The organism is Paenibacillus sp. FSL H8-0332 (assembly GCF_037963835.1).
GTDB lineage: Bacteria > Bacillota > Bacilli > Paenibacillales > Paenibacillaceae > Paenibacillus_AQ > Paenibacillus_AQ rhizoplanae.
The window spans coordinates 4,611,700-4,727,042 of sequence record NZ_CP150145.1; the positions used below are offsets into that span (position 1 = coordinate 4,611,700).

Here is a 115,343-nt window from a genome sequence, read left to right on the forward strand (position 1 = left end):
ACGCCGATTTCATGAATGATCGAGGTAATATTGGCATCCAGATTCTTGCCCTTGGACAGCGGAACCACATTACTGGAAAATCTGGAAGAAGAATAGCCGGACATGTTTGCGGAAGTGCTCATACTGCCTTGCGTACCCACCAGCTGGCGTACACGGTTCGCCAGAACCTCCATGTCAAACGGTTTCAGAATATAATAAGAGGCTCCAAGCTGAACGGCTCTCTGCGTTATATTCTCTTGTCCAAAAGCAGTCAGCATAATGATCTTGGGTTGAGGGTTCAGATCCATATCACGCAGGCGTTCCAGAACGCCGAGGCCGTCCAGATGCGGCATAATGATATCAAGGATAAGGACATCGGGGATCTTGCGTGCTCCGCTGAGCATCTGTAGTACCTCTTCCCCATTATAGGCAATGCCTGTCACGGTCATATCTTCTTGTTCAGTAATGTACTCGGCGAGCAAATTCGTGAACTCCCTGTTATCATCGGCCAACAACACTTCAATATTCTGCACTGGCTGCTTCCTCCTTAGATATCTGCTATTCGGAAAATAATGATCATCTTCTCTCCCTATAACTTTCGACATCAGGATTGAATATCCTTCTGTCGAAAATTATTTTTCTTTATTTTTTTTCGGTGTTGATTTATAATTAAATATTTTGTTTCAGGTTTCGAGGATAATCGCTGCCCTTCGACAAAAAAATCTTAAGGCTAAACCGCCTTAAGATTGTATTGAAGCTCCTGATCCTGTTGAACCACACCTGAGTCCCTAAGCATCCACTCAATGAAGCAGCCATACCCTGACTTGGGATCATTGACGAACACATGGGTCACTGCACCGATTAGACGGCCGTTCTGGACAATCGGGCTGCCGCTCATCCCCTGGACAATCCCTCCGGTCTTATCGAGTAGGCGGGGGTCGGTGATGCGCAGCACCATGCCTTTAGTGGCAGGGGTCTGCTGACGGGCCACATGGATGATCTCCACGTTGAAGCGTTCGACCTGTTGACCGTCCACTACGGTAAGAATCTGTGCGGGACCTTCCTTCACTTCAGTGCTCATGGCCACCGGAATCGGCTCCTGATACAGGCTGTGCTCGGGATTACGGGTCATTTTACCGAATATTCCGAAATCCGTGTTGCTCTCCACATTCCCAAGAACTTGGCTTTCCTTCAAAAAATGAGCCCGTTTCTCGCCAGGATCGCCATCCTGGCTCTTCGAGATCGAAGTGACGCTGGACTGCACGATATGACCGCTGCCCACCACAATCGGCGTACCTGTGTTCATGTCAGTGATGACATGCCCAAGGGCCCCGTATACACCCTGCTTCGGGGCATAGAAAGTGAGGGTCCCTACACCTGCTGCGGAATCACGGATGTAAAGCCCGAGCCGCCACACCTTGTCTGTGCGGTCATACGCGGGCTTCAGCTGAGCTGTGTGCTCTTTACCGCCGCGTTTGTAGACGATGCTTAAAGAATCATTGCTCCGGCCGGCTTGCTCGACCAGCCTTGCTACCTTGGACACCTCGTCCAGCTTCACTCCGTTGATCGAGATCATCAGATCGCCGGGCAGGATGCCGCTGTTCTCGCCGGGTGAAATCTTGGACTGCTCCGATACTTCAATCAGATGATGGCCTACAACAAGCACGCCTGCCGACTTCACCTTTACGCCAATCGTCTGACCCCCGGGGATGACCTTAAGTTCATTCTCGGTTCCCTGTACCGCCCTCAGCGGTTGATGTTCAAGCGGTGCTGCGTGGATCTGTGAGGGTCCCGTTATGCCTGATAAACTGAGAAAGAAGGCAAATAAAAGGCCGGGCATTAACTTCCTGAGGTTAGGCTTCAATGGCTGTCACGCTCCCTTTTGCTTCTTTCGCTTGACGAAAAAGGTGGTCGCCAATTGCGTACCTATAAGATAACCTTGCCCCCAGGCTTTTATTACTGTCAATCATTGTCCCGCTTAGCTTACAGCTGCCTTACTGGCCTCGGCCAGACCCAGCATCTCCTGTGCGTGATGCAATGTTTTTTCGGTAATTTCCACACCGCCCAGCATCCGGGCCAGCTCCATCACGCGGCCTTCAGCCGAGAGGGAGTCCACCTCAGTCATCGTGCGTCCATCTTCGACTTTTTTGGCAATCAGGTACTGATGATCCGCCATACAGGCCACCTGCGGCAGATGGGTAATGGAGAACACCTGGCAGGTGGAGGAGAGCTTGTAGAGCTTGTCCGCAATGGACTGGGCCGCCCGTCCGCTGACCCCGGTATCCACCTCATCGAAGATGAGTACAGGAATGGCATCATGCCGTGCAAAAATACTCTTCATCGCCAGCATGATCCGCGACAACTCCCCCCCTGAGGCGATCTTGCCCAGCGGACGAAGCGGCTCGCCGGGATTCGGGGAGATCATGAATTCAGCGCTGTCGATCCCCTGCCGGGTCAGACGGTACCGCCGTCCCTGATACTCCATACCACGCGGATCTTCAAGCGTCTCCATCTTCACCTGGAGTGAGGTCCGCTCCATCTGCAGATCCTTCAGCTCAACCTCCACCTGTGCAGCAAGATCCGTCGCACATTGCCGCCGCGCTCCACTTAGAGCTCCAGCCGCTTCCATTAAGATATGAAGCAGGCCATCGCGTTTAGCCGTTAATTTCAGGGTATATTCATCCTTATTCTCCAGCAGGTCAGTCTCCCGCTCAATCTGCTGATAATACTCCAGAATCTGTTCAACGCTATCTCCGTATTTACGACGCAGGCCGGTAATCTGGTCCAGACGATTCTCAATATCATCCAGCCGGGCCGGGTTGAACTCGATCTCTTCCCGGTAGTCGCGCAGCTGAAACGCCGCATCCTCCAGCTGATAATAAGCCGACTGTAGTTGCTCGAAGACTGCCCGCAGACCCTTTTCGTCATACCTCACCGCATCTTCAAGCCTGGAGATTACATTGCCAATGGACTCCAGCCCCTGCTTGTCATACAGCAGCTCGTATGCGCCGGATACTGAATCCATCATTTTCTCACTGTGGGATAGTTTTACCCGTTCTTCGGCAAGTAATTCATCTTCTCCCGGTTTTAGTCCCGCAGCAGAAATTTCCTCCAGCTGAAAACGGTACAAATCCAGCATCTGATACGCCTTTTGGCTGGATTCCTGAAGTTCCCGGAGTTCTTTTTCCACTTTGGCGAAGGCTGTATATTTCTCCTGATAATCCGCTTTGAGCGGCCCGATCACCGCTTCTCCATAGGTATCCAGCAGGCCCAGGTGACGTTCTGCCTTCAGCAGGTTCTGATGCTCATGCTGTCCATGAATATTGACCAGCTGCTCCCCTATTTCACGCAGCATGCTCAGGTTGACCATCTGGCCGTTCACGCGCGAGGTGCTTTTCCCCTGAGAGGTAATCTCCCGGCGGACCACCAGATGCTCCTCACGCTCTGCTCCGATGCCCAGCCGCTCCAGCGTATCCCAGACCGGATGGCTTCCCGGCAGACTGAAAAGCGCTTCCATTTCGGCCTTCTCACACCCATACCGGATGGAGTCAGCAGAACCGCGTCCCCCGGCAATGAGTGCCAGCGCATCTATAATGATTGATTTCCCTGCACCGGTCTCCCCTGTAAGGACATGGAACCCCGGATAAAAATGCACATCCACCGCCTCAACCACGGCCAGATTGCGTATAGACAATGTCTCTAACACGAATACAGCACCTCCGACAAGTTGATTGCCTGTCCATCCATAAGCAACTTAAGAAATATAACCCATAATCTGTGCAATGACGTCCTTGCTGTCTTCCGGCTGGCGGCAGATAATCAGGATCGTGTCGTCTCCGGAGATCGTGCCCATAATTTGCGGCCAGTCGATGTTATCGATCAGCGCAGCCACAGAATTAGCCGTTCCCGGCAGACATTTCATCACCACAAGATTCGCGGAAAAGTCGATTTGTACAAAGTTGTCCACCAGCACCCGCTTTAGCTTCTGGGTCGGGTTGTAACGCTGGTCAGTGGGCAGGGAATATTTGTAACGGCCGTCATCCATCGGCACCTTGATCAGCAGCAGTTCCTTAATATCGCGGGATACGGTAGCCTGGGTAACTTGAAATCCGGCTTCCCGCAGCGCCTCGACCAGATCATCCTGGGTTTCGATTTCCTTTTGCGAGATAATTTCTCTAATCTTGATATGTCGGTGTCCCTTCATTGTTGCCTCCTGTATTTATATTGTGCTTAACTGGATTCTCCGTCGTCCTTGCCGAAATTGATCACATGAATGTTGGAATTCACCGTATCCACATACAGTGCCCCGCTGCAATCCGGATAGATCAGCAGATAAGGAAGGATATAGTCCCGGAGTCCGCTGCCGGTGAGTTCAAGCTCCTTGCGGGGGCGGGACAGGATGACCAGATAGTAATGCTCCTCATTCCTGGTGGCTACGTAATCAATGAACAGTCTGCTGTACATCGGCGCACCATTCACTTGAAAAGACAGCGGAATCTTCAGCTTGCCGCCGATGACCTCGTAACCCGCATCCTCCAGCAGATTGATGGACGGATGCGGCTGAATGACCTTGTTGATCGGCACCCGATCCTTCATGAAGGAACCCGGGGACCCTTGCAGCCAGATATAGATTCTATAAAGGATAAAGATTGCCGCCGTAATGCCCATAAGTGCCACTACAGCCTTGTCCGAGCTCGCCACTCCCATCACCTCGGTGATTCTATTCGACGCGAGGGCGGGTGAAATCCTGCTTCCGGGCGACAACATATAATTACTAATTACTTATATTTGCAGCAAAAGAAACTCATCGCTTCGATGAGTTTCCATGGCCCGCAGCGCTGAAGGTTGCATTCGCTTCCTTAATGACCGAGTCGGCAAGCGCGGCGAAATTATTCGGCTGTGCTTCAGCCGCAGAAGGCTGCTGCGCTGAAGCCTGCTCCGTAGCTTCGGGCAACAGCTTCCAGTGTGCCAGAAATTCAATGTTTCCTTCCCCGCCGGTAATGGGGGAATACGTAAGTCCTGCAAGCGTGTAGCCCAGTTCAGCTGCCATGGACAGCACGTTTACCAGCACCTCTTTATGAACAGCCGGTTCGCGCACGACTCCAGACTTGCCCACCTTCTCGCGGCCGGCTTCGAACTGCGGCTTAATCAGCGCAGCGATATCAGCAGGACGATTCAGCAGCGCCATAAGCGGCGGCAGGATGATTTTTAGTGAAATGAAGGATACATCAATACTTGCAAAGTCAGGCACCGGTCCCTTCAAATCAGGCGGGGTCATGTAACGGAAGTTGGTCTGTTCCATTACGGTTACCCGATCATCATTACGCAGGCTCCAGTCGAGCTGGTTATGTCCAACATCAATAGCATAGACATGGGCCACACCGTTCTGAAGCGCACAATCCGTGAAGCCTCCTGTAGAGGAGCCAATATCCAGCATGTTCCTGCCGATCAGTTCGATGCTGAACTGCCGCAAGGCCTTCTCCAGCTTCAAGCCGCCGCGGCTGACATAGGGGTGCAGCGCTCCTTTGACTCTGAGGACAGAGCTCCGCAGCACCTTCATCCCCGGCTTCTCGATCCGTTCTTCGTTCGCAAGCACAAGACCCGCCATAATGGCGGCCTTGGCCTTCTCCCGGCTGTCGTAGAAGCCTTGCTCCACCAACAGCACATCAATTCGTTCCTTAGGGTGTTCCATATTCATCTCCCGATCACTTCGGTCCGCCCTCCGCCCCTGTCTTACGAGGTGGAGGTTGACTTATAGGTATAAGTGCTGAGCCCCTTCATTGACTTAATACGTGCGCACACGGCTTCAACGGTAAGGCCGGTTTCCTGGCGTTGCTCCTTAATCGACCCATGCTCGACGAAAATATCCGGCACTCCCATCAGGTGGACATGCGCATCATATATCTCATGCTCTGCAAAGAACTCAAGCACCGCACTGCCAAGGCCGCCAGCCTGGCTGGCTTCCTCCAGCACCACCATACCCGTTCCAGCATGCGCCAATTCAAGCAGCATGGAGTTATCCAGCGGCTTCAGGAAGCGCGCATTCACCACACCGACCTGAATACCTTCACGTTTCAACACTTCCGCCGCCTCTTCGGCCACCTGAACCATCGGGCCGCAGGCAAGCACGGCATAATCCTCACCGGGACGCAGACGCTCCCATGTGCCGATAGGCAGACTGTGCAGCTCAGCATCCAGAACCACACCGGTGCCGTTAATCCGCGGATAACGGTAAGCAATTGGTCCTTCATTATAGTCCAGCGCCGTCTTCATCATGTGGCGCAGCTCATTCTCATCCTTCGGCATCATAAGCACCATGTTCGGAATATGACGCATAAAAGCAATATCGTATACGCCCTGATGAGTCTCCCCGTCCGCGCCGACGAAGCCCGCACGGTCGATGGCGAACATGACATTGGCATTATGGCGGCAAATATCATGGACAATCTGATCATAAGCACGCTGCATGAAGGTGGAATAGACGGCATACACCGGCTTCATTCCTTCCATCGCCAGCGCCGCACATAAGGTGGCGGCATGCTGCTCAGCAATCCCGACGTCAATCATCCGGTCCGGGAATTCCTTGGCGAACGGGAAGAGCCCCGAGCCGCCCGGCATCGCCGGTGTGACCGCAATCAGTCTTTGATCCTGCCGTCCGAGCTCAATCAGCGTTTCCCCGAAAACTTCGGTATACATCGGGTGGCTGACCGCCTCCACGGCCTTAATGGACTGGCTTGATTCAATTTTGTAGGGCGAGATCGCATGTGATTTATAGAAGTCAGTTTCAGCCGGTTTGTAACCCTTGCCCTTCGTCGTCAGCACATGAACCAGCACAGGCCCTGATACATTATCCGCCTGATGGAAGGTGTCGATCATCTTCTCCAGATCATGACCGTCCACGGGTCCGAGATAGGTAAATCCGAGTTCTTCAAACAGAACACCGGGTACCAGCATGTTCTTCAGACCGTCCTTCACATTCTGCGCAGTCTTCGCCAGACGACCGCCGATGGCCGGAATTTTCTTCAGCAGACCTTCGACCTCATCCTTAGCCCGCAGGTAATGGCGGTCCGAACGGATTTTGCTTAAGTAGTTATGCATGGCTCCTACATTCGGCGCGATCGACATCTCATTATCATTCAGGATCACCATGAGCTTGCGGCGCTCATGGCCGATATGGTTCAGCGCTTCAAAGGCCATTCCGCCGGTGAGGGCACCATCGCCGATCACGGCAATTACCTTATTGTCTTCACCCTTCAAGTCACGGGCCATAGCCATGCCCATTGCTGCCGACAGAGAAGTGCTGCTGTGCCCGGCTTCCCAGACATCATGCTCACTCTCCGTACGTTTGACGAAGCCGCATAGTCCGCCCTGCTTGCGAAGTGTATCAAACCGATCTTGGCGGCCTGTCAGTATCTTGTGCACATAAGCCTGATGACCGACATCATATATCATCTTATCCCGGGGACTGTCATAACAGTAATGCAGGGCCAGCGTGAGTTCCACTACCCCGAGGTTAGATCCGAGATGCCCCCCTGTTACAGACAGCTTCTCGATCAGAAACTGACGAATTTCCTCCGCAAGTACAGCCAATTCTCCGACTGAGTAAGACTTGAGTTGCTGAGGATCGTTTATTTGTGGAAGCAGCACGAGTATTCCCCGCTTTCCTAGATGTTGTAAAATATAAACCCCATTATAACACAAACTAAACGGCTGCCGAAACACAGCCGTTTGCAGAAACTCCATTTAGTGGTCGCGTGACATCAAATAATCGGCAATTTCCAGCAGCCGGGACGGGTCGTTGAACCCGCCTTTCAGGATCGCAAGATGCGCTGCTGCGGTCAATTGCTTGACCTCTGCGAGCGAAGCCTCCAGGCCGATGAAATACGGATAGGTTACTTTTTGCTGCTTGAGATCACTGCCGGTTTTTTTGCCGAGCTTGCTCTCATCGCCGACCAGATCCAAAATATCATCCTGAATCTGGAAGGCCAGGCCAATCTGTGTGCCGAACCGGTGCAGAGCTGCCAGCTGGCCCTCATCCGCACCGGCGATTCTGCCGCCCGCAAGCAAGGAGAAGATCATCAGATCGCCGGTCTTGTGCAGATGAATGTATTGAAGCTGCTGCAGGTCGGTCATTCCCTGCTCGCCTTCCATATCGGCAACCTGACCGCCGACCATGCCGCGCGGTCCGGCCATCTCGGCCAGATCCTCCACGATGGACAATACGCGTTCTGCCGGAACCCCGTGCTTGCGGGAGGCTTGTACCACACTGTAGAACGCATGGGTCAGCAGCGAATCCCCGGCCAGAATGGCCATGGCTTCCCCGAAGACCTTATGGTTCGTCAGCTTGCCGCGCCGGTAGTCATCATTATCCATCGCCGGAAGATCATCATGGATCAGGGAATAGGTATGCACCATTTCAATCGCTGCCGCTACAGGCAGTGCAGCATAACGGCTGCCGCCGAGCGCTTCGCAGGCGGCGGTGACCAGCAGCGGCCGCAGGCGCTTACCACCAGCTTGCAGCGAGTATTCCATCGACTCTCTAAGTACCTGTGGGACGTCCCACTGCTCCGGTATGGATTGGCTCAGAGCCGCCGTAACCCAGCGGCTAACGTCCGCTATATACTGCTCCAGCGGTTCGCGGCCCTGCGGTGCTGCCGAACGGCCCGATGGCTCTAGCTCAGAATGACTCATCGTTATCGCCTTCAAGCCGGCTGCCGAACGGCTTCTTGCGCAGTTCGCCATCCTCTACAGTAATCATCTCAATCTTGCGCTCCACCTGCTCCAGCTTGCTGCCGCATAGCTGCGAGAGCTTCATTCCCTGCTGGAATAAATCAATCGCCTTCTCCAGGGGAACGTCACCGTGTTCAAGCTCACGCACGATACCCTCCAGGCGCTCCATGGCTCCTTCAAAATCCAGTTCAGCTTCCTTCACCATTCGCTTTGCCATCCTCCTTCATTCCCCATACGTGGCAGTTTAGTTGTCCGTCATTAAGCTTTATGTTGACCACATCGCCAAGCTCTACTTCCTTCAGCGATTTGATTAAATGCTGTTCCTTCTCGTCATACACAAGGCTGTAGCCCCGTGACATGACCTTAAGCGGACTGAGCGCATCCAGATGGCGCAGCTCAGCCCCGAACCGCGCGCGCTTATCTGCAAGACGCGCCTGCATGGCCGCCGTCAGCTCACGGGTGAGGCCATCCGTGCGCCGGCGGGCAGCGCTGACGCTGCTAAGCGGATGGAAGCGCTGCAGGCTCTGGTGCAGCAGCGCGCTGCGCCCCTGCGCGCGGCTGTGCCTTGCCTCTGCTGCGCGGAGCAGGGCCGCGCGCAGCATGTCCAGCCGCTGCGCGTGCTGAGCCAGCTGCCGGCGGGGGCCGGCCAGCGCCAGCGAGCGCTGCAGTGCAGCGAGGCGTTCGCCGCCGCGCTGCGAGCGGCGCAGCAGCCCTTGGCGCAGCCGCTGCCGGGTCATGCGCAGCTGCCCGGCCAGCTCGGCTGCGCTCGGCACAGCGAGCTCCGCCGCTGCCGTAGGGGTGGCCGCCCGGAGATCGGCGGCGAAATCGGCGATCGTGAAGTCGGTCTCGTGGCCCACAGCCGAGATGACCGGAATCCTGGAGGCCGCAATCGCCCGGGCGACGCCCTCTTCATTGAAGGCCCACAGCTCCTCCAGGGAGCCGCCGCCGCGCCCGACAATCAGTACATCGGCTTCGCCCATGGCGTTCAGGTTCTGGATGGCCTGTACAATGGACGGGCCAGCCCCCTTACCTTGTACAAGTACAGGGTAGAGAACAATCGCCACCTGAGGATAGCGCCGCTGCAGGGTGATGATGATGTCCCTCACCGCCGCTCCTGTTGGGGAGGTCACAACCCCGATGCAGCGCGGGAATTGCGGCAGCGGACGCTTGCGCTCCGCTGCGAACAGGCCCTCCTTTTCCAGCTTGCTCTTCAGCTGCTCGTAAGCCAGATACAGGCTTCCGATTCCGTCAGGCTGCATATGTGTCGCATAGAACTGGTATTGCCCGTCCCGTTCATATACGGTCACATTTCCCCTGGCAAGTACCTTCGTGCCTTCCTTCGGCACGAACGGCAGCCGTGAGTTATGCGAAGCGAACATGATGGCTTTGATCCGGCTGCTCTCATCCTTCAGCGTGAAGTACATATGCCCGCTTCCGTGATGGGTGAAATTCGAGATTTCACCGCGAATCCATACATCGGACAGCAGCGCATCCGAATCCAGCTTCATGCGGATATATTTGTTAAGCTCCTTAATGGAGTAAATCTGCCGCTCTGCTGCCATAAGTCCGGCCTACTTCAGGCCGCGGCGGCGTGTGGCCGCGATCAGCGTGTTGCTCATCAGCATGGTGATGGTCATCGGTCCCACTCCGCCCGGCACCGGCGTAATGAACCCGGCAACTTCCCGGGCACTCTCATAATCAACATCCCCGGCAAGCTTGCCGGTATCCAGACGGTTCATGCCGACATCAATCACAATTGCGCCTGGCTTCACGAACGAGGCATCAATGAAGTTGGCACGGCCGATCGCTACCACCAGAATATCGGCCTGACGGCTAAGCTCAGCCATATTCGCTGTGCGCGAGTGACACATGGTTACAGTGGCGTTCTCACGCTGCAGCAGCAGGGATACGGGCTTGCCCACAATGTTGCTGCGCCCGATCACTACAGCATGCTTGCCGGAGATGTCCGTACCAGTCCGCTTGATCAGTTCAATCACCCCGGCAGGCGTGCAGGGAAGCAGACTGTCGTCCCCGATGACAAGATTCCCCACATTGACCGGGTGGAAGCCATCCACATCCTTCTCTACCGAGATAGCATCAATCACAGCCTTCTCTTCAATATGCTTCGGAAGCGGCAGCTGAACGAGTATGCCGTCAATATCGCCCCGGCCGTTCAGGTCTGCCACCAGTGCCAGCAGTTCCTGCTGGGTAGTAGCGGCATCCAGCCGGTGCACCTCGGAATGGAAGCCCAGCTCTATACAGGACTTCTCCTTGTTGCGCACATAGACCTGGGAAGCCGGATCTTCACCGACCAGAACGACAGCTAGACCCGGCTTCACGCCGCGCTCTGCTAAGTCTGCAACCTTCCGGGCAATCCCGATCCGAATGTCGTCCGATACCTGTTTACCGCTGATAATCGCTGCTGTCATGTAAGTCTCTCCCCTATTGTCTATTGAAGGCTTATAAGCCTGTTACTGCCGCTTGCTGCTGAAACTGAATCGAATCAGAGGCTGAATTACAGCTCAGCTCTAAGCGTATCCACATCCTGAATCATTTTACCAAGGACGCCGTTCACGAATTTACCGGAATCTTCTGTGCCGAAATGCTTGGCCAGATCAATCGCCTCATTGACAGACACCTTGGCCGGCACATCGCTGGCGAAGATCATCTCGAAGGTGGCCAGGCGCAGAATCTGACGGTCCACGCGTGACAGGCGGCTCATCTGCCAGCCCTTGAGGTAATGCTCCAGCATATCGTCAATCGCCATTTTGTGCTCCCACACGCCGTTGACATGCGTAACTACATAAGCTTTCAGTTCGATCTCATCCGTAATGACGCGCTCGGTTTCGTTCTCATCCGCCGCCTCTTCAATCAGCATGTCAACCGCCTCGGTAACCTCAACATCGTTCATTTCCATCTGGTACAGGCTTTGCACAATAATTTCTCTCGCTAAACGTCTCTTCATGTGTTCCTCCTACGAACTAACTTTCATTCTTGTTTTGATATAACTTCTTATATTCCAAAAAAAACCGCACAGCCTTTCTTCCGCAGGTCAGCAACTCAAAGTAACGGGTTCCAGGCTTCCGGGAGAAAGACTATCGCGGTTCATTTGAAGGGGCGCCAGCGTCCGGACAGCCGCTCTACGATCTCCTGCCATTGAAACAGGGGACCCTGCGCGGTATCCTTTCTTTTGCCGAACGTATATCCGATGAACACTACCAGTGCAAAGAACAGCATATCCCAAAAACCGCTAATCAGATAAATCAATCCGAGAAAGACACCGAAGGCAACTCCGGTAATTCTACCTCCGTGACTTCCCCATACTTCTCTCCAGGACATAAGGGAAACTCACCTCTATTCCACTCGACTTTTGAAGCTTGGTGACTGTGTGAGGTTAGCAATGTATACAGACACATCGGCAACCGGAATTCCGGTTGTCTCCTGTACGAAATCATGCACCTGGCGCTGTACATCCGTAGTAAGCAGAGGCAGCGAATGCTCGCCGTCGACGACCGCACGGATCATAATCTCAAGACCTGCCTGCGAGACACGGATGCGCGATTTCAGGTCACGGATGCCCTTCACTTTGCCCGCAGCCTTCAGACTCAGGTTCTCAATGGTCTCCATCGAGATCTGAATATCCCCGTACTCTGTCCGCTGATCAACAGACGGCAGGGAGGCACGGTCGCGGCGCAGGGAAATGTAGAAGAAGCGGATGCTCAGCAGGAACAGAATGACGGCCACGGAGATCGCAGTGATATAGACCGCCGGTCCGTCCGAAATCTCATACTTGTCCGGAATGACACCGCTTAAGAGGAGGATGGCAATTACAGATAGTATTCCAATACTTAAGCTGTAAAGGAACAGCAGAAGCCTGTCCAGAATTTTGGCCACGAGTCTCACAACCTCCTTAAATTAAGGTAAACCCTCGACGTACTGCCCGAGGGTTTAGGACGAACAAAGCCTTTACTTCACACGGATAACCGCATCGATATCTTCGCTCTTGTCAATGCTTGTATTGCTTTTGAACTGCACATCATGAATATGCACGTTCACTTCCACAACGGTCAGACCGGTCATGGTTTCGATGGAACGCTTAACATTGCGCTGGATTTCGGCAGCTACTTCCGGAAGACGGTAGCCGTATTCGATGATAACAGACACATCCACCGCAGCCTCGCGCTGTCCTACCTCAACCTTAACCCCTTTGGACAAATTCTTGCGTCCGAGAAGCTCCACGATTCCGCCGGCGAAACCGCCGCTCATTCCGGCCACACCTTTCACCTCAACGGTTGCCAAACCGGCGATCACCTCGATCACTTCAGGAGCGATCTGGATTTCACCGATTTCCGTACGTTCATATTCTGTCGGCAATGTACTCATTTTGGACTTCACACCTTTCCAGCAAAAAAGTTGTAGGGGCACTTCAAGCGGGCAGTACGCCTCTTATTAAACATACTATATCATTTGACGAACTTTATGACAAACCATGAGAAGTCGTCCTAAATTTCATACTCTTCAAGGAACTTGATATCGAAGTTACCGTCCAAAAACACCGGATGCTCCAGCAGTCTCTGGTGGAATGGAATCGTGGTATGTATGCCCTCCACCGCAAATTCGGCCAGTGCACGCTTCATCTTAGCGACCGCCTCATCCCGCGTCGGGGCCCAGACGATCAGCTTGGCAATCATGGAGTCATAAAAAGGTGAAATGGTATAGCCCGGGTACGCCGCGCTGTCCACCCGCACTCCAAATCCGCCGGGAGGCAGATAGAAGCCAATTTTGCCGGGAGAAGGCATGAAATTACGCTCAGGGTCCTCGGCATTGATCCGGCATTCGATCGACCATCCGTTGATGACAATATCCTCCTGGGTAAAGGAGAGTGTGTTGCCTTCTGCCACAGAGATCATTTCCTTGATCAGATCCACTCCGGTAACCATCTCAGTTACGGGATGCTCCACCTGGATACGGGTATTCATCTCCATGAAGTAGAACTGACCGTCAGGACTGAGCAGGAATTCCAGGGTGCCTGCACCAGAATAATTAACCGCTTGTGCGGCCCTTACAGCCGCTTGGCCCATCGCCTCACGGGTCTCCGGTGTAAGGATGGAGCAAGGCGCTTCCTCCACCAGCTTCTGGCGGCGGCGCTGCACCGAGCAGTCACGTTCGCCCAGATGGACTACGTTGCCATGATTATCGGCGATGATCTGAATCTCCACATGCTTCATGCCGGTCAGGAACTTCTCCAGATAGACTCCGGCGTTGCCAAAATTCTTCTGCGCTTCCTGCTGGGCAGCGGTAATCTGCTTCACTAGTGACTCTTCATCCTCGGCGATGCGGATGCCCTTGCCGCCGCCGCCTGCCGTAGCCTTTACGATAAGCGGATACCCGATATCACGGCCGAGCATCACGGCTTCATCCAAGTCGCCGACAATCCCGTCGGAGCCCGGAATAATCGGAACTCCCGCCTGCTTCATCGTCTCTTTGGCTACTGCCTTGTCGCCCATCCGCGTAATCGCATCCGGAGACGGGCCAATGAAAGTAATATTGCAGGATTCACAGATCTCGGCGAAATCGGCATTCTCGGCCAGGAAGCCATAGCCGGGATGAACGGCATCGCATTCCGTCAGCGTAGCAACGCTCATAATATTAGTAAAGTTCAAATAGCTGTCCTTGGCGGGTGTCGGTCCGATGCAGTACGCCTCATCAGCCAGGCGGACATGCAGGGAATCGCGGTCCGGCTCCGAATAGACAGCCACGGTGGCAATACCCAGCTCGCGGCAGGCCCTGATAATGCGGACCGCAATTTCGCCGCGGTTAGCAATCAACACTTTTTGAATGTTCATGCGGTTCCTCCCAAAGTTTAGCGAAGCTTGCAAGCTCCTCCTCATTCTCGCGGCAATTATTCCGCTCTCACCAGAAACAGCGGCTGGCCGTATTCCACCAGTTGGCCGTTCTCAACCAGAACAGAGACAATCTCGCCCTGCACTTCAGCTTCCAGCTCATTCATCAGCTTCATTGCTTCAATGATGCAGACTGTGGATTTCTCATTCACCCGGTCTCCGACATTGACAAAGGAAGGCGTCTCCGGTGAAGCGGCACTATAGAAGGTCCCTACCATCGGCGAGACGATTTTATGTAATGCGCCTTCAGCGGAGGTTGCGGGCTGCTGCGCCGCATCAGGAACTTCACTGACAGCCGGAGGGGCAATAATCTGCGGACTTTGCGGCTGCGGGGCTGGCGTAAAGGGATAGGTATAAGGAGCCGCCTGAATTACTGTTCCTTCAGCTTCAGAGCGATCCGGTTTGCGGATAGCCAGCTTCATACCTTCGCTTTCAATCTCCAGCTCGTGCACGGAGGAAGTCTGGTCCAGCAATTGAATCAATTCCTTAATCTCGCTTAACTTGAACATTGGATCGTTCACTCCTTCAGCTTTCTCTCGAAGCCAATTTGGGACGCAGGCTGGGCAGGGTACGCTATCCGTTCTGAGAAGCACACCTGTGAAGCCGGTCTGCTCTGTGATTCTCTTGAATCGCTATCTTGTGTAACCGCTGCCTGCGTAATCTTCTTTTTCTATGCATCGATAACTTTATGTATTATATCACAAACGCTAGAAATGGAAAGAGCCTGGGACGCGCCCGGGCTCTTTCGGCATTTTATTCTATTTTCTGTGATTTTATTCAGCGGGCTTACTGCTCCGAGACGTATTGGACCTTAATCTTGTCCTGGGTAACGCTCAGTTCCTTCATTACAAAATCCACGATGCCCACGGCCTGCTTCACATCCAGCTTATCGCTGAGCACCACGATCGTGTAGGCGTCACCGGCTTCTTCTTTCACAATCGCCTCACCGTATTTCTGTTGAAGCTTTTCTTCAATCCCGGTGATTTTGGATTCCTTCTCTTCCAGCTTGCTGAGCTGCTCCTGGGCTGTAGCATTCTCGGCCGGGGTCTTATCCATATTGTTAATCAGCGCCAGCAGATCATTGTGGTCCTTCAGGTTCTTCTGCTCGCGTTCGTACAGGTAGTTCGTGAACAGGCTGCTGGCTGATACGCTCTGCGAAGCCATTTCATCCAGGATTGCCTTATCGTCCTTCGCCGGAGTTTTATCTACAGCGGCCGACGTATCCTTGCTGTCTTTGCTGTCCTTAGTGTCCTTATTCTCCTTGCTGTCCTTGCTGTCTTTGGTGGCAGCCGTATCCTTGCCTTTGTCAGCCGTAGCTGTGGTCGCTTTATCCGTTGCAGCAGTTGTATCCGTAGCTGTGTTGCTGCTGTCAGCAATCACACTGCTGTCATCTATCACGGCCGGAGTCGTACTGTCCTCAGTTGTCACTGTCGATGCCACTTCATCCTTGCCGGTCTTGCTGCTGTCATCCACGGTTCCTACCGCAATCCCTTTGTTCGTGTTGACCTCTTTGATGACAAGTCCGCTGTCCAGCGTAGTGGCTGTCCCGCCGCCCGTCCCGTCTTTTATGGTGTCCACCTGGATGCTGCCTGCGGTTTCTTTGGGGAGGGGAGCACCCGAATCTTCCGTGAACAGATAATATGCAGAGAGCACTACCATCAAACTGAGCATAGAAACCAGCCAAATCGTTTGTCTTTTGCCCTTCATTGTTTATACCTCCTATAATTTTGTTGCCAGCCCTCTTGTCGTGTGTGCCCGTGTGTATCGTACAAGCCTCTTCTGTTAAAGCATATGCCGGGGTTATCGGAGACATGCCTATTCTTGCTTGCGCGGGACAACAGAAATCCTGTAGACCGGTACGTTAAGCCCTTTTTCAACCGCCTGCTCAATCAGACTGCGCACGACCTTGTTCTCTGCCCCTTTGGCGACCACCAGCACTCCCCGTACCTGAGGCTTCACCCGCTTGGTGATGATCGGAGCCTCGTTCCCTGACTGGGTGTAAGTGACGATCTGGCCGTCCCTGGTGTACTGGGTGGTATGGCGTTTACCGCCGCTGGCATCCGTTTCTTCACTTTGCTGCTGCGAGTCATTCATATTGCGCTGCACGATAATCTCCTCTGTGGAATCTACGGTGACCATGATATCCACAGTACCGACCCCCACGATCTTCTCCAGAATCCCCTTCGTGCGGTTCTCCATCGCCAGTTCGATGCTGTCAAAAGAATTCGCGCTCCCGGCCTCCGGCTGCAGGACCGTCTGCGAGGCCTCGCTGTCCGGCGGTTCACGTCCCGTGTTCTCGTTGTCCAGCTTCTTCACATTCACGAAGGAATTGAACAGCATGATCGCAACGCCCAGCAGGCCGATAATGATCAGCCAGCGGAAGGTGTGGCTGCGCTTCGGGCTGCCGTTGCCGCCTCCGGCCCACTGCTCCAGCTTTTTCAGCCAATTGCCCATTGATTAACAGCCTCCTCTTATGATTTCACGGTACCGGCCCCGCTGCTCTGCACCTTGATCAGAGCGGGGTCCAGGTTCCAGTTCTGCTCCAGCAGCTTGATAATCGTTCCAGCTTCCTCCGTTTGGGTCTCCTGCGTTCCCTCAGTGCCGCTCCCGGAAGAGGATGACGCCGGAGCCGAACCCCCTGAGGAGGCCGCTTCCTGCGCTTCACCCTCCCCGCCGCTGCCCTCCAGGCTGACCTGGACCGGCTTCACAGGGTTAATCTGAATGGGCGCAGCTGACGGGAGGGCAGCGGTACCAGCGCCCGGGACAGTGCCCCCGGTGACGCCCTGCTCCGGCGGAAGAGCTACCGTGACCGAAGAGATTAGCGGCACCTCCTCGCCCAGTGGCGCACTTGGATTCGGCCCCATAGCCAGCGCCACCGTGACCTTCACCCCGCCGAGCCCGGTGCTCCCGGTAATCTGGTCGCGCATCTGGCCGGCGATTTCCTCGGCAGCCAGCTTCAAGCTCTGGTCACGTGCTCCGGCGGCGAGCATCCGCCCGTCTGCCAGAATCTTGTCCAGCGAATCCGGTGCGTCGCCCGGCCCGTACAGCAGCCCTCCGCTTCTCTCCTGCTGCTGCATCGCCACGGTCAGCTCCTTGCTGGCATCCCCCTTCAGCAGAGAGACGAGCGGGCTGAGCATCGTCAGCAGAACCAGCAGACTGAGCACCAGCCTGGCGTAGCGTTCCATGGATTTACTGGGCAGCAGCATCTCCACAAATGCTGCCATCAGCACGACGAGAATCAGCTCATGGAGCCAACTGCTGAGCCAGGACATGGCGTACCTCCTTGTCGTTTCGTTCTATCGCATCATCACGGTCACATTGCCCGCAGTCAGCATGATGGTTACCGCCAGGAAGAACATCAGCGAGACCGCGGCCAGCGCAGCGAAGACGTAAATCATGCTTTTGCCAATCGTCTGCAGGCAGGTCACAATCGGTGTCTCGCCCAGCGGCTGCATGACGGCGGCGGCCAGATTGTAGATCAGGGCGAGGATCAGAATTTTGATTGCCGGGAACGCGCACAGGAAGAGGATAATGATAACTCCCGACAGCCCGATGGCGTTCTTCACCAGCAGGGAGGCCGAGATCACCGTGTCCGTGGCGTCCGCGAACATTTTACCAATCACCGGCACGAAATTCCCTGTAATATATTTGGCGGCGCGTATAGTCACACCGTCTGTAACCGAGCTGGTAATCCCCCTGACCGAGATCACGCCGAGGAACACAGTTAGCAACACTCCGAGCAGTCCGGCCCCAATATTGCGCAGCAGATTTGCCAGATGGGTCAGCTTGTATTTCTCCGACATGGCGCTCACCAGATGCAGCACTGCCGAGAAGAACAGCAGCGGGAAGACGAGCGTATGAATCAGCGTGCCTACGGTATGGATCATGAACACGATCAGCGGATGGGTCACCGACACCGTGACGATATTGCCCATCGAGGCCAGCAGCGCGAACAGCAGCGGAATCATAGCCATCATGAAGTCGATCATCCGGTCGATGGCATCCTTGGCATAGCCGATAGCAACATTGAAGCTGTTAACGGCGATAACCAGCACCACCATGTAGCAGAGCATATAAGCGATCTTACTGACTGATTTCCGTTCAAAAGCGGTCTGCAGCGTCTCCAGAATCATGCTCAGCACACTGATCATCACAATCGTGACCAGCAGCTTGCCGTTGTAGAGCACCTCATGCCACATGAAGTTCATCAGGCCGGACAAGACGCTTTTGAAGCTTAAGCCCTTATCCCCCGGCAGCAGCATATCCATCAAGGAAGGCGTCCGGCCCTCCGGGAAAAATCCCCCGTAATCCTTCATCAGCTGGTCCCAGTAAGACTCCACCTTGTCCTTTGGCAGATGCTCCACCTGCCCTTTCACCCACTGGTCAACGGGAGACGCCCGGCCTCCGCTGCCGCCTGTGGCTGGTGCTGACGGAGCCGGAGCCGCACTTGCAGCACTTGTAGCACTTGTAGCACTTGTAGCACTCGTAGCACTCGCCGTGTTTCCACACAGCAGAAGCAGCTGGAGCACCAGCAGCAGGGCTGGCAGAAGCAAGAGCGCTTTTACCCCTTTTGGCGGCCGAAAAATACTATGCTCCTGCATTCCCCTCACCTCCGCTTTACTCCAACTTGTCCGGCATGTCCGCTGCATCAAGCTGGCAGCAGCTTCATGACCGTTTCAATAATTATGCTGATGATCGGAACAGCCAGCACCATGATCAGCACCTTGCCGGCCAGCTCAATCTTGGAAGCAATCGATTCCTGCCCGGCATCCCTCACGATCTGCGCCCCGAATTCCGCGATATAGGAGATGCCGATGATTTTGAACACGGTTTTGATATGGATCATTTCCATCCCGGAGGACTCCGCGACCCGCTCCAGCGTACCGAGAATCGTTCCGATCTTGCCGATCAGGAACAGGAAGATCAGAATGCCGGCCGCAGTGGTCAGCAGGAAGGCGAATACCGGTTTTTGTTCCTTCAGGACGAGGATGAGGACGGTCGCCAAGATGCCAATTCCCACAATCTGAATGATTTCCATAACTCCAGCCTATTGAAAAAGAAAAATCGTTTTGATTTCCTGCAGCAGCCCATCCAGCATCCGGATGACCATGAACAGGACGATGATAAAGCCGACAATCGTTACCCAGTGGGCGATATCCTCTTTGCCCATCTGCTTAAGCACCGTGTGGATCATGGCGATAATGATGCCGATGCCGGCAATCTGAAAGATCGCGTTGACTTCAATATTCATTCCTGGCACCTCGCTAAAAGATCAAAATGACGATCAATGCTCCAAGCAGCAGACCCAGGCTTTTACTCACCTTCTCATACTTGCCCTGATCTTCTCTGGCCGCTGTCTCCTCCTGCTTCAATTGCTGTAAAGCCAGTGCAATATGCGTGCTCTGATTCGGCCGGTCACTGGTTCCGAGCGTGCAGCTTAGCTGCCGGACGATCTCCTTCTCCGTTCCCCGCAGCGATGCACTGCTCCAGTGGGCCTCCATGGCCCGCCGGATGGCCTCTTCCGCACTGTGGTTATGCGGCGGATTCATCTCATCCGCCGCCATAAGGAAGAAGGCTCTCAGCGGCACCTTCGTCTGCATCCCGATCCGGCGCAGCGCCTCCGGCAGCGGCGTGTAGCCATATTGGATCTCGGTCTCCAGCCGCTGGAACGCCGCAATCAAGGCCCGGATATGCCTCGGCCGGTCGGCGTACTGGGCTGCCCGTTTGAAGCCGGCCAGCGTACCGGCCAGCACGATCAGTACCGCGCCAAGCAGCTTAAGCATGGCGGTCACCCCCTGACACCTGCTGCTCCTCCGGCGAGACAAGCAGCAGCCCGCGCTTCTGGCCGTCCAGAATGCGGAAGGATAAGCCGGAAGCTCCGCGTTGCAGGATCACATACCGCTCGAACATCCGGTGCTCCAGCAACCCGCCAAGGCCGGGCCGCCGGGCCAGCTCGGACACTTCCTTGCCATGCGCGGAAGCGACCACCGAGATCCCGGCGTGCAGCGCCTCGGTCACCGCCTCTGCGTCCTCCATGCGGCCGATTTCATCGGCGATCAGCACATCGGGTGACAGGGAGCGGATCATCATCATCATGCCTTCCGCCTTGGGACAGCCATCCAGAATGTCCGTGCGCGGCCCGACATCGAAGGCCGGAATTCCCCGGCGGCTGCCTGCGATCTCGGAGCGTTCATCGACGATGCCAACCTTCAGCCCCGGCCGGCTGCCCTCCCGGCCGCCGCTTGTGCCTGCTGACAGCTGTCTGGCCAAATCGCGCAGCAGCGTGGTCTTGCCATGCTGCGGCGGGGACAGAATCAGCGTATGCATGACCCGCTGCCGTCCCCGGTCCAGCAGATACGGCAGCACGCCGTCGGCGATGCCGTGCACCTCACGGGCAATCCGCACGTTGAAGCCGGTAATATCGCGCAGATGCTCCACACCGCCCCCGCTCAGCACCGTCCGGCCGCAGAGGCCGATCCGGTGTCCACCGGGGATCGTGATGAAGCCCTTGCGCAGCTCCTCTTCCATCGTATAGAGGGAATGATTGCTGATGAGGTCCAGCAGCCGGTGTGTATCCTCCCGGTCTGGCCGGTAAGCCTCACCGGGTAGCTGGGTCAGGCTGCCACCCGCGCCAATGAAATGATACTTGCCGGAATAGTTGATCTCTAGCGGCCGGCCCTCACGGACGCGAATCTCCTCCACCTTGCCCAGGAGCGCAGCGGGGAGACCGCCGAGCAGCGCTCTTACTTTTTCAGGAAACAACAGAAGCCAGTCATTAGCCATATCAGGTACCCCCAAGCTGTACTCTACTAAATAGCTTTATTCCATATTTATGCTTGTACTTGTGCTTTATGCCTATCATCTATCATTTCTTCAGAATCCCGAATAAGAGAATAGCCACCCCGCAGCCAATCCAGCCAAGCTTGCCCCAGGACAGCTGCTCTGCCATCCCTGTAAGGCCGACAGCCGTGGTCAGAATGAGGATCGTAGGGCCGACAAGCGCCAGTCCCGAATTGACAGCCAGCGCCTTATCCACCTGATTCAGCTTCAGCATAATCAAGGCCGCCGCAATCTCCACACTGCCGGACAGCAGCCGCAGGCCAGACATCCAGCTTACATACTTGTCCAAATATCTCAACTCCTTCGTTCAAATCTATGGATTGCACACGTTCGCTGCACATCAAACAAGCTGTTATCCATGGATATGCGGAAAGGAGCGACTTTAGACAAGAAGAAATGGGGATACTAGCGGAGATTTCACGAGGTGTGAAAAAAATCATAGTACTGTTCTCTATAAAAAAATATCATCGGTATGATAAAATTAATTTTGCCGTATCCAAAGATAATCAACAAAGAAGGGGATCACAGTCATGCAGGTTCGTAATTTCGTAGTACCGCTTGTATCAGGAACAATAGCCAGACAGGTTAGAGAGATCGCTATTATTATATTTTCAGCGTTTCTGGTAGCAGCCGGGCTCCGGTTATTCCTGATTCCGCACCAACTGCTCAGCGGCGGTGTAGCCGGGACAGCTTCCATCATCGGGTATTTGACCCATCCCAAGTTTATCTCGCTGTACTATTTCGCCATCAATCTGCCAATCCTGATCTGGGGCTTCGTCGCCGTTGGCAAAAAGTACATCTGCTATAGCATGCTGTCTGTCCTGTCCACCACCTGGTTCCTGAACGTTATCCCTGTGGTGAAGCTCACCAAGGACCCGATTCTGGCCAGTATCTTCGGCGGGGTGATTATTGCGGGAGGGGTGGGCTTCTCGCTGCGGGCGGGCGGTTCTTCCGGAGGCTTCGACATTCTTGGCTCTATCATTACCCGCAAGCGGGATATTCCCATGGGCACCGTGCTGTTCGTCATGGACGGTCTGGTTATCTTAAGTCTCGGCTTCTTCAAAAGCTGGGATTCCGCGCTCTACGCGATGCTCTGTATCTTCGTCAAAAGCCGGGTGGTGGACATGATCCACATCCGCCATGTCAAGCTGACCTGCTTCATTGTCACCAAGGAGCGGGAGAAAATGCTGAATAGACTCACTAGTCTGCCGCATGGCATCACCGTTGTTAACGCGGAGGGCGGGTACAGTCACGAGGGCAATACCATGCTGATGACCGTAACCACCCGCTATGAGCTGGCAGATCTGCGCAGGACGATTCTGGAGACCGATCCGAAATCCTTCGTTAATGTACTGGAGACGGTAGAGATCATGGGCCGGTTCCGGCGCCTGAGCTAGAGAGTGCATGGTGAAGGTCATTCCTACCCTTATGTATATGCAAAAAGAGTGCTGTTCTCCGCTTCTGCGGGGAACAGCACTCTTCTGTAATTACGATACCTTCTGGCAGACTTAGCGGCGGTCCTGTGGACCTCCAACGAAGGCTTGCTCTTCTGTATCCAGGTTATAGGCGGTATGCAGCGCCTGGATGATCTGCTGCAGATTGCCGGATTCAATCACACACGACACCTTGATCTCGGAAGTGCTGACCATCTTGATGCTCACCCCTTCGTTCGAGATGACCTCGAACATCTTGGCGGCAACACCCGGATGGCTGACCATACCAGCGCCGACAATCGACACCTTGACCAGACTGTCCTCGGAAGTCACTTCACGGTATGGCAATACGCTGTGTAGCTCCTTGATGACCTCTTTGGCCTTCACCAGATCACTGAGCGCCACGGTGAAGGAGAAGTCCGCAGTCGCATTCTGCACTCCGCTCTGCACGATAATATCGACATCCACACCCTCATCGGCCAGCTTGCCGAATACCTGCGCGAGTACCCCCGGTACATCCGGAACTCCCAGAATACTGATCCGGGCCACATTCTTGTCATAGGCAATTCCGCTTACTACCACACCCTGTTCCATGCTTGCTTCCTCCTTCACAACAGTACCTTCATTATGGTTAAAGCTCGATCTTACGACCAGCTTCACTTGATAGCGTTTGGCATATTCCACGGCACGCGGATGCAGCACGGCTGCGCCGAGATTAGCCAGCTCCAGCATCTCGTCATACGAGATTTCCTTAAGCTTGCGCGCCGTCTTCACAATACGCGGGTCTGTAGAGTAGATGCCGTCTACATCGGTATAGATCTCGCAGACATCTGCTTTGATGGCTGCAGCCAGCGCAACCGCTGTGGTATCCGAGCCTCCGCGGCCCAGCGTGGTAATCTCGCCGTCCAGCGTCATGCCCTGGAAGCCGGCTACAATCACAATCTGCTCGCGCTCCAGCGACTCCAGCACCCGGCGTGGAACAATCTCGCTGATCCGTGCCCGGCCGTGGGTATCATCGGTACGGAACCCGGCCTGCCAGCCTGTATAGGATACGGCATTCCGTCCTATCCCGTGAAGTGCGATGGACAGAAGCGCTACGGAGATCTGCTCGCCCGTAGTCATCAGCATATCCATCTCGCGTGCAGGAGGCTGCCCGTTCAGCTGTATCGCCTGATCGATCAGTTCATCTGTCGTATCCCCCATAGCGGATACAACCACAACACAGCGATGCCCTTCGTCCTGCTTGGCTGCGATGCGGCCGGCAACACGCTTCATGCGTTCAACATCGCCGACGGAGCTGCCCCCGAATTTCATGACATAAAGTGACAAAGTCCCATTCACTCCCTAATTCGCTCTATAAGTAGCTTATATTTTAGTTAACGCTTTAACACAGTATAATACGAAAATCATAACATGCGTTAATGGTTTCACAAAATAAAGTGCCCATTTTTGATGTGCCCGGCCTTAAACCCCGAACCTGCAGGGCCGGAATAAGGGGCACTAATGCTCCTCATTACTCTCCTTCAGTTCACATTCCGCCCCACCGCAGACACCTGTCAGAGGGATTTATCCCTTTTGTCCCTTTTCCCTCCACCTCGTCCCTCTCGCCCAGCCTGCCACAGCAAAAAGACCCCCGCCGCATCAAGCGGGGAGGCCCTCAAGTTACATCTGGAATCCAAAAAGGCTCCTATGCGCGGGAGATATATTTACCTTCGCGGGTATCGACCAGGAGAACATCTCCTTCATTGATGAACAAAGGCACGTGGACCGTATGGCCGGTCTCCAGAATAGCGGCTTTGGTTGCGCCTTGAGCCGTGTTGCCCTTAACGCCCGGCTCGGTCTCAGTAACTTTCAGCTCTACGCTGGTCGGCAGGTTGATCCCCAGGATTTCGCCCTGGTAGCTGACGATATTCACTGTCATGTTCTCTCTCAGGAAGTTAAGCTCCCATTCGAGCTGCTTGGCTGACAATTCGAACTGGTCATAAGTCTCGTTGTCCATGAACACATGATCAGAGCCGCTCGCATAGAGGTACTGCACGCCACGGTTCTCGATGATGGCACGGCCAATCGTTTCACCGGCACGGAACGTGCGTTCAACCGTATTGCCGTTACGCAGGTTCTTCAGCTTGGAGCGGACGAAGGCTGCGCCTTTACCCGGCTTCACATGCTGGAAATCAATGACGGTGAAGATGTCCCCTTCTACTTCTACGGTCAAGCCTGTCTTGAAATCATTAACTGAAATCACTAAAAATCCCTCCTGGAATCGATGAATTAACTGAATGATAGTTGTCTTACAGTACCGTATAATCCTTCGATGAATGTGTCAGCAGCGCGATGCCGCTCTCGGTAATGACAATATCATCTTCAATCCGCACGCCGCCAAGGCCCGAGAGATAGATCCCCGGCTCTACGGTGACAACCATCCCCGGCTGGATCACTTCATCCGCCAGCTTGGACAAACGCGGCCATTCATGTACTTCCATCCCGAGACCATGGCCCGTGCTGTGGCCGAAATATTCACCATACCCGTAACGGGTGATGATATCGCGGGCCAGGGCATCACATTCACGGCCAGTCATGCCGGGCTTGATATGTGCCAGCGTGTGAAGCTGCGCTTCAAGCACAATATTGTAGATCTCCTTCAGCTTAGGGTCCGGTGATCCCAGAGCAATTGTACGCGTTACATCTGAACAGTAACCGTCCAGGAGCGCGCCGAAATCGAAGGTCACGAATTCGTTGTTCCCGATAATCTTGCTGCTCGCTACACCATGCGGCATAGCCGAACGCTCGCCGGAAGCCACGATCGTATCGAACGAAGAGGAAGTCGCACCATGCGTACGCATGTAGAATTCCATTTCCAGATCGACATCGCGTTCCGTCATGCCCGGCTTGATCACATTCAGGATGTGACTGAACGTGGCGTCTGCCAGATCGGCAGCCCGCTGCATTACAGCCAGTTCTTCCTCGTCCTTGAACATGCGCAGGTTCTCAACAGCCTTAGATACCGGTACCATAACTGCCGGCGCAAGAGCCGCTGCATAAGCGGTGTACGCACTGAAGGTCACATCATCCTGCTCGAAGCCGACCCGGACTTGTCCACCCTTCGGCAGCAGTTCCCGCACGGTGTCAATGAATTTCGAGTCATGCTGCACCACCTTGAGGCCGTTCACCTGTTCCGAGGCCTGGGTCATATACCGGAAGTCCGTCAGCAGATAACTGTCATCACCGGTAACCAGCACGTACCCGGAGGAGCCGGTGAACCCACTCAAATAGCGGCGGTTATATCCGCTGGTAATTAACATCGCATCCAGTCCCAGTTCCTGCAGAACCTTACGCAGCTTGGAGACGCGCTTGTTGCCCATTTTCATTCTCCTCTCGAAATAGCCACATTGTATTTTACCATAGCGGCAGGACATCTGAGAAGTTTTTTCGAAGGGCCTAGGCCAGCTTCGTCTGCTGTTCGCGTTTGCGTTCATCCGTATACTCGATCGCCGCCGTATATCCGATGAATAATCCCCAGAGCAGGAAGAGGCAGAATTCGCTGATGACCGTGTTCCACGGCAGCTTGAACGGCGGCTGGAGCAGGAATAAGCGCGAGCACGCAAGGAACAGGACCGACCACCACAGCACCCCGTATATCATCCCGGGCCAAGGCCCGTTAAGCTTCCGGAATATTAACACGTAGATCAGGGAAGCCAATACGGAGAGTACGATAAAAAATAAATATCCGAGCAGATGCCCGGCAGGGGTCAGCAAAAAGTCATGCTTGAAAAAGGGCTCCGCCAAAAATCCCGGAATGACCTTGGTAAAGTGCAGGACATACATCAGCCAGTGCAATCCTCCCCAGATTAAACCGGCGAAATAACCCAGTTCAATGGAGAAATAAAAAAGATTGGTCTGGGCGGTCTTGGGCTTGCTTGAAGAACTCATAGGGCTGCCTCTCTTTCGGTATGGGTTTAATCCGGTTTCCACTCCGCTCTCTATAGCTAGTATGTACAGCTAACGGCAATCCAACTAGTAATGTGTTTAAAAATTAGTTACAATGTATTATATAAATCATATCAATATACGGGAAGGTGAATTGGTTGTCCCAGGAAACTCCCAGTTACGGCGGCCAAGCCGTTATCGAAGGCGTCATGTTCGGCGGCAAGCATGTCAACGTAACAGCCGTAAGACGAAAGAATCAGGAGATTACATTTTTGGAGGTGCCGAAGAGCGATAAGAGCTGGGTCCTTAAACTGCGCAAGATTCCGCTGCTTCGCGGCATTGTCAGTATTATAGATTCCAGCGCCAAAGGCTCGAAGCATCTGAACTATTCGGCAGAATCCTATGCCGAGGATGAGACGGAGCCGGAAGAGCTTGCCAAGCAGCAGGCGAAGGACAAGAAGAAGGACGAAGGCTGGAGCCTCGGGATGATCTTCGGCGTTGCTATAATGGGGATTCTTTCTTTCCTGTTCGGCAAGCTGATTTTCACGCTGGTCCCGGTATTCGTAGAAGATTTTTTGTTCAAGAATGTATTTGACAACTATATTCTGCACAACCTTGTGGAAGGCGGCATCAAGCTGATTCTCCTGCTCGTCTATCTCTGGGCGATCTCGCAGACGCCTGTGATCAAGCGGCTTTTCCAGTATCACGGAGCCGAGCATAAAGTTATTAGCGCATTTGAAGCTGGCGAAGAGCTGACCGTAGCGAACGTACAGAAATACAGCCGTCTGCATTACCGCTGCGGAAGCAGCTTCATGATGCTGACGATTATCCTCGGTGTGATTATCTACTCGGTCGTCCCATGGAATTCCCTGATGGAACGGGTGCTGCAGCGTATCGTTCTTTTGCCGGTGGTCATCGGAATCTCGTTCGAGGTACTGAAGGGCACGAATGCGGTAAGAGATATTCCCGGCCTCAAGTATCTGGGGTACCCGGGCCTGTGGCTGCAGCTGTTGACTACCAAGGAACCGAAGGACGATATGGTAGAGGTGTCGATCGCCTCCTTCAACCGGATGCGGGAGCTGGACGCTGCCATTGAAGCAAAAGGATATTCTGAGGCAAGTGTGTCAGGCGGCATTTTGGATCCTGCGAAAGGATGATTAGCCAATGATCAGACATGCTTTGATATTTTGGATTACGACAGCTCTTGCCGTATGGGGGCTGGTGCTGGACATTATGGCACGCGGCCTGGCGGCTCTGTCCTTCTTCATCTTCCCCCTGATTCTGCTGGGACTGCTGTATTACGCCTACAAGATAGCCCCCGGCAGAATGGGCGGCGGACCCGGACGTCCGCGCACCAAGGTTAAACCTTCGGCCAAGACGATGTCCAAGGTTGCCGGCATCCGCAAGACCACTGGCTCACCGGGCAAGCGCAAAAGCTATCCCTTCCAGGTCATCGAAGGCAGTAAGGGTAAGAATGACGATCAGCTGCCTAAATATCACTGAACCATTCAAGCAGAAGTGCAAAAGGCATCCCCACGTTATTGGAATAACGTGCGGGATGCCTTTTTTTGTTTTTGGGGCCCCCGCAAAGTACCTGAGTCATCATCGAAGCTAAAGCCCACTTTGCGGGGTTATTTAGTTTAGTTACCGCCTTGGACCGGCGGTATGAAGGGGTACCCTCCAGGTGTAGTGAGGCGGTGCAGGACGATAGTTAGCGAAGAACTCTTCTCCGGCTGCGATGCCCGCCGTATACAAAGCGTCAGTCTGTGTCTGCGTAATATGGAACTCGGTAGTGGAGATGCCCAGCGTAGGGATTTTGACCGTACGAACGAATTTATCCGTCTCAATATACCGTTCATCATGTGCGGAGAGCATCGCCTCCAGCATGCTGAACGGCCCCGTAATATGATGCGGCTGCGGGGCCGTCTTTCCGATCAGCTGGTAGCCAATGGTTGGCGTTCTGCGCTCTGGTGACTGGAAGCCGTCTTTCTTCTCATCGAACAGCCAGAGCGGAAAATTACTGAGCACCCCGCCGTCCACCATATAGACCAGCTGCCCGCTGAACGATTTCCCCCGGGCCGCCTCTCCGGCCAGCCGCAGGATCACCGGATCGAAGAAATACGGAATACTGCAGCTCATCCGCACCGCCTTGGCAACTTCGAAGCTGTCTGGCTCGATCCCGTACAGCACCAGATCATCGGGCAACACCACAATCCGCCCGTTGGTGATGTCTGACGTAATCACCCGCAGCTTGCCGCGCGGCAGATCCCGGAACGCAACGACCCCCTGCTCCAGCAGCAGGCCGCGAATCCACGCTTCCAGCGCCTGGCCTGAGTACAGCCCCTTCTTGAGCAGCACGCGTAAGGCTGGCCCGACGAAGGCCGTATTGTAGAGCGCTCCCCTTGTCAGGAAGGAGGTGAAGGGCGTACGCCGGATTACCCGGCTCATCGCCTCCCCGCTGTACCCTGCTGCCAGCAGCGAGGCGATGATCGAACCGGAAGACGTCCCTGCAACCCGCCCAAAGGTACGGCCCGCGCGTTCCGTCGCCTCGACCGCACCTGCCAGGGCAATTCCTTTGACTCCCCCGCCTTCAAATACTGCGTTAATCTCCATACATGGCAAACCCCCGTTCCATAGAATGTATTGTTATCTATGAGCACGGGGGACTATTCATGACTTAACTCTTGAAATAGAAACTGAGCAGACTGGCCAGCCCGTACGGGTCACGGACCACAATATCATTCGCCCGGAACAGGATGCTGCCTGCCACCTCATCGTACTTCTCATTATATTTGAGCTGGTTGATAATCTGATCTCCGCTCTGCCATTCTGCAGTCTGCTTGGTATCCCCTACCTTGTAGGAGGCCAGACCGATGTACAGCTTAACCTTCGTTCCCTTAACCTCGTTCACCCACCAGTCCACCAGCTTATCATAACGGGCGGCGCTGAAGGAGAGACTCCAATAGACCTGCGGGGCAACATAATCGATCCAGCCGTTCTGAATCCAGGTGCGCACATCCGCATACATATCATCATAGGCGGACACCCCTGCCGTAGTATCTGAGCCGGTGCTGTCCACCTTTTTGTTACGCCATACCCCGAATGGGCTGACCCCATATGAGACGGACGGCTTCACTGCATGAATCTCCTGCCCCAGCTGACGGATGAACTGGTTGATATTATCCCGCCGCCAGTCTCCTTTGCCAGCAATTCCTTGTGCATTGAAGGTCTTGAAGGCCGTATCATCGGCAAAAGCTACATTGGACGGATAGAAGTAATCATCCAGATGTACTCCGTCAATATCATACCCTCTGACCACCTCCATCACGGTGTCAATAATATGCTGCCGCGCTTCCGGAATGCCCGGGTTGATGTACAGCTTATTCTCAGCCTTGACGACCCAGTCCGGATGAAGCTTGGCTACATGATTAGGGGCAAGACTGCCGGTAGAAGCATCTGTTGTAGCCCGGAACGGATTAAACCAGGCGTGCAGCTGCATTCCCCGGTTGTGGGCACTGCTAACCATATAGGCAAGCGGGTCGTAGCCGGGCTCCTTACCCTGAGTCCCGCTAAGCACCTTGGACCAGGGCACGATCTGTGAAGGATAAAGTGCATCTCCAGACGGTCGGACCTGGACGAATACACTATTGAATCCGGCCGCCTTCAGCTTGTCCAGCAGGCTGTCGAACTCCTTCTTCTGCTTGTCCGGATTACCTGCCGAAGACGTTGAGGGCCAATCCAGATTATACACGGTAGATATCCAGGCGCCTTTCATCGCCTTCCCGGTCTTGGCACCAGGAATAGAAGGTACAGTTGGTGACGGTACCGTCGGTGTTGGCACAGATGGCATAGGTACAGTTGGTGTAGGCACAGACGGAACTGACGGTGTTACAGGCGTAGAAGGGCCGCCGATCTCCATGCCTGAATATAAGGAAATATGCTTCGTGGCCTGATCCCATAGTACCTGCAGCCCAAGCTGCTCGCTTACAAACCGCAGCGGCACCATGACCCGGCCCTGCGTGATCTGCACAGAAGTATCCAGACGGACGGCTGCCCCGTTAACGATAGCGCTTGTTTTGCCGCTGGTCAGCTGCAGTACATTATTATCCTTGCTGATGGTTGCTGTCTTACTGGCCTGATCCCATTTCACACCGGCACCCAGTCCCTGGCTAATCACACCAGCAGGCACCATCGTAACGTTGGTACGTGTAATATACGGCGGCACATCCGGGCTCAGTGTCTCCCCATCCAGTTCAATGGTGATTTGTACAGAAGCTGCGCGTACACCCGGCGTCCACACAGGCATACATAGCATAATCACGAGCAGTCCTACGATCCATTTACGGTAATTCATAATTCCTCCCAGGTGTTGAAGTTGTATATCAAGCGGAAACGACTTTGTCGTCCTTTTAAAGGATGGCATCGTTTCAGCGAGAAAGATAAGGATAATGTTATCGCCAAGCATATAAATTCTTATCTTTAGACAAAAAAATAGCCCTCTCGTCCTTGGGTCAGGGAGAAGGCCGTTCTTTTGTAAACGGAATCCTTCCTTAGTTGAAAAGGAACGGTACCCGTTTTGACGTAAAAAAACTGGAAAGGTTGCGCTAATCAAACAAAAAAAGCCACGTTTATGAATCGCTGGCTATCTCATGGTGAATATCGTACAAGGTCTGCACACGCGCTTCATCCCGGCGGAAATATTCCACCAGCGTTTCGATCCGGGTGATGGAATCCCAGCTCAAGTGATGCTCAATGCCTTCAACATCCTTATAAATATGCTCTTGCTGTACCCCAATAATCCCGAGGAACTCCTCCAGCAGCTGATGGCGGTCCACAAGACGTTTCCCCACTTTTTTTCCTTTGCTTGTTAGGACAAGCCCACGATATTTCTCATAGATGAGATATTCGTCCTTATCCAGTTTTTGGATCATCTTGGTCACAGAGGAGGGATGGACTTCCAGCCCCTCGGCAATATCCGAGACCCGCGCATAACCCTTCTCGTCGATGAGCTTATATATGCGCTCCAAATAATCCTCCATGCTGGGTGTTGGCATTCTAGCTTACCTCTTTTCTATAATGAGCGTAACGGTGGGACCGGGCCTTGCTCTAACAATGATACATGCTTCTGCCGCTCCTTGGCAAGTCCTGCCGGTCACCCGCTTCCCTGCTTAGTGATGTTTACCAGGATTCCATTCGCCTGCGGATTGGCACAATAACGTTATCCTCATCCCTAAGGAGCGTGAAATCATGAGCTTAATCACACCTGAACGCCCTCCTTCCAAAAGAACGCGCAAGCCCACCGGCCTCTTCATCCCCGAGCTTGTGTTCTTTGAACCCGATGCGCTGAATTATCCCAAAGGGGAGCGGATTATGGAGTGGGTCAAGTCCCGCAATATTCCCTACCGCATGACCACCTCCCATAACCGGATTACCAATCTGCCGGGCGAGACGGAAGTCGAGCAATACAAAATCGCCAAACGGACGCTTGTGGTCGGCTTGCGCAAAACGCTTACTTTTGACCAGTCGAAGCCGTCCGCCGATTATGCGATTCCGATTGCCACCGGGTGCATGGGCCACTGCCATTATTGTTACCTGCAGACCACCCTGGGAGCGAAGCCCTACATCCGCGTCTATGTCAACACCGGGGACATCATCGATGCAGCCAAAAAATACATCAACGAGCGTTCCCCGGAAATCACGACGTTTGAAGCAGCCTGTACCTCCGACCCGCTCGGCCTTGAGCATATTACCGGCTCGCTGACAGAACTGATCGAATTCATGGCGGAGGAGCCGCTCGGGCGGCTGCGCTTCGTGACCAAATACCAGCATGTCGAGCCGCTGCTTAAGCTGAAGCATAACGGCCATACCCGTGTACGCTTCAGCGTGAACGCAGACTATGTGATTAAGAACTTCGAGCCGGCCACCTCACGCTTCGAGGAACGGATTGAGGCCGCCGGACAGATCGCCCGTGCAGGGTATCCGCTGGGCTTCATCATTGCCCCTATCATCTGGCATGACGGCTGGGAAGACGGCTACAGCGAGCTGCTGGAGAAGCTGGCACATGCCTTGCCGCCTGATATTGGCAAAGGGCTGACTTTTGAGATGATCCAGCACCGCTTCACCAAGACGGCCAAGACCGTCATCGAGAAGCGTTATCCGAAGTCGAAGCTGGAGATGGACATCGAGAAGCGCAAGAAGAAATGGGGCAAATGGGGACAGAACAAATATGTCTACCCGGACGAACAGCAAACCGCCCTGCGCGAATTCATCACAGAGCGGATTTTCGAACATTTTCCGGAAGCGGCTATTGATTATTTCACTTAAGTTGCTGCTTAGAAAATCAGCCAGCGCGGCGTGATGCCCTGCAGCCAAATCGTAATGCGGAACATCTGGTCGGTGAACAGCAGGATGCCCATGAATACCATAAGCCCGCCGCCCAGCTTCATCAGCAGGTTGGAGTATTTCAGGATCTTGCGCGCCCCGCCCAGGAAAAAGGCCAGTCCGAAGAACGGCAATGCAAAGCCGATACTGTACGCCGTTATCATCGTAAACCACGTTCCCGGATCACTGGCTGACAGCGCAATAATGGCTGTTAGAATAGGGCCTATACAGGGCGACCAGCCTGCCGAGAACCCGATGCCGAAGATGAAGGAGCCGAGGTATCCGGCAGGCTTCCATCTCATCTCCAGCTTGCGTTCCCGCAGCAGGAACTGCGGCTGGAACACGCCCAGCAGGAAAAGCCCCATTACAATGATTAAGATCGCTGACAACTGGCGGATCAGATCCCGCTGGCCGTTGAAGAATTCACCGAACAAGCCGGCTCCAAAGCCAAGGGTATAGAACACTGCCGAGAAGCCCAAAATGAACGCCAGCGTATGCGAGAGGGTCCGGAGACGGACCTCTTTGCTGTTGCTGCCACTCTTCAGCTCCTGCACCGATAAGCCGGTAATATAAGATAGATAAGAAGGATAGAGCGGCAGGCAGCAAGGCGATATGAATGACGCCACTCCGGCGGCAAAAGCGATTCCTGCATTCAGGTTGGACACGGGCGCATCTCCTTCCATAGTCGGGGTCACTCGGGTCACTTCACAATAGCAGAAGTACAGATACAGGTATGTAGTTGGTGCTAAGGGCGGCCGGTAATACGCATGTTTGTTAGGCCGGCAGCCCTTTTTTACCAATCAGTGTTAAGGTCAACATTGCAATCAGCAGCAGGACAATCGTTGCTCCCGGAGCCAGGTTCCATACTCCAGCAATGACCAATCCGCCAATGACAGCAATCTCGGCAATCGCCACGGACAGAATAACCGAGGACTTGAAGCTCCGCGACAGCAGCAGGCTGATTGCTACAGGAATAGTCAACAGCGCAGATACCAGCAGCGAGCCGACAATCTTGATCGCCGTACTGATCACCAGGGCCGTTAACACCGTAATCAGCATATTGAGCAGCTTCACCGGAAGCCCGCTGACACTGGCCGCATCCTCCTCGAAGCTGAGCAGGAAGAATTCCTTGAAGAATAAGGTTACGACGACCACAACCGCAATCGTTACGATTCCCACCACGATAAGATCGGTAGTATTGAGCGTATAGATGCTGCCGAACAGATAGCTCATTACATCTGCATTATACCCTTTGCCCAGGGTGAAAAAAAGCGAGGCCAGCGCTACACCGCCCGACATGATGATTGCAATGGACAGCTCTGCGTAGCTTTTGTAAGCTTTGCGCAGCTTCTCAATCGCAAATGAGGCCGCGACCGCGAAGATCAGCCCCGCACCCAGCGGGTAAAAACCGGTCAGGAAGCCCAGCGCTACACCGGCAATCGTAACATGCGCCAGCGTATCTCCGATCATCGACAGACGCCGCAGCACCAGAAAAACGCCGATCAGCGGCGCCGTAATGCCAATCATCAGCCCGCCGGCCAGCGCCCGCTGGAAAAAATCACTAAACAGGATTTCCAAGATGATGTTCTCTCCTACTTTCAAATATGAAACCTATTTTCGATCCCTCCCAAACCCTCCCTTCCCGAAGGGAGGGCCCCAAGGGCTCTGCCCTCTGGACACCCGCTAAGTGCAATTGGCGTGGGAGGAGGGGTTGTCGCAGTTTAGGGACGGTGGTGAAAGGAACGCTTTTCCTCCCTGCGGGATACGCTTCACAATTTGCGGGATCTAACTACTGTTTAAGGTCAATTAATAAGTACAGACATTAAGTTCAAAGAATAAGCCCAGCAATAAGAACACAAGGTCGTCCTATGTTGTACAATGGACGACCTGAGAAATGATAAACTGAGCGGCTTGAGCAGGTCTATTGCATAATGTACAACAGATTCTTGACTTTGACACGTTAGAATCCATTCTATTGTATTCTGTGCAATTGAAAGTGGCAAAAAGCGTAAATAAAGACCATTTCAAAAGAATCTAATGTACAAAATACAACAGAACCGGAAATTTGGCGCCACAGTGAGCAATCTAATGTACAAAATACAACAGAAGTATAATTTAAGCAACATAGAAAACTGAATAGCAGTTCACGTACTCCAACCTTTTGCTGCTTTTAGGACAACGTGTGCTGTAAATTATCGACGGCGCAGTCCTGGACATCATGGGAGTGGCGGCAGTAGAAGTTGATTTTACCGTTCTGCTGGACCGGCTCGCTGCCGAGGTAATTCTTCATCATTTCGATATCATGCGAGACCATCAGGAAGGTCATATGGTGATGGGCATGCATGTGCATAATCAGCTCGAAGAATCCGGCCTGGGTCTCGGCATCGATGCCAACGGTAGGCTCATCCAGAATCAGCAGATCCGGGTGGTTGATCAGCGCGCGGGCCAGGAAGACACGCTGCTGCTGGCCGCCGGACAACTGGCCGACTCTCTTCTCGGCAATATCCTGAATCCGCATCACTTCCAGCGCATCCTCACACTGCCGGTGCTGGGCTTTCGAGACCCGCCGGATCAGGTTCTTGTTGTTGTACAGGCCGGACAAAACGACCTCACGCACGGTTGCCGGGAACAACGGGTTGAACGCATTCTTCTGCGGCACATAGCCGATCCGCTCCCAGTCCTTGAACCTCCGCACCGGTTGGCCAAATAATTTGATCTCCCCGCTGGTGGCAGGCAGCAGGCCGACGATCATCTTAAGCAGTGTCGTCTTGCCCGCACCGTTAGAGCCGAGGATGCCGAGGAAATCACGTTCTTTTACCGTATAATTCAAGTTCGAGATGACCTTCTGTTCCCCGTAGGAAAAGGACAAATCCTGTATTTCGATCATATGCTGATGGCAGTCCAGGGATACCGGTTGCATGTGAAGTACCGCCTTTCACTTATACTTTCCTTATTATTGTAAGGCCAGAATGAGATTTTGCAAATTTTTCTCCATTAATGTGAAATAGTTGTCCCCATTCTTCTGCTGGGCCTCGGTCAATCCTTCTACCGGATTCAGCACCATCGTGGATACACCGGTCTCATTTGCCAGTGTCTTAGCCAGCTTATCAGATACAAGCTCCTCGAAGAAAATATAACGGATGCCCTCTGCCTTAACCAGCGCCGCCAGCTTCACCAGATCCTGCCCGCGCGGCTCAGCATCCGGCGACAGGCCCATAATCGCATGCTGCGACAGGCCATAGTCACGCGCCAGATACGAGAAGGCCTGATGAGATACGACAATCTCCTTGTTAGGCAGTTTGCCCAGCTCTTCAGTGAACTTCAGATCCAACGCACTCAGGCGGTCCGCTAGCTTCTGATAACGTTCTTCATAACCTGCGGTATGCGCAGGATCAACGGCTTGAAGACTATCTTTGATATTCTTGGCCATCACAAGCGCCGACTTCGGGCTTACCCAGGTATGCGGGTCTGTGTGCAGGCTGTCGCCATGACCGTCTGCTTCAGCTTCTTCACCTTCATGGCCGTGATCATGCCCATCATCTTCGTCCGTTGTAATCAGCTTCACCCCTTGGCTAACCTCTACAGCCTTGGTCTTACTGTCACCATCGAGGCTCTTGAGGAAATTGGGGACCCAGCCCTCCAGCCCGGCTCCGTTATAGAGGAACAGCTGCGCCTTGGAGGTACTTATGATATCCTGGCTGCGCGGTGTCCAGTCATGCGGCTCTACCCCTACAGGAAGCAGGTTGATCACATTGGTATCGTCGCCGCCGATTTCGGCAGTGAATTCATATATAGGATAAAAAGTAGTCATAACGTTCACTTTTCCTTCAACAATGCTTCCGCTGCTCTTCGGTCCGCATGCGGTCAGCGCAAGCGTGAGCAGCAGGACAGCGGCGAGCAACAGCCCTTTTTGCAAGTGTTTTGTTACCATTTCTCTATCGACCCCTTAAATCGTAAAATTTACTATTAGAATTATAATAGTAATCGTTACGATAAGTCAACTCCGATCTGCATTTCGTAGTCTGCTAGGCATCCTATGCCCGGTTATCTTGGTGCAAAAAGAAGCAATCCCCGCTGCCTCTGGCCTGCGGGGATTGCTGTACGGTCATTATGCGGATGCCCTTGGCATCCTTATTTCACAATTGCTCCGTTCGGCATGCTGTCCGGTACGGTAGCTATAGTCAGCTGCTCTCCCTTGGAGGCGGCCAGGATCATACCTTGAGACAGCTCCCCGCGCAGCTTCACCGGCTTCAGGTTCACAATGCAGATCACCTTGCGGCCCACCAGCTCCTCCGGTGTGTAGAACTTCGCAATGCCGGATACCACCTGGCGCTGCTCATAGCCAAGATCCAGCTGCAGCTTCAGCAGCTTATCCGCCTTCTTCACCGGCTCGCAGGCGATGACCTGGGCTACGCGCAGCTCCGCCTTGGCGAAATCGTCGATGCCGATTTCTTCCTTATGCTCCTCTTCCTCCGGATCGGCAGCCGCCGCTTCCGGAGTCACAGCAGCTGCTGCAGGCTTCCCGGCTCCCATCGCTTCGGCGATGTACGCCACCTCCTGCGCCACATCCAGGCGCGGGAAGATCGGGTCGCCCTTCGCAAGCCGGGTTCCCGCTGGAATCAGGCCGAAGGATCTGCCGCTCTCCCAGGTGGTCAGCTCGCCCGGCTGAATGCCCAGCTGCTCCCAGATCTTCGCCGGAGCGCCGGTCAGGAACGGCTGGAGCAGGATGGACGCGGTGCGCAGTCCCTCGACCAGATGCCGCATCACCGAAGCCAGCTCCCCGCTGCGGCTCTCGTCCTTGGCGAGTACCCAAGGCTGGGTCTCGTCAATGTATTTGTTCGTCCGGCTGATCAGCGAGCCGATGGCGGTCAGGGCTACGGAGAATTCCATCTTCTCCATCGCCTCTTCCACCTTGGCGTAAGTGCTCTGCACCATCGCCTCAAGCTCGCCGTCAAATGCGGTAACCTGACCTGCGTAAGCCGGAAGCTCACCGCCGAAGTATTTCTCCACCATCGCGCCGGTCCGGTTCAGCAGGTTGCCAAGGTCATTGGCCAGATCATAGTTAATCCGGTCCACGAAGCTCTCCGGCGTGAAGGTTCCGTCCGAGCCGAAGGGAACCTCGCGCAGCAGATAATAGCGCAGGGCATCCAGGCCATAGCGGTCAATCAGCGTCACCGGATCGACCACATTGCCTTTGGATTTGGACATCTTGCCGTCCTTCATCAGCAGCCAGCCATGGGCGAAGACCTTCTTCGGCAACGGTTCGCCGAGCGCCATCAGAATGATCGGCCAGTAGATCGTATGGAAGCGGACAATTTCCTTCCCGACGATGTGCACATCCGCAGGCCAGTACTTCTCGTACAGACTGCGGTCCTCCGAGCCATAGCCAAGGGCCGTAATGTAGTTGGTAAGCGCATCGATCCATACATACACTACATGCTTCTCGTCCCCTTTTACCTTAACACCCCAGTCAAAAGTCGTACGGGATACAGCGAGATCCTCCAGACCCGGCTTAATGAAGTTGTTAATCATCTCGTTCTTACGGGATTCCGGCAGGATAAACTCCGGGTTCTCCTCGTAGAACTTCAGCAGGCGGTCAGCATACTTGCTCATGCGGAAGAAGTAGCTCTCCTCCTTAACCAGCTCCACCGGATGTCCGCTGTCCGGACTTTTTCCTCCGGTAATCTTGCCGTCAGCATCGCGTTCAATATCCACCAGCTGGGTCTCGGTGTAGAAGGTCTCATCCGAAATACAGTACCAGCCTTCGTATTCTCCTTTGTAGATATCGCCCTGCTTCAGCAGGCGGTCAAAAATATCCGCAACCACCTTCTTATGGCGCTCCTCCGTGGTACGGATGAAGTCATCATTGGAGATGTCCAGCTTCTTCCACAGATCCTTAATGCCTACCACAATCCCGTCCACGAACTCCTGAGGGGTCTTGCCTGCCTTCCCGGCCTTCTCTTCAATCTTCTGCCCATGCTCGTCCGTCCCCGTCAGATAGCGCACCTCATAGCCGCGCAGCCGCTTGTAACGGGCCATCGCATCACCGGCTACCGTTGAATACGCATGCCCGATATGCAGCTTGTCGCTCGGATAATAGATCGGTGTTGTTAGATAAAAAGTTTTGTTCTCACTCATTACTTCATCATCCCTTCGTTATCCCTAATCGTCCATTTCACACAAAAAACTCCCGCCCCTCTATGGGGCGAGAGTAAACTCACGCGATACCACCCAACATTCCCCGGCTCCTCACAGAGCGCAGGCTTCGTCAGTTCCTTAACGGAACTGTCCATTAACGCTGGAACACGCCGTGCGCTTACGCAGGCCCCGGCTTCAGGCCTCCCGCTCGAACACAGTTCCTCCCGGACCATCTTCAATCTGGCGTCCCATACCGGCTCCCAGCACCCCGGCTCTCTGTAATGGTGTCCACATCTACTTATCCGTTCCTCGGAATATCACTTATTATTCAAAATATACCCATACCAGCTGCCCGTGTCAAGTCGTATGCAGCGGCTTGTCCCCAGATGGCTGCTCTTTGCGCGGCGGCACCGGGTCAAGGCCTCCCGGATGGAAGGGATGACAGCGGGCAATCCGCCTGGCAGCGAGCCAAGAACCCTTAAGCGGTCCATGGACCTCAATGGCTTCCAGCGCGTATGCCGAACAGGTCGGGTAGAACCGGCAGGTTGCAGGCTTCAGCGGCGAAATGAACTTGCGGTAGACCCGGATAGGGGCCTGTACCGTTCTTCGTAAGGTAGCCATATTCAGCGTCCCTCTTTGCTGCGGGCAGCCCCGGCCGGCTCTTCTTCTCTTCCCTGCTCACAATCCTTGCAGTAGCCGAATACCTCGAATTTATGCTTGACCACGCGGAACTGATCCGGCGGATCGGTTAGATTCATCGGGCAGAATTGAATGGGGTACGTCTTCATACACTGCAGACAAATCATATGGTGATGATGGTGATCCTGACTGCAGCTTGCCTTGAATTTGACGCCTTCTTCAAATACAATCTGCTCCAGTACCCCCAGCTCCTCCATAACGCGCAGGTTACGGTAGACTGTATCGAAGCTCAGCCCGCTGTACTTGCGGCCCATATGCTCATATACATCCTTCGCAGACAAGTATCCCGTATTCTCGCCGAATAATTTGGCAAGCGTCTTGCGCTGATCGGTGATTCGCAGCCCCTGCCCCGACATGGCTTCCAGGATTTGATCTGTCGACAGCATTCGCTCATCTCCCATAACAAAGGTCGTTTGTGTTGCACTCTCTTTATAATGCCCCAAAAGCACTGCCCCGTCAATAAAAGTGCCCGTTGCCTGCCTGCATCCACAGACTTGCATTAGAATACAAAACGGCAGCCGCCCCCTCAGGAGCGCTGCCGTTTGTGCCGTTTGTATTGTAGAAGAAATTATTTTTTCGCTGGAAGCGGGGTAAAGACAAAGTTAACGGGCAGGTTGCTGCCGGAAGCGACGGAGAACACAATCTCCACGCGCCCTTCATACTCTCCGGTACGGTAGACTACAGCGTTCGTATCTGATGTTTTTCCTATTACCCCCTTATTTGGAAGGTTCACCATTGTGCCGTTTACAATCAACGGTCCCAGATAAGGACCCCCGCGCGGGTTGAAGGTGATCAGCGTGTTTGCTGCAACACGGTCCAGTACGATTTTGTACAGTACCCCGAAGTTACCGGCATTGGAAACATATGTTCCCTTCATTGGATCAATGCCGTCCAGGTTTTTGTCCATTATATTATCGCCCAGAAGCAGCTTGCTTTGCGTGGTACCCACCAGATCGGTCACGTTCATGATGCGGGTAGAATCAGGGAATGTTCCCCGGGTATGCACGCCGTCAATGTCAAGAATCGGCAGATAAGGCAGCTCGGCGACAGGATCTTTGCTCTGCTCCACCATAACTACGTTATACTGAACCGGCAGATCACTGAACAGGTCTGCGCTCAGCGACATTACGTCTTTGGGCTTCATGGCGACTTTGTTCAGGTCTGTCATAATCGGAAGACTTTGCCCAGGCTGCAGGGTAATTTGCGATTCGGCCAAGCCGGTAACCATGGAATTGAAGTATTTCTCCATCGATACTTTTCCTGTATATTCCGGTGAGGTCACCGGTCCGGCAATTCCTAGATATTGGATGTTAATGGTTGTCGGATACAGGTTGTTATTCGTTGCAATCACATAGAGCTTCTGTCTGGTAGCCATATTGTTCATATGATGCACCAGGAAGCGCGTATTGCCCACTGAATTCTCCCGGTACAGTACACCTTCCGTCTGAACGGTCTCCGGGCTGTTGCTGCGGATCAGGGTGTAGCCTTCGGACGACAGCGTATACGGCAGGTTAGGGAGCGCCGGGATCATCCCGCCGTCCATACTGATGATATCCCCCGGAATGGTGAACAGCTTCGTTACTTCATCTTGTGTATACAGTTGTTCATTGGTGATTGTAATCATCTTCTCAAAAGTACTGCTAAGACCGCGCTTGTCCGTAACCGTAAGCTGAATGGACAGCGGTCCCGGGGTGAAATACGCCAGGGAACGATTGTTCCAGGTAGCGGTCAGCTCTTCATTCTCAGGATCATAGCTGGTATCGGTCAGGATTACCGGCTCACCCATTTTGTATTCTTCTTTATCTGTTGTGAATTGGGCTACTGGCGGCTGGTTAGGCTGCAATACCTGGATCGTTACCGGGTAAGGATCACTCCACAGGTTGTTCGCATCACGCACAGAGTAAGTAACCGTATAGAATCCCGGTTGATCGTATACATCCATCTTATTGCCGCTCCACAGCTCTTCAACAATAGGAGAACCGTTCGGTGAAGAACTGGTAGTCACATAATTCACTGTAGTCTCACCGGCATAGATTTCCTTAGGCTGAACGGTGAAGGATGCTGTCGGCTTCGTATTCAGCGTAAGAATAACCCGCTTCTGAACATTGTCAACGGTGTAGGGAATTTTGAGTGCAGAGGTTATAGAGGTTAACGGAATCATGAAGGTGCCTTTGAACTGGTAAGCAGGACCCTTCATGGTAACCTTGGTACCATCGACTGTGTATATCTTGCTGTCCGTCTTGAACCGCATAATGCTCGTGCCCTTGGTCACAATAACCTCTTTGGTCTTGGCGTCATACGTGAAGGCAACGCCGACCATCTCCACCATTGCCCGAATGGATACATACGAGACACCATTCTTGACAGCCATTGGCTGATTGGCAGTGTACGGGGTACCATTTCTGAACATCTTGTTGCTGTTCATCATCAGGATAAGCTGGCCTCCCCCTGCAGCAGAGTTAGTCATGCTTGGGGTTACAGGCGAATCTGTTAACGGAGTAGCCGTAGGCATAACGGCATCAGTCGGCACAGTACCGTCCACAGGAGCAATAGTAGCCCCAGGAGCTACAGTAGCCGCCGGAATCGGTGTTTCCGTTACTCCCGGAGCTGGAGTTGCTGTCGGAACAACTACGGCCGGAACCGGAGTTGGGGTTGGCATTACTGTGCCTGCCGGCGGCTCGGTAACAAGCGGCGGCAGCGGATCAGTTGACTCGGGCTGAAGCTGTGTGTCAGCGGTGTTTGCCGCTGCGTTAACGCTCTGAGGTGTTGCACTCTCTGTGCTGACAGGCGCGGCCCAAGCCGGCACGGCTGCAATGGATTGCGATACAGCCAATACTGCCACTAAAATTACTTTTTTCAAATTCATTGTACGACTCCTTCTGCTCCCATTGTAGTGTATAAGGCAGGTATCTTTATTGCTTTCTTTCCACCTTATAATCCCCGCAAAAACGCAACCGCCCTTCGCAGGACGGCAGTATATTTTGCCACGTTCATTTTACAAAACATAGTATTAGACGCATGTTATAGCGAAAAGTTTCATTCTGTGTAAAAAGAAAACAAAAAAATAACGACCGCCCCTTATCGGGGACAATCGCTATGGCCGGCAACCCGCTAAGGACGGGCGTCGACCGTCCGGTACTTGCTGCGGTATTCCTTGGGGGTCATTCCCGTCTGCTTCAGGAACACCTTGGTGAAATAACGGCGTTCCTGATAGCCGACCCCGGAGCTGATGACAGTGATGCTCTTATCGCTGCTTGATAGCATGAACTTGGCAGCTTCAATCCGCTGCTGCGTGATATACTCCACGAAGGTCATCGCAAATTGGTTTTTGAACAACAGGCAGAAATAACTGCTGCTGATGCCGATCCTGTTCGCCACCTCGTCGATGCCCAGGTCAGCATTCAGGCGCTCAGTAATGTGTTGTACGGCTTGATTCATGAGCTGCTCCGGTGTTTTTTTGACGGTATCCTCAGCCGCTGGCACTTCCTGAAACAATGGAATGCTGTTATACAACTTATCCTTGTACTGCCTGCTGCGGATACGGGCACCGATCTCCCGCACCTTGTCACCCAGCTCCCCGTAGTGGATCGGCTTACAGATGTACTCCTTCACACCCAGACGGATCGCTTCACGAGCATAATCGAATTCCTGATAGCCGCTGAGCAGCAGCACTTCACTCTCCAGCCCCATCTCCCGCAGCTTCCCGATGAACACCAGGCCATCCATCACCGGCATACGGATATCGCAGAGCACCAGATCCGGCGGCTGCTCCTCGGCCATGCGCAGAGCTTCTATTCCGCTGCGGGCCATCCCCGCAACCTCCATCCCCATGTCCTGCCAGGGAAGAACTCTGTTGAGATTATTCAGAATAGGCGCCTCATCGTCAACCAATAATACTTTTAGCATAATGATCTTCCCCCTGCCCGTATTTCGGAATGACGCACTGGATGATCGTTCCTTCACCCGGACTTGCACATATGAAAATCCCGTACCGGTCGCCATATTCTATACGTATGCGGTCTGCTACACTGCGGACTCCAAGCCCCCGCCGTTCGAGATGTATGCCCTGACCCGGCTTATCCTCCGGCTTCTGTTCTGCCGTATCGTTCACCATATATTGAAACATGGACAGTTGGGACGGAGTCATGCCGATCCCGTTGTCCTGAATCCGCAGAATCAGATTACCTTGGGTCTCCCAAACCTTAACGCTCACCAGACCCTTATACCCGATCCCCTCAAAACCATGCTGAATGCTGTTCTCTACCAGCGGCTGGAGCGTAAGCTTCAGAATCCCGCAATTCAGCAGCTCTGCCGGAATTTCAAGCTCATAATCGAACAGGTCCTCGAACCGGAATTTCTGGATGTCCAGATAATTGCGCAGATGCTTAACCTCTTCCTCCAGCGTAATCTCATCCTTGTCCTGAATGCTGATCCGCAGGATGCTAGCCAGCCGGTATACCATCTCACTGACCTTACGGCCTTCATTCTGCACAGCCAGCACATTGATCGACTCCAGGGTATTGAACAGAAAATGCGGCTTGATCTGCGCCTGCAGCACACGCATTTCCGCCTGATTCTTGCGCTGCTGCTCCACATGAACCCGGTTGAACAGCATATTGATTTTGTCCATAAGATCATTGAAGCCTCTGGCCAGCAGCGTCATCTCATCGTTGCCCTTCTCCTCGACGCGGGTAGTGAGGTCTCCGTCCTCCACCCGGCGCATGAAGCGCACAATCACAGCAATCCCGCCTGTTATCCGGTTCATGAAGAACAGATTGAAAATGACCGCCCCCAGCAGGCACAGGAACATCACAACGACGAACCAGCGGGCAAACACCGTTACCTCATGAGACAAAGTATCCCAAGAAGTGATGGAGACGAGACTCCAGGGATACTCCTTGAGATGGTAGACCGACAGAATGCTTTTCTCGCCGCCAAACTGTGTCTTGAAGCTCTGAAAACCAGGCTTGAAGATCATATCCTTCGTCGTGAAGTCACGGAAATCCTGTCCGTCCAGCTTCCTGTCCGGGTCCAGCAGAATCATCCCGTCATCGTTAACCAGCATGAAGGACACCTTCTGGTTTGTGCCCCCAATCTTAAGATTGCGAAAAATCGACTCAAACTCCCAGTTCTTGATCTGAACAACCAGAATGCCGATATTCTGAAAGAAGCTAAGTTCCTTAACCAGCCGGATTTGCGTAAATACAGCCTCCGTCCCGGTCAGTTCAGGGTACTCATGCGGGGCCAGCCACTTCGGAACCCCGTTCAGCTTCATCACCTCCTGATAAAGCTCGCTGCCTTTGAACTTATCATAGGGCAGCGTGCGGAAGTTCTCCTTGTTGAAGACGGATACAATCTCCGAGCTGCCTTTCCCGTTGAAATTATACAGGAAAGCATAGCTGATCGACGGATGATTATAGAGCAGACTCCGGAAATTGCGCTGGCTCGCATTCAGGCTGAGCTGCTCAGCATCGGTTAAATCCTGCTTGGAGGGATCATCCGCGCTGAGCGCCATATGAAATACCGAGGTGGCAATTCCGTTGTCAGTCACATTATCCATATCCTTGAAGACATTAGAAATGCTGTAGCTGATCGCTTTGAGCGAATATTCGGACTGCTGGCTGTATTTCTTCTCAATGGAATTATAAGTCACGAAGAACATAATCATGCCAAGAATGAACAGCGGAATGATAATCAGGCCTAAGAATGCCGTAAACAATTTGTAGCGCAGATTCATCGGCCATTGCTCCTGACATGATTTATGTTATCCTTTTACACTGCCTGCGGTAACGCCTTCAATAATCTTCTCCTGCAGAACCGCATAGATCACTATGACCGGAACCACACTGAAGACAATCCCCGCTGACATCTGTGCGTAATTCATCTGGTACTGATCGCGGAACTGAACCATCCCCACAGGGAGCGTACGCAGCTCGTCATTGGAGAGGAAATAGTTAGCCAGCAGGAATTCATTCCAATTTCCCAGGAAATTAACAATGAATACAGTAACCATCGCCGGAACTGTCAAAGGTACAATAATTCTAGCAAAGATGCCCGGAGCCTTCAAGCCATCCATGACCGCCGCTTCTTCAATTTCACTGGGCAGCGAACGCATGAAGGCCGCCAGAATAATGATCGTGAACGGGATCGCATTGGCAATATAAGGAATAATGAGCGCCCAGTGGGTATTCAGAATATGCAGCTTGCGGACAATCGTGTAGATAGGCAGCATCAGCGCGTTGTTCGGAATCAGCATCCCGATCAGAACCAGCGAGAACAGAATCTTATTCCACTTCCCCTGGCGCATCCGCGTGACCGCGAAGGCGAACATAGACGCCAGCAGAATAGATACCACAGAAGCAAGAATCGAAATATATAAGCTGTTGAAAAAATAAGTGCTGATCTTGGCATTCACCCAAGCTTCCACATAGTTGGACCATTCGAAGCTCTTCGGAATGCCGAAGGGATGGAGGGCAATCGCATTGTTATCCTTCTTCACCGAGGAGAAGAGGACGAAGAGGAACGGGAACAGCACAATTAACAGATACCCCAGCAAGGCGATGTGCGGCAGACTTTTCTTCAGCAGGCGCGGCATCAGTATTCAATCCTTTCCGTACGGCGGGCAAACACCAGCTGGTAGAGGGCGGTTACCACGAGCGTGAACAAGAAGATCAGAACGGCGATCGTATTGCCGTACCCGTATTTGAAGTTGGTAATCGCATACTTGATCATATAGGTGGCCATAACCTCTGTTGAACCGGCCGGACCGCCCTTAGTCATTACTATGACGATATCGGCAGCCTTCATCGCTCCGGCAATCGAGAGCATAATCACGACCGAAATGATCGGTACGATCAGCGGCAGGGTGATGCGTGTAGCCCGCTGGAACCCCGTAGCGCCATCGATGGCCGCTGCTTCATCCAGCTCACCGGGTATAGAGAGAATCGCCGCCAGCACCATTACAATATAGAATCCGGTCCACTGCCAGGCATTCGTAATCAGAATCGACAGCATGGCGAACCGTTCGTCCGACAGCCAGTAGACCGGCTCAATGCCGACCAGGCCTAACACTTTGTTGAACAGTCCGATGTTCGGCTCGTAGATGAAGCCCCAGAGAATGCCGATTACTGCGGTAGACATAATGGATGGCATGAATACCGCCGTCTTGTACAGCCCCTTCAGCTTCTTCACATTCGCAATCAGTAAGGAGAAGAACACTATCAGCGGCACCTGTATGCCTACAGAGAACAGAATGAACCAGCCGTTATTTTTCACAGAAACCCAGAAGCGTTCATCGCCCAGGGCTTTCTTGAAGTTGTTAACTCCGGCATATTTGACCGTATCGGATACACCATTCCAACTCGTGAAGCTATAGTAGATCGAGCTGAAGATCGGATAGATGAAGAACATAATGAACAGAATCAGTGCCGGAATAACGAACAGAATGAACACCAGAGGATTTCTCAGTGCCTTATTCATAACTACCTCCATATTGCTTTTCTTTTGAAAAATGTACCCTGGAGCAAGCACCAGGGCACATATACTTCACCGCTTCTTATTCCACTGCCGCGTTGGCCTCTTCCTGAATCTTCTGGAGTGCTTCGCCCATCTTCTCCGGAGTCGTCTGCCCGCCGATCAGGCTCTGAATCTGGATATTACTGATCTCAGTGGTGACATCCGCCTGCACCAGCGAGTCAAAGGCCGGGAAGGAGGATTGGGAACTGTTCAACACCGCGACGATCTCGCTCATCAGATCATCTGTAATGTTCTTGTTCAGCACAGCCGGATCGATCTTCATGGCAGGCAGGACACCGTCCTCAACCAGACCGCGCAGCTGCATTTCTTCATTGAACATATTTTTAATGAAGGATTTCACCGCCGCAAGCTGCCGCTCATCTTCACCTGCCGAAGCTGAGAAGCCATAACCGTTGTTCACATCGCGCATCAGTGCCGTCTGATCCCCTACTCCGCCTTCAACCCCCGGAATATTGAAGAAGCCGACCTTACCGATCAGGCCTTCGCCGGATTGTCCGGCCTTGAATACGGAAGACTTCCAGGTTCCGTCGTACATCAGGATTGCTTCTCCGCTGGTGAACTGGGTGGTATATTCAGCATATTCGAAGCCCAGCTCGCCCTTCTTGAAGTAGCCTTTATCCACCCATTCCTTATATTTCGCCAAGCCCTTGACTACGTTGGGATCATTCCACTTCGCTTCACCGGTAGCGAACTTCGCGGTCACATCCGGTCCGGCATAACGGGACCAGAGATGGTTGGCCAGCATCAGCGGTACCCAGCCTGCTTTGGAAGCACCAGCCATTGGCACTTTACCATCCGCTTTAATATCGGCCAGCTGCTGCTCCAGTTCGGCGAAGGTGGCCGGAGCCTTCCAGCCCTTGCCGGTATAGTATTCTTTATTATAGAAGAAGCCTTCTCCGGAGCCGCCGATGGGCAGGCCGTAGATTTTGCCTTCATAGGTGAACGGGTCCAGATTGGAGAACTTGTCTTTGATGCCTAATTCATCGAGAATAGGGGTCAGATCAAGCAGCTTGCCTTCTTTGGCATAGATCTTGGAGTCCGGGCTACCGAACAGGTCGAAGATCTCCGGAGGGTTACCAGCCGCCATTTCACCGCGCAGCTTCTCTTTACGGTTCACATCCGAATCTACACCATCGAGCTTGAAGGTCAGTCCAGGCACATCCGCCTGCACCTTGCCCACCACATCCTCCAGAATAGCCAGTCGTTTCTGTTTGTCTGCCCCAACCTGAGTATGACGGATCGTCATCTCAAAAGGTTCAGCACTTGCCGGTTCTTCAGTTGCGGCAGCATTCGTAGCAGCAGCCTCTTCCGTCGCCGCCGGCTCACCTTTACTATTGGCAGCATTATTCTTGTTACCTCCGCAGCCAGTCAGCAGCGCTGAAGTAACGAACATCAGGGACAATAGCAGTGTTAGACTTTTTCTCATTACGGGTGACCCTCCCTATTTAGTGGTTTCCCTTACAATTCTAATTATAGGAAATCACCTTGGTAATCGTAAGGTTAAGATTCATCTTCAATAGGGATAAAATCCTCTAATGTAAGCGAAACCAGTCAGGTTTAATGACATCAAAAAAGCGAAGCTTCTCAAATGGGAAGCTCCGCTTGTTCATTATAGGTATGAGATTATACCAGAGCAGACTGTTTACGGCCTTCTTCAATCAGCCGGTACGCACGCTGCACTTCTTCATCGGAAGGTGATTCCACCCCTTCAAGCTCATAGGGACGGTTCAGTTCCTTCCATTTGTAGATCCCCATCACATGATAAGGCAGGATTTCGAATTTCTCTACTCCATTCAGCGTGCCAATGAAGCGGCCGAGATTCTGCAGATCCTCTTCCTTATTGTGAATGCCGGGAACGTACACATGGCGAACCCACATTTTACGGTTATGGTCTGATAACCAGCGGGCCAGCTTCAAGGTACGGTCATTGGATTTGCCGGTCAGCTTGATGTGCGCTTCATCATCAATGTGCTTGAGATCCAAGAGCACCAGGTCGGTAACATCCAGCAGGTCGCTGATTTTCGATCCATCATTATAGCCGTTGGTATCAAGGGTGGTGTGCAGATTCCAGCGTTTCTTCACTTCGGTGAACAATTGCTTGACGAACTGCGCCTGCAGCGTCGGTTCACCACCGGATACGGTCAGACCGCCCCCGGACGATTTATAATAATTCAGGTAAGGCTCAATTTCCGCCAGCACTTCCTCGACGGTCATTTCCTTGCCTTCATTCAGTCCCCAGGTATCCGGGTTGTGGCAATACTGACACTTGAGCAGGCAGCCCTGCATAAAAAGCACGAAGCGGATACCCGGGCCATCCACTGTTCCAAACGTCTCCAAAGAGTGGATATGTCCTTTAAGCATGAGATGTCATCCTTTCAAAAAAACCTTAAAATTTTAATGAATTTTAAACAAGAGTGTACCGCCCTCTTTCAAGGGCGGCAGCTCCTTCGTTATCTCAATTCTTGTAGAGCAAGAACCATTCTTACATGGAATCGTGGAATGTACGGTTGATAACATCCATCTGTTGTTCACGGGTCAGCTTGATGAAGTTAACAGCATAGCCGGATACGCGAATGGTCAACTGTGGATAGTTCTCTGGGTGATCCATAGCGTCAAGCAGCTGCTCACGGTTAAATACGTTAACGTTCAAGTGCTGAGCGTTATTGTGGAAATATCCATCCATCATGAATACCAGGTTGGACTTACGGGAATCTTCGTCTTTACCCAGTGCCTTAGGAACGATGGAGAAGGTGTTAGAGATACCATCTTGTGCATCAGAGTAAGGCAGTTTGGCAACAGAGTTCAGGGATGCCAGGGCGCCCTTCTTATCGCGTCCGTGCATTGGGTTAGCACCAGGAGCGAATGGTTCGCCTTTTTTACGTCCATCAGGAGTAGTACCAGTCTTTTTACCATATACAACGTTCGAAGTGATAGTCAGTACCGATTGAGTCGGCACAGCATCACGATAAGTTTTGTTTTTGCGGATCATCGACATGAAGGTTTCAACCAGTTCAACAGCGATGCCGTCAACAGCGTCGTCATTGTTACCGTAGCAAGGGAATTCACCCTCAGTTTCAAAGTCGATGGCAATGCCTTCTTCGTTGCGGATTGGCTTAACCTTAGCATATTTGATTGCGCTCAGGGAGTCAGCAGCAACGGACAGTCCGGCGATACCGCAAGCCATCGTACGCAGAATGTCGCGGTCATGCAGCGCCATTTCGATACGTTCGTAGGAATATTTGTCATGCATATAGTGAATGATGTTCAGCGTGTTGACATAAGTCTTAGCCAGCCATTCCATCATTGGTTTGAAGCGTTTCATTACTTCATCATAATCCAGATATTCAGAAGTGATCGCAGGATATTCAGGACCTACCTGAGCACCGGATTTCTCATCTTTACCGCCATTGATCGCATACAGCAGAGCCTTAGCCAGGTTGGCACGGGCACCGAAGAACTGCATTTGCTTACCGATACGCATTGGGGATACGCAGCAGGCAATTGCATAATCTTCACCCCAGTATGGACGCATAACATCATCGTTCTCATATTGGATAGCGCTGGTCTCAATGGATACCTTGGCACAATATTTTTTGAAGCCTTCAGGCAGCTTCTCGGACCACAGTACAGTCAGGTTTGGTTCTGGAGCCGGTCCCAGATTGTACAGGGTATGCAGGAAGCGGAAGCTGTTTTTGGTTACGCGAGTTGTACCGTCTTCAGCCATACCACCGATGGATTCTGTTACCCAAGTAGGGTCGCCGGAGAACAGGTCGTTATAGTCAGGCGTACGCAGGAATTTCACGATACGCAGCTTCATTACGAAATGGTCAACGATTTCTTGAGCTTGTTCTTCAGTCAGAGTACCTTCTTCAAAGTCACGTTGAACATAGATGTCAAGGAAGGAAGATACGCGTCCAAGGGACATTGCCGCACCATTCTGCTCTTTAACAGCCGCCAGATAACCGAAGTATACCCATTGTGTAGCTTCTTTGAAGTTGACAGCCGGTTTGGAGATATCCATACCATGAGCTGCAGCCATTTGTTTCAGTTCGCCAAGAGCACGCATTTGCTCGGACAGTTCTTCACGCAGACGGATAACTTCTTCTGTCATGGAATCCACTTCAAGCTCAGTCAGTTGTTGCTTCTTGTCTTTGATCAGGAAATCAATACCGTACAGAGCAATACGGCGATAGTCGCCGATGATACGTCCGCGGCCATAAGCATCAGGAAGACCTGTGATTACGCCCGATTTACGCACAGCTCTCATATCTGGTGTATATGCATCAAATACGCCTTGGTTATGCGTTTTGCGGATGTTCGTGAACATGTCAACGATATTCTGCGGAAGCTCGAAGCCGTAAGCCTTAGTAGCATCGATCATCATCTTGATACCGCCGAACGGTTGGATAGAACGTCTGAAAGGCGCGTCAGTCTGAACGCCGACAATCTGTTCCTTGTCCTTGTCAATGTAGCCTGGGTTATGGGAAGTGATGGTGGAGACAGTATCGAGGGAAACATCCCATACGCCGCCTCTTTCTCTTTCTTCCTTACTCAGTTGGGAGATAATCTTCCACAGTTCAGTAGTGTTGCTGGTAGGACCTACGAGGAAATCTTCATTTCCTTCATAAGGCTTGATGTTCTTGGCAATAAAGTTATTAACGTCAACTTTCTTAGCCCATGTACCCTTTGTGAAATTTCTCCAGCTCGACTTAACCTCTTGTACTTCTTTTTCAATCACCGACATGCTAAATCCCTCCATTTATATTTAGTATATTTGTAGAGATCGCGGGCTTGAAGGTTAATCCCGTGTCTCGTGATCCCTTAGCTACTGGTTGTTATAAAATTCACAATCGTGACTGTATAACTGGGATCTTTGTTTATATAAACATTTTAGTTTATTTTCTGAAAAAGGACTGTGACAAATATCACTCTTTCGGTGATATTTGTCACTTCCATCCAGTCCCATATTAACCTTTAACCTTATTCTTCGCCAGGCAACCGTTAATTAGTTATCGAATTTTCCGTAGAATGCGTTGCGGTATACATCGGCAAGCTCAGATACCAGCGGCATTTTAGGGTTGGCAGTTGTACATTGGTCTTCAAATGCACGGTCAGCCAGGTAATCTACGCGGGCTTCAAAGTCCTTAGGATCGAAACCAAGAGCCGAGAAGGATTCTTCGATACCGAGTTTTTTGTTCATGTCGCGGATGGCATTGATCAGGCTGGTTACGCCTTCTTCGGTAGTACGAGCCGGCAATCCCAGAATACGGGCGATTTCGGCATACCGTTCGTCAGCTACAAAGTGCGAATATTTAGGGAACGAAGCGAACTTCGTAGGCTTCTTGGCATTGTAGCGGATAACATGCGGCATCAGGATCGCATTGGTGCGGCCGTGTGCTGTGTGATACTGTCCGCCCCATTTGTGCGCCAAGCTGTGGTTAATCCCCAGGAATGCATTCGCAAATGCCATACCGGCAAGTGTTGAAGCGTTGTGCATTTTCTCACGGGCCAGCTTATCGCCTTGCAGTGCGGATTTCTCCAGCCACTGGAATACCAGCTGAATCGCTTTGATTGCCAGACCATCGGTGTAGTCACTGGCCATTACAGATACATAAGCTTCGATAGCATGGGTCAATACGTCCATACCAGTATCGGCAACAGCAGTCTTAGGCAAGCTGTATACAAATTCCGGATCGATAATGGCTACATCTGGAGTCAGCTCATAATCGGCCAGAGGATACTTCGTATTATTGCCTGTTGTCTTGTCTGTGATAACTGCGAATGATGTTACTTCAGAACCGGTACCCGAAGTTGTTGGAATCGCAACGAATTTTGCTTTGTTGCCGAGCTTAGGGAATTTGTATACCCGTTTGCGGATATCCATGAACTTCTGCTTCAGACCGTTGAAGTCTGCATCCGGATGTTCGTAGAACAGCCACATGCCCTTGGCAGCATCCATTGGGGAACCGCCGCCGAGTGCGATAATGCAGTCAGGCTGGAATCTGTGCATCATTGCCGCGCCTTTTTCTACAGTAGTCGTCGATGGATCTGGTTCAACTTCCGAGAATACTTCGATCGCTACAGGAGTCTGACGCTGGCGCAGATAGTGCTCCACTCTTTCCACATAGCCCAGCTTCACCATCATAGGGTCAGTAATTATTGCTACACGAGTGATATCAGGCATTTTGGCCAGATACTGAGTGGCTCCCTTTTCGAAGTAAATCTTGTCAGGTACTTTAAACCATTGCATATTCACGGTACGACGGTTCACCCTTTTCACGTTGATCAGATTGATTGCAGTCACGTTCTGCGATACCGAGTTGCGTCCATAAGATCCGCAGCCCAGTGTCAATGAAGGGATATTGGTGTTGTAAATATCGCCGATTGCGCCGTGTGTGGATGGCGAGTTGACGAGAATACGTCCGGTTTGCAGACGGTTGGAGAACTTCATGATGACTTCTTCATTATTGGAATGGATAGCCGAGCTGTGGCCCATGCCGCCAAATTCAACGATTTGAGCTGCGCGTTCGATACCCTGGTCAGCATTCTTCACTTTGTAGCAAGCCAGAACCGGGCTCAGCTTCTCAGCGGACAATGGATATTTAGTGCCTACACCTTCGAGCTCAGCTACCAAAATCTTCGTTCCGGCAGGAACCTGAATGCCGCACATTTCAGCGATCTTCACTGCGGATTGGCCAACGATAGCCGGGTTAACCGCACATTTCTCAACGTTCATTGCGCCGCTTGTCAGCTTGGCAGCTTCTTCTTTGTTCACAAAGTAACAGCCGTTTGCAATCATTTTCTTCTTCACTTGATCGAAGATAGCTTCTTCAATGATGACTGCCTGCTCGGAAGCACAGATCATACCATTATCGAAAGTCTTCGACAGGATAAGGTCTGTTACAGCCTGATCAATGTCAGCACTCTTCTCAATGAAGGCAGGCACGTTACCAGGACCTACGCCGAGTGCCGGTTTGCCGCAGCTGTAAGCTGCTTTGACCATTGCCGATCCGCCGGTTGCCAGAATCAGTGCAACGTCCGGATTGTTCATCAGTGCGTTTGTTTTGTCCATCGTAGGAAGTTCAATCCATTGGATGAAGTTCTCAGGTGCGCCGGCTGCTACGCCTGCATCATGCAGAATTTTGGCTGCTGCCGCACTGCACTCTTGCGCCGACGGGTGGAAACCGAATATAATAGGGTTACGTGTCTTTGCGGAAATCAAAGCTTTAAACATCGTGGTGGACGTTGGGTTGGTTACCGGTGTGATACCCATAATGATTCCGACGGGTTCAGCAATCTTCTGGAAGCTGTCATAAACGTTATCCTCAATAACGCCTACAGTCTTGTCGTACTTAATTCCGTGCCAGATATATTCAGTGGAGAAGATATTCTTCGTAATTTTGTCTTCGTATACTCCGCGTCCTGTTTCTTCAACAGCCAGTTTGGCCAGGTACATATGCTTGTCGAGTCCGGCCAGCGCCATTGCATGAACGATTGTGTTTGTCTGCTCTTGATCCAGGCCCATGAACGCTTCGTGGGCTTTCTTTGCTTTATCCACCAAAACCTGAATATACTCTTCAGCGGTGGTTTGTTTCACTTGGGCGGCGACTTCGTTTTTAACTGCCATCTCCCTCGTCCTCCTGTCAATTTTTAGGTTGTTTCTTTCTATACATTTATCTTAGCACATCCTTTTCACCTTGTATAGTGAAATCTTTCACAAAGTATAAAGTTTTTTTTGAGTTGTTTTCAAAGCGCTTTCATTCGATCATATATCGGTATTTATTCCATATTATATGTAATATTTAATTGATATTTGTCTAATCTGCGAACGCCAACCCGCAAGCTGTAGCGTTGATGGCCCCTCTTGCCTTTCGATGCCGGGTGCGCCTCGGAAATTCTGCTCACGAATGTCCAGCCGTAACTTCGGTTCATACGGTGCTCTTCTATAGACTCACTCAGACGGTGAATATAAATATAAATCTCAGCTAACAAGCGGAAACGCATTGCCATCCTTTTAAAGGACGGTACCGTTTCAGCGAGAAAGATAAGGATAATTATAGCGCGAAGCATATAAATTCTTATCTTTTAAAAAAAGGGAGACAGCGTCTCTGCTGTCTCCCCCTTATTCATCTCTTCCCCGACTCTAGGGAAAGCCATCTTAAGCTACTCTGCCTTAATCGTATCGAAGAATTTCTGCTGGACCATTGCGGCCGCCGCATCAAGCTGGGTCTTCGAGTCTGTGCCTTCCTTGGCGAACAGCTCCTGGATCACGTTGGACATCGTTGCATAATAGTCCTGTGTGTTGTACTGGGCTTCAGGCTTGCCGTCCAGCAGCGCCATGATTTCGGGACTGTACTGATATACAATGTCGTACTTGTCATAGACGGTCTTGGTCTTCTTGCCGAAGTCGGAATCCGCAGCATAGTAATCCAGAAGCGGCGGGATGTAGTATTTGCCGTCCGTTTTACGCTGGCTGATAATGGCGTCGAGCGCTTCCAGGCCTTTATCCGAGAAATAGTCGAAGGTAATATAACGGAAGGCCATCTCCTGCTCATCCTTGCTGGCATTCGGGTTGATGACCAGATAGTCGCCGCCGAGAACACCGGTATGCTTGCCGCCCTTCTCAGCCGCAGGCATGGGATAGGTCAGCACATCCTCAGGCTTGAACCCGCCCTGGTTAAGCGCCTGTTCAATGACACCGTCTGATCCGGCCATCACCATCGCGGTGCGGCCCTGCTGGAAGGCGCCTACAGCATCGCCCCAGCCGAGCGCCCAATCCTGGGGAACGGCCCCAGCTTCCCATCTCAGCTTCTTATAGAAGTCCAGCGCTTTGATCCCGGCTTCGGAATTGAAGGTTGCAACCACCTTGCCGCCTTCAATCTTCTGGATCTCTCCGCCTGCTTCAAACAGGAAGTTGGTCCAGTTCCAGCCAGCTTCGTTGCCCTTACCCATTGGCGCAATCCCGGAGATTCCCTTCTTAGGATCGGCCACTCCTTTGGCTGTGTTCAGCATGTCGTCCCAGGTCCAGTCCATTGGAGGTACAGCTACACTTTTGTCATCAAGCATCTTCTTGTTGATCATTGTTGTAGTGACATAACCCTTCTGGGTTACTCCATACACCTTGCCGTCAATGATGAACTGGTTCTGCAGCACAGGATTGATCTGATCCTTGAACTCATAATTGTTCCACAGATCGGTGATGTCGGCTACCCAGCCCTTCTCAATCAGGAATTTGGCTTCGGTGGCATACGTGTTGAAGAAGGTAGGCGCTTCGTTCGCAGCCATCTTCACCCCGATCTCGCTTACATTATACTGCCAGTCGTCCTTGACAATCTCCACGTTCGGATAGACTTCCTGAAACCGCTTGATTTTGTCATCCTCCTGCGCTCTTACCTCGGTCAGGTCAGGCGTAGGATAGTGGATTTTGATCGTTACCTTTTTCTGGGTAATATCATCGGCCGGTGCCTGTGACGGGGTTGCCGACTCTTCTGCCGCTTGGGTAGCCGCTGGTGCAGGTGTCGCTTCTCCCCCGTCAGCCGCCGGCTTGTTGCCGTTACTATTGCCCCCGCAAGCGGACAATAAGGTCCCCGTGACCAGGAGGCAGGCGAATACGCTGGAAACTTTACGCATGGTAACTCCCCTTTTCCATATCATAATGAGCTTACAAATTCATCTTAAAAGAGAAACCGTTTGCAAACGAGGTGTATTTATATTCCCTTCATGTGCAGGTTTACGATCTCTACCGGAACTTATCCTTCTGCCTAGCCTTTGACCGCCGACAATGAAACTCCGCGCATAATGAACTTCTGGAAGACCAGGAACACCAGGATCGGCGGCAGAGAGACAATAAATAGAATCGCAAATTTGATGTTCGTGTTCAGTGCTTTTACATTGATAACGTACTTATAGATGGCGGTAGCGAGCGTATACTTCTCCTCACTGTGCATGACCAGCGACGGCCAGAACCAGTCGTTCCAGGCTGTGGAGAAGATGAAGATCGCCAGTGTTGCAAAAATCGGAACCGACAGCGGCACCGCGATGGTGAAAAAGCTTCTTGGCTCCGAGGCCCCGTCCATCCGCGCGGCTTCCAGAATCTCGGGATGAATTCCGTCGAAAAAGTTCTTAAGCAGCAGGAAGAAGAACGTGTTCGCGCCTGCCGGCAGCCAGAAGGCCGCATATTGATTGAGCAGACCCAACTCCTTCAGATTGACAAAGTTCGGAATCATATAGCTCGTGGCCGGAATGAACAGCGTCATCAGGAAGAAGAAATAGAAGGCCTTGCGGTAAGGCACATTCATCCGCGAGATACTGAAAGACGCGAGTCCCAGTACAATTAAGGTAGCGACCATATTTCCTACAAAAATATACAGGGTGTTCCGCAGAAACATGGCCAGATCGATATAATTCAGCGCATCCTTCAGATTGCCGAAATGCCATTCCTGCGGGAAAAAATGCGGCGGAAAGGAATTGACCTCGATATTCGACTTCAGCCCGTTGAACATCGTCATGAGGATGGGGTACAGCATGCTGAATATCATCAGGACAATGAACAGCACCATAATTCCGTAAACAACCCTGTTGCTGGTTTTCTTAAGATCATGCTCCGAGAGAATCCCTCTGTCTGCGCTCTTCATCCTAGTTGTCCTCCTTGTTAAGCTTGAACTGAAGAATGCCCAAACCGCCCAGAACAACAAACATCAGCATCCCCAGCGCAGTCGCCGTACCATAATCCAGTCTGGTAAAAGCATACTTCACAATAAGCAGCGCATACGTCAGCGTAGCATTGTTCGGCCCCCCGTCCAGTAAGGCCATCTGTGACTGGTAGCCCTGTGAGGTGGCAATGACCTGAAGAATTAGCATAAGCAGGATTAGATTACGCAGCGAAGGCAGGGTGATGTGGCGGATACGCGCCCAGACTCCGGCTCCGTCAATCTCGGCGGCCTCATACCAGTCCCGGGGAATACTAAGCACCGCAGCAAGATAGATCAGCATCCCCGAGCCGAACTGCTGCCAGGTCTCCATGAAGACCAGCGAGATCATCGACCACCGGGTATCTGTCAGGAAGGCGATCTGCTCCGCTCCGGTGCTGCCGATGACGGCATTAATCGGTCCAACCGGATCATACAGCCAACGCCACAGCCCGTATAGGACTACAGCAGGCATGACATATGGCAAATATGCGGCAACGCGCACGAATCCACCGAATTTCCGCAGCTCAGAGATCGCAATGGCAAAGGCAATCGGAACCCAGAAGCCGATCACCAGGCAGAGCAGCATATAGTACAGGGTGTTTTGGACAGCAATCAGCACATCGGGGTCGGTAAGCGCCCTGGCGTAATTGTCCAGGCCGACGAAGGTATTGCCTTTGACGAAATCAACGGTGTAGAAGCTGTACAGGAACCCTTTGAAGATAGGCACCCACATAAACATAATGAAGATAATCAATGCGGGGACAAGAAACATCACACCCCAGTAATTCTTTTTCCAGCGGTTCTGCTTGTACGGCTTGTTCTCCAGCTCCGCTGGAAGGTGATCATGTAACGCAGCAGACTGATTCATTCCGGCTCCCTCATTCCTGTCGTCTTTCAGCACTTTACGGGAAAGCGCCTCCTGTCTTTATTGTAGGAAATGAGGGAGAGACTTAACATGTCTATATCTATGGCAATCGTAAGCGTTCTTACTTCTTCAACTCGCTGGGGCTGAGCCCAAAGTATTTTTTGAAAATTTTGCTAAAATGCTCCGGCGACTCGTATCCGACCCGCTCCGCAATCTCATACCTGCGCAGATCGGTGTTCAGAATCATCTCCCGGCTGTCCTCCATCCGCAGCTTAATGACATATTCCCACAGGTTGTAACCTGTATTCTTCTTGAACAGATAGCTCAGGTAATTAGGGCTGACATGATTCTTTTTGGCTACTTCATGGATCGTCAGCCCTTTCTGGGCGTAATTCCCGTCAATATATTCCTTCGCCTTCTGCACAATCAGATTGCTGTGCGTATGCAGCTCCTCGGGCGACGGATCAGCAGCATAGTTGTTCCAGTTGAAATCCCCATAATAGAACACAAAATGATCGGGTTGCTCGTTGTTCCAGAGGATCGCCTTCGAGGCTTGCCGGTTCAGCACATCCATGAAGCTCAGCCCCTTCAGAATCTGGCTGATGCCGATAACAGCACTCAGCTGCAGGTAGCGGTGAATATTAAAATGCAGACTGCGTCCCAGCATTTCAAGACGGCTCAGCTGGCCGGTGGTTGGCTCCTCGTAGCTCTGCTCATCCCACTGGATGATGACCGTAATCTCCTGATCCGGCGAATAAAAGGCGGTGGAATTCCACTCCTGATCCAGCAACTCCTTGGCGATATTCAAAGCAGCGTAACGCAGCAGGCTATGATCGCGGGTAGTGTACCTCTGCTCAGGCCGGTCTTGCGGCAGGGGGAGCTTGATTTTGATCACCGCAAAAAACGGCCCCTGCAGCCTCAGCTCATCCAGCTTGCGCAGCTTCTCCTCTGCCCCCAGCACCGCCGCAGTCTCTGTAAGCAGACTGTTCAGCAGCTCGCTGTACTCGGGAAGCGGCTCCTCGAGGCGGAAGCGGTCTCCATTACCATCCATATAAGTAGCCAGCTCCGGCGACGGTCTATTCATCTTCAGGACGACACTGCGCACCGAATCCAGGAACTGCTCACTGTTCAGCGGCTTGATCAGATAGTCCCTCGCCCCCAGGCGGACGGCCATCTGGGCATACTGAAAGGTCTCATGCGCAGAGATGACGATCGTCTGCACCCAGGGCTTGGTCATTTTGGCATGCTGCATCAGTTCGATCCCGCTCATAGCCCCCATCTGGATATCAGTCACAAGCAGGTCGATCTCCTCCATACGGATACAATCCAGTGCCTCATATCCGCTGCCGGCCGTATAGATATGGTCAATATCCAGCCCGGAAGCAGCCAGCAGGCTGCTCAGTCCTTTGCAAATGAGCGGCTCATCATCAACAACCAGTATATTGAACACCGTATTCTCTCCTCTACTCTATAGTCTCTGACTTCGGAAGGATCACACTTACTATCGTGCCTCCGCGTTCGCGCGGTCCGTAGCTGATCCCGTAATCCCCGCCGAAATGCAGCTGCACACGCTGATGGATATTGCGGATACCGTAGCCGTTCACCGGGTTCGGACTGTCATCATTAAGTATCTGTTCGATAGCCTTATAATCGACCTGCTTATAGCCGTTATCCTCAATGGTAATCCGAATCCGGCCATCCTCCAGCACAGAGGTAATAATGATTTCGCCGTCCTCCTCCATATGCTTAACCCCGTGGATAATGGCATTCTCGATCAGGGGCTGCAGGGTGATCTTGGGGATCAGATTCCTGGTGGTCTCGGGAGCGATATTCCAGATAACGGCGAACACATAATCATGCCGGTGCTGCTGGAGCTTGATGTAGGCACTGGCATGTTCAAGCTCCTCCTCGAGCGTGATCAGCTCCCGGCCCCGGCTTAAGCTGATCTTCATCAGCTTGGATAATTCCTTGATCATTTCCGCGGATTCCACGTTGCCTTCGAGCGAGCTTTTCCAATAAATACTCTCCAGGGTGTTGTACAGCAGATGCGGGTTGATCTGCTGATAGAGCAGCTGCAGCTGCGATTCCTTCTGCTTCAGCTCCATCTGGTATTTGTACATAATCAGGCTGTTGAGCCTGCGGGCCATATCGTACGTGGCGGTAATCAGCACACTGACCTCATCGTTGCTGCCTCTGCGGGGAGTCTCGGGCACACGGTTGCCCGGCTCATACTTGCGTACAAAAAAAGCCAGCTTCTGCAAAGGGGTCATCAGCGAACGCCAGAAGTAGGTAATGATGATCAATCCGAACAGCGCGTAGGCCACTGTTATGTATTGAATGACGCGTTTCATTTCGTTCTGCTGCTGGAGCAGGGATTTGACGGGTACCTTGTAGACCAGCTTTTGCTCAAAGGCATGATTGTTGTTCACCACATAGATGAAGTCATCCGTGATAATATCCTCGGTTCCCTCAGGATCTCCCGCCTCCGAGCCGTCCGGCAGAACGATCACCTCTCCGGTTGAATTCGTGGTCGAGGCCAGTACACGGTTGCTCATATCCGTCAGATAGATTTCCCCGTCCGGCAGTGAGATCGACCTTAGCGATTCACCGATCTTCGATTCCATCTTGGTCACCACCAGCACGCCGAGCGTCCCTTCCCCCCGGTAGATATTATTGACAGCCCTGACATAAGTGAGCGTCTTCAGCTCTTCGGCCTGCGGACTCAGCTTATCGGTGAACATCAGGTAACCTCGGCCTTTCTGCTGCACTACCTGATCGAACCAGTACGGCCGTTCCTCCTTGGAGAAAAAATAAACCCCCGCCTTCTTTACCTGCGGAAAATTGGGGGCGAAAAAGTAGTAGTTATCAGGATCATATACGTATAGCGAGTAGTAAATGCCGTCACCCCGCTCCGCTCCTTGCGAATAGCTCCCGAGCAGCTTCTCGATGGTCTCGTAACGTTCCACACGCTCCAGCACCGTATCATTTCCGCTCATATTAAGCTGCTGCAGGACCGGATTCTGGATGACGGTGGTCGTTATTTTGTTCACCGTATCGATGTCTCTGTTAATGATGGCAAAATTCTGCTTGTTCAGCTCCACATAGGCATTGGTCACATGGTGCTTGAGAATCTCCTCTGCCTTATAGTTGCCGTAGCTGTTCAGAATCAGAATAGGCGTAATCATGATCAGGAACAGCAGAATCAACTGCTGCTTGACACTGAGTCTGACAATGGGTTTTACAAGCGTGGACAACATCTGGATTCACCTCCAGTTCCAATAATACAAGTGGAAACGGCGTTGCCGTCCTTTTAAAGGACGGTACCGTTTCAGCGAGAAATAGAAGGATAAGTTATCGTGTGAAACATATAAGTTCTTATATTTTAACAAACCTACAAGCGCTTACACAGGTTTATTTCAAAGTTCTTTATGTCCATTTGTATGGAGTTTTTCAGCTAAGTAAAAACCAGCCCACACACGAACATCCCGCGTTGGACTGGTTTTATAGTGTTTCCTCCTGAGCACATTGCGCCGGACGGCTTATGCTAGCTGTAATTCTTCCTCTACTGTTCTCAAAAAAGCAAGCACAGCCACAATCATCTGCTCCAGCCCCTGTGGTTCAATCGGAAAATGACCTGCGCCCTCTAGAATCACAGATTCTTTTCTGCTTTTAAGATGGCCATAAAACGGTTTACTGAAGCGGTAAGGAGTCATAGGGTCTAATTGAGGATGAACGAGTAATACCGGACACAGGTCAAAATGCTGAGGTTCCAGGACCGGTTTCATATTTAGAAATGTTCTTAATAAGCGTAAAGGGATTTTTGTGCCTGCCGCATGGGAATCATTCATAATAAGTCTGGTCAGTTCGGCGTTGTTCGTGATCAATTTCATCCGGGATACTTTATTCACAGAGATCTGCAGGGAGTCTAGCAGGGCAGGGAATTGATTCATACACCATTCCCCTAACCGGCTAATGAGTATGTTGGGAGCTAACTGATCACGAACCTTCACATCACTCGTATCCACAAATGTCGTTGCAATTAACCCTTTGACCTGCTTACTTTGTACTGCGGTGTGATAAGCTAACATGCCTCCAATACTGGAGCCCAGCAGAATAACAGGCTTGCCGTCCCTTCTAAGCTCCTGTTCGATCAATTCATTAAGGATGTCAATCCAGAGCTGATAATCTAGTGATTCCGCTGAATCAGTATAGCTTAGACCATAAGGCGGCAGATCCGGAGACACTACTTCATAACCGTAGGTTTGCAGCATTCGTGCATAAGGAGCGAGCAACCGGCCATTGCCGCCAGCTCCATGAATGAAAATGATTTTTAAAGGTGCATCAGGAGCAGGCATACGATCCAGATGAATATGAGCATGGTTCCAGGTCATCCACTCTTCTGCGGGTAAACGGGCTTCATTGATCTGCATGTCATCCGGGAAAAACTTCTGATATTGCTTCCAATAGGTCACCGATTGATTATAGGATGAATCCTTGTTCATGAATAAGCTGTTCCTCTCTCAGGGGACCGGGATTTCTTTCTCCAGAATAAAATCATCCATAACAAATCCATTACCGATATCCGCTATTTGTTCCCGTATCATCCGGAATCCTTTTTTCTGATATACCGCAATGCTGGATTCGTTATCACGATTGACTGTCAGCCAGATATGAGTCAGATTACGGTCCTGACACAGCTTCTCCAGGAAGGCCAACGCTTGGCTGGCGTAGCTGCGCCCCCTGTACTCCTTGCCTATATAGAACTTGCTCAGGAAGAGTTTCCCTTCATCTTGTCTGGCCGACATATATCCCACCGTAGAGCCTTCCCCGCTATGGATTAAGTAATATTCGTAACCCTGCTCATGGATCTGCTGCGTAATCGCTGGAACCGATTGGTACTTGTCAAGCATATACTCGATCTGCTGGGAAGTAATAAGGGTGATATAATATTCGCGCCATATCTCTGCCGCCAACAAGGCAACCTCAGCGGTCTCTTCCGCTGTATGCACGCGTGAAAACATAAGACTCATAATATGTACCTGCCTTTCCCGGGTCTCTCGAATCACCCTATCCGTAGAATATTATAAATTAATATAGCAGCATAGTCATCTGAACCAGTTGTCTAAAGGTCTCTACCCCTGCAAAAAAGAACGTCCTGCTGCCGACCGGCAGCGTGGGACGCCCTTTATCAAAGGTGATTATTTACCGTCCCCTTGGACGCGGGCATAGATACAGAAGTTCACGCTCTCGTATACCCGTTCAATTGCAGCCATGAGGCACAGGCATCCGTCCATGTCTTGGTGTGCGGCTCTTCAGGGGCTAAGCCCAGACCGTGTACACCGTGCGCATAGATATGCAGATCGAATGGAACCTTATGGCGGCTAAGACCTGCGGCGAACAGCAGGCTGTTCTCCACCGGGACATAATCATCATCAGAGGTATGCCAGAGGAACGTTGGCGGCGTGTCCGGAGTCACCTGGAACTCGCTGCTGAGCTTAAGCGACAGCTCTGCATCGGGAACGGCTCCCAGCAGATTCTCCTTCGAGCCTTGATGTGTCACCCCTTCGGTCATTGAGATGACCGGATAGCATAGAATGAGGCGATCCGGACGGCTGGACAGCCGCTCCAATGGCTCCGGGTGATCAGGATTGCCCAGATCATAAGATACCCCGGCGGTAGAAGCGAGATGTCCACCCGCTGAGAAGCCCAGAATGCCGAGACGGTCCGGGTCAATTCCATATTCGTCCGCCCGGAAGCGGATCATGCGCAGCGCTCTCTGAGCATCCAGCAGTGCACTCGGGTATTGGTAAGGCGCAACACGGTAGCGCAACACGAACGCGGAGATGCCCAGTGTATTCAGCCACTCCGCTACCGGACCGCCTTCATGGTCGGCACGCATTGCATACCCTCCTCCCGGACAGACCAGAACAGCGGCATTCCCCTGACCTTCGACTAAATACGGTGTAATCGCAGGCTGATCCTCTTCACTGGCTCCCAGCGCTCCAGGCGCACCTTCAGGCCATAGCAACAACGTTTCCATCATCATCCCTCAAGCTTTCCTTCTATAATAGAATAGATAATAGAGGAAAAAAGTTCCTCAAGGGCCATTCTATCAAGCTCTTACAATTCATGCAATCCGGATATCACCAGATCCGCTGCCTTCAGCACTTCAGGCTTCCCGATGCCGACCACCTGCATTCCTGCAGCCTTGCCGGCGGCTACTCCGGCCTCGGCATCCTCGAATACCACACAGTCCTGCGGCTGCAGCCCCAGCTCCCGGCAGGCGGTCTGGAACACCTCAGGGTCCGGCTTCGCCCTGGCTACCTTATTGCCGTCAATAACAACGTCGAACAGCCCCGCAATATTCAGCTTATCCAATATGAATTCCGCATTCTTACTCGCAGAGCCAAGGGCAATAGCCACGCCGCGTGCTCTGAGCGCATTCAGATAGGCTCTGACACCGGGCAGCAGCTCAGATTCGTCCAGTCCGGAGATATATTCCACATAGAGGCGGTTCTTCTTCTCCGCCATCGCCAGCTTCTCTGCTTCGCCGAAGCTCAGACTGCCGATCTGAAGCAGAATATCGAGCGACCGCATCCGGCTGACGCCCTTCAGCCGCTCATTGTCCTCCTCGGTGAACGGGAAGCCCAGCTCCCCGGCGAGCGAGCGCCAGGCCAGATAGTGATATTTCGCCGTGTCTACAATCACGCCATCCAGATCGAAGATAGCGCCCTTCATATGCTCCAGCATCGTTAACATTTCCTCTCTGAAATAAATCTGAAACATACGGTTGCGGAATTAGGCCCGCAGCCGCAGCTGCGTCCCCGGAGGACACAGCTCAGCTTCGCCGCCGAATCCGGCGAACGTGACAGCCTCGCTGTTGCCTTCCGCAGCCGTGACGGTAATCTCTTCCCGGCTGATCCGCAGCCGGAAGCTGCCGCCGCGCAGCACAACCGGCAGCTCTACTGACTCCCATGCCTGCGGCAGCGACGGATTCAGTATGGCGCTCTCGCCGTCATACTGTAATCCCGCAAAGCCAAGAACCACAGCCATCCATGCGCCTCCATTCGCAGCCGGATGGGTACCGCCAATATACAGGTCACCGACGTATTGCTTCGACTCGCCGGTAAGATCGACCGTGGCCGTGCGCATGAAATAGGGATATCCCCAGTCCGGCAAGCCGATATCCGCAGCGACCAGGGCGTAGATGCACGCGCTTAGGCTTGAGCCATGCTCCGTGCGCGGCTCATAGAATTCCCAGTTGACCCGTTTCACGTCCTTGCTGAATTGTCCCTTGAACAGATACAGCATCAGCACCACATCCGCCTGCTTGAGGATTCTTGTTGTGGTAGCCAGCCCGTTGCCTCCGCCGAAGTACTCATTCGGGTGAATGACCCGTGCCTTCAACTCAGCCAGAGACACATCCTCCAGTTGCAGATAACGGCCGAATTGTTCAATCACCAGCGTATTCGGGTCGGGCTGCGGAACATAGAGCTGTGCCAGCATATCTGTGAATTCATCCAGGAACGGCCCGTCCGTATAAGATTCAGCAAGACCGTTATACATGGCCGGATATTTGTCCTGCAACCGCTCTGCTGTCTGCAAGGCAATCTTCAGTGTCTCCTGAACCATGGCACTCGTAAACGCATTATTATTCACCCGCTCATGGTATTCATCCGGTCCGGTAACATCCAGCAGCTCATACCGCTGCTTCACGGGATTATAATAAGCATAGGAATAGAAGAAACGCGCACATTCCCAGATCACCTCTGCCCCGCCGTCCGCCAGGATGCTGTCATCTCCAGTGAAGGTCACGTATTGCCAGAGTCCATGCACAACATCTGCACTGATATGAATCTGTTTATCGCGGAAATAGGTCCGCATCGGCCGTCCTGTAAATACATCGTTCACGTTGAACAGGGTGCAGGCATCGTCCCCGGAGTCCTGGCTCTCCCATGCGTAGAAGGCGCCTAAATATCCGTATTCCTCCGCCTTCCGCCGCGCACCATCCAGCGTGTGGATGCGATACATCATCAGATTGCGGGCAATCTCAGGATCACTGTGCAGGAAAAAGGGCAGCATGAACATCTCCGTATCCCAGAATACGGCCCCCTTATAGACCTGCCCGGACAAGCCGCGTGCCGGAATCGAGACCTTCTCCGACAGCGTAGGTGCAATGATCAGCAGCTGATACATACTGAACCGCAGAGCGAACTGCGCCTCATCATCGCCTTCAATGACACAATCGCTTCGTGACCACCGCTCCGCCCACTTACGCCGGTGAGCCTCCAGCAGTCCGCCATATCCTGTAGCGGCGGCCTCCTGGACAGTCTGCACCGCCCGCTCATCAGGCCCGTCTTCCTCAGGATCGCCTTCGCCATCCAGACCGGTGAACACGGCTGCATATTTGCACCATGTATAAGTCTCACCTGCCTTGGCTTCTATAGAAATATGGCGCAGTGCGGTTCCTCCATCCAGCTCGATAACAGCGTCAACCCGCTTCGCCTGTTCAGCCGTACCGAACGCTATAAGCTCAGCCACCGCCACCTGCTGCCCCAGCTCCCCGGTAACTGCTGTTGACAGCAGCACCCCGCCGGCAGAGCTGCTCTGTTGTTCGGACAGATGGGGGCCGTTAATATCCCATATCGCGCCATCGATTCCCGTCATTATCCCGATCCGGCAATCGACGGTGCAGTGAAGGGTCCATCTGGCTGCCAGCAAGTGGAGCTGATTCATACTAACGAACCGCTCTGCGGTCAGGGTCACCCTTCCGCCTCCCCGGATATCAAACATCGTCTCCCGCCGGTGGATAGCCGAGCGGAGATCCAGACTCTGTGTATGCTCCAGCGGTTCTGTCTCCAGCACGCTGAGTTTTATGCCGTCACAGATGATTACCGTATACAGTCCATTCGGGGCGTTCACCGGCTCGCGCCACTTATCACCCGACCTGTCATATACCCCGGCCAATGTAACCGCCGCAAGCTGGTCCTTGCCGTACTCCTCCAGCACTCCCCGATAGCCCATGTATCCGTTGCCGATCATATATTTGTTGCCATTCGTCGTCATTCTGCCAGCGTCGAACCCGCACTCGCTTACCTTCCAGTCCATTACGCCAGCATCCCTTCAGCCAGCGGAAGCTCTATACCTGCTTCATCTACGTTCACTCGCTGATCATAGATCAGCACCTCCACGCTTCCGCCATTGACTGCTCTGAAGCAGACCGACTCTGCATTTACCGTAATGCCCAGCAATACGCCCCTGCACATCACATGGAAGCTGTAGGCGGTCCACTGCTTCGGCAGCACCGGCCGGAAGGATAGACAATCTCCATCCGAGCGCATCCCGCCGAAGCCGTAGACGATGTTCATCCACGCTGCGGCGATCGATGTGGTGTGAAGCCCTTCTCTTGTATTCCGGTTATAGTTGTCCAGATCCAGACGCGTGGCGAACTCGAAGAACCGGTATGCTTCCTCCGGCTTGCCGAGTTCACTGGCCAGAATCGAGTGAATGGACGGCGAGAGCGAGGATTCATGAATACATCTCGGTTCATAATATTCATAATTCGCCAGCTTGGCCTCGCGGGAGAATTGCCCGTTATACAAGAACAGGAACATCAGCACATCCGGCTGCTTGATCATATCGTAACGGTACAGACGGTCATAAGACCAGTTGGCATAGAGCGGGAACTCGGACACCGGAATCGAATGAATATCCAGATGCGGCATGTCGAAGAATCCGTCATGCTCCTCGTAGATGCCGCTACCGGGATCGAACGGGATTTTCATATGGGTACGCTTGTGGTCCCAGTCGGCCAATTCCTCCTCGCGGAGCGCAGTAGCCGCTATAACCGCCGCATACTCCTCCGGCGCTTCCGCCTTCATTAGGGCTACCGTTTCGAACGTGTATTCGAATAACTTCTGAGCCATCAGATTAATGTAACAGTTATTGTTGACCATTAGCTGGAATTCATCAGGTCCCATAACACCGAAATACCCGTATTCCCCGCTGCGCTGCCCCCATTGACCACGGGATGCATAGAAACGGCTGATCTGAATCAGCATCTCGGCCCCTTTACTGTAGAGGAATTCCCTGTCGCCTGTATTATTCACATAATGCCAGATTCCATAGGAGACGGCCGTCCCGACATGAAGCTGCAGGTTGGAGTGCTGCCACAGGTCACAACTCTCTGTCCCGTCAATCGTAGCAATCGGATAGAACGCGCCCGCGCAATCCACATCCTTCCCGCGCTGGAGCGCCTGAGGCAGCGTCTTGTAGCGGAATTCCAGCAGACTGCGGGCCGCCTTAGGGTTATTGAACAGATAGAACGGCAGACAGTAGGACTCAGTATCCCAGAAGGCAAGCCCCCGGTAAGCTTCGCCGGTTAACCCTTTGGCACCGATGTTGTACCCGGGATGGTCCCCGTGATAAGTCTGATACAACTGGAAAATACAAAAACGGATGCCCTGCTGATTCTCCGGGTCGCCCTCAATCCGGATATCGCTGGTTGCCCAGATGCCGCTCCAGTAGGCGGCCTGGTCAGCAAGCACCTCTTCCTCCTCCAGCCGGTCAGCCGCTGCTGCCAGCTCCATGCCTTTTGTCCAGAGACGGTCTGCTGCTCGTGAAGCATCACTGTCCGTCACATTGACCACCAGCTTCGTGAAGGAAGCTGGCTCCCCTTCAGCCAGCATAAGGGAGAATTGCCGCCCGATATACCGGTCATCTTCCACAAGCTCCGTATGCAGCGCCTGCGAAGACTTCAGGACGAAGCCCGAGAACAGCTGATTCCCGGTTGTCAGTGTACTAGCCATAATGGCAGTCACCGCACCCTCCTCCCCGCTGCGCTGCTCCTTCCACATGCTCTGGCCGTGTTCCTCATGAACCATGCCGAAGTCAAGGCCAGTACAAATATCCACCTTACCCGTGAAATTAAGCGCGGTGAAGCTAATCTCCTGCATCCCCAGATGAGACGTCGTCATACTTACCAGCCGCGTGAAGCGGAGCTTCAGCTTTTTCCCGTCCGCCAGCAGCCAGATGAACTCCCGTGTATAGGTTCCCGTCCGGAAATCCAGTCTGCGGGAATACTTCTCAATGCGGGAATGAGCCAGATCCAGCGGTTCACCATCCACCGAAATCCGGGTATGCAGCCAGTCTACCGCATTCACCATATACCGCAGCGACCGGATAATACCCTTATAGTGGTTGCCGACCTCCATTTGCTCATTCAGTCCATTGAAATAGCTGCCCGGCAATGAATCGCCGCTGTAGCCCTCGTCCGCATACCCCCGTACCCCCATATACTCATTACCCAGTGAAAAAATCGATTCTGAAGTCCGGTTTCGCTCCAGATCGAAGCCCTCCTCAATAATTGCCCATGGATCGACCTTCAGATATGGATCTGCTACTTTTGCCATGTTGGAACTCTCCTTCGCTAAGAGAATACTCGGTCTGTTCCGCCGCCCTATACGGAGGTTCGGACGCTCAGTTTCAGAGTATCTCTAAGCTCCTTCTGGACCAAGGTCTGTGCGTAAGAGAGTTATGTGTATTTTTACGGAATGCGGAAATGTGTGACCAACGCAAAAAAGCCGCTTGCTCCCAGGATCTATCCGGATTAGGAGACAGCTGCTATAATATTCTGTAGTGCAGGGCAAATGAACCCGTTCTGGTCCAAAAAAACATCAACTCTCACACAAATGAAGTGAAAATTATCACAATGTTAAAAATTCGACACTTTTACGGGAAAATATTTACCCATAAAGAGGAATTTCAAGGTATAATTAATTTAAAATTTACTGAAAAACTGAGGGAATAAAGGGGATGTCGATTATGATAAAGGAACATTATAATGTTATCGAAGCCCGCGGCAATACAAACTGTTTCTCCGAACAGAACTTTAACCGGCTTTTGGTCACAATGAAGGAACGCATGGTCCCAGAGGGTTCTCACCTGTTTTGGGAAGGCGACTTTTCGGATAAATTGTTTTATATCAAACGTGGACGAGTGAAATTAACCAAATCAACAGACGAAGGCAAAGAACTGATTCTGTATATGTATCAGGCAGGTGACATGGTAGGCCAGGCAGACCCGTTCTTCAGCACGAAGCATAGCTTCACCGCCGAAGTTATTGAGGAAAGTGAAGTTGGCGTTATCGAGCAGAAGGATCTTGAGATTCTGATCTGCCAGCACTGCGACTTCGCTATCGACTTCATGAAATGGATGGGCATTCATCACCGTCTCACACAGACGAAATTCCGCGATCTGATGATGTACGGCAAACCGGGTGCACTCTGCTCCACACTGATCCGTCTGGGGAATACGTATGGCGAGAAGACTGGCGACAGCATTCTCATCAACAAAAAAATCACCCATACCGATCTCTCCAACATGATCGGCGCTACTCGTGAGAGCGTCAACCGCATGCTGAGTGATTTGCGTAAAAAAGACGCGGTAGAGTATGAGAATGGCATGATTGTCATCAAGAATCTGACGATGCTTCAGGAAATCTGCCACTGCGAATTATGTCCCAATGAAATTTGCCGAATTTAAATTTAATTTCCTATCAATAATACCCTCTATTCACCTCATTGAAACATATCTGACCCCATAAATTTAATAGAGTGGTCGAAGGCGCCCTGTCCGGCGTCTTTTTTTCTGACTACTCCCCTTCATTAATAAGCTATACCCACACGAGCTCTTATGAAATCGCTAGCTTCAATTTGACTATAGGTTAATTCCGCTGTATCCGCTACAGATATTTCAGTACCGCCTTCGGGCAGAATATCTTGTCTCACACGATAAATTCCCAAGCGTTCTCCGTCTCGCAAAGCGGTTGGGCACACAATGGTCCATTTCAGCGTCGATCGCTCCAGCAAGCGATAGGCTTGTTCATGTTCCTCTGCGGCACGGGTGGACCTGCGTTTAGATTCGCTGGATTGATAACGCAGGAGTTCAGGCGAAATCTCACTTTGGAGAACACCCGCAGTTCCTACGGTTATAATGCGCTCTATCCCCTCCCCATACATGGCTTCGATGATAAAAGGCATACTGTCTGAAAGCGTGGTTGTCCCGTCAGTGTTCAATGCACTAATAACTACATCATTTCCCTGCACTGCCCGGGCGACATCATCTTGATTAAGAACGTTACCTTCGATAATCGTCAGGTTGGCATGGAGAGGATGAACCTTCTCCGGTGTGCGGACCAGCACTGTCACATGATGTCCATCTTGAAGAGCATGGGTAACAATGTGGCTCCCCACCCGGCCGGTAGCACCAAGAATCAATATATTCATATGAAAATAACCTCCTGGTAAGAATTATCCCTATTATAGCAGGGATAGAGCGACAAAAAAGCCCCGCAGCCATGTAGCAGCTGCGGGACTTTATACGGAGAAGTTAGCTTGCTTTCTTAGTCTGAGGGGTAGCAGATACGTTACGCGGAGTTCGCACAGGTGAGATTAGCCAGTAGGCCATGCCGACGAATACACCGCCGCCGATGATATTGCCTAGCGTAACAGGAATCATGTTGTGGAACCAGCCGGCGATGCTTACAGTCTCTGGATGATTCGGCAGCAGCACAGCTACACTGAGGAGTGTCATGTTCGCTACACTGTGTTCATAGCCGCTCGCGATGAAGGCGAACAGACACCACCAGATCAGCACCAGCTTCGCCGCTTCACTCTTGGCGCGGGAGGACATCCAGAGCGCCAGGCAGACCAGCCAGTTACAGAGAATGCCGCGGAAGAACAGCTCCGAGAACGGCAGGCTCATCTTCTTGGCTGCTGCCGCGAAGATCAGATGCTCGGCAGGCGCTGCCTTGAAGAGACCCGATCCCTGAATCAGCAGGGCAAGAACTACTGCACCGGCTACATTGCCGAGGAATACCAGGACCCAGTTCTTCACGGTGTCCCAGACCGTAGTTCTCCCGGCAAGCGTGCTTACCGTGAAGAACATATTATTTCCCGTGAACAGCTCTGAACCTGCGAATACAACCAGGGTCAGGGCAATCCCGAAGGATGCGCCCATAATCAGCGGCTGGAACGGTGACTTGATCGCGGCCAGCGGCGCCCCCAGCGAGAAGATCAGAATAATACCAATACCTACATAAGCTCCTGCCAGGAGTGCCGCCAAGAAATACTTGGGCAGGCTCTCATTCATCTTGTCGCGTTTGCCTACGGCTGTCTCAACGATATTCTCTACGCTCTGCGTAAACATATCAGCACCTGCTCTTCTTTAAATTTATAGCCTTGCTACTGCCGCAGGCAAAGTGACCTTGACGACTCCGCCATCCACGGCTGCCGGATAGACTTCGGCCTGGCCCTGGTCCGGAGCCTGAACCTCTCCGGTGCGCAGATCGATTTTCCAGTCATGCAGCGGATCGTACAAATAATAGCCTGATACTATCCCCTCAGCGAGCGGACCGCCCTTTGGGTGGGGACTATGGTTCTTAATGGCATAGAAGGCGCCAGCCGATGTGCGAAATATGGCTAATTCTACCTCTCCTGCGTTCACTACCCGGCCAATCTGGGGCATGAAATCTTCAACAGCTCCTACTGTATACTCCCGGTTACTCCGTTCCATTATGCTCTCTCCCTCTCCCCTTAAGACTATACCTGTGTCTGCTCGAACAACGCGGTGCGGGTGTTTTTGTCATCCAGCATTTTTTTCCAAGGATCACTCACCTGGGCCAGGGCAAAGTCAATACGTGCCGCCAGCTCCTTACGGTTGTCGTCACTGCCCATGATTACAGTCTGGATATGCTCCAGGCCCATGCGCTCTACCCATTCGGAGGTTCTCTCCAAGTAATTACCGGTCTCACGGTAATACTGGATGACCGCGGAGCAGACCTCAACCAGCTCCTCGTCGGTTTTCACCTTGCAGAAGGCATCTGCGATCCGTGGTTTAATCCCGCCGTTGCCGCCGATGAATACTTCCCAGCCGCCGTCATTGCCGACAATCCCAATATCCTTCGTGCAGGACTCTGCACAGTTACGCGGACAGCCGTTAACCGCCATCTTGAACTTGGCTGGCATATCCAGCCGCTCATACTTGCGCTCAAGCATAGCGCCCATGCCCATGGAATCCTGTGTGCCGAAGCGGCAGAACTGCGAACCTACACAGGTCTTCACCGTACGCAGGGATTTCGCATAGCCATAGCCGGAAGGCATATCCAGCTCCTCCCACACCTTTGGTACATCCTCTTTTTTAACACCAATCAGATCCAGGCGTTGTCCGCCCGTCACCTTCACAACCTTCACATCATATTTCAGGGACACATCGGCAATCCGCTTCAAATCCTCAGGAGTCGTCACCCCGCCATACATCCGCGGGATAACTGTATAGGTTCCGTCCTTCTGAATATTGGCGCTCATCCGTTCATTGACGAACCGGGATTCCTTCTCATCCTCATGAGTGTCGGGGTAGATCATCCCCAGATAATAGTTCACTGCTGGGCGGCATTTGGAACAGCCTTCTGCCTGCTTCCAGTCCAGGACATGCATGACTTCCTTGGTGGTCTTAAGGCCTTTGGCTGTAATCTCCGCTACAATCTCATCCCGGCTAAGCGGGGTACAGCTGCAAATGCCCTGCTTGGCGCTTTGCTGGAAACTGTCTCCGAGAACAAACTGCAGAATCTGCTCAACCACAGGCTTACAGCCGCCGCAGGAACGGGTTGCACCCGTACAAGCCTTAATCTCATCCACTGTAGTGAAGCCGTTCTCCGTAACTGCATCCACAATAGCCTTTTTGGTAACCCCGTTGCAGCCGCAGACGATTTCTTCATCGGCCATCGCTTCAACGGACATCCCTTTCTTGGCTCCGCCTCCGCCGCAGCAGCTTGTGCCCATAACTTCATCATAGATTTCATTGGTCATCTCTGTGCTGTTTTTCACAAGCTTCTGCAAGTTCGCAGACTCCGTTACATCACCGAACAGAACGGCACCGACAATCACATTATCCTTAAGCAAAATCTTCTTGTAGGTTCGCTTCCATTCATCCTTGGCAGAAATGACGGTATGCTCAGGCGTTTCGGTGAATTCACCAGCGGAGAACACATCTACCCCGGAAATTTTGAGTTTGGTTGCTACAACTGAGCCTTCATAGCCCGGAGTCTGTACCCCGGACAAATGCTTGGCGAGAACCATGCCCTGCTCAAATAGCGGTGCAACGAGTCCGTAGCAGGTTCCCCGATGTTCTGTACATTCGCCGACAGAATAAACATCTGTCATAGAAGTCTGCATATAATCGTCAACTACGATCCCGCGGTTAACGGTAATTCCGCTGTCCTTCGCAAGCTGGACATTCGGCTTGATTCCAACAGCCATCACTACAAACTCTGCCGGCAACTCACTGCCGTCACTGAAGCGTAGACCAGTAACCCGTTCTTCGCCGGTCAGTTCCACAGTCTGCTTGCCCATGGCAAATTTCACACCTTGACGCGTAAGTTCTGCCTGTAGCATTGAAGAAGCGGTACGATCCAGCTGACGCTCCATCAGATCCTCCAGCAGATGCACAACAGTAACATCCATGCCCAGATTGACAAGACCCTTTGCAGCTTCAAGACCTAGCAGGCCTCCGCCGATCACAGCCGCCGTGCGGTACTGCTTCGCTGCTGCCAGCATTGCATCACAATCCGCGATATCGCGGAAGCCGACTACTCCATCCTTGGTGCTGCCGGGTACGGGTAAAATAAAAGAATTCGAGCCTGTTGAAATAATTGCTTTATCGTAAGGAACCGCCAGTCCATTATCGGTCAATATTAGTTTGTTCTGTTCAGCGATCCGGGTAACCGTTGTGCCGGTATGCAGTGTAATATGATTATCTTCATACCACCCGAGATCGTTGAGGATGATGTCTTCAATCGTCTTGCTGCCTTCAAGTACATAGGACAACATAATCCGGTTATAGTTGGGATGCGGCTCACTGCCGAAGACAGTAATATCATAAGCCCCGCCCAGCTTTAGAATCTGCTCAATAGTGCCTACTCCCGCCATGCCATTCCCAATCAGCACTAACTTTTCTCTTTCCGCTGCCACTGGTAGACCCTCCTTCAGAAACTCTGATTTCTACTAATCCTAACCTCATAGTGAAATTATACTGTCCCCCATTCCTTGGCAAGTGTGACCACAGTCACACGGTATGTGAATTTTTTCACACAAGTGGAGATGACTTCTCCCTTCCTTACTTAGGACAACTTATGGCATGAAGCACAGGAATTCTTTTATTCAAAAAAAAACGGATACCCATGCAGTTTCGCACAGATATCCGTTCATTCGGTACATGATCTCACTTATTTCATTTCATTCACTTATTTCAGTACCAGAGAGATTTCCAGCTTGTCCTGCGGACTGAGCTTCATGTCCACTCCATTACCGAGCAGACCTTTATCGTTAACCTTCAGTCTCCATTCCTCGCTGCTGAGCGGGGTATAATCCATCACGGTAAGCACCGTCCGGTTATCTTCGGCAAGCCGAACCATACCACTGTTCTGGAGCAATCCCTTGACGGACATATCCTGCATAAAAGAAAGCACATGCGAATGTGTCAGCTCCGGCTGCTCGCTCCCCCCGTTCACAGTGATGATGACAGGCTGAAACATCTTTCCGGTTGCCGCAGGCCCTGCTGACATCGTAATGGCCGAACCCGGTTCCAGGGTCGTATTCAGCTCTTGAACCTTTTTGCCGTTCACCTGAACCTCCCAGCTCATATCCTGACCCAGCGAGACCTTATTCACCTCAAGAATGTTAGTTCCATCACCTGAAAATGTAACAACGCCGCTCTTCTTAAACAGCTCTATCATTGAATTCCCGGACACGTAAGCTTCGTTAAGCAGTCTGGCCGAGCTTCCGGCCATTTCGCTGTCACCTACCTTAACCGAAAAGGTTAACCCCTGGCCTCCGTTACTGCTACTGCTATTCCCTGATCCCAAGCCGCAACCGCTTGCCGCTGCCAGCAACAGAAGGCACAGCATTAAGCGCATCCATTTCGTGGACATCCCACGGCACCGCCTTCATATGTAATTTCCCAGACTCTTTAAGGATAACGCATAGAGGAAGGGTTCTCAAATCATTTCTGCCGGAAGAAAAAGTAAAAAGTCCCCGAAGGGACTTATGAGTTGCATGAGATCCTATTGATAACGCAGGAACAGAATATTGTTCTCCAAATGCACATGCTCAAATGTCATGCCTTCCAGTTCTTCAAGGCGGGCATACGTCAGGCGATAAGTGGTGCAGGCATGCGCGGGAGGTGTGTAGTCATTAGTAACTCTACGCAGCTCACGCAGAATCTCTCCGGCCCCGTCATGCTCAGCTTCCAGATTATGCAGCAATCCGCGCAGCTCAGCAAGTCCTTCTTCGCTTGGGTTCTGAGTGTAGGCCAGCATCTTAGGGAATTCGCTCTCTTCTTCCTTCGCCGTATGCTGCAGCAGCTCTTCACGCAGCATATTGAACAGACGGTGCATCTCTCCGAGGTGCGGTGAATCCTCACCGTGAACGCGGAACACCTTGGTTACATTTTGGCTGATTAGCGGAAGCTCTTCACGCAGGTAGCGGTGATGCTTGTTCACAATATAATCCACCAGCTCCTCTGACGAAGCCTCGTTCCAGGCGGTATCCTCTTCCAGAACCGGATGCTGCTCCTGCAGTTTGTTCAATTCCTGAACCATTGCTGCCGGGTCAAGACCCTTCTCGGCAGCGGCTTCAGCCAGCGGCTTTGCGCCTCCGCAGCAGAAATCGATCCGCTGTGCCTTGAAATAATCTGCGGCCTTGGGGAACTGAAGGACAATATCCCTTACCATTGCTTCCGGGGTAAAACCCGGTTGAATTGTTGTATCGTTTAATTGATTGGACGCCATGTTGGCCCCTCCTCAGTTTAAGATGTAGGTTTGTGCTTCTTTTCACTTCTACACCTTATCACTGGCTTTAGGCCAAACTTGTGATTGTACGCACTGAATATAACAAATTTTAATGAACGCGAACTTCTAGTTTTCTTATGTCAAATATACTAGACATTTTGTTCTATATATTTTACAATATGCGTGAGGTGAGGGAATGGGGAAAAATCTGAGGCTCAAAGCCTCGAGAGCGGCAAGAGACATGTCGCAAAAGCAACTGGCGGATGCTGTGGGGGTCACAAGGCAGACAATTATCGCGATTGAGAACGGTGATTACAACCCGACCCTGAGGTTGTGCATTGACATTTGTGTAACACTTGGGAAGACGCTGGATCAATTATTTTGGGAGGGAACGAAGGATGAGCAGAACGAACCTGGATGAGAGACAATTGCAGAAGCGGCACAAGGCGGGGAATCAGGCATTTCTTTTGATGGCATTCTTATTGCTGGCAGACATGGGGCTGCAAAACTACGGAATGAAGTGGCTGGAGTATCCGCTTAGCAATTACGCAATTTTCATGCTGGGTGTGGGTTCCTATCTCGTACGGCTGATCTGGAGCGGTGCATATGTGGGACCGGGCGGAGCACAGGGCGGAGCAAAAGGTAAAAACGTACTGGGTGCACTGCTGGCAATAGTGGTGGCAGCCTGTATCCTTATCGTTACCTTCGTGAATCCAACCCCCGCCCAATCAGCAGCTGACAGCGGTGCGAACGGGAAGGTGATTCTGATCATTTCTGTTACAGCAGGACTGGTCATCTTAAGCACCGTGTACTTGATCCGGCGGAGGAATAACCGGGCGGAGTAGAGCGGCTTGTGCTGCTGTGAGTGCATAGGAGAAGAATTAAAGAATTTAACAAAGAAGCAAAAGAAGCGGAGGGGAAATTTGGAACTGGAGGAGCGGAGCGATCGCCTTTGTGTTTGGATTTCTACCGCGAAGAGCGGTACTAATCAAGAAATCCAAACACAACAGCGGCCGGAAGTCCAAATGTTCACAGCAGCGACGACCTGGCTTCAAGTTCAACTCTTTTTTTCGAGTTTAACTTTTTTATCGAACAGTCGCCTGCATATAAGTCCGCTTGCCCTGCGCATCCTTCAGGTAGGGGCCAAGTCCGGCGAACCGTGAATGGTCCACATATACACCCGTCATCCATCTGCCTTCGGTCAGGCCGCCGTTCCACTGCAGCACCAGATCGGGGGCAGAGATCCATTCCTGATACACTCTGATCTTCTTGTCCTTATATTCTTTGGCTGGTTTGTTCAATTCGCTCAGCGGTGCCGGGGTCAGATAGGTTGGCACGAAGTATACCGAGATTAGCTCCATATCCTCCTCACTCAGAAAAGCCTCCTCCCCCAAGTAAGGCTGGAGCAGCCGCGTGTTCTCATACATAGACCAGATCACAGCTTGAAGTACCATGCTCTGGCTAATTCCATTATGAAAAGTAAAACGGCGCTGAGCATTTGAGCCACTCCCTTCCTTTGCCGTTACCGGCTCCAGACAATGCCGTTCACAGCCGATGCATTTCCAGCCGGACGGGCCTTGAATCCATTTCTGAAACACGCTCCCGCTGTCATTGTCCCCTTTATATAGAGATGAAATGATCTCATAGGGCACACCGATCCACGCAGTCCACAGAGAATCCGGGAGATGGTTATGAAGCATGAACAGCACCTTGTCATAGATCAGCTGTACTTTAATCGAAGCAGTCTCCAGTTCGGCGACATCCTTTTTTCCATAGGTTATTTCCCGGGAAAACAAGGTGATGGTCATGGTCCTCGCCTCCTAAAAGTTGTGTGAGCCCTCCGCTTCCTTCCATCAGCATCGTCCAAAACACATCCCGTAAGCATCCGCCTGCCGCATAACCCTGGGCTTTTCCTACTTTTGTTAACGCTTCCACACATCCGTAATATTTAGTATGTTCTATTATATTACACAGGTAGGGCCTAAGTGCAAGGTTTATTTGGGCAAAAGCCGCATAAAATGAAAAGCCCCTTACCAGGATACCCGGCAAGAGGCTGTCATCAAAACTATATTACGGTACTGCTACTCCACCCAGCTCTCGGCCCAGGACTGGATTTGCTGCATGACCGGCTCAAGCGCACGGCCCTTCACTGTTAATTCATATTCAATGCGCACTGGTGTCTCCGGGTACACATGACGTACCAGAATACCCTCGCATTCCAGATCCTTCATGCGCTCGGACAGCATCTTATCGCTCATTGACGGAATCAGTCCAGAAATATCCTTGAACCGCTTGGGGCCGCTCATCAAGGTCTGAATAATGAGTCCGTTCCAACGCTTGCCCAGAAACGAAAAAGCCGTCTCAAATCTCGGGCACATCGTCATTTGATGTTCTTCCATGGTTATCACCTCTCACCTATGAAGCTTACAATTAGTTAGTATATATAATTTTACCACATTTATTCTGGAATGAACATCGTTTGCCAAAAAAAAGTTCATTAACCACAATTATTATATTTCAGCTCTCAATCCTTGGTGTCTTCCGCCTTGCGTCTTAGCTGAATGGCCTCTGTAACCACATAGGCAAGATCATCATTGCTGTACAGTGAGAGTACGCCCAGCACCGTATCATCGGAGATGAACCCGGCCTCCTCCTCGGATACCGTCAGGGCCAATGCATTGGCCAGTGCCTGATTGCCCTCCTGCTGCGGATAGGCCTGAAGATACAGGGCATGCGGGTCCAGCCTGTTATTCACACACCACTGGGCAAATACGAGAATCATCATCTCCTCGTCCCGCTTATAGCTCTCGATGATTCGCTCTTCCATCGACTTATTGTCATAATCCTCCATGTTGTTCTCCTCTCTCTCTGCTGCGAATCTGACCGCTCAGCGGCTTAGTCTTGCTGCTAATTCATGGCTCGGCAATACAGCCGAAGCGGAAATACCGCATTGCTCCGGTGTCGCTATATTGCTGAGATAATGGCTGACCGCTCCGCTGAAGCCTCTGCGCTCCAGCAGGGTATCCCAGCTGCCGAAGTTCTGCGTGCGCGGCAACGAGCCCTGCTCATATAATATAACCCGTTCCATATCGGTCACCTCAACCGATCTGCCATGTCCGTGCAGCTCCAGCTTCTCCAGATCGGCCCCGGCATCCCGGACCATGCTGTAATGGCCGGTGGTCCCATTCTCCCAGCCCAGCATTCCCGAGGCGTGCAGAAGTCGTCCCTCCGCATCCGCCTTCAGGCTGCTGTGCAGCAGCTCATAATCCCCGCCAGACAGCCAGAGCAGCAGATCCAGCATATGAATCAGGTCATCATGGATCGTCTCATGGCTGCTGCCCTGCTGCAGCTTCGTCCGGTGCTTGACTGCGGTGGATTGGCTGATGCCTCCAGCCTTATGCAGCCAGGATTTGGCGGCAGCATACATCGGGGCGTAGCGGCGGTTGAAGCCCACCCCCAGCAGCAGCCCCTTATTCTCAGCAAGCTCTGCCATCCGGCGGGATTCCTCCAGATCATAGGAGAGCGGCTTGTCCACATACACTGACACCCCATTCTCCAGGCATGCGGTAACCAGCTCATAATGCGTAGTTGTAGGACTATGTATGAACACAGCATCCAGATCCCAGGACAGCAGCTCCGTAAGCTCGGTTGTCCCCCGCTGAAGGCGATAAGCCTGGACAGCCCGCTCGACCGTAGCAGAGGAATGGCTGAGCACTCCCACCACCTCGGCCTGATCATGCCGGGAGAGCAGCGGCAAATAGACTTTACGGGCAATATCGCCAATGCCGATCATTGCCACTCTTTTGCGGACAGGTAATTTCATAGCAGCATCTCCCTTACATGTAGAGGGAATTTCTATTCCCTTATAGGTGTATTATACCGTGACATGCTGCGGGAACAATGATCTTTGCTTCAATAATTGCTTTAATTGCTTTTTTTTCAGTATGATGAAATGGATGGAGTGAAGAAGGGGCATAGTATAATGAGAAAATGGTTAACGGTTATTCTGTATGTTTCGTGCATAATCCTCGCGTTTATCTACAGGTATGAACTCCTGGCCTGGCTTAGAGAGGATCATCCTTTGTATTTGTCCATGCTCGCTGCCACTGTGCTGGCCTTATTTCCGGTCCTGCCCTACAAGCTGATTATCGGTCTGTTCGGGTATGCCTATGGAAGCTTCGCGGGAGCGTTAATCTGCTGGAGTGCTACTACTATAGCGGCAGCCCTTGTTTATGGAGTGGTTAAATCAATGTTCCAGAGCAAATCGATGGCCTATCTGAGCAGCATCTCAGCGCTGGACAGATTTGTGTCCGCTGTGCAAGAGCGTCCTTTTGCATCCGTAGTGATTGCCCGGCTGGCACCGATTATCCCGCAGATGGCTGTGAATATCTACGCAGGTGCTGCCGGACTGCCTTTCTGGAGCTACCTTGGAGCCACCGCACTTGGCAAAATTCCCGGCATCGCCCTCTACGCTTTCCTCGGAGGACAGATGTTCCAGCATCCGCGGAGTGCAGCTATAGCTATAATCGTGTATATTGCCGTACTGGCCGTGGCCGGATTATCCATGCGCCGCCGTCCTACTGCGGGCCGCTAATGCCTCAATAATCTTCGGTATGCCGCCGTATACTGGCAGTAAGCCTCTATTTGATTTATAATTAAATTGTGATCTATTTAATTGCATTCTACAGATGGAGGGATAACAATGAGTGAATTTCAAGCTGATTCTATAAATTTCAAGACCGAACAAGCCACCTTCGCCGGTGGATGCTTCTGGTGTATGGTCTCCCCTTTTGAAGAGCTTCCCGGCATTGTCAAGATTATCTCCGGCTATACAGGCGGACATACCGTGAACCCTACCTACGAAGAGGTATGCTCGGAAACCACCGGACATGTTGAGGCGGTGCAGATTACGTTCAATCCGGATATTTTCCCATATAGCAAGCTGCTTGAGCTGTTCTGGCAGCAGATTGACCCGACCGATGCCGGAGGGCAATTCCATGACCGCGGCACCTCTTACGGAACGGCCATCTTCACCCATTCAGAGGAGCAGCGCCAGCAGGCAGAGGCTTCCAAGGCTGCCCTTCAGGCCAGCGGAAGGTTCTCCGCTCCGATTGTGACGCCTATTCTTCCAGCTAAGCCCTTCTATCCCGCTGAAGAATATCATCAGGGCTATCATCATAAGAATCCCGGCCATTACAAGCGTTACCGCAAGGGTTCGGGCCGGGAAGCGTTCATTGAGTCTCACTGGACGCATAAGGAGGACCCGCAGAGCCTGAAGGAGCGCCTGACTCCGCTTCAATATGAAGTGACGCAGAACAGCGCTACGGAATCTCCATTCCGCAACGAATTCTGGGATCATCACGGGGACGGGATTTATGTGGATATTGTCTCCGGAGAGCCGCTGTTCAGCTCAGAGGATAAGTTCGATTCCGGCTGCGGCTGGCCGAGCTTCACGCGTCCGATGCGAGACTACGCGGTCAAGGAGAAAAGCGATCTCAGCCACCTGATGATCCGCACCGAGGTACGCAGCAAGATAGCGGATTCCCACTTGGGCCATGTGTTCAATGACGGCCCCGGCGCGAACGGACTGCGGTACTGCATCAACTCGGCAGCTCTGCGCTTTGTTCCCAAAGAGGACCTGGAGAAGGAAGGCTACGGCGAGTACCGCGTGCTCTTCCAGCATGCTTGAGGCTGGAGGTCCCGGCTTGTCTGCCCCTCCAATAGATAGCCTCAAGCTTTAGCTTCATATATTGCATAACTTACCCGTGTGCCATCACAATGTATGTTGTTTTTCGCTTACAGTCGGGCACACACTTTATCCACAACAGAAGAAAATCATAATTTCCTGAACAATTTCCTGAACAAAAACAAAGCCTCCAGCCCGGATTTACGGGTAGGGAGGCTTTATTCTTTACATAAAAGATTCTTATGTTTATTTGTGCAGCCCATTCTACTTGTTCTGCTTATCCGTATTCTCCTCTTCCGTTGCGGCCGGTACTACAGGTGCCGCTTCAGGATGAGGCTGCGATTCCCGGTCCGGCAGACGGTTGCCGCCCAGCCGTGCCTGTTCAGTGTGCGCAGGTTGCCGCCGCTTGAAGCTTTTCCGTAACCAGAGCACCAGCGCCACCACGACTCCAGCTACAAGCAGTACGGGGAGAGCAGCCGCGAGTACAACAACAAGCCACTGGAACATCACAGACAACGCCTTCATGCTGCCCTTGAGCGCTTCCGAAGCCCGTTCACCCAGCGGCCCCTCGGAATTAGTCTGTGTAAGGGTAAGATTCTTCTCAGTCTGGTACAGGCGAAGCTCCACTGTAGAGAAAGATACATTCTGATCGATATACCGCATTCTGCCCTTGATCTGTTCAATTTGCTCCTGGATTTCCCCAAGCTGGTTGGCGAACTGGACGAGATCAGCCGGTTTGGTCGCTTTTTTCATAAAATCAATATACTGCGTCTCCATCATCTGCTTCGCCTTAAGGCGCGACTCGAGGTCCACATATTCCTCCGACACATCTTGCCCCTGGATGCTTCTCTGGAGCTTCTCATGCTTAATCTTCTCCAGATTGTTCAGGAACGGTGAGAAGCCCGCCGCGGGCACTTTTAGGATGAAGGTTCCACCTTGTTCATATTCAGACATATTCTCTGAGAATTCAATAATGTAGCCCCCGGCCAGAGTAACCATATTCCGCACTTCGGTCTGCGCCGCTCCGTAGTCGCTTACCTCCATATTGAGGTTCGCCTTGTAGATCAGCTTTTTGTTCAGTCCTGCCACCACATCGGTACCGGTGAATCCGGCAGAAGCATCGTTCCCTTGCCCAGCATCCGCCCCAGGGACTGCCGAATTTCCGCCGCCGCCCTTCACTGCAGCCTGATCATTGACAGCCATCGCCGTGTTAGCTTGACTATCCTCCTTGGCCTCCACCGCAGCAGGCGCACTCTCCGCTGATCCGTCTGATCCTGCTTCATTTCTGAACGCGCTTTCTGAATTCGCTGCCGAATCTGAATTGTTACTCGACGCGCCGCAGCCCGTCAGAACTACGGCTACAACCACTAGATACAATAAGTAATGCAGACCCCATTTTCGCATGCTCATTCCTCCATAACATGTAATTGTATACTGCTTCCGGTGTTTCAGCTTCCGTTGCGGAGGGCCGTTCTCTCTCTTGATCCGATCCGCGCCTATCCCTCTTGACGTTCCAAAAGCTGGAAGGTTGCAGAAATTGAAGAAAATAACAAATAAGACCCTTCCACCATTGGTCCTATTTGCGTAATACCTCTTTATTTGTTACAATTGCGATGATGTAACGGCAAAAAAACACCAAAAACCCTATTCGCATAGAATAAGGTTATGGCGCTATTCGGACAAGCTCCACCTTGCCCGGGCAGCTGTAATTGATTTCTTGCCGATTTATGTTGCCTACTACTACAAGAGGAGGTGAACCCTCATGGCAAAAGACGTATTGTGCGCAGTTAATTCTTGCACCTACTGGGCTGAAGAGAACAAATGCAACGCTGAGTCGATCTTCGTTGCTTACCACAGCTCCAAGCAGCCTACACAATCTGAGGAAACAGATTGCAAAACCTTCGAAAGCAAATAATGAATCTTTGCAGAATATGAAGGAGCCCTCCACAGGTTCCTTCTTTCTTTTTTCATTCTATCAAGAATGAGAACTATTATCAAGTGTTTCCTGCAAACAAGTGGAAACGGCTTTGCCGTCCTTTTAAAGGGCGGTTCGTTTCGGCGAGAAATAGAAGCAAAACCACTGTGGCCGGAGATTGTGCTCTCCTGCCTGCAGTGGTTTTTTTGTGCAAAAGTGATCATTTAAAGGGAGGAATACCCCTTCCCTCAACGGCTGACTGCGCCGTGCTGCTCTCTTACCAGGACCGCGGCCTTCACCATATTGCGCAGTGCGCCTGTGGTCTCTTCCCAGCCTCGTGTCTTCAGTCCGCAGTCGGGATTAATCCAGAACTGCTGGACATCCAGCACGCGCAGCGCACGTTCGATGGCCGAAGTCATCTCCTCTACCACCGGTACGCGCGGACTGTGGATATCATACACACCCAGTCCAATCCCCTTGTCGTATTCCTGCTCCTCGAAGCTGACGATCAGCTCACCATGGCTGCGTGAGGTCTCAATGGAGATTACATCCGCATCCATCGCCGAGATCGAACCGATCATGTCATTAAATTCACTGTAGCACATATGCGTATGCACCTGCGTGGTGTCCTTGACATGATTCGTGGCGGTCCGGAAGGATTTCACCGCCCAGTTCAGGTAATACTCATGATCTCTTGCCTTCAGCGGCAGGCCTTCGCGGATCGCCGGCTCATCGACCTGAATCATCTCGATACCCGCCTCCTCGAGTGCGGATACTTCATGACGCAGGGCGAGGGCGATCTGTCCGGCCACCGCTTCGCGGCTGAGATCATCGCGGACAAAGGACCAGTTCAGGATCGTGACCGGGCCGGTCAGCATTCCCTTAACAGGCAGCTTAGTGAGTGACTGGGCATACACGCTCTCCTTGACGGTCATCGGCTCTATAAAAGCGACATCGGCATAGATTACCGGCGGCTTCACGCAGCGTGAGCCGTACGACTGAACCCAGCCGTCTGCGGTGAACAGATAGCCGGCCAGCTTCTCCCCGAAGAACTCCACCATATCCGTACGCTCGAATTCCCCGTGTACCAGGACATCCAGACCAAGCTCCTCCTGAAGCGTAATCGCTTCAGCGATCTGGCGCTCAATGAACAGGTCATAACGCTCCTGGTTCCAGACTCCCTTGCGCCATTTCAGACGGGCTTGGCGGACTTCAACCGTCTGCGGGAAGCTGCCGATGGTCGTGGTCGGCAGCAGCGGCAGACGCCACTTCTCCTGCTGAACCTTCACACGCTCGGCGAACGGAAGGCTGCGGTGGTCCGGCAGCTGGGCAAGAGCACGCACCTGCTCTGCTACATCCTCACGTCCGCGCTCCGGCAGGGCACGGAATACGGCCAGCACCTCACGGCTGCGCTCCAGCTCGGCGGCATAACGCTCTCTTCCTTCATTCGCGGCTGCCGCAATCAGAACCAGCTCGGCCAGCTTCTCATTGGCGAACGCCAAGGCGTTCTTGACCGCAGCCTTCAGCTTGACCTCGCCCTCAACCGTTACAGGCACATGCAGCAGGCTCGACGCAGGCTGGAGAATCAGCTGCTCCTGAGGCACATAGGTCAGCAGCTTCGCTACCAGCTCCAGCTTGACATCGGTGTCAGCGCGCCAGATGTTGCGGCCGTCAAGGATACCGGCGCCGAGTGTCTTATCCTGCGGCCAGCCCAGGCGTGCAACCGACTCCAGATTCTTGCCGCCGTCATGGACGAAGTCAAGACCCAGACCCTGCACAGGCAGCGCCAGCAATGCTTCAAGCGGCTCCGCAGCTTCGAAGTACGTCTGCAGCATCAGGTTCAGACCTGGTACGGCAGCTGCAATCTCACTGTAAATGTTCTGCAGCAGCGCGGTATCCTCAGCCGTTAAGCCGGTAACAATCGCCGGTTCATCGATCTGAACCCAGGCCACTCCTTCCGCCTGCAGCTCCTGCAGGAGCTGTACATACAGCGGGAGGAAGCGTGTGGCAACGGCGGCGATGTCTGCTGCCGGGAAGCCCTTGGACAGCTTCAGGAAGGTATACAGTCCGACTATAACCGGCTTGCCCTCAATACCTGCGCGCTCCTTGGCGAAGCGGTAGGCGGCCAGCGGTTTATTCGCTGTCAATACCGGGGTCAGGCTGCCGATCTCAGGCACAATGTAATGGTAGTTCGTATTGAACCATTTGGTCATCTCGCAAGCCGGGGCTTCTGCATTGCCGCGGGCCATCGCAAAATACAGATCAAGCGGAATCTCTCCGCCCTTATATCCATAACGCGCCGGAACTATTCCGAACATGGCGGCGGTATCCAGCACATGGTCATAGAAGGTGAAATCGCCCACCGGAATCAGATCAATTCCGGCCTGCTGCTGGGTCTGCAAATGCTGAAGCTGAATATCCTCCATCTGCGAGCGGAAGCTCTGCTCATCGATTTTCCCGGCCCAATAAGCCTCCAGTAATTTCTTCCATTCACGGTTCTTGCCGATTCTCGGATAACCGAGGCTGCTTGTCTTGATTCCTTTACTCATAGGTGTCCACTCCTCTGTATAATGGTCTATCGCTTATGCCTGCAAGCCTTAATCTGATGCCATCTTACTGCACGCCTCCCGCGCCCCGCAACAGATTCCACGCAATCCGGCTATACAGATTCCCTATAGCAGAACGCCAAAAAAAGCCGCACCCCCTTGAAGGAGGAGCAGCTTAGACTCTGAGGCCCGGCGAAATCAGAACCAGATCAGATAGACCACACCGGCAAGCACAATCCGGTAGATTGCGAAGGGCAACAGCTTGATCCGGTTAATCAGCTTCAGGAAGAAACGCATCGATACCAGTGCGAATACGAAGGCGCTGATGAACCCGACAATGAAGAACGGCAAGGCATCCAGCGTAAAATACTGCCAGTTCTTCAGCAGTGAAATCAGGCTTGCCCCGGCCATAATCGGCACCGCCATGATGAAGGTGAAATCGGCTGCCGCACGGTGGCTCATGCCCAGCAGAACCCCGCCGGATATCGTCGAGCCGGACCGCGAGAAGCCCGGCCACAGGGAGATACATTGGATCAATCCGACTGATAGCGCCTGCCTATATGTAATTTGGTCCACACTCTCAGTCCGGGCATTTCCAGGCGCAAAACGGTCGGCGCAGATCATGAATAACGCTCCAACCACAAGTCCAATCAGCACAGTAAAGGTAGAGAACAGATGCTCATCGATGTAATCCTCCAGCACAAATCCGAAGATTCCGGCCGGAAGCAGTCCGACAAGAATATGCGTCAGCTTCAGACGTCCTTCTGCCGGAGCCTGCCGCTGCCCTTCCGGCACTACGGCCAGGTCCTTGCGGCTGAGCTTCCCGAGGCCCAGCAGATCAATGAACCGGTTACGGAAAATAATGACGACTGCAAGAATAGAGCCTAATTGAATCACTACCTTGAAAGAGTTGGCCGTATACTTCCCCAGGAATTCCTGTGATTTAAGCCACATATCATCAACGATGATCATATGGCCTGTCGAGGATACCGGAGCAAATTCGGTCAGCCCTTCTACAATGCCCAGAATGATTGCTTTGACAATGGTCAGCAGCTCCATGGCGATCCCCCTTTATTGTTTTCAATATAATAATTGTAAACTCGCACAGCTATTTCTGAAACTTACAGCTTGCTTGCAGTATTGCAAATTTTAATTCATAACGCTGACTTGACAGGCAGAAACCAACAGCTTATATTTATATGCATGTGCATGCATTTATTATTTATCCATCCCATATAGAACGAAGGAGCGAAATTCATGACGAAAGATCTGTTCACCCCCTATGAGTATAAAAGCTTAAAACTGAAGAACCGGGTGGTGATGCCGCCCATGTGCCAATATTCAGTTACGAATAAGGATGGAATCGCTAACGACTGGCATTACAACCACTACGTAAGCCGCGCCGTCGGCGGCACCGGATTGATCATTGTCGAGATGGCTGATGTGGACCCGGACGGCCGGATTACCGATTATGATCTGGGCGTCTGGTCTGATGAGCAGATTCCTGCGCTGGCGCGGATTGTGGAAGCCAGTCATGCCCATGGAGCCAAAATCGGAATTCAGGTTGCCCATGCCGGGCGCAAGGCGGAGGATGCCAAGGTTCCTATCTCCTCTTCCGCTATTCCTTATGACAGCAACTCTAAGACTCCCCACGCCCTAACGACAGAGGAAGTTAAAGACATGGTCCAGAAATTCAAGCGCGGCGTAGAGCGTGCGGTTCAGGCCGGGTTCGACACGATTGAGCTGCACGGTGCCCACGGGTATCTGATTCACCAGTTTCACTCGCCGTTGACCAACCAGCGGACTGATGAGTATGGACAGGATCTGACTTTGTTCGGCCGGGAGGTTATCGCTGCCGCCAAGAGCGTGATGCCTGAGGATATGCCGCTGATCATGCGGATTTCCGCCAGAGAATATGTGAAAGGCGGTTACGGCCTCCAAAAGGGTCTGGAGATCAGCAGAGCCTATAAGGAAGCCGGGGCCGATATTTTCCATATCAGCTCAGGCGGTGAGGGAGCCGTTGACGCAGAGAATGGACCTGGCAACCATGCAGCCTATCAGTTACCGCTGGCAAGAACCATCCGCCAGGAGCTGAACGTGCCGGTGATTGCTGTCGGCCGGTTGGATGAAGCGGTTCTTGCCAACGCCGTCATCGGCAATGAAGAAGCTGACTTGGTGGCGGTGGGCCGGGGAATGCTCCGTAATCCTTTCTGGACGCTGGAAGCCGGTGTGACGCTGCGCAAAGACGCAGATATACCTAAGCAGTATGCATTAGGATTCCCGCGTTAAGGACAATTCGTCAGCAGCTTGCCTATGGTGATGGTATACTGTATAACAACTACTATTCATTACAGGTATACACCGGGAGGATGGAAGACATGACTAACCCCCCTTCGAATGATCTAATTAACAGCTGGTTATCGCTCTCTCTGATACAGATGAAGGTGGCCGCAGTCCTTGAAGCGAAGCTGACCGAGAACTATGAGTTATCGCTTAAGGAATTCTATGTATTGCTGTTTCTGTCCGAAGCCCCTGAGCAAAAGCTGAAGCTCCAGCAGCTGGAATCGATGGTCGGGCTTAGCCAGAGTGCTGTATCCCGGCTGGTCAGCCGCTTCGAAGCCAAGGGCTGCGGAGCGCTGGAGCGCAAGTCTTGCGAGGCAGACCGCAGAAGCATCTATACGTCCCTGACTGCCATTGGGCAGGACAAGGTTGACCGGGCGAAGCAGACCGTTCATGAAGTGCTGCAGGAAGCCTTTCCTGTAGACGACACGCAGCAGCTGCTGAAGCAGCTTATCCAGCTGAAGCAATCCTAGACCCGGGCAGATGCCTGCCGGGTGAACCCGCCGTCCCTTCCGAGGGGCGGCGGGTTTTTGTCTGAACCTCCCTCTCCCCCTGAGCATACACCATACTATCAAGAAATTAAGAATAGCGGGGTGCAACGTATGTTATTCACAGCTATGCAGCTGGTTGGCGGTCTTATTCTCTCTGTAGGCTGGATTCCGCAGATTGTGCAGATCATCAGGACCCGTTCGGTTGCAGATCTCAGTCTGAAAGCTTACCTGCTGATGCTGCTGGGTATCCTTCTTATGGAGGCTTATGCGGTTAACCTGGCCGCGCAGGGGGTCGGACTTGCTTTTCTGATCACCAATTCCTTGTCGCTGGTGGTTGTAACAACGGTAGTCTTGCTAATTATCCGCTACCGTCCCCAAGGGTAACAATGAATTCTCAAGGCTGCACCCCCGTCCCATTTGCGTTATACTTTCTGTAATAAAAGGATGTGGGAGGTTCAATGAATGAAGCAAAATAAGTATGACGACGCGGGTTTCTTTGCGAATTACAGCCAGATGCCCCGCTCTACGGGCGGACTGGAGGCTGCCGGAGAATGGGAGGTCTTCCGTACCCTGCTGCCTGATCTGGCGGGCCAGCGGGTGCTTGATCTGGGGTGCGGTTTCGGCTGGCACTGCCGGTATGCCCGGGAGCAGGGGGCGGCTTCAGTCGTAGGCATAGATCTCTCCGCCAATATGCTGGAGCGTGCCCGTGCAATGACGGACGACCCGAAGATTGAGTATCTCCAGCTCGCGATTGAGGATGCCGCATTCGGGGCAGAGCAGTTTGATACCGTGATCAGCTCGCTGGCGATCCACTATATTGAAGATTTCGGCAGACTCTGCCGCCAGGTCCGGCATGGCCTGAAGCCCGGCGGAGCCTTCGTCTTCTCTGTAGAGCATCCAATCTTCACCGCGCTCGCCGCGCAGGATTGGCATTACAGCCCTGACGGGGAGAAGCAGCATTGGCCCGTGGACAACTACCATCTGGAAGGGCTAAGACTGGCTGATTTTCTCGAACACAAGGTTGCAAAATACCACCGGACCACCGCCACCTACCTCAATACGCTGCTCCATTCCGGCTTCGGCCTGAAGCAGATGTCGGAGCTGCAGCCGACCCCTGAGATGCTGGAGAAGAATCCGGCCTGGCAGGAGGAGACGCGGCGTCCGATGTTTCTGCTGCTGTCGGCGGTGAAGCAGGAACAGCCGGATCTTATTTCATAAAAACCACAAAAAAAAGACCAGCCGGACGGTAGTCCGCTGACCTTTTATCATCCCCGTGGTTCACGGAGTTCACATTGCATTATTCACATTCACTGTGCCTTCCTGAGTCTTGGCAAGTGCGGACGGAATCTTAGGTGCCTGAACCTGCTTCCGTCTGCCCAGAGAGGTTGTAAAAGTGATTACATAACCGGCTACAACTACAGCCATCACCGTATACAGCGTTTCTCTTAACGGCATATAGAAGAGAGAAAAAGCCAGAACGATTACATCCATCAGGATAAATACGGTTCCTACCTTAATACCTTTCCATTCACTGATCAGCACGGACAAAATATCGTCCCCGCCGCTCGCCCCGCCGCCCAGCAGGACCATTCCTGCGCCCAGACCTGTCAATACCCCGGACAACAGCGCCGCAACCGGCAAGTTATCCTGCAGGTCAATAACCCAGCCGGAATAGCGTTCCATCAGCCCGTAGAACACCGTGAAGGCCACTACGGATATGAAGGTGTTCACTACGAATGATTTTCCTTTGAAAATGATTGCGATGATGAGTACCGGAATGTCCAAAATCAGGATGCTTAGTGATGGTGAAATCCCCAGTACATACTTGCCGAGCAGCGACAATCCTACGAACCCGCCTTCGGTCAAGTGGTTCTGATAATTAATGTGATAATACGTAAATGCAAGCAATAGTGTTCCGGTCAAAATTATAGCTAACCGGAGCGGCAAACTCATGCCACTGTCTTGTTTCCTCATTACTCGGTCTCCCCTTATCGTATATGGCGGCTAGACGTTCTTGCCAGCCTCTACGAGGGGTTATACCGGAGGAGGTGTTGCTCCTTCGCATACAATACTCCCTTCCCTTCGCAGAAACGGCTTCGTCAATGAACAACGGTTCGCGCACATCCTACAGGGAAGCTAAGTATAAGACAGATCATAACGTTTCCAAATCGTCCTTTGGGGAATCGTCCTTCGGGGACACATGGTATCCTGATCCTTTCTTTAGTTTGATATGTTCTGAATAGATTATACCACGCTGAGGGGCCACTCTAAACAGTTTCCATTAAAAATAAGCAATCAGCCCTGATTCCGCAGCAGACGGTTGACCGTCTCGCGGCGGACACCGATCAATTGTCCGATCTCTTCCTGTGTCAGCAGATCTGTAAGCTGTGCGCCATGAGTGTATTCGGTCAGCCAGCGGGTCAGCAGAGCCATCCGTTCCCCCGGCGTTCCAACGGTGAGATGATCGAGCCTCGTCTGCATGAACCGCACCTTCTCCTGGAGCAAGAGGGCGATCTCCATCACTTTCTCAGGATTCTCCCTCAGTTCCCGGTACCATTCTGCAGCCGGAATAAGCTCAACCTCACTCTTCATCATTGCCACTGCGGTTCCATGCGCCTCCTTCGGCGAAATGAGGGAATGATGCGGAACAGTCTCACCCGGATATAACAGGTTGAACAGTACCATGTTCCCGTTCTCATGCAGTCTCGTGACCTTGAACAGTCCGCTCTTCACCTTGAACAGGTTCTGGCCGCCGTCTCCCTGGCGGAATAAGACCTCACCTCTGTGCAGAATCATTTCGCATTCTCCTTTGCCTTCTCTGTATATCTATTGTTAATTATAACGAAATAAGACACTAAAATGGAGGGGCAAGCGTAAAACAGCCATTTTTCAAGAGTTAAATGGCAAAGAAACCGCCTGGGGACAGAGGACTGTCTCTGCTCCCAAGCGGTTTCAGGGAAAGGCAAGATACGTTATTTTGCTGTGATCGGCTTCTTCCAGAGCCCCAGGATCAGACCGGAAATCACGGAACCGATCAGCACAGATAACAGGAACAGCGCGGCATTGCTGGACAGGAAGGCTACGAACACACCGCCATGCGGTGCAGGAACGTTGATGTTCCATAGCTGGGTAAGCCCGCCAGCTACGGCAGAGCCCAGGATACAAGAGGTAAGCACCCGCAGCGGATCGGCCGCAGCGAATGGGATGGCCCCTTCGGTGATGAACGACAAGCCCAGCACATAGTTGGTTACACCGGATTTGCGTTCGGTCTCCGTGAATTTATTCTTGAAGAACGAGGTTGCCAGGGCAATCGCCAGCGGAGGCACCATCCCTCCGGCCATAACTGCGGCCATCATCATTCCGTTCGTATTGCCGCTGGACGTAAACACGCCGATGGCAAAGGTGTAGGCTGCCTTGTTGAATGGACCGCCCATATCAATGGCCATCATCCCGCCAAGCACCAGGCCCAGCAGAATCTTGTTGCCGGTACCCAGATTGTTAAGCGCATCGGTCAGTCCTCCGTTAATCCAGCTGAATAACGGATCGAAAAGGAAGAACATAACCGCGCCGGTAATTAGCAAACTGAATACGGGATAGAGCAGAATCGGCTTCAGACCGTCCAGTGTGCGCGGCAGGCCGGAGAAGGCTTTGCGGAGCATTACCACTACATAACCAGCCAGGAACCCGGCAGCCAGACCGCCGAGGAAGCCCGAATTGGAGTTAAGGGCCATCAGACCGCCGACCATACCCGGCATCAGCGCAGGCCGGTCACCGATGCTCATCGCGATAAATCCGGCAAGGATCGGAATCAGGAAGTGGAAGGCTCCGTCACCGCCGCCGATGCTCTGCAGCAGCTTGACCAGCGCATTGTCGGGACTGGCCACCTGTTCAATCAGGAAGGAGATCGCCAGCAGAATGCCTCCGCCAACTACGAACGGCAGCATATGCGAGATGCCGTTCATCAGGTCTTTGTAGATTTTGCTTCCAATAGAACCGGACTTCACCGATGCCGCCCCTTCTTCATTGCGACCAGAGCCGCGATAGATAGGCGCATCTCCTGCAACTGCAATCCGGATTAGCTCCTCTGACTTGCGGATACCGTCGCTAACCGGACGCTGGAGTACAGGCTTGCCGCTGAAGCGTTCCATCTCCACGTTCTTGTCGGCAGCGATAATGACGCCGCTGGCCCGGGCGATTTCATCTGCAGTCAGCACGTTCTGCGCACCCTCTGAGCCGTTGGTTTCGACTCGGATATTGACGCCCATCTCCTTGGCCTTCTTCTTGAGGGCATCCTCTGCCATATAGGTATGGGCAATTCCTGTAGGACACGCTGTTACAGCAACAACGAAGCTCTGTGAATTGGGGTTCCCGGTAATCATCCGTGCAGGTTCAGCTTGCGGCGCAGCTGCCTTCGGTGCAGCATCCTTCACCGCCGCTGCCTTCGCTTCCGCTTCTGCCTGAGCTTCCGCCTCCGCTTGCTTGGCATCGAATAAGGCGGACACCTCGGCAGGTGTCTTGGCATTCATGAGTTGTTCGATGAACTCGCTTTCAATGAGCAGCCTGGACAGTGCAGCGAGTGTTCGCAGGTGCATATTTCCAGCTCCGTCCGGCGCGGCGATCATGAAGAATATATGGGCCGGCGCTTCATCCAGGGAGGCAAAATCAATTCCGGCGCTGCTCTTCGCAAATACTACCGTTGCTTCGCTAACGGCCTTGGTCTTGGCATGAGGCATAGCAATGCCTCCGCCGATGCCGGTGCTGGACTGGGCTTCACGCTCCAGAATCTTCTCCTTGAACAGCTTTGCATCCGTGATGCGTCCGCTAGCCGCGAGGCTGGCAATCAGCTCGTCAATGGCCCCTTCCTTCGTGGTAGCCTGCAGCTCCATAATCATCGTTTCCTGTATCATCAAATCTGTAATTTTCATCAATTCTCAACTCCCCGAATGTACTTGAACCTGCTAACCTCTGTTATTCATAGCTGAGATATGGCAATAAGCGGACGAAGCTCTTCAATCAATGCCCGGTCTGCCAGATCATCGGAGAACGCTGTGGCACTTCCTGATGCGACACCGGCGCGGAACGCTTCCAGCACATTCCCTGTCAGCGACAAGGTGCCCACGAATCCGGCAATCATCGAATCTCCCGCACCTACTGAATTCTTCACCTGGCCCTTAGGGGCGCTGGCATGGTAGACTTCTTGACCCGAAATAAACAATGCGCCTTCGCCAGCCATCGAGACCAGCACGTGCTTGGCACCACCCTCCAGCAGCTTGCGTCCGTAAGTGATAATCTCTTCTCTGGTACTAATCTGAACACCGAACAGCTCTGCCAGCTCATGGTGATTCGGCTTGACCAGCAGCGGCCCCTGGGATAAAGCGTCCTGCAAAGCCTGCCCGGTTGTATCAATAACAAACTCCGCGCCCTTCTGCTTGCATACCGTAATCAGTCTGCTATAGAAATCTCCGCCGAGCGAAGGTGGCGTGCTCCCTGACAGGATCACAATATCACCCGGCTTCAGAGCATCCAGCTTGTGCAGCAGAGAAGCCGTCTCGGTCTCTGTAATTACAGGTCCGGCTCCGTTAATCTCTGTCTCCTGCCCGGCCTTAAGCTTGATATTGATCCGGGTATCGTCTGCAATAGGAACGAAGTCGCCGGATATCCCCTCCTGGCCCAGCCAGGTGTCAATGTAGCCGCCTGTGAAGCCGCCAAGAAATCCGGTGGCCGTATTCTCAACCCCAAGCTGCTTCAGAACTCGGGATACGTTAATGCCCTTTCCGCCAGGCAGCTTCATATCCCGCTTCATCCGGTTGAGTCCGCCTAGTGTTAACTCTTCTACCTCCACGATATAATCGACGGAAGGATTAAGTGTCACAGTATAGATCATCATTCATCCCTCATTTATAATGTTTGTCTTTCCATCCCATCACACCAGTGTATAGTCTACCTCCAGCTTCTCAAGCTGCCTCCGGAAGCTATCCGGTATCCCCGTATCCAGAATGCAGTGATCCATCTCCTGCAGATCTGCAACCTTGCAGAAGGAGATCTGCCCGATCTTGCTATGGTCGGCCAGCAGGATCGTCTGCTTCGCTACAGCGATCATTTTGCGCTTGGTGGCCGCTTCCAGCATATTCGGCGTCGTGATCCCTTCGCGGATATCCAGCCCGTTGGTGCCGAGGAAGGCCTTATCCACCCGCACCATATCCAGCGAGCGTTCGGTCATCGGCCCGACAAAAGCCATGGTGTCCGGCCTTAGCATCCCGCCTGTAATGGACACCTCAATATGGCGGCAATCCTTCAGCTCATTCAGCGCCATGATCGAGTTGGTAATGACCTTGAGGTTACGGAATGATTTCAGCGCCCGGGCAATCTGCAGCGTAGTGGTACCCCCGTCAAGGAGAATCGCATCGCCTTCCTCAATCATCTCCACAGCCTTCCCGGCAATCCGCAGCTTCTCCTCCAGGAACCGTTCTTCTTTGTCCGGAACCGCCGCTTCAAAGTTGACACTCTGGAGCGACACCGCCCCGCCATGCGTACGCTTCAGCAGCCGTGCTTCCTCCAGCTCCTTGAGGTCCCGGCGGATGGTGGATTCAGAGACGGATAGCTCCTGACCCAGCTCCTGAACCGACGCTCTTGTATGCTTCTCGACAAACAGCAGAATCATCCGTTTACGTTCTTCTTCAAACATGCAGCTCACTCCTTAGGATGTGCAGCTACCCGCTGCCGGATTCCTATATATACAGTAACTACTGAATTGGAAAATAAGATGACTGGTTTCAAATCACTCGTGACTGATATTGACCATTTGTGCTCATTTATGATTGTAACAGCGTTTTCATTAACTGTAAAGAGGGTTCCCCAGCTTATTTTTGCTCATTTCGTCCCGATATTCGTTCATCCGGCTGTGGAAAATTACCTCCCGATCGCCTATTTCACAATGGCGGCGAGCGACATATTTATAATACATATGGGGAAAAGCGGGTGAACAGGAGATGGCCTATTACAATAACAACGGATATGGCAGCGCGGGCGGTAACGGCGGCAATGGCAGCAACGGCGGCATTAAAGGCCACGGTGGGAGCGGCAGTGATGGCCCAGTAGAAACCGAGGAGCTCAGTGCAGAGGATTATGCGATTATTGCCGCCGGCTTCGGCGTGCTCGGGGAACTGTTTGCTTTTTTCTCTCTGGTAAAAGCCAAGCAGGTGACCAAGGAAACAGGCGGACAGGTAGGTGCCGGCATCGACCCGGTGCTGTTCGTGCAGAACCGCAAAAAAAAAGCAGCCAGACGAAAATCCCGCCGGCTGCGTTGATCCCTTATATTTTCCGAACCCATCGCTTACTTCAAAGGTATGACCTCATGCTTCGTAAATATAGCCTGTACCTTCTCCCGCAGCTCCTCTTCGGGCAGAAGAACAATCACAATAATATGCTCCAGATCAGCATGCTCCGCATACGCCTCCGCGTCATCTTGCGGAATCCCCATTCCGATCAGGCTGACCGCAAGGCCGTCTGTCTCCAGATCCGCCCCAGCGAGCTTGCGGGCTGCCGGACCTGCTGCGACCGCAGAATCCGCGACCATATCCAGGCCTACCCCAAGCCCGCGGGCTGTACCGTACAAGCCATTATTCCCCTGCCCCGTCTCCACATCTCCAATCGCGGCATCCTTGCTGATGATCTCCAGCGTGTTCTTCTGCTTCGTGACAGCTGAGATATGCTTCGCCTTGATCCCATTCTTCTTCAATTCTTCGATCGCCAGCACCGCATCACTCCGGTGTCCAAAAATACCCAATACCAATGTTGGCATGCGGCATCCCTCCTATTACTGCTACTGCAATATTACCACTCTGCCTGTCGCTTGAATCCCGCATGTGGCGGCGGCTCCCGGTCAGGCCTGAATCAATCTCTTCTAATTGGGTTATAAAGATATGTATACATAAACATAACTTAAGAGATAGGGGGGGCTGCTGTGCTTCAAAGCAAGTATTTTCGGACCTGCCTGGCCATTATCGCCTTTTTGACGATTCTGTACCTGGGCTCGAAGGTCATTTTTCTGTTCACACCGCTGGTATCTATCATTCAACTGCTGCTCGTACCCATGATGCTGTCGGGCTTTATGTATTATCTTCTGCGGCCGATTGTCAACTATCTGGGGACCAAAAATGTTAAGCCCGGGCTGTCTGTCCTGCTGATTTATCTTCTGTTCACCGGACTGTTCGTCTTATTCTGGGTGCTGGTCTGGCCTACACTGCGCGAGCAAATCCAGAACTTCATTGACAATACGCCTTATCTGGTCGAGGGTATACAGAATCAGTTCAACAAGCTCCAGAATGATCCGTCCTTCTCCCGCTTCTTCAAGGGGGACACGGATGTGACCACACGCCTGACGGAGTATTTGAACAGTGCCATTAACTGGGTGACCAATTCGATGTCCAACCTGATCACAGTGATCTCCAGTATTGTCGTGGTTATCGCTACCCTACCGATTATTCTCTATTACATGCTGAAGGACGGGCACAAGCTGTCCCCGATTCTTCAGGGCCTGATCCCGAAGAAATACCGCAAGGAAGGCCAGGAGATGTTCAAGGATATTGACTCTGCACTCAGCGGCTTCATCGTTACACGTGTCCTGCTTAATGTGGTGCTGGGCATCTTGCTATACATTGGTTTTTTGCTGATCGGCCTGCCTTATTCTCTGCTGCTCGCCGTGATCTCCATCCCGCTTAATTTCATTCCTTATGTGGGCTCGCTGCTGGCGGCGGTTCCCGTTGTAATCGTGGGGTTCATTGAATCGCCTTCACTCGCGATCTGGTCAGCGGTCGTTATTCTGATCGCGCAGCAGATTCAGGATAACGTGCTGTCCCCGGTCATCTACGGCAAGTCACTGGATGTGCATCCGCTGACCACGGTGCTGCTTGTACTTGTGGGGGGCGACTTCTACGGCCTGATCGGCGTCCTCATTGCGCTTCCGGTCTATATGATTATCAAAATTATCTTCCTGCGCATTTACGAGATCATTGTCGCCGAACGGGTGGATCAACCCGTACCCGAGCCAAGTGCTCCGACGGGTATTGAGATTGAGATCTTGAAGGACGATAAGGTATAGCAGTTGACAAAAAGCCCTCCGGCGCAGAAGATCTCCGCGCCGGAGGGCTTTTCAATGTACACAGTTGGATGTATCTAGACTTCAGCCCCGCAGCGAGCGGACCACGAAAGTGTGGTTGCCCTTAGGCAGATTCTGACCATCGCGCAGCGTCACGGAGCCTTTGGTATGTGCGATGATCGTCGCATTGAACGCAACCAGCTGGTCCCCTTTCCAGACGGTAACTGCTGATTTGAAATAGACGGCATTATCAAACTGCAGACGTTCTCTCATGATATATCCGACCGAATGAAGAACCGGGGGCAATGCTCTCTCTTTGGGAGCCAGTGCTTTGATGTACACAATATCGCGAAAAGGGACGGCAATCTCCTGATGTCCGATGACGGCTACCGAAGCTGCAAGATCCCATCTGCGCAGAACGCCTTTCATGATCGTATATGGCTGCTCACCGCAGTACATAATGACCGGTCTGCCTACCCAATGCTTCATGGCTCCACCCCCTCCGCTGTGCCTGAACTACTTATACCTTCGGTATGGACCAGTCTATGCCCTTAAGCCCATGCTGCTCCAGATACTGGTTGGCCTGCGAGAACGGGCGGCTGCCGAGAAATCCGCGGTGTGCAGAGAACGGGCTCGGGTGCGGGGACTGGATCACCTTATGTCTGCTGCGGTCCACTACCGCGCCCTTCAGCTGGGCATGGCTGCCCCACAGGATGAAGACCATCGGTTCTGTCCGCTCATTCAGTTTCTCCATGATGGCATCCGTGAAGGTCTCCCAGCCCAGACCCTTATGCGAATTCGGCTGGCCCTCGCGTACTGTCAGCACAGCATTCAGCATCAGCACGCCTTCTTCCGCCCAGTGCAGAAGCGATCCGTGGCCCGGCACCTCAACACCGAGATCACTATGCAGCTCAGCATAGATATTGCGCAGTGACGGCGGAATCCGTACACCCGGCTCAACCGAGAAGCTAAGGCCATGGGCCTGTCCTGCACCGTGATACGGGTCCTGTCCGAGAATGACTACCCGGGTCTTGCTGTAAGGCGTCAGCTTCAGCGCCGAGAACAGCTTGTCCTTCGGGGGATAGACTGTATACTGCTTGTACTCGCGTGCCAGGGCATAGCGCAATTCCTCAAAGTAAGGCTTCTGCGTCTCTTCCTGCAGCACTTCATCCCAATCGTTGCCGAACATCCTGTTCTCCTCCCAATTACCCTGCTATTAGTATTGTTTCATTACCTGTTATTAACCAGAATAACAGGAACTTATTTGCGGCCATAGTCCGCCTTGATCTCGCCCCATGACTTCGTCTGCCATTTCAGCACCTTGTTGTCATAGGTATGGCTCCGCAGCCAGCTCTCCGCCCGGTCAATCAGTTGCCAGATCTCCTCCGTGGAGGCATCCCGGGGCAAGGTCGTAGCTACCTTTTTCTGCTTGACCCATTTCATTGCATTGACAGAATCACTATAGACCGTCTTGCGGCTGCCTTCATGGCCCAGCAGAGCCAGCGCATGCACAATCGCCAGGAACTCTCCGATGTTATTAGTCCCTTTACTAATCGGACCGCAGGAGAAAATCACATCCCCGGTCTGGGTATCCACGCCTTTGTATTCTACCGGTCCGGGATTCCCCCGGGTGCCCACATCCACGGAGATGCTGTCATAATCGATTTCCTCAGACGTCTCCACGCCGGCACTCCGTCCCCAGGATTTGCCTGACTTGCTTGTACCGGACGCCCCTGAAGCTGCCGCACCGGTGCCCCAGTTCCCCTTCCAGCCTGCCTTGAAGGCTGTCTCAGCAGCCGCCTTGCTCTCATAGGACTTGTATTTCGCTCCGGTATAATGATCCGTCTGCGCCTGGCATTCCGCCCATGTATTGTAGACTCCAGGCTGCTTTCCTTCCCATACTACGTAGTATTTCTGCTTAGCCATTCCTACTGCTCCCTCCTGCCGGTGTAACCTCATCCAGAATCATATTGTAATGCATACCGCGTTCATTTTGAAGTCCGAATACACTCCGCACGCCTGCTGCCATCCCGAATATATATTGGATAATTACCGGCAGGCGCGTTCATACTAATACGGCAGCTCAGCTCAGCTCAGTCCAGCACAGCAAGCGTAGTATCGGCAATGGTCTGGAGCTTGCCTGTATCCTGCGTTGCCTTGACCATAACCCGCAGTCCAACCAGGGCATTATGCAGATACGCAGCCAGCGCCGGAGCCGGATGCCGGGAGGATAGTTCTCCGGTCTCCTGTCCATGCAGGATCAGCTGTTCAATTAATCTCTCGGTATTCAGAAAAGCCTCATTAGCCCGGTCAACAGCTTCCGGATCATGATTAGACAGCTCAACTGCCGTATTCACCAGCATACAGCCCTTCGGCTCCGCTTCACTTCTATGGATGGTGGCTTCGAATAAAAGGCGGATGGCTGCCTTGGCCGAGGTAATGCCTTCAATACGGCTCTCCAGCCTGGAGCTTTGAATGGATGCAAAGCGCTCCAGCGCTTTTATATATAAGGTATGCTTGTCTCCAAAGGTGTCATACATGCTGCGCTTGTGAATTCCCATGCCGGCTACAAGATCTTGCATTGAAGTCTTCTCATAGCCCTGCTGCCAGAAAATCGTCATTGCCTTGAGCAATACATCATCAATGTCAAACTCTTTGCTTCGCGCCATGATCATGCTCCTTTCGTGGTCTATTTTACCATTAATAGAACGATCGGTAAACATCTCACCCTTACACACCCCAAGGAGGTTATTCACATGAGAAAGATCGCAGTAATACTTGCGGCATTCACCCTGACCCTGCTCATCGGCTGCGGCAACGCAAACAAAAATGCAGGCAACACTGGCACAGCAGCGAACACGGGCAATACGGCGGCTACCGCTGCACCGGATGCAGTCACTTCAGCTTCGGTAGTCGATAACGGGGAAGCCTTCAAGAAGGCAATCAGCAAAGACGGCACCTGGATTGCAGCTACGCTGAACGACTTGAGCTTCACTGAGGAGCTTGTGCTCGATGGACAATTCATCCATAAGGAAGAGCCTGCCCGCAAAATCGCGCTCTATACCCAGGATGCTGATCACAACATCACGAACTCCTTCAAGCTCACCGCCCCGAAATTGACGATCCGCAGCGAGAATGCCCGGATTCAGGGAGGGACCTTTGTGGGTGATGTCTATGTAGAGGCTGACGGCTTCGCCGTCGTGAATGCCACCATTGAAGGTAATGTCTATTTCTCTGATGACAAATACCAGGCTACCTATTCCGCAGCAGACCAGGGGAAGGTAACCGGCGTCACTGAAGTGAAAAAATAATGCGGCAGGGTGCGGGGTGTTCCTCTTCGGGCAAGCAGCCGGGGAGAACACCCCTTTTTCCTGTTGTTACCCGCGAAAAGAGGTGCTGGCCTAATGAAGTTCATCCGTAAGAATGCTATCCTTCCTCTTCTGCTCTTGATGCTCTCCTCCTGTAGCGGACAGGATGCAGCGGAGCCGGAGCCGCAATACCGGATTCAGTCCGGTCATGATCTGAGTATTCTGACAACGAGCGATACCCATTATTTAGCGCAGGAGCTAAGGGATCTCGGGCCTGCCTTCCAGCAGTTTCTGGCTGCCGGTGACGGTAAGCAGCTCGGCTACAGCAAGGAGATGATGGAGGCGCTGGGCTATGATATCGGAATCCGCAAGCCGGATGTGGTGATTATCAGCGGGGATCTCAGCAACAACGGTGAAGAAGCCAGCCATAAGGAGCTGGCCGGACATCTGAAGCGCATTGAGCAAGACACCGGAACCCGGATCTATGTGATTCCGGGCAATCATGATATCCAGAATCCCTGGGCCCGGAGCTTCCGCGATAAGCGCCAATACGCTACTGATTCCGTGAGCGCCACAGCATTCCGCAAAATCTATGGCGGCTTCGGTTATGATGAAGCCCTGCTCAGAGATGAGGATTCGCTCAGCTATCTGGCTGCCCCGTCGGAGGAGCTATGGCTGCTCATGCTGGATACTGCACAGTACGGGGACAATAAAAAGCTGGGCCATCCCCAGTTGGAGGGCCGGGTCAGCGACCGGACCCTGGAATGGATCGCCGCCTGCGGCGCGAAGGCCGCTGCCGCAGGCGCGCAGCTCGTGACGGTCATGCATCACAGCCTGCTGAATCACAGTGAATTCATTCAGGAGGGCTTCACTGTAGAGGATCATGCCAAGGTTACAGATGCCTTGATGAAGACCGGCGTGCGGACGGTTCTCAGCGGCCATATACACATCCAGGATATCAGTGAATATAGTCATGACGGGCAGCGCATCTATGACATCGCCAGCAGTGCCTTATCTGTTTTTCCCCATCAATATGGACTCTTAACCTATTCCTCCGCCCGTCAGTCTCTGGATTACAGCACTGCAAGATTAGGGATGGATCAGTGGGCGGCAGCCACCGGTAATACCGATCCGAACCTGCTGGGCTTCAGGGCCTACAGTGAGGCCAATTTCCGCAAGCGGTCTGCCACCCGGAGTTATTCCCGTCTGGCTGAAGACCCCGCCTACGCCCGTTATACGGAGGCTGAGCTGAAGCAAATGGCTGACGTTGTCGGAAGGCTGAACGAGAATTACTTCGCCGGCTCGGCCAGTACGGGCAATGCTGCCGTGACCGCCACAGAAGGCTACCGGCTCTGGCAGGATGCCCCGGCAAGCGGAACGAGAAGCTATGTTCTGGAGATGGCCTCGCAGCAGCCGAAAAACAATCATGAGCTGCATGTCCAGCTTCCTCAGCGGTGATGTTTGAAGAACTGGAAATAGGTGTAAGATAGACAAGTATGCTTACACCTATTGCTGAGGAGGATGATCACCATGTTCACACGTATGGATGAGATTATGATTGAAATCCCGGACGTCGAGAAACCAGATCCTAATGCCGCAGCAGCCGTTCAAGAGCTGCTCGGAGGCAAATTCGGTGAAATGTCAACACTCAATAACTACTTGTACCAGTCCTTCAACTTCCGCTCCAAGGACAAGCTGAAGCCCTTCTACGACCTGGTGATGAGTATTACCGCCGAGGAGCTGGGCCATGTTGAGCTGGTCTCCCACGCCGTGAATAAATGTCTAAGAGGTTCCACGGCCTATAAGAAGCCGGATTCTACGCCGCTTGCGGATGTCAAAGATGCACGGCTGTCTTATCACTTCCTGGCAGGCGCACAGGGAGCCATGCCGTTCGATTCCATGGGCAATCCATGGACCGGAGCCAATGTGTTCAACAGCGGCAACCTCGTGGAAGATCTGCTGCATAACTTCTTCCTGGAGTGCGGAGCAAGAACCCATAAAATGAAGGTCTACGAAATGACCGACCACCCTGCGGCCCGGGCGGTAGTTGGCTTCCTGCTTGTCCGTGGAGGCGTTCACGTGGTTGCTTACGCCAAGGCCCTGGAGATTGCCACAGGCGTTAATGTTACCAAGCTGGTGCCGATTCCTTCCCTGGACAACAAAGCGTTCAATGAAGCCAGAAAGTACGAGGAAAAGGGCGTTCATACGAAGCTGTATACCTGGAGCGATAAGGATTTCAGCTCCATTGACCAGATCTGGAAGGGCACTCACCCCGAGGACGGGCTTCCGCTTGAGGTCATTCAGGGCGTACCGAAAGGCTTCCCTATCCCCGAAGCCCCGGAATTGAAGGAAGAATTCGCACCGGGCATCTCAGCCGAGGAATTCAAGGAGATTGCCAAACGGCTTAAAATGGCCGGGAATATTCATGACTAGCAGCCAGAGCCAAGCCTAGCGAATAATAGCACCTATAGAGAAGCGGATGTCCCGAAAGCCATGAACTGGCTGCCGGAACATCCGCTTTGTTTGGGTATGGACACTTCTAAGATCTCGGCCTTATAACTCCGGCTCAAGCAGCAGTGAGGTATCGGCAACCGCCCGTCCATTCACAAGCAGCACAAGGGTATGCTCTCCGGGATAGTGCTTGCGTGTGGTCAGGTTGGCCCAGCGGTGGGTCCGGGTACCGGAGAGTCTGGTGCCGCCGGGCACGGTTTTGTCGGATAACAGAAACAGCTTGCGCGAGGTCTTACCGCTGGCCTTGACGAAGTTGATCCCGTATTCGATACGGATGCGTACTGGTCCACCTTCCCGGATGGTCAGAGCGTATTGCAGCTCACAGTGCTCTCCGATCCGCAGTACAGCCGGGTCTGCCGTAAGGACAGCCGAGCTGACCAGCGGGGTGCCGCTCTCCTCCGGAGCATATCCGAACAGCTCCATGATCTCAGGGTCAGCTTTGCGGATCAGAGAGCGGCAGCCATGCCGCACAATCCAGTTCGTGTTCGCGTCACTGCCCAGCCAGCGGCGGGCGGTGGCTATCACGATATCGGGGTGATCCTTCGCGATATCGTTCAGGTTATTGGCTACACTTTTGCGCACATAGAGTGACGGGTCAGCCTTCAGCTTCTCCAGCAGCGGCAATAGCGGAGACGGATCGCGCTTGAACATCGGCAGCGCCTGGCCCCACGGCAGGCGGGGACGGCTGCCCTCGCTGGCGAGCCGCCGCACATGCTCCCCCGGATGCTCCGCCCAGACCAGCATCTGGTCCATCATCGCTTGCGGATCATGCAGCAGAAACGGCCTGACGGCAAATTCCGCCGAGGACCTCTGGGTGAACCGCTCCAGCGCCTCCATCGACAGCTCCCAGTGCTCCTCACTTCGGCCATACACCTCAACGAAATCGGGAAAAATCAGATACGGGAAGCCGACACAGTCCTTATCTATCGCATACAATATCTTCAGCGCTTCCTCATAAGCCGGGGGCAGGCAGCTGCCCAGCGTCTCTGTAATCCGCCGCATCCGCGCCTTCAGCTCCAGCTCCTCCCACGGCTCCTTCATCGCCTCAGCAATGAAGCGGTCCGGCTCGAACGAACCGTAGACGGCTTGAATTTTCATACCCAGGCTGTGCAGGAATTCTTGGTTGTACATTGCTTTCAGGGGTTCGGCCATTCTTGAATTCCTCCTGCTGATGTAATTGGATTCACTTATAATGAGAGCATAACATACGAACCGGACATCCCTGTGTCAACTTTCGGCTGGCTGGATATATATACACCAAGTATAGCCTATGTTCAAATCCGGCAGCCTGTCGTACAATAAGATTTAAGTTTTTTCCCGCTGAGGATGAATTATATTTCGATGAAAGGACTGGAACTTTTGCCACAGACACTTGTTAAAAATATTGATTTTTTCGTAGCCGCACTGTCACAGACCTTCGTATCTGCCCTCCAGCTTGACCCTGACGGAATGTACTCCCAGGTAGGCAGCGGAGTCGTTGAGAAATTCTCTGACGAATATGTCCGGCTGAAAAGATTCGATGGCACCACCTCGCACTACGCCCGCGACATTACGAAATTCCAGCACAACCATGCCTGAGAAGGCTACGGGGTCTCTTTATCAGAGGAGAAGCAGCGCTCGCCTGTTATTCTCCCTCCCCTCTTCAAACGTAGACCCTGGGCCCTGATCCGGGTCTGTTTTTGCGTTCATTTTTCACAAAATATTAACGTGTGCATTCCAATAAACTATTGACTTGACGATGCTGGAGAACTAAACTGAAATCGTTAACAATTCCATGTACCCGGGGAGAACCTATGATTACCATCAAAGATATTGCCCGTGTTGCCGGTGTGTCCCATACTACCGTATCCAGGGCGCTGAACGGCAACCCGCTGATCAAGAAGGCCACCCGGGATAAGATTGAACGGATCGCCGCCGAAATGAATTATGTGCCGAATTACAGTGCCAAGAGCCTGGTCACCAAGAGATCGTTCATCATCGGCCTGTTCTTCTCCAGTATTGAGCAGGGGACTTCCGCAAGCTTCCTGGTGGATGCGATCAAAGGCATTACGCATAGCCTCGATGAGAACTATAATCTGACGGTGAACGGGATCGATGGTGTGCAGCATTTCAGCAATATTCAGCCCCAGCGCTTCGACGGCATTCTAGTTATGAGCCAGAGCGATGAAGATAATGCCTTCATCTATCATGTGAAAAAGATGGGCATTCCGCTAGTGGTGCTGAACCGCCAGCTGGAGGACCCCGGCATCATGAACGTGGTGGCCAATGACCGCGAAGGCGTGAAGGAAGCGATTGATTATGCGCTGCAGCAGGGTCACCGCAAGCTGGCTATTATTGAAGGCAAGCCCGGCTTCAAGTCCTCAAGCGAACGTAAGCAGGGCTTCCTGGACAGTCTGATTGCAGGCAGGCTTCCGCTGAATCCTGATTATTTTGCCCCAGGAGATTACAGCATTGAGAGCGGATATGCGGCGATGAGCAAGCTGCTTAGCCTGGAGGACCGGCCTACGGCTGTGTTCTGCTCCAATGATGATATGGCGATTGGCGCCATGAATGCCTGCTATGCCCAGAAGGTGCAGGTGCCGGAGCAGATCTCGCTGATCGGCTTCGATGATATAATGTTCGCCCGCTATACGAATCCTGCCCTGACCACGGTCCGGAAGCCGATTGCCGAGATCAGTGAGCTGGGCATCACCATGCTGGTCCAGCTGCTTCAGCAGCCGGAGACCCCGCCGCAGCAGCTGTTCGTTAAGACTTCGCTGGTGGTAAGGGATACGGTTGCAGGAGTATAACTCTATTTCAACCCACCCGCTATTTTCTGCAGATACGGAGCCTTCCTGGACAAGAGAAGGAATTCCGGATCTTGCTTAAAATAAAATGTTAACGTGTGCAATTTATCACTGTATTCTAAAGGAGATCATGACCACTATGACAAACCGTTTATCCAGAAGCACTCACCCGGGGTTACCCCTCCATCCGGAACGGATGATTCAGTTCGGCGGAGGCAACTTTATGCGTGCTTTCGTTGACTGGCAGCTGCAGCAAATGAACAATCAGGGATTATTCAACGGAAGCGCTGTAATCGTCCAGCCCATTGCCCAATCCGCCGGCGGAGTAGCAGAGCATATGACTGAGCAAGACAATCTCTATACGGTGCTGCTTAACGGCATCATGGACAACGAGACCGTCAATTCCCGCGAGATGATCAGCTCGGTCAGCCGGGGGATTAACCCATATATGGATTACGAAGCTTATCTCGCGCTCGCCGAGGATGATGATCTGGAGTTCATCACCTCCAATACTACCGAAGCCGGCATTGCCTATCTTCCAGGCGACCGCGCAGACGATGCTCCCCCTAAGAGCTTCCCGGGCAAGCTGACTGCGCTGCTCCACCGCCGCTTCGAGCTTGGCAAGAAGGGCTTCGTCATTATCCCCTGCGAGCTGATTGACCGCAACGGCGAGAAATTACAGGAGATCGTAGAGCGTTATGCGGCTGACTGGAACCTTGGCGCAGCATTCCTGCAATGGCTAAAGTCCGAGAATACCTTCTGCTGCAGTCTGGTGGACCGCATTGTTCCTGGTTATCCGCGGGACCAGGCTGCTGCCCTCGAAGCCGAGCTGGGCTATCTCGATAACGTGATGGTGGCCGCAGAACCGTTCCTATTCTGGGTAATTGAAGGGCCGGATTCTCTGGCAGAGCGCCTGCCGCTGGCTAAGGCCGGACTGAATGTGGTGGTCACACCGGATATGACCCCTTACCGCGAACGCAAGGTTCATCTGCTGAACGGACCGCATACCGCTATGGTCCCTCTGGGCCTGCTCGCCGGTCTTGAGACGGTTGAAGACGTCATGAACGACGGTACCTTCTCCCGCTTCGTGAAGCAGTTGATCGAAGAGGAGCTGATCCCGATGCTGGATCTGCCTGCTGAGCAGCTATTGTCCTACGCCGATGCCGTACAAGAGCGCTTCCGCAATCCGTTCATCCGTCATGAGCTGACCTCCATCTCGCTCAACAGCATTTCCAAATTCAAGGCCCGCCTGCTCCCGGTCCTGCTTCGCTACCAGCAGGAACGCGGCAAGCTGCCGGAGCGGATGACTCTCGCCTTCGCCGCCCTGCTGCTCAGCTACCGGGGCGACCGTATTCCCCGGCAGGACGGCGCTGAAGTGCTGGCAGTATTCGATCAGGCCTGGAGCCAGCCGGCCAGCTTTGTGAACACTATTCTTGCCGACACCAGCCTGTGGGGACAGGATCTGACCCAGCTGCCGGGGCTGGCTAATGCGGTTGCCGCCCACTTGCAGCAGCTGGAGCGTGAAGATTCCCGCGAAGCATTACAGGAACTCGTCGGCTGAACGAGCACGTTTGTACGAAGAAGCTCGGAGAAGTATAGCTTACAAACTTTTAGGAGGGCCAACATGAAGAACTTAATGAAAATGAACCCGAGAGATACCGTTGCTGTAGCCTTGCGGCCGATTGCGGCCGGAGAACAACTGACGATAGACGGACTGACGGTGCAGGCAGCACAGGATATTCCGCAGGGTCATAAGATTGCCCTGACTGATTTCAGCAGCGAAGACATCATTACCAAATACGGTTCCCCAATCGGCCATGCCACGGCTCCGATTGCCGCAGGCGACTGGATTCACACGCATAACATCAAAACCAATCTGTCCGGCGAGGAAGAATACGAGTATGTGCCGGATGTCCATCCGGTGATCTATCCGCGCCGTGATTTGACCTTCCAGGGGTACCGGCGGAGTAACGGCAAGGTGGGCATCCGTAATGATCTGTTCATTATTCCGACCGTAGGCTGTGTGAACGGCGTGGCCGAGCAGATGCTTAAGGAGTTCAAGGCCGAGCATCCCGATCTTGGCGGATTCGACAACCTGACCGTGCTGAAGCACCCTTACGGCTGCTCCCAGCTGGGCGATGACCACCGCATGACCCGCAGCATTCTGCTCGATGCCGTCAATCATCCCAATGCAGGCGGTGTACTCGTCTTCGGTCTTGGCTGCGAGAATAATATCGTCTCCGAGTTCCGCAGCATGCTGGGCGATCATGACGAATCCCGGGTTAAATTCCTGGTGGCCCAGGAGGTAGGCAATGAGGTGGAAGCCGGTCTTGTGCTGCTGGAGGAGCTGTATGAAGCCGCTGCGAACGACGTTCGTGAACCGGTTCCGCTGAGCGAGCTGAACATCGGCCTGAAATGCGGCGGCTCTGACGGGTTCTCCGGCATCACGGCCAACCCGCTGCTGGGTGCGTTCTCCGACTTCATTATCTCCCAGGGCGGAACCTCGGTACTGACGGAGGTGCCGGAAATGTTCGGTGCGGAGAAGGTGCTGATGGCCCGCGCAGAGAGCAAGGAAGTCTATGAAGATATCGTCTCGCTGATCAATAACTTCAAGCAGTATTTCCTCTCTTACGGCGAGCCTGTCTATGAGAACCCTTCTCCCGGTAACAAGGCCGGCGGCATCAGCACGCTGGAGGACAAATCGCTCGGCTGCACCCAGAAGGCCGGTTCGTCGCCAGTGGTAGATGTATTGCAGTATGGCGTGAAGCTGCGCAAAAAAGGGCTGAGCCTCTTGCAGGCTCCCGGCAACGATCTGGTCGCTGCCTCCGCGCTTGCCGCTTCCGATTGCCAGCTCGTGCTGTTCACAACCGGCCGCGGCACGCCGTTCGGCAGCTTTGTGCCTACGGTTAAGGTAGCAACGAACAACGACCTTTTTGCCAAAAAAGGTCACTGGATGGACTTCAACGCAGGCCCCCTGCTGGAAACGCCGATGGCCGATGTGCTGGAGGAATTCATCACGTATATCATTGATGTCGCCAGCGGCCAAAAAACACGGAACGAGCAGAATGAAGTGCGTGAGCTGGCTATTTTCAAAACTGGCGTTACCTTGTAGTAGAACTTATTCCAATCCACCCAAAGGGAGATCCTATTCATGTTCCTAAACGAGGACTTCATGTTGTCCGGCGAAACAGCACGGCTACTCTTTCATAATTACGCCAAAACCATGCCCATTATCGATTACCACTGCCATCTGGACCCGCGCGAAATCTATGAGGACCAGCCATTTGAGAATCTGACCGCAGCTTGGCTGTATGGCGATCATTACAAGTGGCGGCTGATGCGCGCGAACGGCGTGCCTGAATCGCATATTACCGGTGACGCCTCTGATTATGATAAATTTCTGGCCTGGGCCCGTACACTGCCTAAGGCAGTAGGCAACCCTCTGTATAGCTGGACGCATCTGGAGCTCCGCCGTTTCTTCGGTGTAGAGGAGATGCTGAATGAAGCCACGGCGCCGGCCATCTGGGAGAAGGTCAACCGTAAGCTGGCTGAACCGGGCTTCACCCGTCGCGGTCTGATCCGCAGCAGCGGTGTCAAGGTGATCTGCACCACCGATGATCCGGCAGATTCCCTGGAGTATCACAAGCTGCTGAGCGGGAGTGAGGCCGCCTTCCAGGTGTTCCCGACCTTCCGTCCTGACAAGGCGCTGAACATCGATGCAGAAGGCTTCGCCGCCTGGACCCTTAAGCTGGAGTCGGCCTCCGGCCTGCCGGTCAAGAGCTATGCCGGGCTGCTGGATGCCCTGCGTAACCGGGTTGCCTTCTTCCACGAGCAGGGCTGCCGCCTCTCGGATCATGCGCTGGATGTCCTGCGTTATGAAGCGGGTGAAGCTGAGGCGGTTGAAGCTATTTTTGCCAAAAGAATGCAGGGTGCTGCGCTGTCACCGGAGGAAATCACCCGCTACCGCACAGAACTGCTGACCGCGCTGATCGGCTTCTACCATGACAAGGACTGGACTATGCAGCTTCACCTGCATGCTTACCGTAACAATAACACGCCGATGTTCCAGCGGCTTGGACCGGATACCGGCTATGACGGCATCAATGATCTGCCGCTGACCACAGCGCTGTCGCAGCTGCTTGACCGGGCCGAGAGCGGCAGCGGCCTGCCGAAGACGATCCTCTACTCGCTGAATCCCGGCGACTACCCTGCCCTGCTGGCTCTGCTGGGCTGTTACCAGAAGGACACTCCCGGCAAGCTCCAGCTCGGCTCCGGCTGGTGGTACAATGATACGCGCAGCGGCATGCGCCAGCAATTGACCCTGCTGGCCGAAGGCAGTCTGCTCGGCAACTTCGTCGGCATGCTGACCGATTCGCGCAGCTTCCTCTCCTATACCCGGCATGAATATTTCCGCCGGGTCCTGTGCGGACTGCTCGGTGAACTTGCCGAACGCGGGGAAGCGCCGGATGACCTAGAAGTTCTGGGGGCTATGGCCCGGGATATCTCCTACAATAACGCAGCCGGGTATTTCGGCTTCCAGACTGCCGGCAGCGAAGCCGGAGTCACCGCCTAGATGGAGGCATACTGAAGATGCCGACAATCTATATCGCCGGAGACTCTACCGCCGCCCAGAAGGGCGGCGGGGAATGGCCGATGGCCGGATGGGGCGAATACCTGCAGCAGTATGTCAGCCGGAAGGTGCGGATTGAGAACCGGGCCATCAACGGACGGAGCACACGCTCCTTCCTGGCTGAGGGCAGACTGGCAGACATGGAGCGGGACTTCCTCCCCGGAGACTTCCTCCTGATCCAGTTTGGCCATAATGACCAGAAGCTGGAGGACCCTCTCCGTTACACGGAGCCGCATACCGAATACCGCCGGAATCTACAGGCATTCATTGATTCCGCTCGCAGCCGGGGCAGCTTCCCTGTGCTGCTGACTTCCGTGAGCCGCCGCCGCTTCACTACAGACGGGGAACCGGACCCGCAGGCTGTCGGACTCTATCCGCAGGTTATGCGGGAGGTTGCCGGGGAGACTGGAACGCCTCTGCTGGATGTTTTTGCCGCCTCCCAGCAGCTCTACCGCAGACTGGGGACCGAAGCATCAGCCGGGCTGTTCATGCACCTGCCGCCGGGTGCCCGCCCCAACTACCCGGACGGCATCACGGATGACACGCATTTCTCCAGATCCGGGGCGCAGCAGATCGCATCGCTCGTGGCCGAAGCGCTCGCACAATCTGCGGAGCTGAAGCTGCTGCACCCTTATTTGCGGGTGTAGCTGGGGGATGCAGGCAAGGTAGCCAAAGCGCTCCACACTCTGCGGAGCTGAAGCTGCTGCACCCGTATTTGCGGGTGTAGCTGGGGGATGCAGGCAAGTGTGTCGTGCGGATTAGATTGTGCATCAGCCTGTGGGGCATCGCAAACAAACGTAGCGTACATTATTCGCCATTCTTACATGTTGGTTCAAACCTAGGTCAGTAAGATCAGGCCGCCTGTGACCACTTCGGACACAGGCGGCCTTCTTCACGGGAACCGGCCCTTCGGCGCTCCATGCGAACTCTTATATCTGAATATAAAGGAGTCTAAACCTATGACCGTTCCATTTCATTTGGGCGTCCGCGCCCATGACTTCAAGCGGTGTCCGCTGCCGCAATTGATAGCTAAGCTGAAGGAGCATGGCTTCCCGGCGATTCAGTTGGCGTTACATAAATCTTTTCCGGAGAGTGTGGCTGAGCTTGGCGCACTAAGTCCGGGTGCTGCTGCGTACTATGGCGATGCCTTCAGACAAGCAGGTATCAAGATTGCTGTCCTTGGCTGTTATGTGAACATTATTGATGCTGACCCTGCCAAGCGCGCGCAGGCGCTGAGCGACTTCAACACTCATCTGCGGCTGGCCCGTGACTTCGGCGCGAGTCTGGTGGGTACGGAGACCGGCAGTGTAGGTCAGGGGTATACGCCGGATAATTTCACGGAGGAGGCCTTTCTGGAGGTCGTCGCCTCGGTTAGCGCCATGGTTGCTGAGGCCGAACGGTTCGGGGTAACTGTGGGCATCGAGGCAGGCATCAATCACCCGCTCTACACGGCTCAGCTAGCCCGGCGTCTGCTGGATACCGTGCCATCCAATAATCTGCAAATTATACTGGATGCTGCGAATCTGATGACTCCAGAGAATTACCTTCAGCAGGAGCAGATTGTGGCAGAAGCGCTGGAGCTCCTCGGAGACCGGATCGCGGTTCTGCATCTGAAGGATTTCACAGTTAAGAACGGCTCCATCGACATCGTTCCTGCCGGACAAGGCATGCTGAACTTCGCCCCGCTGCTCCGCTACATGAAGCATAAGTGCCCGCATATCCAGGGCCTGCTGGAGAGCACTCCTGAGGAACATCTCCAGGCCAGTGCGCAATTCCTGCGGAAAATGTATAACGAGGTTTAACAAACGTGCTCTGTGGATGGATGTTGAGGTGGTGGGTGAGAGATGTTGGGTGAGAGATAATGGAAGAGGGATAGTGGATGAGAGATGCTGGATCAGAGATGAGGTAGGAACTTATGCGGTCCACACAGCTTGTATCACTCCTCCTGCCTCGACCATCCGCCCACTTTTGGGGCATTCGGCGAATTCAGGGGTATTCGGATTGTATTCGGTTTTTCACACACATTTGGTCCACGTACCTCACTGCTGCCCATTGTGTTCTGTTTTT

General features: G+C 52.9%; 110 protein-coding genes (1 of these 110 running past the window's edge). 26 read left to right on the top strand and 84 right to left on the bottom strand.

What is annotated here, in order from left to right; genetic code table 11:
• The 26 genes from spo0A to NST43_RS20210 all read right to left on the bottom strand — a co-directional run.
• A protein-coding gene (gene spo0A / locus NST43_RS20085; RefSeq protein ID WP_209984338.1) for a sporulation transcription factor Spo0A crosses the window boundary here: on the bottom strand, positions 1-512 show its 5' portion. 307 nt of this gene lie to the left of the window's left edge; the window shows 512 of its 819 coding nt (coding positions 1-512); it begins with the start codon at positions 510-512; its stop codon lies off the left edge, out of view.
• A gap of 197 nt (positions 513-709) precedes the next feature.
• Positions 710-1,843 (bottom strand): SpoIVB peptidase, encoded by a 1,134-nt coding sequence (gene spoIVB, locus NST43_RS20090; protein ID WP_339218946.1) that lies wholly within the window; start codon positions 1,841-1,843, stop codon positions 710-712.
• 114 nt (positions 1,844-1,957) lie between these two features.
• The gene (recN, locus tag NST43_RS20095; protein ID WP_339218947.1) at positions 1,958-3,685 is read right to left on the bottom strand and encodes a DNA repair protein RecN; all 1,728 of its coding nucleotides are present in this window, start codon (positions 3,683-3,685) and stop codon (positions 1,958-1,960) included.
• Positions 3,686-3,733: 48 nt separating this feature from the next.
• Entirely contained in the window at positions 3,734-4,183 is a 450-nt protein-coding gene (gene argR, locus NST43_RS20100) for a transcriptional regulator ArgR (protein WP_209984344.1), read from the bottom strand.
• A 26-nt stretch (positions 4,184-4,209) separates the two neighbouring features.
• Positions 4,210-4,686: a hypothetical protein gene (locus tag NST43_RS20105; protein ID WP_339225478.1), complete on the bottom strand. Its 477-nt coding sequence runs from the start codon at positions 4,684-4,686 to the stop codon at positions 4,210-4,212.
• Between the two features lie 97 nt (positions 4,687-4,783).
• Complete coding sequence (locus NST43_RS20110; RefSeq protein WP_339225479.1) at positions 4,784-5,671, bottom strand: TlyA family RNA methyltransferase; 888 nt, start codon at positions 5,669-5,671, stop codon at positions 4,784-4,786.
• Between the two features lie 41 nt (positions 5,672-5,712).
• Positions 5,713-7,626, bottom strand: a complete 1,914-nt coding sequence (gene dxs / locus NST43_RS20115; RefSeq protein ID WP_339218948.1) for a 1-deoxy-D-xylulose-5-phosphate synthase — start codon at positions 7,624-7,626, stop codon at positions 5,713-5,715.
• A gap of 96 nt (positions 7,627-7,722) precedes the next feature.
• Positions 7,723-8,670 carry a polyprenyl synthetase family protein gene (locus NST43_RS20120; protein ID WP_339218949.1) on the bottom strand — a complete coding sequence of 316 codons (948 nt, stop codon included), beginning with the start codon at positions 8,668-8,670 and terminating at the stop codon, positions 7,723-7,725.
• Positions 8,657-8,914, bottom strand: coding sequence for an exodeoxyribonuclease VII small subunit (xseB, locus tag NST43_RS20125; RefSeq protein ID WP_339225480.1), 258 nt, complete (start codon positions 8,912-8,914; stop codon positions 8,657-8,659). The genes NST43_RS20120 and xseB overlap by 14 nt, the downstream gene beginning before the upstream one ends.
• Entirely contained in the window at positions 8,898-10,271 is a 1,374-nt protein-coding gene (gene xseA / locus NST43_RS20130) for an exodeoxyribonuclease VII large subunit (protein WP_339218951.1), read from the bottom strand. The genes xseB and xseA overlap by 17 nt, the downstream gene beginning before the upstream one ends.
• Positions 10,272-10,280: 9 nt before the next feature.
• Entirely contained in the window at positions 10,281-11,138 is an 858-nt protein-coding gene (folD, locus tag NST43_RS20135; RefSeq protein ID WP_209984358.1) for a bifunctional methylenetetrahydrofolate dehydrogenase/methenyltetrahydrofolate cyclohydrolase FolD, read from the bottom strand.
• An 86-nt stretch (positions 11,139-11,224) separates the two neighbouring features.
• Entirely contained in the window at positions 11,225-11,674 is a 450-nt protein-coding gene (gene nusB, locus NST43_RS20140; RefSeq protein ID WP_036698385.1) for a transcription antitermination factor NusB, read from the bottom strand.
• A gap of 140 nt (positions 11,675-11,814) precedes the next feature.
• On the bottom strand, positions 11,815-12,048 hold the full coding sequence (locus NST43_RS20145) for a DUF2273 domain-containing protein (RefSeq protein ID WP_209984361.1): 234 nt from the start codon (positions 12,046-12,048) through the stop codon (positions 11,815-11,817).
• A gap of 15 nt (positions 12,049-12,063) precedes the next feature.
• Entirely contained in the window at positions 12,064-12,603 is a 540-nt protein-coding gene (gene amaP / locus NST43_RS20150; protein WP_209984364.1) for an alkaline shock response membrane anchor protein AmaP, read from the bottom strand.
• Between the two features lie 72 nt (positions 12,604-12,675).
• Positions 12,676-13,092, bottom strand: coding sequence for an Asp23/Gls24 family envelope stress response protein (locus NST43_RS20155; RefSeq protein ID WP_209984367.1), 417 nt, complete (start codon positions 13,090-13,092; stop codon positions 12,676-12,678).
• Positions 13,093-13,211: 119 nt separating this feature from the next.
• A complete protein-coding gene (gene accC / locus NST43_RS20160; RefSeq protein ID WP_209984369.1) occupies positions 13,212-14,555 on the bottom strand; it encodes an acetyl-CoA carboxylase biotin carboxylase subunit in 1,344 nt (447 codons plus the stop codon).
• 56 nt (positions 14,556-14,611) lie between these two features.
• Positions 14,612-15,121: an acetyl-CoA carboxylase biotin carboxyl carrier protein gene (gene accB, locus NST43_RS20165; protein ID WP_339218956.1), complete on the bottom strand. Its 510-nt coding sequence runs from the start codon at positions 15,119-15,121 to the stop codon at positions 14,612-14,614.
• Positions 15,122-15,398: 277 nt separating this feature from the next.
• A complete protein-coding gene (locus tag NST43_RS20170; protein ID WP_339218958.1) occupies positions 15,399-16,319 on the bottom strand; it encodes a SpoIIIAH-like family protein in 921 nt (306 codons plus the stop codon).
• 108 nt (positions 16,320-16,427) lie between these two features.
• Complete coding sequence (spoIIIAG, locus tag NST43_RS20175) at positions 16,428-17,066, bottom strand: stage III sporulation protein AG (RefSeq protein WP_209984380.1); 639 nt, start codon at positions 17,064-17,066, stop codon at positions 16,428-16,430.
• 17 nt (positions 17,067-17,083) lie between these two features.
• Positions 17,084-17,884, bottom strand: a complete 801-nt coding sequence (spoIIIAF, locus tag NST43_RS20180) for a stage III sporulation protein AF (RefSeq protein ID WP_339218959.1) — start codon at positions 17,882-17,884, stop codon at positions 17,084-17,086.
• A 24-nt stretch (positions 17,885-17,908) separates the two neighbouring features.
• Positions 17,909-19,213: a stage III sporulation protein AE gene (spoIIIAE, locus tag NST43_RS20185; protein WP_339225481.1), complete on the bottom strand. Its 1,305-nt coding sequence runs from the start codon at positions 19,211-19,213 to the stop codon at positions 17,909-17,911.
• 47 nt (positions 19,214-19,260) lie between these two features.
• Positions 19,261-19,650, bottom strand: a complete 390-nt coding sequence (gene spoIIIAD / locus NST43_RS20190; RefSeq protein WP_036698407.1) for a stage III sporulation protein AD — start codon at positions 19,648-19,650, stop codon at positions 19,261-19,263.
• A 9-nt stretch (positions 19,651-19,659) separates the two neighbouring features.
• Positions 19,660-19,863: a stage III sporulation protein AC gene (gene spoIIIAC, locus NST43_RS20195; protein WP_020426549.1), complete on the bottom strand. Its 204-nt coding sequence runs from the start codon at positions 19,861-19,863 to the stop codon at positions 19,660-19,662.
• A gap of 13 nt (positions 19,864-19,876) precedes the next feature.
• Complete coding sequence (gene spoIIIAB, locus NST43_RS20200) at positions 19,877-20,395, bottom strand: stage III sporulation protein SpoIIIAB (protein WP_339218968.1); 519 nt, start codon at positions 20,393-20,395, stop codon at positions 19,877-19,879.
• Positions 20,388-21,395 carry a stage III sporulation protein AA gene (gene spoIIIAA, locus NST43_RS20205; RefSeq protein ID WP_339218970.1) on the bottom strand — a complete coding sequence of 336 codons (1,008 nt, stop codon included), beginning with the start codon at positions 21,393-21,395 and terminating at the stop codon, positions 20,388-20,390. The genes spoIIIAB and spoIIIAA overlap by 8 nt, the downstream gene beginning before the upstream one ends.
• Before the next feature lie 82 nt (positions 21,396-21,477).
• Complete coding sequence (locus tag NST43_RS20210) at positions 21,478-21,720, bottom strand: YqhV family protein (RefSeq protein WP_036698792.1); 243 nt, start codon at positions 21,718-21,720, stop codon at positions 21,478-21,480.
• A gap of 262 nt (positions 21,721-21,982) precedes the next feature.
• On the opposite strand from NST43_RS20210, the gene NST43_RS20215 reads away from it, so the two are divergent.
• Positions 21,983-22,849 carry a YitT family protein gene (locus tag NST43_RS20215; protein WP_339218972.1) on the top strand — a complete coding sequence of 289 codons (867 nt, stop codon included), beginning with the start codon at positions 21,983-21,985 and terminating at the stop codon, positions 22,847-22,849.
• Positions 22,850-22,960: 111 nt separating this feature from the next.
• Here NST43_RS20215 and NST43_RS20220 read toward each other — a convergent pair whose 3' ends face one another.
• From NST43_RS20220 to NST43_RS20235, 4 genes are all read right to left on the bottom strand, one after another.
• Positions 22,961-24,214: an aspartate kinase gene (locus NST43_RS20220; RefSeq protein WP_209984396.1), complete on the bottom strand. Its 1,254-nt coding sequence runs from the start codon at positions 24,212-24,214 to the stop codon at positions 22,961-22,963.
• 358 nt (positions 24,215-24,572) lie between these two features.
• The gene (gene efp / locus NST43_RS20225) at positions 24,573-25,130 is read right to left on the bottom strand and encodes an elongation factor P (protein WP_209984399.1); all 558 of its coding nucleotides are present in this window, start codon (positions 25,128-25,130) and stop codon (positions 24,573-24,575) included.
• A 46-nt stretch (positions 25,131-25,176) separates the two neighbouring features.
• Complete coding sequence (locus tag NST43_RS20230; protein WP_339218975.1) at positions 25,177-26,247, bottom strand: Xaa-Pro peptidase family protein; 1,071 nt, start codon at positions 26,245-26,247, stop codon at positions 25,177-25,179.
• 76 nt (positions 26,248-26,323) lie between these two features.
• Positions 26,324-26,815 (bottom strand): YqhR family membrane protein, encoded by a 492-nt coding sequence (locus NST43_RS20235; protein ID WP_209984405.1) that lies wholly within the window; start codon positions 26,813-26,815, stop codon positions 26,324-26,326.
• Between the two features lie 155 nt (positions 26,816-26,970).
• Between NST43_RS20235 and NST43_RS20240 the strand changes: the two genes are divergently transcribed.
• Together NST43_RS20240 and NST43_RS20245 are read left to right on the top strand one after the other, a co-directional pair.
• Positions 26,971-27,969, top strand: a complete 999-nt coding sequence (locus NST43_RS20240) for a DUF1385 domain-containing protein (RefSeq protein WP_209984408.1) — start codon at positions 26,971-26,973, stop codon at positions 27,967-27,969.
• 7 nt (positions 27,970-27,976) lie between these two features.
• Positions 27,977-28,315, top strand: a complete 339-nt coding sequence (locus NST43_RS20245) for a hypothetical protein (protein ID WP_339218976.1) — start codon at positions 27,977-27,979, stop codon at positions 28,313-28,315.
• Between the two features lie 141 nt (positions 28,316-28,456).
• Here NST43_RS20245 and NST43_RS20250 read toward each other — a convergent pair whose 3' ends face one another.
• The 3 genes from NST43_RS20250 to mntR all read right to left on the bottom strand — a co-directional run bounded on the left by NST43_RS20250 (position 28,457) and on the right by mntR (position 31,866).
• The gene (locus NST43_RS20250; RefSeq protein WP_339218977.1) at positions 28,457-29,425 is read right to left on the bottom strand and encodes a patatin-like phospholipase family protein; all 969 of its coding nucleotides are present in this window, start codon (positions 29,423-29,425) and stop codon (positions 28,457-28,459) included.
• A gap of 64 nt (positions 29,426-29,489) precedes the next feature.
• The gene (locus NST43_RS20255; RefSeq protein WP_339218978.1) at positions 29,490-31,166 is read right to left on the bottom strand and encodes a family 10 glycosylhydrolase; all 1,677 of its coding nucleotides are present in this window, start codon (positions 31,164-31,166) and stop codon (positions 29,490-29,492) included.
• A gap of 274 nt (positions 31,167-31,440) precedes the next feature.
• Entirely contained in the window at positions 31,441-31,866 is a 426-nt protein-coding gene (gene mntR, locus NST43_RS20260) for a transcriptional regulator MntR (protein WP_036698430.1), read from the bottom strand.
• Positions 31,867-32,059: 193 nt separating this feature from the next.
• On the opposite strand from mntR, the gene splB reads away from it, so the two are divergent.
• Positions 32,060-33,136 carry a spore photoproduct lyase gene (gene splB / locus NST43_RS20265; RefSeq protein WP_339218980.1) on the top strand — a complete coding sequence of 359 codons (1,077 nt, stop codon included), beginning with the start codon at positions 32,060-32,062 and terminating at the stop codon, positions 33,134-33,136.
• An 8-nt stretch (positions 33,137-33,144) separates the two neighbouring features.
• Here splB and NST43_RS20270 read toward each other — a convergent pair whose 3' ends face one another.
• From NST43_RS20270 to NST43_RS20400, 27 genes are all read right to left on the bottom strand, one after another.
• On the bottom strand, positions 33,145-33,858 hold the full coding sequence (locus tag NST43_RS20270) for a cytochrome c biogenesis protein CcdA (protein ID WP_339218982.1): 714 nt from the start codon (positions 33,856-33,858) through the stop codon (positions 33,145-33,147).
• A 109-nt stretch (positions 33,859-33,967) separates the two neighbouring features.
• Complete coding sequence (locus NST43_RS20275) at positions 33,968-34,771, bottom strand: metal ABC transporter permease (RefSeq protein ID WP_339218983.1); 804 nt, start codon at positions 34,769-34,771, stop codon at positions 33,968-33,970.
• Positions 34,772-35,363: 592 nt separating this feature from the next.
• Positions 35,364-36,113 (bottom strand): metal ABC transporter ATP-binding protein, encoded by a 750-nt coding sequence (locus tag NST43_RS20280; RefSeq protein WP_209984439.1) that lies wholly within the window; start codon positions 36,111-36,113, stop codon positions 35,364-35,366.
• Between the two features lie 33 nt (positions 36,114-36,146).
• Entirely contained in the window at positions 36,147-37,124 is a 978-nt protein-coding gene (locus NST43_RS20285; RefSeq protein ID WP_339218985.1) for a zinc ABC transporter substrate-binding protein, read from the bottom strand.
• 200 nt (positions 37,125-37,324) lie between these two features.
• Positions 37,325-39,331 carry a methionine--tRNA ligase gene (gene metG, locus NST43_RS20290; protein ID WP_339218987.1) on the bottom strand — a complete coding sequence of 669 codons (2,007 nt, stop codon included), beginning with the start codon at positions 39,329-39,331 and terminating at the stop codon, positions 37,325-37,327.
• A 357-nt stretch (positions 39,332-39,688) separates the two neighbouring features.
• Entirely contained in the window at positions 39,689-39,952 is a 264-nt protein-coding gene (gene yidD / locus NST43_RS20295) for a membrane protein insertion efficiency factor YidD (RefSeq protein ID WP_339218989.1), read from the bottom strand.
• A gap of 2 nt (positions 39,953-39,954) precedes the next feature.
• Positions 39,955-40,416 carry a Fur family transcriptional regulator gene (locus NST43_RS20300; RefSeq protein WP_036731890.1) on the bottom strand — a complete coding sequence of 154 codons (462 nt, stop codon included), beginning with the start codon at positions 40,414-40,416 and terminating at the stop codon, positions 39,955-39,957.
• Positions 40,417-40,598: 182 nt separating this feature from the next.
• Entirely contained in the window at positions 40,599-42,896 is a 2,298-nt protein-coding gene (locus NST43_RS20305) for a stalk domain-containing protein (RefSeq protein ID WP_339218991.1), read from the bottom strand.
• Between the two features lie 245 nt (positions 42,897-43,141).
• Positions 43,142-43,936 (bottom strand): response regulator, encoded by a 795-nt coding sequence (locus tag NST43_RS20310; RefSeq protein WP_339218992.1) that lies wholly within the window; start codon positions 43,934-43,936, stop codon positions 43,142-43,144.
• Positions 43,914-45,767 carry a sensor histidine kinase gene (locus NST43_RS20315; protein WP_339218993.1) on the bottom strand — a complete coding sequence of 618 codons (1,854 nt, stop codon included), beginning with the start codon at positions 45,765-45,767 and terminating at the stop codon, positions 43,914-43,916. The genes NST43_RS20310 and NST43_RS20315 overlap by 23 nt, the downstream gene beginning before the upstream one ends.
• Before the next feature lie 27 nt (positions 45,768-45,794).
• Entirely contained in the window at positions 45,795-46,625 is an 831-nt protein-coding gene (locus tag NST43_RS20320; protein WP_209984460.1) for a carbohydrate ABC transporter permease, read from the bottom strand.
• Positions 46,625-47,509 (bottom strand): sugar ABC transporter permease, encoded by an 885-nt coding sequence (locus NST43_RS20325; RefSeq protein ID WP_209984464.1) that lies wholly within the window; start codon positions 47,507-47,509, stop codon positions 46,625-46,627. Before NST43_RS20325 ends, NST43_RS20320 begins: the two co-directional genes overlap by 1 nt.
• 76 nt (positions 47,510-47,585) lie before the next feature.
• Entirely contained in the window at positions 47,586-48,992 is a 1,407-nt protein-coding gene (locus tag NST43_RS20330) for an extracellular solute-binding protein (protein WP_339218996.1), read from the bottom strand.
• A gap of 197 nt (positions 48,993-49,189) precedes the next feature.
• Complete coding sequence (gene pflA / locus NST43_RS20335; protein WP_209984472.1) at positions 49,190-49,927, bottom strand: pyruvate formate-lyase-activating protein; 738 nt, start codon at positions 49,925-49,927, stop codon at positions 49,190-49,192.
• 121 nt (positions 49,928-50,048) lie between these two features.
• The gene (gene pflB, locus NST43_RS20340) at positions 50,049-52,310 is read right to left on the bottom strand and encodes a formate C-acetyltransferase (RefSeq protein WP_209984474.1); all 2,262 of its coding nucleotides are present in this window, start codon (positions 52,308-52,310) and stop codon (positions 50,049-50,051) included.
• A 261-nt stretch (positions 52,311-52,571) separates the two neighbouring features.
• Positions 52,572-55,193 carry a bifunctional acetaldehyde-CoA/alcohol dehydrogenase gene (gene adhE / locus NST43_RS20345; protein WP_339218997.1) on the bottom strand — a complete coding sequence of 874 codons (2,622 nt, stop codon included), beginning with the start codon at positions 55,191-55,193 and terminating at the stop codon, positions 52,572-52,574.
• A 536-nt stretch (positions 55,194-55,729) separates the two neighbouring features.
• Positions 55,730-57,196, bottom strand: a complete 1,467-nt coding sequence (locus tag NST43_RS20350) for an extracellular solute-binding protein (RefSeq protein WP_339218999.1) — start codon at positions 57,194-57,196, stop codon at positions 55,730-55,732.
• Positions 57,197-57,327: 131 nt separating this feature from the next.
• Positions 57,328-58,200: a carbohydrate ABC transporter permease gene (locus tag NST43_RS20355; RefSeq protein WP_339219000.1), complete on the bottom strand. Its 873-nt coding sequence runs from the start codon at positions 58,198-58,200 to the stop codon at positions 57,328-57,330.
• A 1-nt stretch (position 58,201) separates the two neighbouring features.
• Positions 58,202-59,029, bottom strand: coding sequence for a sugar ABC transporter permease (locus NST43_RS20360; RefSeq protein ID WP_209985128.1), 828 nt, complete (start codon positions 59,027-59,029; stop codon positions 58,202-58,204).
• A 214-nt stretch (positions 59,030-59,243) separates the two neighbouring features.
• On the bottom strand, positions 59,244-60,572 hold the full coding sequence (locus NST43_RS20365) for a response regulator (RefSeq protein ID WP_339219002.1): 1,329 nt from the start codon (positions 60,570-60,572) through the stop codon (positions 59,244-59,246).
• A gap of 13 nt (positions 60,573-60,585) precedes the next feature.
• The gene (locus NST43_RS20370; RefSeq protein WP_339219003.1) at positions 60,586-62,379 is read right to left on the bottom strand and encodes a histidine kinase; all 1,794 of its coding nucleotides are present in this window, start codon (positions 62,377-62,379) and stop codon (positions 60,586-60,588) included.
• 282 nt (positions 62,380-62,661) lie between these two features.
• Positions 62,662-63,624: an alpha/beta hydrolase gene (locus NST43_RS20375; RefSeq protein ID WP_339219005.1), complete on the bottom strand. Its 963-nt coding sequence runs from the start codon at positions 63,622-63,624 to the stop codon at positions 62,662-62,664.
• Positions 63,625-63,642: 18 nt separating this feature from the next.
• Positions 63,643-64,152, bottom strand: coding sequence for a GNAT family N-acetyltransferase (locus NST43_RS20380; RefSeq protein WP_209984498.1), 510 nt, complete (start codon positions 64,150-64,152; stop codon positions 63,643-63,645).
• Positions 64,153-64,361: 209 nt separating this feature from the next.
• Entirely contained in the window at positions 64,362-65,162 is an 801-nt protein-coding gene (locus NST43_RS20385; protein WP_339225482.1) for an alpha/beta hydrolase, read from the bottom strand.
• Positions 65,163-65,242: 80 nt separating this feature from the next.
• Positions 65,243-65,872, bottom strand: coding sequence for a beta-phosphoglucomutase (pgmB, locus tag NST43_RS20390; protein WP_209985133.1), 630 nt, complete (start codon positions 65,870-65,872; stop codon positions 65,243-65,245).
• Positions 65,873-65,920: 48 nt separating this feature from the next.
• Positions 65,921-68,230: a glycosyl hydrolase family 65 protein gene (locus NST43_RS20395; RefSeq protein WP_339219007.1), complete on the bottom strand. Its 2,310-nt coding sequence runs from the start codon at positions 68,228-68,230 to the stop codon at positions 65,921-65,923.
• Positions 68,230-70,533 carry a glycosyl hydrolase family 65 protein gene (locus tag NST43_RS20400; RefSeq protein WP_339219008.1) on the bottom strand — a complete coding sequence of 768 codons (2,304 nt, stop codon included), beginning with the start codon at positions 70,531-70,533 and terminating at the stop codon, positions 68,230-68,232. Before NST43_RS20400 ends, NST43_RS20395 begins: the two co-directional genes overlap by 1 nt.
• A gap of 415 nt (positions 70,534-70,948) precedes the next feature.
• Between NST43_RS20400 and NST43_RS20405 the strand changes: the two genes are divergently transcribed.
• A complete protein-coding gene (locus NST43_RS20405) occupies positions 70,949-71,665 on the top strand; it encodes a Crp/Fnr family transcriptional regulator (protein ID WP_209985136.1) in 717 nt (238 codons plus the stop codon).
• Positions 71,666-71,787: 122 nt separating this feature from the next.
• Here NST43_RS20405 and NST43_RS20410 read toward each other — a convergent pair whose 3' ends face one another.
• The 6 genes from NST43_RS20410 to ric all read right to left on the bottom strand — a co-directional run bounded on the left by NST43_RS20410 (position 71,788) and on the right by ric (position 77,936).
• On the bottom strand, positions 71,788-72,408 hold the full coding sequence (locus tag NST43_RS20410; RefSeq protein ID WP_339219010.1) for an SDR family oxidoreductase: 621 nt from the start codon (positions 72,406-72,408) through the stop codon (positions 71,788-71,790).
• A 103-nt stretch (positions 72,409-72,511) separates the two neighbouring features.
• Complete coding sequence (locus NST43_RS20415; RefSeq protein ID WP_036731856.1) at positions 72,512-73,330, bottom strand: formate/nitrite transporter family protein; 819 nt, start codon at positions 73,328-73,330, stop codon at positions 72,512-72,514.
• Positions 73,331-73,354: 24 nt separating this feature from the next.
• On the bottom strand, positions 73,355-73,696 hold the full coding sequence (gene nirD, locus NST43_RS20420) for a nitrite reductase small subunit NirD (RefSeq protein WP_339219012.1): 342 nt from the start codon (positions 73,694-73,696) through the stop codon (positions 73,355-73,357).
• A 26-nt stretch (positions 73,697-73,722) separates the two neighbouring features.
• The gene (gene nirB, locus NST43_RS20425) at positions 73,723-76,149 is read right to left on the bottom strand and encodes a nitrite reductase large subunit NirB (protein ID WP_339219014.1); all 2,427 of its coding nucleotides are present in this window, start codon (positions 76,147-76,149) and stop codon (positions 73,723-73,725) included.
• 272 nt (positions 76,150-76,421) lie between these two features.
• Entirely contained in the window at positions 76,422-77,108 is a 687-nt protein-coding gene (locus tag NST43_RS20430) for a hypothetical protein (RefSeq protein WP_209984519.1), read from the bottom strand.
• A 132-nt stretch (positions 77,109-77,240) separates the two neighbouring features.
• Positions 77,241-77,936 carry an iron-sulfur cluster repair di-iron protein gene (gene ric / locus NST43_RS20435; protein WP_339225483.1) on the bottom strand — a complete coding sequence of 232 codons (696 nt, stop codon included), beginning with the start codon at positions 77,934-77,936 and terminating at the stop codon, positions 77,241-77,243.
• A gap of 226 nt (positions 77,937-78,162) precedes the next feature.
• Between ric and NST43_RS20440 the strand changes: the two genes are divergently transcribed.
• Both NST43_RS20440 and NST43_RS20445 read left to right on the top strand, forming a co-directional pair.
• Positions 78,163-78,387: a helix-turn-helix transcriptional regulator gene (locus NST43_RS20440; protein ID WP_339219016.1), complete on the top strand. Its 225-nt coding sequence runs from the start codon at positions 78,163-78,165 to the stop codon at positions 78,385-78,387.
• Positions 78,365-78,811, top strand: coding sequence for a DUF6773 family protein (locus NST43_RS20445; protein WP_339219018.1), 447 nt, complete (start codon positions 78,365-78,367; stop codon positions 78,809-78,811). The genes NST43_RS20440 and NST43_RS20445 overlap by 23 nt, the downstream gene beginning before the upstream one ends.
• A 240-nt stretch (positions 78,812-79,051) precedes the next feature.
• Here NST43_RS20445 and NST43_RS20450 read toward each other — a convergent pair whose 3' ends face one another.
• The 4 genes from NST43_RS20450 to NST43_RS20465 all read right to left on the bottom strand — a co-directional run bounded on the left by NST43_RS20450 (position 79,052) and on the right by NST43_RS20465 (position 81,789).
• Positions 79,052-79,774: a hypothetical protein gene (locus tag NST43_RS20450; RefSeq protein WP_339219019.1), complete on the bottom strand. Its 723-nt coding sequence runs from the start codon at positions 79,772-79,774 to the stop codon at positions 79,052-79,054.
• A gap of 273 nt (positions 79,775-80,047) precedes the next feature.
• Entirely contained in the window at positions 80,048-80,365 is a 318-nt protein-coding gene (locus tag NST43_RS20455) for a helix-turn-helix domain-containing protein (RefSeq protein ID WP_209984529.1), read from the bottom strand.
• Positions 80,366-80,490: 125 nt separating this feature from the next.
• Complete coding sequence (locus NST43_RS20460; RefSeq protein ID WP_209984532.1) at positions 80,491-80,817, bottom strand: hypothetical protein; 327 nt, start codon at positions 80,815-80,817, stop codon at positions 80,491-80,493.
• Between the two features lie 36 nt (positions 80,818-80,853).
• The gene (locus NST43_RS20465; RefSeq protein WP_339219020.1) at positions 80,854-81,789 is read right to left on the bottom strand and encodes a Gfo/Idh/MocA family oxidoreductase; all 936 of its coding nucleotides are present in this window, start codon (positions 81,787-81,789) and stop codon (positions 80,854-80,856) included.
• A 159-nt stretch (positions 81,790-81,948) separates the two neighbouring features.
• On the opposite strand from NST43_RS20465, the gene NST43_RS20470 reads away from it, so the two are divergent.
• Positions 81,949-82,560 carry a VTT domain-containing protein gene (locus tag NST43_RS20470; RefSeq protein WP_339219022.1) on the top strand — a complete coding sequence of 204 codons (612 nt, stop codon included), beginning with the start codon at positions 81,949-81,951 and terminating at the stop codon, positions 82,558-82,560.
• A 108-nt stretch (positions 82,561-82,668) separates the two neighbouring features.
• The gene (msrA, locus tag NST43_RS20475) at positions 82,669-83,655 is read left to right on the top strand and encodes a peptide-methionine (S)-S-oxide reductase MsrA (RefSeq protein WP_339219024.1); all 987 of its coding nucleotides are present in this window, start codon (positions 82,669-82,671) and stop codon (positions 83,653-83,655) included.
• A gap of 261 nt (positions 83,656-83,916) precedes the next feature.
• On the opposite strand, the gene NST43_RS20480 is transcribed toward msrA, so the two are convergent.
• The gene (locus NST43_RS20480; RefSeq protein WP_339219026.1) at positions 83,917-85,056 is read right to left on the bottom strand and encodes a DUF4349 domain-containing protein; all 1,140 of its coding nucleotides are present in this window, start codon (positions 85,054-85,056) and stop codon (positions 83,917-83,919) included.
• 358 nt (positions 85,057-85,414) lie between these two features.
• Here NST43_RS20480 and NST43_RS20485 point away from each other — a divergent pair, with 358 nt between their 5' ends.
• Positions 85,415-85,567 carry a DUF1540 domain-containing protein gene (locus tag NST43_RS20485; RefSeq protein WP_076079942.1) on the top strand — a complete coding sequence of 51 codons (153 nt, stop codon included), beginning with the start codon at positions 85,415-85,417 and terminating at the stop codon, positions 85,565-85,567.
• Positions 85,568-85,815: 248 nt separating this feature from the next.
• Here the strand turns inward: NST43_RS20485 and metE are convergent, their stop codons facing one another.
• Both metE and NST43_RS20495 read right to left on the bottom strand, forming a co-directional pair.
• Positions 85,816-88,116, bottom strand: coding sequence for a 5-methyltetrahydropteroyltriglutamate--homocysteine S-methyltransferase (gene metE, locus NST43_RS20490; protein ID WP_339219029.1), 2,301 nt, complete (start codon positions 88,114-88,116; stop codon positions 85,816-85,818).
• Between the two features lie 195 nt (positions 88,117-88,311).
• Positions 88,312-89,172 carry an undecaprenyl-diphosphate phosphatase gene (locus tag NST43_RS20495; protein WP_339219031.1) on the bottom strand — a complete coding sequence of 287 codons (861 nt, stop codon included), beginning with the start codon at positions 89,170-89,172 and terminating at the stop codon, positions 88,312-88,314.
• Between the two features lie 198 nt (positions 89,173-89,370).
• On the opposite strand from NST43_RS20495, the gene NST43_RS20500 reads away from it, so the two are divergent.
• The 4 genes from NST43_RS20500 to NST43_RS20515 all read left to right on the top strand — a co-directional run bounded on the left by NST43_RS20500 (position 89,371) and on the right by NST43_RS20515 (position 92,162).
• Complete coding sequence (locus NST43_RS20500) at positions 89,371-90,402, top strand: NADH:flavin oxidoreductase/NADH oxidase (RefSeq protein ID WP_339219033.1); 1,032 nt, start codon at positions 89,371-89,373, stop codon at positions 90,400-90,402.
• Positions 90,403-90,491: 89 nt separating this feature from the next.
• Entirely contained in the window at positions 90,492-90,926 is a 435-nt protein-coding gene (locus NST43_RS20505; RefSeq protein ID WP_209871284.1) for a MarR family transcriptional regulator, read from the top strand.
• A 129-nt stretch (positions 90,927-91,055) separates the two neighbouring features.
• Complete coding sequence (locus NST43_RS20510) at positions 91,056-91,328, top strand: PQ-loop domain-containing transporter (RefSeq protein WP_209984559.1); 273 nt, start codon at positions 91,056-91,058, stop codon at positions 91,326-91,328.
• A 78-nt stretch (positions 91,329-91,406) separates the two neighbouring features.
• Positions 91,407-92,162, top strand: a complete 756-nt coding sequence (locus tag NST43_RS20515; RefSeq protein ID WP_339219038.1) for a class I SAM-dependent methyltransferase — start codon at positions 91,407-91,409, stop codon at positions 92,160-92,162.
• 69 nt (positions 92,163-92,231) lie between these two features.
• Here the strand turns inward: NST43_RS20515 and NST43_RS20520 are convergent, their stop codons facing one another.
• The 5 genes from NST43_RS20520 to NST43_RS20540 form a co-directional block, all read right to left on the bottom strand.
• Entirely contained in the window at positions 92,232-92,918 is a 687-nt protein-coding gene (locus NST43_RS20520; RefSeq protein ID WP_209984565.1) for a YitT family protein, read from the bottom strand.
• A gap of 321 nt (positions 92,919-93,239) precedes the next feature.
• Complete coding sequence (locus NST43_RS20525) at positions 93,240-93,740, bottom strand: Crp/Fnr family transcriptional regulator (RefSeq protein WP_209984568.1); 501 nt, start codon at positions 93,738-93,740, stop codon at positions 93,240-93,242.
• A 176-nt stretch (positions 93,741-93,916) separates the two neighbouring features.
• Positions 93,917-95,869: a fructose-specific PTS transporter subunit EIIC gene (locus NST43_RS20530; RefSeq protein WP_339219041.1), complete on the bottom strand. Its 1,953-nt coding sequence runs from the start codon at positions 95,867-95,869 to the stop codon at positions 93,917-93,919.
• 47 nt (positions 95,870-95,916) lie between these two features.
• Positions 95,917-96,828 carry a 1-phosphofructokinase gene (pfkB, locus tag NST43_RS20535; RefSeq protein WP_339225484.1) on the bottom strand — a complete coding sequence of 304 codons (912 nt, stop codon included), beginning with the start codon at positions 96,826-96,828 and terminating at the stop codon, positions 95,917-95,919.
• Between the two features lie 39 nt (positions 96,829-96,867).
• Positions 96,868-97,629, bottom strand: coding sequence for a DeoR/GlpR family DNA-binding transcription regulator (locus NST43_RS20540; protein WP_209984573.1), 762 nt, complete (start codon positions 97,627-97,629; stop codon positions 96,868-96,870).
• Between the two features lie 304 nt (positions 97,630-97,933).
• On the opposite strand from NST43_RS20540, the gene NST43_RS20545 reads away from it, so the two are divergent.
• Positions 97,934-98,251 carry a hypothetical protein gene (locus NST43_RS20545; RefSeq protein ID WP_209985220.1) on the top strand — a complete coding sequence of 106 codons (318 nt, stop codon included), beginning with the start codon at positions 97,934-97,936 and terminating at the stop codon, positions 98,249-98,251.
• 26 nt (positions 98,252-98,277) lie between these two features.
• Here the strand turns inward: NST43_RS20545 and NST43_RS20550 are convergent, their stop codons facing one another.
• Positions 98,278-98,745, bottom strand: coding sequence for a hypothetical protein (locus tag NST43_RS20550; RefSeq protein ID WP_339219043.1), 468 nt, complete (start codon positions 98,743-98,745; stop codon positions 98,278-98,280).
• 162 nt (positions 98,746-98,907) lie between these two features.
• On the opposite strand from NST43_RS20550, the gene NST43_RS20555 reads away from it, so the two are divergent.
• Complete coding sequence (locus NST43_RS20555; protein WP_339219045.1) at positions 98,908-100,044, top strand: AI-2E family transporter; 1,137 nt, start codon at positions 98,908-98,910, stop codon at positions 100,042-100,044.
• 81 nt (positions 100,045-100,125) lie between these two features.
• Here the strand turns inward: NST43_RS20555 and NST43_RS20560 are convergent, their stop codons facing one another.
• The 4 genes from NST43_RS20560 to NST43_RS20575 form a co-directional block, all read right to left on the bottom strand.
• A complete protein-coding gene (locus tag NST43_RS20560; protein ID WP_076079955.1) occupies positions 100,126-100,530 on the bottom strand; it encodes a hypothetical protein in 405 nt (134 codons plus the stop codon).
• Between the two features lie 31 nt (positions 100,531-100,561).
• Positions 100,562-101,230 (bottom strand): uracil-DNA glycosylase, encoded by a 669-nt coding sequence (gene ung, locus NST43_RS20565; protein ID WP_339219046.1) that lies wholly within the window; start codon positions 101,228-101,230, stop codon positions 100,562-100,564.
• Positions 101,231-101,301: 71 nt separating this feature from the next.
• Positions 101,302-101,967 carry a ribonuclease H family protein gene (locus tag NST43_RS20570; RefSeq protein WP_339219048.1) on the bottom strand — a complete coding sequence of 222 codons (666 nt, stop codon included), beginning with the start codon at positions 101,965-101,967 and terminating at the stop codon, positions 101,302-101,304.
• A gap of 167 nt (positions 101,968-102,134) precedes the next feature.
• The gene (locus NST43_RS20575; RefSeq protein WP_339219050.1) at positions 102,135-102,710 is read right to left on the bottom strand and encodes a TetR/AcrR family transcriptional regulator; all 576 of its coding nucleotides are present in this window, start codon (positions 102,708-102,710) and stop codon (positions 102,135-102,137) included.
• 87 nt (positions 102,711-102,797) lie between these two features.
• Between NST43_RS20575 and NST43_RS20580 the strand changes: the two genes are divergently transcribed.
• The 3 genes from NST43_RS20580 to NST43_RS20590 all read left to right on the top strand — a co-directional run bounded on the left by NST43_RS20580 (position 102,798) and on the right by NST43_RS20590 (position 105,782).
• A complete protein-coding gene (locus NST43_RS20580; RefSeq protein ID WP_209984592.1) occupies positions 102,798-103,352 on the top strand; it encodes a hypothetical protein in 555 nt (184 codons plus the stop codon).
• 93 nt (positions 103,353-103,445) lie between these two features.
• On the top strand, positions 103,446-104,807 hold the full coding sequence (locus NST43_RS20585) for a metallophosphoesterase (protein WP_339219052.1): 1,362 nt from the start codon (positions 103,446-103,448) through the stop codon (positions 104,805-104,807).
• A 72-nt stretch (positions 104,808-104,879) separates the two neighbouring features.
• Complete coding sequence (locus NST43_RS20590; protein ID WP_339219054.1) at positions 104,880-105,782, top strand: manganese catalase family protein; 903 nt, start codon at positions 104,880-104,882, stop codon at positions 105,780-105,782.
• Positions 105,783-105,902: 120 nt separating this feature from the next.
• Here the strand turns inward: NST43_RS20590 and NST43_RS20595 are convergent, their stop codons facing one another.
• Positions 105,903-107,012: a hypothetical protein gene (locus NST43_RS20595; protein ID WP_339219056.1), complete on the bottom strand. Its 1,110-nt coding sequence runs from the start codon at positions 107,010-107,012 to the stop codon at positions 105,903-105,905.
• 207 nt (positions 107,013-107,219) lie between these two features.
• On the opposite strand from NST43_RS20595, the gene NST43_RS20600 reads away from it, so the two are divergent.
• The 7 genes from NST43_RS20600 (at position 107,220) to NST43_RS20630 (ending at position 115,078) form a co-directional block, all read left to right on the top strand.
• On the top strand, positions 107,220-107,438 hold the full coding sequence (locus tag NST43_RS20600) for a hypothetical protein (protein WP_036698535.1): 219 nt from the start codon (positions 107,220-107,222) through the stop codon (positions 107,436-107,438).
• Positions 107,439-107,653: 215 nt separating this feature from the next.
• Positions 107,654-108,649, top strand: coding sequence for a LacI family DNA-binding transcriptional regulator (locus tag NST43_RS20605; protein WP_339219057.1), 996 nt, complete (start codon positions 107,654-107,656; stop codon positions 108,647-108,649).
• 136 nt (positions 108,650-108,785) lie between these two features.
• Positions 108,786-110,207 carry a tagaturonate reductase gene (locus tag NST43_RS20610; protein ID WP_339219059.1) on the top strand — a complete coding sequence of 474 codons (1,422 nt, stop codon included), beginning with the start codon at positions 108,786-108,788 and terminating at the stop codon, positions 110,205-110,207.
• Positions 110,208-110,270: 63 nt separating this feature from the next.
• Positions 110,271-111,758, top strand: coding sequence for an altronate dehydratase family protein (locus NST43_RS20615; RefSeq protein WP_339219061.1), 1,488 nt, complete (start codon positions 110,271-110,273; stop codon positions 111,756-111,758).
• Between the two features lie 39 nt (positions 111,759-111,797).
• Entirely contained in the window at positions 111,798-113,219 is a 1,422-nt protein-coding gene (gene uxaC, locus NST43_RS20620; RefSeq protein WP_339219063.1) for a glucuronate isomerase, read from the top strand.
• Positions 113,220-113,236: 17 nt separating this feature from the next.
• A complete protein-coding gene (locus tag NST43_RS20625; RefSeq protein WP_339219065.1) occupies positions 113,237-113,923 on the top strand; it encodes a rhamnogalacturonan acetylesterase in 687 nt (228 codons plus the stop codon).
• Positions 113,924-114,235: 312 nt separating this feature from the next.
• The gene (locus tag NST43_RS20630) at positions 114,236-115,078 is read left to right on the top strand and encodes a sugar phosphate isomerase/epimerase (protein ID WP_339219067.1); all 843 of its coding nucleotides are present in this window, start codon (positions 114,236-114,238) and stop codon (positions 115,076-115,078) included.
• Positions 115,079-115,343: the final 265 nt, after the last annotated feature.

Coding starts and splice junctions, on each gene's coding strand:
- yidD (WP_339218989.1), bottom strand. CDS start 39,952: ATGGCTACCTTACGAAGAACGGTACAGGCCCCTATCCGGGTCTACCGC.
- ung (WP_339219046.1), bottom strand. CDS start 101,230: ATGTTCGGCAACGATTGGGATGAAGTGCTGCAGGAAGAGACGCAGAAG.
- NST43_RS20590 (WP_339219054.1), top strand. CDS start 104,880: ATGTTCACACGTATGGATGAGATTATGATTGAAATCCCGGACGTCGAG.
- NST43_RS20525 (WP_209984568.1), bottom strand. CDS start 93,740: ATGATTCTGCACAGAGGTGAGGTCTTATTCCGCCAGGGAGACGGCGGC.
- NST43_RS20560 (WP_076079955.1), bottom strand. CDS start 100,530: ATGAAGCATTGGGTAGGCAGACCGGTCATTATGTACTGCGGTGAGCAG.
- NST43_RS20520 (WP_209984565.1), bottom strand. CDS start 92,918: ATGAGGAAACAAGACAGTGGCATGAGTTTGCCGCTCCGGTTAGCTATA.
- NST43_RS20380 (WP_209984498.1), bottom strand. CDS start 64,152: ATGAGTCTTATGTTTTCACGCGTGCATACAGCGGAAGAGACCGCTGAG.
- NST43_RS20300 (WP_036731890.1), bottom strand. CDS start 40,416: ATGCTGTCGACAGATCAAATCCTGGAAGCCATGTCGGGGCAGGGGCTG.
- NST43_RS20400 (WP_339219008.1), bottom strand. CDS start 70,533: ATGGCAAAAGTAGCAGATCCATATCTGAAGGTCGATCCATGGGCAATT.
- NST43_RS20325 (WP_209984464.1), bottom strand. CDS start 47,509: ATGAATAAGGCACTGAGAAATCCTCTGGTGTTCATTCTGTTCGTTATT.
- NST43_RS20110 (WP_339225479.1), bottom strand. CDS start 5,671: ATGGAACACCCTAAGGAACGAATTGATGTGCTGTTGGTGGAGCAAGGC.
- NST43_RS20460 (WP_209984532.1), bottom strand. CDS start 80,817: ATGGAGGATTATGACAATAAGTCGATGGAAGAGCGAATCATCGAGAGC.
- NST43_RS20430 (WP_209984519.1), bottom strand. CDS start 77,108: ATGTCCACGAAATGGATGCGCTTAATGCTGTGCCTTCTGTTGCTGGCA.
- accC (WP_209984369.1), bottom strand. CDS start 14,555: ATGAACATTCAAAAAGTGTTGATTGCTAACCGCGGCGAAATTGCGGTC.
- metG (WP_339218987.1), bottom strand. CDS start 39,331: ATGAGTGAGAACAAAACTTTTTATCTAACAACACCGATCTATTATCCG.
- NST43_RS20385 (WP_339225482.1), bottom strand. CDS start 65,162: ATGGAAACGTTGTTGCTATGGCCTGAAGGTGCGCCTGGAGCGCTGGGA.
- NST43_RS20255 (WP_339218978.1), bottom strand. CDS start 31,166: ATGAATTACCGTAAATGGATCGTAGGACTGCTCGTGATTATGCTATGT.
- pgmB (WP_209985133.1), bottom strand. CDS start 65,872: ATGCTGGAGCATATGAAGGGCGCTATCTTCGATCTGGATGGCGTGATT.
- NST43_RS20305 (WP_339218991.1), bottom strand. CDS start 42,896: ATGAATTTGAAAAAAGTAATTTTAGTGGCAGTATTGGCTGTATCGCAA.
- NST43_RS20350 (WP_339218999.1), bottom strand. CDS start 57,196: ATGCGTAAAGTTTCCAGCGTATTCGCCTGCCTCCTGGTCACGGGGACC.
- NST43_RS20410 (WP_339219010.1), bottom strand. CDS start 72,408: ATGAATATATTGATTCTTGGTGCTACCGGCCGGGTGGGGAGCCACATT.
- NST43_RS20550 (WP_339219043.1), bottom strand. CDS start 98,745: ATGCCAACATTGGTATTGGGTATTTTTGGACACCGGAGTGATGCGGTG.
- argR (WP_209984344.1), bottom strand. CDS start 4,183: ATGAAGGGACACCGACATATCAAGATTAGAGAAATTATCTCGCAAAAG.
- NST43_RS20610 (WP_339219059.1), top strand. CDS start 108,786: ATGACAAACCGTTTATCCAGAAGCACTCACCCGGGGTTACCCCTCCAT.
- NST43_RS20415 (WP_036731856.1), bottom strand. CDS start 73,330: ATGTTTACGCAGAGCGTAGAGAATATCGTTGAGACAGCCGTAGGCAAA.
- NST43_RS20210 (WP_036698792.1), bottom strand. CDS start 21,720: ATGTCTGGCCTGCGGCTGCTGTCCGGCAGTGTGGAGATTGCGGCGGCC.
- NST43_RS20280 (WP_209984439.1), bottom strand. CDS start 36,113: ATGCAACCGGTATCCCTGGACTGCCATCAGCATATGATCGAAATACAG.
- NST43_RS20455 (WP_209984529.1), bottom strand. CDS start 80,365: ATGGAAGAACATCAAATGACGATGTGCCCGAGATTTGAGACGGCTTTT.
- spoIIIAC (WP_020426549.1), bottom strand. CDS start 19,863: ATGAATATTGAAGTCAACGCGATCTTTCAGATTGCCGGCATCGGCATC.
- NST43_RS20495 (WP_339219031.1), bottom strand. CDS start 89,172: ATGGAGCTGCTGACCATTGTCAAAGCAATCATTCTGGGCATTGTAGAA.
- pflA (WP_209984472.1), bottom strand. CDS start 49,927: ATGCTTAAAGGACATATCCACTCTTTGGAGACGTTTGGAACAGTGGAT.
- accB (WP_339218956.1), bottom strand. CDS start 15,121: ATGTTCAAGTTAAGCGAGATTAAGGAATTGATTCAATTGCTGGACCAG.
- spoIIIAF (WP_339218959.1), bottom strand. CDS start 17,884: ATGTCCTGGCTCAGCAGTTGGCTCCATGAGCTGATTCTCGTCGTGCTG.
- NST43_RS20320 (WP_209984460.1), bottom strand. CDS start 46,625: ATGCCGCGCCTGCTGAAGAAAAGTCTGCCGCACATCGCCTTGCTGGGG.
- NST43_RS20465 (WP_339219020.1), bottom strand. CDS start 81,789: ATGAAATTACCTGTCCGCAAAAGAGTGGCAATGATCGGCATTGGCGAT.
- NST43_RS20105 (WP_339225478.1), bottom strand. CDS start 4,686: ATGGGAGTGGCGAGCTCGGACAAGGCTGTAGTGGCACTTATGGGCATT.
- pflB (WP_209984474.1), bottom strand. CDS start 52,310: ATGTCGGTGATTGAAAAAGAAGTACAAGAGGTTAAGTCGAGCTGGAGA.
- NST43_RS20545 (WP_209985220.1), top strand. CDS start 97,934: ATGGCCTATTACAATAACAACGGATATGGCAGCGCGGGCGGTAACGGC.
- NST43_RS20360 (WP_209985128.1), bottom strand. CDS start 59,029: ATGTTTCTTGTCCCCGCATTGATTATCTTCATTATGTTTATGTGGGTG.
- NST43_RS20355 (WP_339219000.1), bottom strand. CDS start 58,200: ATGAAGAGCGCAGACAGAGGGATTCTCTCGGAGCATGATCTTAAGAAA.
- NST43_RS20245 (WP_339218976.1), top strand. CDS start 27,977: ATGATCAGACATGCTTTGATATTTTGGATTACGACAGCTCTTGCCGTA.
- NST43_RS20580 (WP_209984592.1), top strand. CDS start 102,798: ATGAGAAAGATCGCAGTAATACTTGCGGCATTCACCCTGACCCTGCTC.
- NST43_RS20480 (WP_339219026.1), bottom strand. CDS start 85,056: ATGCGAAAATGGGGTCTGCATTACTTATTGTATCTAGTGGTTGTAGCC.
- NST43_RS20370 (WP_339219003.1), bottom strand. CDS start 62,379: ATGTTGTCCACGCTTGTAAAACCCATTGTCAGACTCAGTGTCAAGCAG.
- pfkB (WP_339225484.1), bottom strand. CDS start 96,828: ATGATCTATACTGTGACACTTAATCCTTCCGTCGATTATATCGTGGAG.
- NST43_RS20330 (WP_339218996.1), bottom strand. CDS start 48,992: ATGAGAAAAAGTCTAACACTGCTATTGTCCCTGATGTTCGTTACTTCA.
- NST43_RS20575 (WP_339219050.1), bottom strand. CDS start 102,710: ATGGCGCGAAGCAAAGAGTTTGACATTGATGATGTATTGCTCAAGGCA.
- NST43_RS20505 (WP_209871284.1), top strand. CDS start 90,492: ATGACTAACCCCCCTTCGAATGATCTAATTAACAGCTGGTTATCGCTC.
- NST43_RS20515 (WP_339219038.1), top strand. CDS start 91,407: ATGAAGCAAAATAAGTATGACGACGCGGGTTTCTTTGCGAATTACAGC.
- spoIIIAA (WP_339218970.1), bottom strand. CDS start 21,395: ATGGCTAATGACTGGCTTCTGTTGTTTCCTGAAAAAGTAAGAGCGCTG.
- NST43_RS20170 (WP_339218958.1), bottom strand. CDS start 16,319: ATGAAGGGCAAAAGACAAACGATTTGGCTGGTTTCTATGCTCAGTTTG.
- NST43_RS20500 (WP_339219033.1), top strand. CDS start 89,371: ATGACGAAAGATCTGTTCACCCCCTATGAGTATAAAAGCTTAAAACTG.
- NST43_RS20585 (WP_339219052.1), top strand. CDS start 103,446: ATGAAGTTCATCCGTAAGAATGCTATCCTTCCTCTTCTGCTCTTGATG.
- NST43_RS20145 (WP_209984361.1), bottom strand. CDS start 12,048: ATGTCCTGGAGAGAAGTATGGGGAAGTCACGGAGGTAGAATTACCGGA.
- NST43_RS20315 (WP_339218993.1), bottom strand. CDS start 45,767: ATGAATCTGCGCTACAAATTGTTTACGGCATTCTTAGGCCTGATTATC.
- NST43_RS20625 (WP_339219065.1), top strand. CDS start 113,237: ATGCCGACAATCTATATCGCCGGAGACTCTACCGCCGCCCAGAAGGGC.
- NST43_RS20615 (WP_339219061.1), top strand. CDS start 110,271: ATGAAGAACTTAATGAAAATGAACCCGAGAGATACCGTTGCTGTAGCC.
- NST43_RS20120 (WP_339218949.1), bottom strand. CDS start 8,670: ATGAGTCATTCTGAGCTAGAGCCATCGGGCCGTTCGGCAGCACCGCAG.
- msrA (WP_339219024.1), top strand. CDS start 82,669: ATGAGTGAATTTCAAGCTGATTCTATAAATTTCAAGACCGAACAAGCC.
- NST43_RS20485 (WP_076079942.1), top strand. CDS start 85,415: ATGGCAAAAGACGTATTGTGCGCAGTTAATTCTTGCACCTACTGGGCT.
- NST43_RS20450 (WP_339219019.1), bottom strand. CDS start 79,774: ATGACCATCACCTTGTTTTCCCGGGAAATAACCTATGGAAAAAAGGAT.
- NST43_RS20510 (WP_209984559.1), top strand. CDS start 91,056: ATGTTATTCACAGCTATGCAGCTGGTTGGCGGTCTTATTCTCTCTGTA.
- NST43_RS20630 (WP_339219067.1), top strand. CDS start 114,236: ATGACCGTTCCATTTCATTTGGGCGTCCGCGCCCATGACTTCAAGCGG.
- spoIIIAE (WP_339225481.1), bottom strand. CDS start 19,213: ATGCAGGAGCATAGTATTTTTCGGCCGCCAAAAGGGGTAAAAGCGCTC.
- NST43_RS20375 (WP_339219005.1), bottom strand. CDS start 63,624: ATGAACAAGGATTCATCCTATAATCAATCGGTGACCTATTGGAAGCAA.
- NST43_RS20540 (WP_209984573.1), bottom strand. CDS start 97,629: ATGTTTGAAGAAGAACGTAAACGGATGATTCTGCTGTTTGTCGAGAAG.
- NST43_RS20285 (WP_339218985.1), bottom strand. CDS start 37,124: ATGGTAACAAAACACTTGCAAAAAGGGCTGTTGCTCGCCGCTGTCCTG.
- spoIIIAG (WP_209984380.1), bottom strand. CDS start 17,066: ATGGGCAATTGGCTGAAAAAGCTGGAGCAGTGGGCCGGAGGCGGCAAC.
- NST43_RS20605 (WP_339219057.1), top strand. CDS start 107,654: ATGATTACCATCAAAGATATTGCCCGTGTTGCCGGTGTGTCCCATACT.
- NST43_RS20230 (WP_339218975.1), bottom strand. CDS start 26,247: ATGGGCAACAAGCGCGTCTCCAAGCTGCGTAAGGTTCTGCAGGAACTG.
- NST43_RS20595 (WP_339219056.1), bottom strand. CDS start 107,012: ATGGCCGAACCCCTGAAAGCAATGTACAACCAAGAATTCCTGCACAGC.
- NST43_RS20310 (WP_339218992.1), bottom strand. CDS start 43,936: ATGCTAAAAGTATTATTGGTTGACGATGAGGCGCCTATTCTGAATAAT.
- spoIIIAD (WP_036698407.1), bottom strand. CDS start 19,650: ATGGAAATCATTCAGATTGTGGGAATTGGCATCTTGGCGACCGTCCTC.
- NST43_RS20440 (WP_339219016.1), top strand. CDS start 78,163: ATGGGGAAAAATCTGAGGCTCAAAGCCTCGAGAGCGGCAAGAGACATG.
- adhE (WP_339218997.1), bottom strand. CDS start 55,193: ATGGCAGTTAAAAACGAAGTCGCCGCCCAAGTGAAACAAACCACCGCT.
- metE (WP_339219029.1), bottom strand. CDS start 88,116: ATGAGTAAAGGAATCAAGACAAGCAGCCTCGGTTATCCGAGAATCGGC.
- mntR (WP_036698430.1), bottom strand. CDS start 31,866: ATGCCAACACCCAGCATGGAGGATTATTTGGAGCGCATATATAAGCTC.
- xseB (WP_339225480.1), bottom strand. CDS start 8,914: ATGGTGAAGGAAGCTGAACTGGATTTTGAAGGAGCCATGGAGCGCCTG.
- NST43_RS20155 (WP_209984367.1), bottom strand. CDS start 13,092: ATGAGTACATTGCCGACAGAATATGAACGTACGGAAATCGGTGAAATC.
- NST43_RS20530 (WP_339219041.1), bottom strand. CDS start 95,869: ATGAAAATTACAGATTTGATGATACAGGAAACGATGATTATGGAGCTG.
- NST43_RS20235 (WP_209984405.1), bottom strand. CDS start 26,815: ATGAGTTCTTCAAGCAAGCCCAAGACCGCCCAGACCAATCTTTTTTAT.
- NST43_RS20445 (WP_339219018.1), top strand. CDS start 78,365: ATGAGCAGAACGAACCTGGATGAGAGACAATTGCAGAAGCGGCACAAG.
- NST43_RS20215 (WP_339218972.1), top strand. CDS start 21,983: ATGCAGGTTCGTAATTTCGTAGTACCGCTTGTATCAGGAACAATAGCC.
- NST43_RS20250 (WP_339218977.1), bottom strand. CDS start 29,425: ATGGAGATTAACGCAGTATTTGAAGGCGGGGGAGTCAAAGGAATTGCC.
- nirD (WP_339219012.1), bottom strand. CDS start 73,696: ATGGAACGGAGTAACCGGGAGTATACAGTAGGAGCTGTTGAAGATTTC.
- folD (WP_209984358.1), bottom strand. CDS start 11,138: ATGACAGCAGCGATTATCAGCGGTAAACAGGTATCGGACGACATTCGG.
- nusB (WP_036698385.1), bottom strand. CDS start 11,674: ATGAAGAGACGTTTAGCGAGAGAAATTATTGTGCAAAGCCTGTACCAG.
- spoIIIAB (WP_339218968.1), bottom strand. CDS start 20,395: ATGCTTAAGCTGCTTGGCGCGGTACTGATCGTGCTGGCCGGTACGCTG.
- NST43_RS20395 (WP_339219007.1), bottom strand. CDS start 68,230: ATGGACTGGAAGGTAAGCGAGTGCGGGTTCGACGCTGGCAGAATGACG.
- NST43_RS20470 (WP_339219022.1), top strand. CDS start 81,949: ATGAGAAAATGGTTAACGGTTATTCTGTATGTTTCGTGCATAATCCTC.
- splB (WP_339218980.1), top strand. CDS start 32,060: ATGAGCTTAATCACACCTGAACGCCCTCCTTCCAAAAGAACGCGCAAG.
- NST43_RS20570 (WP_339219048.1), bottom strand. CDS start 101,967: ATGGCTAAGCAGAAATACTACGTAGTATGGGAAGGAAAGCAGCCTGGA.
- xseA (WP_339218951.1), bottom strand. CDS start 10,271: ATGGCAGCAGAGCGGCAGATTTACTCCATTAAGGAGCTTAACAAATAT.
- uxaC (WP_339219063.1), top strand. CDS start 111,798: ATGTTCCTAAACGAGGACTTCATGTTGTCCGGCGAAACAGCACGGCTA.